Source organism: Novosphingobium sp. 32-60-15 (assembly GCF_002280675.1).
In the GTDB taxonomy this organism is placed as follows: domain Bacteria; phylum Pseudomonadota; class Alphaproteobacteria; order Sphingomonadales; family Sphingomonadaceae; genus Novosphingobium.
In genome coordinates, this window is the sequence record NZ_NCEN01000002.1 from 56652 (window position 1) to 168834 (window position 112183).

Here is a 112183-nt window from a genome sequence, read left to right on the forward strand (position 1 = left end):
CCTTGCCGATTTCAAACAGGCCGACCCATGCCGTCAGGCCAACCGGGCCAAGCGCGCCCATATAGTGCTGCAACGGCACGCCGGACACAGGCTCGACCTTTTCGATGCCAAGGGCATCTGCACCAACCACATAGTATTCCGACCATACCGCAAAGGTGCGCAGAAGCGTGCCAACCGGCCAATCAGGGTTGTTCGATTCGACCACTTCGCCCAGCGACATGCCATTGATCGGTGCGCCCAGTGCAACCGGCGGCAAATAGCTTGGCCTGTCGTCCAGAAACCCGCGAATGGCCGGATCGCACGAACAAACCCGCATCTTTACAAGGATTTCGCCGGGGCCTGGCACCGGGCGGGGGGCTGTGGTCAGCGCAAAGTCTGCGGGAACGGGCACGCCGGTGGGGCGGCGGGCGAGGGTGATCTGGCGGGTTGTTTCCATGGGGCCGCACCTTAGCGCCTGCGCGCGCTGCGCCGCGCTAGCTATATCGCTAGGTTTCGCGCAAGCCACACATGGTGGATCGTTGCCAAAATTTGGGAAGAGGGTTTTACCATGAGCATGACCGCAGCAGAAATGATCAAATTCGTCGACGATCTTTACGCGGCGACCGGCGCGGGCGATTTCGACACCGCCGAAACGATGCTGACCGATGATTTTTTCATCACCGAAGCTGACGGCCTGCCCATGGCGGGCGTTTATCGTGGCAAGACAGCTTTGCGCGAATTGTACAGCAAAGTGATGGGCATCGTTGATGTCGTCGGGCTTGACCGCGTCGAAACAACTGCAGGCAAAGACCACGCCGTGACGATTCTGTCGTTCCGTTTTGCCGATCCGTCGCTGCCGCCTGCTGAACTGTGCGAACTGTTCCGCTTCCGCGATGGCAAGTGCTGCGAAATCAAGCCGTTCTACTTTGACCCCGCCGTTTTCCAAGCAGCGGCGAAGCTGAAAGCATCCGCCTGATTTAAGGTGGAAATTGTCGTGACGCATGTTCCCCCCTCTCGCTGGCGGGAGGGGGCGAGCTTTAGCGTTTCTTGATGCGCGGTTTTGGTTTTTGGGCTGGTTTGGGCTGCAATTCCGGCCATGCGGATGCTACTGCCGCGCGGACGAGTATGCGCGCTTGTTGATCGCGCATTTCAGGGTGGTCGATCAGGTATTTGGCCACGACATCGCGTACCTGGCCCGCGGTTGCGCCTTTGGGGGTGACCGGGGGTTGGGGCAAGTAGCGCAAGCCGTCAAGGACGCCGATGACGTAGGACAGGCACATCGCACGATCAAGCGGGGCGGGGGTGGCGCAGGTATCGTGAAGCTGGTTGCCGTCCATCCATTCCGCATGGGCGGGCGTGGATAGCGCGGCTAGGGATGCGACGAGCGTCAGGCGCAGTCTGGTTTTGGGCATTGGCGTTAACCCTTTCCGGTTATTTGCTGAAACGCCCTGTTCGGGTCAGGCGTTCCCCATCGGCGTGTTGGACAGATCATGGCTGATGGCTGATGGCTGCGGCTTTGAAGTCTTCCATGCACATTTCCGGCGCTGGCGAAAGTTTCATGGCGGCTTCGAAGTTGTCGTTCTTGAAGCTGTACACAACGATGCACGACTGTTCGGCCGACGTTCCCTTCTGGGACCGCGATACGGTGCCCGGAAAACCTGTTGCAATCATGCGGTATCGCGTTGATTTCGATAGTATGCAGATATGGACAGACCAGGCATTTGGCCCCGGGCAGTGGCTGGCCTATGCGGTGCGCAACTTTGATCAGGTGCTGCGTGAAGGACGCGAGGGGAACCCGAAGATGATGAGCCTTGGATTGGATTTGCAGATCATTGGCTGCGCGGGACGGATTTGGGCGCTGGGGCAATGCTTTGCCCATGTGCGCAAACACGATGACAGGTGGGGTGCCACGCGTCACCAGATTGCACCAGGCTTGGCCGTGGTTGATCCGGCATGACGCTGCGTCTGGAAAAGAACGGGCCGGTTGCACATCTGCTGATTGACCGCGCGGACAAACGCAACGCATTCACCATCGCGATGTGGCAATTGCTGCCGGAATTGCTGGCGCAGGCGGCAGCTGATCCGGCGCTCCGCGTGCTGGTTGTGAAATCGGCTGCGGGCGGGGCGTTCTGTGCTGGCGCGGATATTGCTGAACTGTTGGCGAACAAGGACGATGCCATCTGGCGCGCGGAAAACCAGAAGGCGCTGAACCGCGCGCAATATGAACTCACGCGCTTTCCCTTGCCCACCGTGGCGATGGTTGAGGGTGATTGTGTGGGCGGCGGCTGCGGCATTGCGCTGGCCTGCGATATTCGCGTGGCGGGGCCAAAGGCGCGGTTGGGGATTACGCCTGCCAAGCTGGGGCTGGTTTACCCGTTGCATGATATCAAACTGCTGGTCGATCTGGTGGGGCCGGGGCAGGCGCGCCGGATGCTGTACACCGGCATGTTGTTGAGCGCGGATGAAGCGCGGGCGATCGGGTTGGTGGAAGAACTGGCCGATGATGAAGCGGCACTGGTTGCACAATTGACCAGCGTATCGCCGTTTTCGACACAGGCCATCAAGGGACTGGTCCGCCGCGTTCTGGATGGACAAGTGGCTGATGATGCGGAAAGCTTGCGCATTTTTGCTTCCGCGTTCGAAGGCGCTGACTTCCGCGAAGGCACGACCGCGTTTGTAGAAAAGCGCGCGCCTGTTTTTGGCCGGTAAGGCAAAGCGCTACTAGAGGCGGGCTAGAGCGCTTTCCGACCAATCTGGATCACCGTGATTGACGCAGGAAGCCCCTCGGCAAGGCACATTGTGCAGGGCGGGCTGGTTGCCCGTCCAAACAAGGTAACGCTGTCCGAGGGGCTTCCTGCGCCAACCCCTCCGGGGCGGGCCCCTTTTGGCCGATTGCTGCGTCTTTCGTCGGTCACTATGCGATGGCATGGCTCCCTCCTCAATCCGTGCACTCGGCCAAAATCGGCTCCGTCACGGTGAGCCAGATTGGTCGGAAAGCGCTCTAACCCCGCTTCTCAACGTGGATGTGGGGGTGGGCGCGCTGGAATGTCTCGGCCCAGCTATCGCATGGCCAGGGGACCAGTTCCTCGTCGAAAAAGGCGAGGCGTTCCCCGTCCTGGCCAATCAGGCTAAGGGTCATGCCATCATCGTATATGATCCGGATGCTGGCGATTTGTGATGGATGGATGCGGCCCATATCGCCCTGCGTGCGCGAAGTACGGCTCTGCCACCACACCAGATCGCCCGTCTGCGCGTCGATTTGGTATCCCCGGCGCGGATTGACCCACAATTGGCCCAGCGCCGCAGCCACGATGAACCAACCCGCCATTGCCGCCACCGGCACCAGCCAAGGCGCACATTCCTTGCCGGTTTCATCGCAGTTCTTCTGGGGATCGACGGTATAACCCGCATAGAGGAACGCCGCGCCAACCAGCAACATCGCCCAGAACATCACCCCTTTGCGGGCGGATCGTTCAAAGGCCAAAGGCGGGGTTGTGGTCATTGGCCTCTGTTCGGGTGTGGGTGCTTATGCGCAATCTATCGCGCTAATGTTAAGAATGTGTCTGCCGGGTCTGGCAGGCGGCCATGCAGTCCGGCCATTATTCCGGCCATTCATTCGTATTGGCCTGCTTGTGGCCAGTTGCGTGCGGTGTGGATGACCTGAAGGATCGTCACGGCGGTGTCGTTGTCGGTCAACGCGTAGACAATGATGTAGGGCAGGCGGGTAACAGACTTTTCGTACGTGCCGCTGACGCGCCCGGGATGGCCGGTGGCGAATGTGCCAAGCGCATTGCCGGTTTCCCGTAAACGCTTTGACACCTGACGGGCAGCAACAGGATTATCCAGCGCAATATAGACGACTTGATCTTCAATATCATCAATCGCCGAATCCGACCATTGAACACGTCTCATGCAGCATTTTTGGTTTGCGCGGCTTCAATTGCGGCATCGATCCTGTCCATCACCTCGTCATGCGGGGTGACGCGGCCGGCTTTCATATCGGCAAGCCCGCGTTCGATGCCTTCGATGATCGCCAGTTCGTGTTCGACATAAGCGGCCACCGCCTCGCCTGCGAGGTACGACCGGCTGCGCTTGGTGCTTTGGGACAGGCGTGCCAATTGTTCCTGTACGGCCAATGGCACGCGGATTGTCATGGTTGTGCTGGTCATTGGCAGGGCCTTTGTGTTTGGTTGTGTACATTATCACACAAAATGCGCGTTTGCCAACAGCTGCCCGCTCTAATCCCGCATAGTGCGCTTCTTGATGGCATAGGGTATGCAGGGTAATCCGAACTGTCAAAGGCCAGTGCCATGTCTGAAACCCTGATCATTTGCTGCCCGGCCTGCGCCAGCCGCAACCGCGTGCCTGCCACAAAGCTGGGCGGCGGCACTTGCGGCAAGTGCGGGGCCGCGCTGTTCATGGGCAGGCCGCTGGTGCTGAACGCTGCCAACTTTGATGCCCATGCCGCAAAAAGCGATATTCCGCTGGTGGTGGATTTCTGGGCGGCGTGGTGCGGGCCCTGCCGCCAGATGGCCCCCGCGTTCGAAGCCGCCGCCGTGCAGCTTGAACCGCGCGTGCGCTTGGGCAAGCTGGATACCGAGGCCGAGCAGGCCATTGCCACGCGCTATGCCATCCGGTCCATCCCGTCGCTGGTCGTGATCCATCGGGGGAACGAGATTGCGCGGCAAGCAGGCGCCATGCCCGTCAGCGCGATTGTGCAATGGGTACGCGGGGTAATTCAGGCGGCCTTGCCGTATTCTTTCAGCCAGGCGCGGTAATCTTCGAAGCGGACAGGGCGCGAGATCATGTAGCCTTGCAGCGTGTCGCAAGCGTTAAGCGCAAGCCACGCGCGTTGTGATTCAAGCTCTACGCCCTCGGCCACGGTTTCCATGCCCAGCATGCGGGCAATGCCGATAATGCCCAGCACGATGGTCTGTTCAGGCCCTGCCTCTGCCACCCGCGTCACAAAACTGCGGTCGATCTTGATCGTGTCGATCGTGCAGTTTTGCAGGTGCGACAGCGAGGAATAGCCGGTGCCGAAATCATCCAGCGCCACGGTGATACCGCGCGCATGAAGCGCCTGGACAATGGCCTCGGCCGCAGCAGGATCGGTCAGGACGGATGTTTCGGTGACTTCCACTTCAAGCAGGCTTTCATCCGCGCCGTATTCCTTAAAAATGCGGGCGATGCGGTCAGGCAAGTTGGCGTTGAATTCGCTGGCGCCAATGTTCACCGCAAGGCGCGCGGGCAGGCCATCGCGCACCAGCGCCACTTGCGCCAGCGCGGTTTGCTGCAACACCCAATCGGTGACGTGCGGCAACAGGCCAGCGCGTTCCACCACGGGAATGAACATTGCAGGAGACAGGTGGCCCAGCAGCGGGCTTTGCCAGCGCACCAGCACTTCGCCCGAACGCGGCAGGCCGGTTTCGGCATCCACCTTCGGCTGGAAGTGGACGTGCAATTCGCCCTGATCAATCGCGCCGACCAGCTCGGACCGGATGGCCCCGGCAAGCCGCATTTCGGACAATTCCGGCCCTTCCAGCTCCAGCATCCGCGCGCCGCCTTCGCGTTGCAGCAAGCGGGCAGATTCCATCATGCGGTCAATCAGGGCCGAGTGGGTTTCATCACAACCAGTCTGGGCAAAGACGACCGAATGGGTGATGCGGGCAAGTCCGTTGCCGGGTGAAACGCGATCACGCAGATCCATCCGGATCATCGGTTCAAGCGCGGTGTGAAGGCGGGCGGCATCTGCCATCGTTGCCACCCAGACATGAGGCTTCAGGCGGAAGGCATGCAGTTCGTTGGCCCTGGCAAGGCGCAGCATCAGGGCGTTGAAATGTTTCCTGTTCTTGCCATCAAACCGGCGGGAAAGTTCGGGCTGGGTGTCTATTTTGATAACGGCCAGCGCAGTGCCGACCGGCTGTGCGGCAAGGTGATCAAGCAGTTGATCGTACCCCGGGACCAGCGGTTCGGCATCGAGACTGGCGGCGGTGCGGGTGGCCGCTTCACGTTGGGCGGCGTTGCGCAAATGGCTTTCCACCGCCGCGATCAGCAGATCGAAATCCACCGGCTTCACCAGATAGTCATCCGCGCCCGCCTTGCGCCCGTGAATGGCGGTTTCGCGATCCCCGAAAGCGGTCAGGAAAACGAACGGCACATTGGCCATGGCATCACCGCGCGCGCGCAATTTTTGCAGCAATTGCAGCCCGTTCATCCCCGGCATTTGCATGTCGCAAATGATCAGATCGGGCGCGCCTGTATCAATACAGGGAAGCGCTGCTTCGGCGCTGGCGGCCTGATCGACCATAAAGCCGTGATCGGCCAGTTCGTCGGCAATATCGCGCAGGATTTCCGGCTCGTCCTCAATGCACAGGACTTTAAACTGCTGGGGCGAATAGACAGACATTATGCAGCTTCCCACAATTCGGTAACAGTGGCGCGGGCCAAAGGCAGGCTGGCGGTAACGGTTGTGCCAGCATCGGTGGATGAGGTGATGTCCAGCAGGCCGCCATTGGCATCAAGCAAGGTGGTGGCAAGGTACAGGCCGGTGCCCGCACCCGGAACGGCGGTGCTGTTCGATCCCCGGAAGAACCGCTCGCACACCAGCGGCAATTCGTCGGCCGGGATGCCCGACCCCTTGTCCGTAATCGTCACGCTGCAACGGTCACCCTCGACCATGGCTTTCACGGTGATCGCGGTGTGGTCCGGAGAATAGCGGCAGGCGTTTTCGATGATCGCGGCAAGCGCTGTGTGGACCAGGGTGCGGTCTGCATAAATGGCCGCGCGTTCAGCTTCTTCGGCAACTTCGACATCGACTGCGCGGTTGCCTTGTGCCGATGACACCGCTTGCCGCACCAACGGTCCAAACGCGACAGAGGTTGGCTTGCAGACGGTTTCGCCATTTTCCATGCGCACCAGTTGCATCGCGCTTTCCATCACTTCGCCAATGCGTGCAGCCGCACGGCGGATCATGTCGGACCGTTCGATGACCGTTTCTTCGGTCAGCCGTGCCGCGCGGCGCTTCAGGATCTGGCCGGAACTGTCGATCACCGTCAATGGCGTGCGGAATTCGTGGCTGAGGATATTGATGAAGCGGCGTTGCCCGACGGTCACGCGGCGTTCGCTGTCCAGCGCGCTGCGCATCTTGTCTTCCTGTTCCACGATCTTGCGGTGTGCAGAGCCCAGACTGTGGCCCATCTCTACCAACCGGTCGGCAAGGCTATCGATTTCGGTCACGCCAAAGCGCGGGGCCTCATGATCATAGTCGCCCTCGCCAATCCGGTTCATCACGTTTTCCACCGCAAGCAGCGGTTCGGCCACCCGCGCGCTCATCTCCCGCGCACGCGCCAGCAGGAAAACAAAGAACGCGGCATAGAACAGCAGCAGGATCACCAGCATGATGAAGCCCACCTTGATCAATTGATCGTACAGCGTGTTCGCATCGGCAAAGATGGCAGATGCAGGTGCCACCACAACCAGCGTCCAGCCCGGCCCTATGACTTTGGCGTTGGCGGCCAGCATTTCATGGCCCCCGAAGCTGACGCGGTTAACGCCCTGGCGGCCTTTGGCCACGGCGTCTGCCAGTTCCTTGAGGCGCGGTTGTTTGGCGATGTTGAATTGTTCGGGCTTGAACGTGTCCGAATGGATCGCCTTTTCATAATGGTGATCTTTCAGCTCGGTCAGACCCAGGTCTTTTTCCCCGGCGGGCGGCAGGGCCAGAATGGTGCCGTCACGCCCGATCAGCATGGCATAACCCTGCCACGGCAGATTGAGCGACAGGATGCGGTCGATCACGGTATCCACCGTCAGGTCCATGCCGACCACCGCCTCCAGCTTGTCTCCTGCATAGACCGGCGCAATGGCCGAAACCATCCAGCCTGATCCGGCGGGATCGACATAGGCATCGGTCCACACCACGTTGCGGCGCGGGTTATGCTGGGCGTCCGCTTCGTAATAGAAGTTGTACGATGGAATGTTCATGCGCGGCGCATATTGTTGGCGCACGTCGAAATAGGGATAGATGCGGTTATAGCTGTCCCATGTGTTGACATAGACCTGCTGCACCAGCGGCGATGCCGCCTTCAAATGGCGCATGGTGTGGTCCAGCCGCGCGGTGCGCCACACTTTGTCGATCTGCTCCGGCCCGACCGGCTGGAAGCCGCTGTAGAAACTGGCGCTGTCGTTCACGCCGCCACGGGTGGTATAGAACACGCCGTCCCTGGCCAGACGGTGGCGCGCTTGCTCGGCAGGGGACGGGGTGGCGGGTTGCTTCAACGCCTCGCCGGTTTCGGCGGCAAACACTTTGGCAAGGCCTTCGACGCTTGAAAGCGTGGCTTCTATATTGGCTGCTTCGCGTGCGGAAATGTCGGCTAAGTAGTTTTCGGAAAGGCGGCTAACCGTTTCCACATTGCGTTCATACGTGAAGTTACCCGTCGCCCAGTAACTGGCCAAAAAGCCCAGTTCGATTAGGCAAAGCGGGATAACAGCAGTGCGAAGATAGGACGCGCCCAGCCAGCGCGCCAATGGCACCTGTTTTTTCTGGCTGGACGTAAAGGGAATTGCGAGCACCTGCACACCGCTATCGATTGGCATCCGGATATCGCTGGAAATTGCTAAGTTAGGGTTGTGCAGGCGTAGCGGATAACACGATGATGGGCGCATCGAGACACGAACAAGTCCCCGCCGTGGCATTGCCAGCAGGCTATGGCGAAGGGCTGGCTTTGCTGGCAATGATTGACCGTGCGTTGTGGATTTATGATTTTGAACGCACGACAATTGTCTGGGCCAACCAGGCGGCTCTGGCGTTCTGGGGCGCGGGTAACATGGCCGAACTGGCAGGCCGTGATTTCGCGCCCGTCGGCGCAGGCACCGCCGAACACCTTGATAATGTGCGCTTATCTTTGAAAACGGCCACAACGCGCGTTGAAAACTGGACCTTTTTTCCAGGCGGAGAACCGCGCCAGCGGCAATGTCGTATATCCGGCGTCAGGCTGGAAGACGGACGCAACGCCATATTGGTTGATGCCGGTACGGACGTCGATGCGGCGGGCTGGGCCAATGCCGATTACACGTACGAACTGCGCGCCATCGCCGCAGTGCGCCATTCACCGTTAATGATTTCCATGGCCACCGAACAGGGCCAGTGGTTAATGCACAACCCGGCGGCAGAGGCGCTGGTCAACCGGCTGGAACTGGGCAATTTGCCCGGCTTCGATAACTTCAGCGCGATGTTCGCCGTTCCGGCACAAGCTGCCGCCTTGCGCCAAGGCGCTCGACAAGGGTTCGGCGCATGCCACTTTGCGCATGACGGGGCGGGCCTTGCGCATGCACCAGATCACATTGCGCCGCCTGACCGACCCTGTCACCGGTCGGCTTTCGCTGATGATCGCGCAGCAGGATGTAACGCGCGCGCACCGCATGGAGCGGCGCTTGCAAAAGGCGCTGGTCCGCGAAAAGGCGGTGGTGGAAACGCAGCGCTTGTTCCTGTCGGTCACCAGCCACGATTTCCGCACGCCCTTGACGATCATTGATGGCGCAGCGCGGCGGATCGGGCGCATGGCAGGCGCAGACAGCCCGATTGCCGAACGCGCCGCCGCCATCCGCGCCACAGCACGGCGCATGGCACAAGCGATAGACCGGACGCTGGGCTGGTCCTCCATTGCCGAAGGCAAAGTGGCGTTCCATCCAGAACTTGCAGACATTGGCCCGATGGTGGAAAAAGCGGTGGCAAACCAGCGCGCGCTCCATCCCGACCGTGCCTTTTCGGTCGAACTGGGCGAACTGCCTGCCTTGCTGCTGGATGCAGGACTTATCGAACGCTCGCTCGATAACCTGCTGTCCAACGCGGTGAAGTATTCGCCAGCAGGGGCAGGCGTGGACGTGCGCTGCGTCCGGCGGGGCAAGCGGGTGGAACTGTCGGTCAGCGATCACGGCATCGGCGTGCCCGAGGCCGACATGCGCCGCATGTTCACGCGGTTCTTCCGCGCAGGCAACACCCGGGGCACCAAAGGCACCGGCATCGGCCTGAACGCCGTGAAGTTCTACATGGGCCTGCACGGCGGCAAAGTGGCCCTGCGCAGCGTAGAAGGCGAAGGATCAACTTTTACGTTGAGCTTTCCGATTAAGTAAGGCCGGATTCAAGCCCTGCATATTTGGTCATCATCCCATCGGCTCCTTAAATTCTAAATCCCGTCATGCTGAACTTGTTTCAGCATCCATTTCTCCCCACGAACCGCCGTGTGCGTTGATAGATGGATCCTGAAACAAGTTCAGGATGACGTTAGTGCAAGAACCGAAGGCAAACTTAGTCGCAGCGGGGTGGGCATAGAGCCCCCCACCCCTCTAAAACTCGCGCCGAATGCTGGCGCCAAAGGTGCGCGGGGTGCCGACGTGGTTGTAATCAAAGCCGAAGCCCGAAAGATCGATGCGCGCGGTGAAGTACGTTTGGTCTGTCAGGTTGCGGCCCCATACCGATAGCGTCCAATCGCCGCGCACCCAGTCCATCCCGGCACCAAGCAGCGCATAGCCCGGCTGGCGCAAGCGCGGCACGTTGACGATCTCGAAGAACTGCGCCGAAGTATAGGCAGCATCCGCGCGCAAGGTGAGCCGGTTTGCGTCATCCTCCCACGCGGTATAGCCGATCCCGGCATTGGCGGTAAGCGATGGCGCGTTGGACAAGGTATTGCCCGCCACGTTCAAGCCGCTGATCGTGCCTTGGGTGGCGCGGGCATGCAGCAGGCCAAGGCCCAGTTGCAAGGACAGCCGGTCATCGGGCCGTGCCTCCACTTCGGCTTCGGCCCCGTAAATGCGTGACTTGTCCAGATTGACCAGCGTTTGCGTGGCGTCTGCGGGGTTCACCGAAAGGAACTGCTGGTTGCGGTAAAGGTAATGGAAGCCGGTGAGTGAAAGCGACAGGGCGCGCCCGCCAAGTTTGGCCCCTGCCTCAAAGGAATCAAGGACTTCGGGCTTGGCCACGCCGGCTTCTGACGCATCGAAAAAGGCCTGCGCGTTAAAGCCGCTTGCACGATAGCCCCGGCTGTAGCTGGCAAATAGCAATGCGCCGCCGTCAAGCCGATGGTCAATGCCCACTTTGCCCGACAGGTTGCTGGCGGCAAAGCGGCGGTCGGTCGGCGCGATCAGCGTGGTGACAAACTGGCCATCGACACCGCGAATCTCGGACGTAAGCCCCAGTTGCGCACCGGTATCACGGGTAAAGCGCAATCCGCCGCGCAATGTGGTGCTGTCGGAAAGCTTCCAGCGCACATCGCCAAACAGCGCATAGCTGCGCTTGTCCTGATCGAAGCGGTTGGAAATGACGCAGGCGAAAAGGCTGGTGTTCGCCGTGCAATCGTCCACATCGACCCGTCCGTTGCCATCAACGTCAAGGTCGGTCCAGAAGTTCAGGTCGGTGGCGTTGAACAGGTCTTCGCGGTGATAATGCGCGCCCAGAATTAATGAAAGCGCGCCGCCATTGTCATACGTCAGCCGCACTTCCTGCCCGAATTGGGTCCCGCGATCCGTGTATGGAATTTCCAGCGCACGGGTGGGGCTGCCGTCGGTGTCTTCGGGCACAAACAGGCTGCCCTTGTCCCAACCGGTAACGGTCGTCAGCGTCAGCGCATCGTCCAGCTTGAACGTGCCGGTCAGCGCCGCAGACCATGTGCGCGCATGGCGGCGCGGGGTGTAATTGGATTCAATCTCGCGGATGCCAAGGCCTTGGCGGAAATAGCTTTGCCCCGCACCATAGGCCTCATAAACGCCAGAGCCGACGCCATCGGCACCGGGTTTGGAATAGTTGCCGTAATTGGTGGGGTTTTGCAGGCTGGTGGACAGGCGCAGCACCAGTTCGGCGCGGTCGGATGGCTGCCACAACAGCGATCCGCGCACGCCATATTCACGCGTGCCCGAAAGGTCGGGGCTACCTGCCAAACGGTTGCGGAACCATCCATCGGCGCGCGCGGCTGTGAACGCCACACGCGCGGCAAGGGTCGGACTGATCACCACATTGGCAGCGCCAGTGGCTTCAACCCGGCCAAAATTGCCCACGCCCGCTTTCAGATAGCCTGCGTTTTCAAACACCGGCTTTGCGGCCAGATAATTGATCGCGCCGCCCGTGGTGTTCTTGCCATAGAGCGTGCCCTGCGGTCCGCGCAGCACCTCGATGCGTTGCAAATCATACAGCGCAAGACCCAGAAACGCGAAGTTGCCCTTGTAAACCTCGTCATAATAGACCGCCACCGGCCCTGCCTGATTCAGGCTGAAGTCCGACATCGAAACGCCCCGCAGCGCAAAGATCGGCGTGTTTTCGCCCACCGTTGCACTAAAGCGCAAGTTGGGGATGCGCATGGCCAGATCATCGGCCTGCGTCAGCCGCGCGGCATCTAGCGCTTCCCCGCCCAGCACCGATAGCGAAAGCGGCACATCAGCGGCGCGTTCGGCCCGCTTTTGCGCGGTGACGACGATCTCGCCCGATGGCTGTTCCTCCATGGCGGGCGCTTCTTCGGCAAGGGCCAAAGCGGGCAGAAAGGCGATGGCGCTGGCGCTAAGCAATGCGCAAGCGCGCAGGACCTTGAAACTGGCAGACATGACGGCTCCGCAAAAGTGTAGGCCTTGGCCTTAACTGTCCGGACTTGCCGTGCTGTAAATCGATTGAAGCGGTTTCCCCTTATGCACTTGGCAGTTATCCCCTTTGCAAATGGGGCTCATTTTTCGTCACCCTGAACTTGTTTCAGGGTCCATCCATCCACTCGCACGGCGGTTGGTGGGGAGAAATGGATGCTGAAACAAGTTCAGCATGACGGAGGTGGAAACTTACGTGGCTGAACAGGATAACTGCCTTTGCGCTTTACAATCGCAATTGGTCGCGGTCCGCCATTGCGGCGACCAGCTCGGCGCGCGCTGCCGCGCTGCGATAGATCGCGTCGATCTCGCGGATGGTGGCATCGGCCAGCGCCTCTTCGCGCAAGTTGACCACCAGAAAATCGCTGGCCCCCAAAGCATAGCGGCGGCGTTCTGCCTCGGCCATGCGGCGGGCAAGGGCCGCTTCATCGGTGGCCAGCGCGGCAAGGCGTTCGGCCCCGTCCATTTGCGTGCGCAAGTTGGCAATCTCCACGCCCACCTGCTCTTCCAGAAAACGTAAGCGGATGGACAGCGCATCCTGTTCAGCCGCCACTTCGGCAATGCGCCCCTTGGCCGCGCGCTGTTCCAATGGCAGTGAAAAGCGCAAGCCGAACATGGCTTCGGCTGGCGTGCGTACCGGCGATCCGGGGCCGATGTCCTTCGAAGCCTCGGCGCGCAGATCCAGCCTTGGCCGCAGTTCGTTTTCGGCCATGCGCACGCGGATCGAGTTCTGGTCAATCCGCGCCAGCAATGCCTTGATGTCGGGGCGGCCGGACATGGCTTCCTCACGGTCAACCAGCCGGGGCTTGACGCCTTCGGGCATGCGCCGTGGCAAACGCGAGGCATCGGCCACAATAGGCTGGCCCAGATCATCGCGCAAAAACAGGGACAGCGCATTGGCAAACAGCGTCAGGTCCTGTTCGGCGCGCACCAGCAAGGCTTGGCGGCGCACGATGTTCTGGCGGTTTTCCACGCTGAGGATGGCCGGCCGTGCGCCCAGTTCAATCTGCCGGTCAATCGAGGCTTGCCGTTCCTGCGCAAGACCGAACAATTCGCGCAAAGTGGCAACGCGCAATCCGGCGGCCACCCATCGCTGATAGGCCTCAATCGCGCGGCGCTGAACGCCGATGGCAATCAGATCACGGTCCAGCGCGGCCAGATCGATATCGCCCTCGGCCAGTTCGCGCCGTCCGCGCCGTTCATCAATCACGCGGTCGCGCAACAGCGAAAACACCCCGCCAACGCGCACTTCGCCCAGCTGGTTGGTGATCGATTTGCCGTCGTATGACGGGAAATTGCCACCGGACAGGCGGTAGCCGCCATAGATATTGCCGCCATTGTTCTGCAGCGGGCGGGATGCCTTTACGTCGGCAAAGGTACCGCCGTAATAGCCCAGCGCACGGCTTTGCGCATCGGCATCGAACACCAGATCGAACTGGCCTTGCGCGCTCAGCGCGCGCGCATCGGCCTGCCGCTGCCGCGCCATCGCCTCAAGGATTTGCGGCGCGTGCGTGCTGGATGAACGCAGCACTTCATCCAGCGTCAGTTCTGCGGCGTGGGCAGCAGGCGCCAGCAACAACGCCAGCGCCATCACCAGACGGCGGATCATTTCTCGTCCTCGCCGTAACCGTCTGCTTTCGGCTTGGCCTTGGTCGCCTCCTTGTCGGACAATGCCTTTGCCGCAGTCCCTTTGCGCGGGCCGGTATCGACCGGCTGCGGAAATTCGAGCGGAAAGTCGTTCAACTGGCGCCACAATTCGTAACCGATGGTGACGGTTTCCATCTGGATCCAGCCGCGTACCTTTGAACCCAGCAGCACGAAATTGTCCTTGGGCCATGCAGGCTTTCCGGGCATCGGTTCCACCAGCACGCGGAACAGGCCGGACGTCTGGGCCGAAGGGTCGATGGAGCGCACGCGGCCATCAAACATGCCCTGCGCCACTGACGGCCAACCGCTGAACTGGATGGCGGGCCAGCCTTCAAAGTGCAGACGCACCGGCTGTCCGCGCCGTACCAGCGCCACATCGCGGCCATCCACCATCAGCTCTACCACGCGCTCGGCCTGATCGGGGGCAAGCGTTGCCAGCCAATCGCCCGCGCTGATCAACGTGCCACCCGCAGCGGTGTTCAGCGCCTGGATGCGCCCGTCGCGCGGGGCGCGCACCAGTTGCACCGACTGGCGGCCCAGCGCGATATCCACCTTGCTCAGCTTGGCGCGCGCTTCGGCCAGTTTGGCCGCATGATCGGAAACCTTGATTTGCGCGTTTTCCAGATCGCGCCGTGCGGCAAGGCCTTCAGAAAGCAATTCGCCCGAACGCCCCACATCGATCCGCGCAACCGTCATGGCCTGTTCGGCCGCCGCAATCTGGGCCAGCACTTGCGCCCGTTCGGCGGCAAGGCTGGTCAGCAATGACGGGTCATTGTCGATGATACGTGCAATCGGATCGCCCTTTTTCACCGACTGGCCATCGGACACGTACCACCGTTCCACGCGCCCGGGCACCAGTGCGGTCACCTGCTGGACGCGGTCTTCGGGGTTCAGCGCGATAACCTCGCCTCGTCCGGGCGCGGTTTGCACCCAATGGACAAAGAACAGGAACACGATGATGACCGGGATCGTCGTTGCAATCATCCAGCCCAGCGCGCGCGTTGTGCGCGGAACGCGCAAGCTGGACAAAGTGGTGAACGCGCCAAAATTGCGTGAAGCATTGTTAGAGGCAGCAGCCATCGCTCAGCGCTCCTCTTGAGTGGTGGGTGTTGGCAGGAGCTTGGCGGGATCATCGGCACGGCGCTGTTCGCGCTTGCCGATCCACAGCCACCCGTCACGCTCCAACCCTTCGGGCCGCGCGGTAAATTGCAAAACCGTGGTGCCATGCGGGCGCAAGTGCGCGAGGACCGCATTCAGGCAGGCGGGCGGCAGCATGTCATAGAGCGGGGAAAGCATCAGCACGCGCGGGCGGGCAAGCAGCGCTCCGGCCAGCTTCAGCGCCATCGTTTCGCCCACGGACAGCGGCCAGCCCGATGATGAAAGCTTGGCGTCCAATCCGCCCGGCAAATCACCGATCCTGTTGCCCAGGCCAACCAGTTCCAGCGCCTCAAGCATCGCTTCGGGCCGCCCCGGCGCGCTAAGGCCCAGATATTCGCGCACCGTCATTTCGACAATCGCGGGGCGGTCCAGCACGATCACGTCAGAGCGCAACCGGTACATATCGAACGTGCCAAGATCAGCCCCGCCCACGCTGACAAAGCCGTTCTGCGGCACTTCCAGCCGTTTCAGCAGCGATGCAAGGCACCGTTCAACTCCCGGCGCGGCCATTACGCCAACTTGCGCGCCGCCTTCGAGGGCGAAATCGAACACAAAGCCGCCGTGGCGCACATCGCGCAGGCGGATGGAACCATCAGGCAAAGACGGCGCATCGCTATCGGGCGTGGCTTCTTGCGGCACTTCCCAGAACAAGTGCAGCTCTTCCAGACTGGCCGCCATGTCATAGAATATTTCAAGATATGTGCCCAATTGCGCAATGCCATAGAACACGCCCGACAGGATCAATTCGGCCGCCACCAATTGCCCGATCGACAATTCGCCCTGCAGGATCAGCCAGCCACCCAGCGCCAGCAAACCGGCACTGGCCAAGGCATAAAGCAGTAACAGCGCGATGGTCTGGCCAAAGGTGTGGCGAAAGTGGCGGCGGTGGCAATCGACATAGCTTGCGGTCATCTCTTCGGACCGGGCGATTGCAAAGGCCATGTGACGGCTTGATTTGTAAATGCCGTTCGATCCGCCCACACTGTCAAGCCAGTGCGCGGTGGCGTGTTTGGCGTGGCTTTTGGTCACCGACGTGCGCAAGCTGGCAGATGCCCACACCCGCCAGATGATGAGGACCAGCAGCACCAGCACCGCATTGAACGCAAGGAAAAACGGGTGGTAAAAGCTGGTGACAACAAGCCCGACAAGGCTTTGCAGAACGATGGTAAAGCCGCCGATCAACAGGCTGGTCAGCGATTTCTGCACTACCACCGTATCGAAAAATCGGTTGAACAGATCGCCTTTGCGTGAATCGACAAAGAACGGATTTTGCGCATGAACCGCGCGCAGCGTGATTTCGGCAACAAGCCGCGCGAAGAAGCGGCGCTCGAACATGGCCAGCAAATGCACGCGAAATGCGCTGAGCACGCCTGAAATTACCAGCAACGTGAACAGGATGGCGGCCAAAGTCAGCAACGGCGCGGGCAGCGCGGTATTGGCCACCGAATTGATCAGCAATTGCACCGAAATGGGCGTGGCCAAAGACAGCAATGAAATGGCCGCGCCATAAAGCAGCGCAAGCCGGATAAACCCCGCATCAGGGCCGAGCACTTTGCCAGTCCACGTGGCAAAGTCGCGGAAGGTTGGAACGTGGTGGTCGGCAGATGTGTCGGCCATCGGGATTGGGGTTTCCGTTGTTTCGCAAGTGCAGCACAAATGGGCGTGATTTGGTGTCTATGTCGCAATGTATCGTAAACAATTGTTGCTGCGCTGCACGTATTTTCGGAACCCGATTTGCCTGCGCGAATTACTTTGCAAGGCACTGGCACCCTTTGCGTTTTGTAACGGGGACAGGCTATGCAGGCGTCCGGCGGGGTGGTTTGGCCCTTAGCAGAATGGGAATCTCATTCCAGATGAACGACTTGAGCCAGATTCGTAAGCTGACCGTGGCTGACCTGATGACCACCAGCGGCGTGCCTTTCGGCACCAGCGGCGTGCGCGGACTGGCCTCGGCCATGACCGACCGGTTGTGTCACGCCTATGCCACGGCGTTTTTGCAGTACCTTGGCGACATTGGCGAATTTGCCGCCGGAGATCGCGTAGCCCTCGCCGGGGACCTGCGCATCAGCACACCGCGAATCCTTGCGGCTTGCGCTACGGCGGTGCGTGATTGTGGCGGTGAAGTGGTGTTCTGCGGCTTTACCCCCACACCGGCGCTGGCCTTTTACGCAATGGGCATCGGCATGCCGTCAATCATGGTCACCGGAAGCCACATTCCGGCAGACCGCAATGGTATCAAATTCTACCGCCCGCATGGTGAAGTGCTGAAAAGCGACGAGGCGGGGATAGTCGGACAAAGCATTGCCATCGATCCGGCGCGGTATGGTGCCGACGACGGGCTGATCAATCCCGCTGTCCTGCCCGCTGTGGTGGATGTCGAGGAGGCCTATATCGCCCGCTACGTCCGCCATTTCGGGGCAGATGCCTTGGCCGGTCTGACGGTGGGCGTGTATCAGCACTCTGCGGTGGGGCGCGATTTGCTGGTCCGTGCGGTTGAGGCTTTGGGCGGCACAGCGGTGCCATTTGGGCGGTCAGAGCAATTCGTGCCGGTTGATACCGAAGCGATCCGCGCCGAAGACATTGCTCTGGCAGCCAAATGGGCGGCGGAAAACCGCGTTGATGCCATCATTTCAACCGATGGCGATTCAGACCGGCCTTTGGTGGCAGACGCCAGCGGCACATGGCTGCGCGGCGATATCGTCGGATTGCTGTGCGCGCGCGCGGTGGGTGCAGACGTTATCGTGACGCCCGTCAGCAGCAATACCGTTGCGGAATTGAGCGGCGCTGTGCCGCGCGTTTTGCGCACGCGCATCGGATCGCCCTATGTGATTGCCGCCATGACGGATGCCGCCACGGCTGATCCGGCGGCTTGTGTGGTGGGCTATGAAGCCAATGGCGGGGTGCTTTTGGGCACAGCGGTGGGTGATCTGACAGCTTTGCCTACCCGCGATGCGCTGTTGCCGATTCTGGCGATAGTTTCAGCCGCGCGCGCAACGCCGATCGCGCAGACCGTGGCACAATTGCCGCCGCGCTATACGTATAGCGACCGCGTCGCCGATTTCCCGCAGGCCGATAGCGCGGCGCTGATCGCGTTCCTGTCTACGGGCGATGAGGGTGAGCAACTGGCCCGCATCGCGCGCGTCTTTGGCGATATAGCCGGACTGCCCACAGCAATTGACACCACCGACGGTTACCGCATGAGCTTTGCCAGCGGCGCGATCCTGCATTTCCGCCCGTCGGGCAACGCGCCCGAATTGCGCTGCTATTCCGAAGCCGAAACCGAGGCGCGGGCGCGGGACTTGAACGGCAAGGCGCTGGCCCATGTATTGAAGGCTGTGATTCCGCAGGTTCGCAGTTTGTAAGCACAGAGGCCGTAAACCCACCCCGCTGCGACCAATTCTGCCTTCGGCTGCATAAGCCGCGCTCCCCTCCCTTGAGGGAGGGGCTGGGGGAGGGTGTTCGGCCTCACCAACACAAAAATCCCCGGTTGAATTATTTGTATGCAACACATACAATATGCCCCGTAAACAAGCGGGGATGCACGGCACTATGGCACAGATAATCGATGGCAAGGCGCTTGCAGCGCAAGTGCTGGAGCGCACCGCAAAGGACGTTGCCGAGATTATCGCCAATGGCGGTGTGGCACCGGGCCTTGCCGTGATCCTCGTGGGTAATGACCCGGCAAGCGAGGTCTATGTCGGGCGGAAGATTGCGCAATGCCGCAAGGCGGGCATCCTGTCGCTTGAACACCGCCTGCCTGCCGGTACACCGCAGGCCGATGTGCTGGCGCTGATTGACCAATTCAACGCCGATCCCGCCGTTCACGGCATTCTGGTTCAGTTGCCGCTGCCCAAACACATCAATGCCGCGCTGGTGCTGGACCGGATCGATCCCGCAAAGGACGTGGACGGGTTCCATCCGGTCAACGTCGGACGCCTGTCCACCGGTACGGGCGGCCTCGTGCCCTGCACCCCCCTGGGCGTCATGCTTCTGCTGGACAGCGTGATCGATGATTATCGCGGGTTGAACGTGGTCGTCATCGGCAAATCGAACATCGTGGGAAAGCCGGTTTCGATGCTGCTGCTTGAACGCGAGGCGACCGTCACCGTCACCCACATCGAAACGCGAGACCTGCCCGATGTGGCGCGCAAGGCGGACATTATCGTGGCAGCGGCAGGCGCACCGCATCTGGTGCGCGGCTATTGGGTAAAGCCCGGCGCGGTGGTGATCGATGTGGGCATCAACCGCGTGACCGATCATGATGGCAAGACCCGGCTGATCGGCGATTGCGCCACGCACGAACTCGATCACGCCAAAGCGGTGACGCCTGTGCCTGGCGGTGTGGGGCCAATGACCATCGCCTGTTTGCTGAGCAACACGGTGCTGGCGGCCAAACGATCATCGCCAGATTTTCAGTGATTGCATTTCCTGCACTTATGTACGTACATTTCGCACTTGCAGCATAAATCGACTGCAGCCATATAGGAGTTGCCTTTCAGGCATCCTCTCCCAAAACTTTCCAGGGGGCCAGCGCAAGTTGGCCCCCCTTTTTTTGGTTTGCGATAAAGGCACCTGTCTACCTTGTCCCTTTTTCGTCATCCTGAACTTGTTTCAGGATCCATCCATCACCGCACGCGGCGGTTCGTGGGGAGAAATGGATGCTGAAACAAGTTCAGCATGACGCGGTCAGGGGTTTACTGTAAGCAGCGGGGGGGTTGGCGCAGCGTCAGTCACCGCCCGCTCCACCATATCGCGCAACGGCAGGCTGCCCTTCAGCCGCACCGCCAGCAGCGCCGTACCGCTGATTTTGCGCTGCACAAACAGCGCCTCGGCAGGCGGGATGTGCCATGCTGCGCGGTCGGCAAAGATTGTCTCGGCCTCGCCCCGGATGCGTTCGACAAAGGACCGGTCGGAAAATTCGAACAGACCGGGCTTGCCAAGGTGTTCGAACAGCACCGAAATCATCCGGTCAAACGCCGCGCCGTGGCGGGCGAGGACTGGCGGCGCGATAAAGCCCACTTCCAGCAAGGCATCGCGCAAACCGGCGTGATCTTCGGCAAGGCCCGCCAGCATCATCCGGCGATAGGCCGCCGTGGTTGCCGGTTCAATCGCGCGGGCGGCACCAAAATCCAGCAGCACCACACGTTCACCCCCGCTGCCTTCCGTTGCGGGCTGCCAGCGGAAATTGGCGAAATTGGGATCGGTCTGCATGAAGCCGAACTCAAAAACTTCGCGCAGCACCAGCCCCATCATCGTGCCTAGCACACGGTTGCGCACATCAGGCGGGGCGACGGACAGCGTTTCAATCGGGCGCGCGTCAATGAAATCCATGGCCAGCACGTTACGGCCGCATAAAGCGTCATGGGGCAGGGGCAGCAGAAACGCCGGATCATCAGCCAGCAGTTCGGCATAGCGGCGCATCATCTCTGCCTCGCGCACGTAATCGGCTTCTTCATGCAGCTGGCGCTTGGCTTCGGTCAGCAGCGGCGCGATATTCAGGGTTGAGGGCAGCAAATTCGACATGCGCAGCAGCGTGGCGACATTATCGACATCGGCATCAATACTGCCCGCAATGCCGGGATACTGCACCTTGATCGCCAACACGCGGCCATCGGGCAAGGTCGCGCGATGGACTTGCCCGATGGATGCCGCCGCAATCGGGCGCGCTTCAAAATGCTTGAACCGCGACCGCCAGCCTGCACCCCATTCAGCCGTCAGCACCCGCTCCAGCTGGGCAGGCGGCATGAAGTGCGCCGAATCGCGCAAGCGTGACAGGATTTCGGTCAATTCGCGCGGCAGCACGTCGCCTGCATCAAACGAGATCATCTGCCCCAGCTTCATCGCCGCCCCGCGCAATCGCGAAAGCTGGTCTGCCACCCGCGTCGCGTTGGCTGGCGTCAGCAACAAGTCAGACAAGCGCGGCGCTTCTCCGCGCACCAGCCGTCGCGCGCCTTCGGCCAGCATGCCGCCCGCCACGCCGCCCGCGATCTGGCCGAACGAGGCAAGCCGCGATAGCCGCCGCGAAGGCACTTTGCGGTAACGGTTGTCGCTCATCGATCCAGAACCTTGAAAAGCTTTTGAACGGCAGGCCGGATCACAAGGAACGCGCGGTAAAGCCCCTCCAGCGCCCAGCCGACCGGCGGCACTTGCGCGGCAAGCCCCAGCCAGCGCAATTGCGGGATCACCCGCCACATCGCCGCAAAGGCCGCCGCACCCGATAGCAACCGGCCATCTTCGCGCGCATGCAGCCGCGCCAGAGCCAGCTTGCGGTCTACCGGACACGCAGCGCCCGGATCATCGGCGTCGATGAAATGCAGGCGCTTGGCCTTGTCCAACCGCCGCATCAGCGCAATTTCGCGCACACACAACGGGCATGCGCCATCATACCAGACGGTTACCCGTGACGGGACGATAAGACTTGGACCGGCCATCGCGCTGCTATGGGCGCGATAGCCGGTCCCGAAGACCTGCCATTTCGGGCAAATGCCGATCAGGCGAAGCGTTCACGCAGCGCCAGCAGCGCCATGGCCGCCTTGGCCGCTTCACCGCCCTTGTCCTTTTGCGCAGGATCGGCGCGGACCAGCGCCTGCTCTTCGTTTTCAACCGTCAGGATGCCGTTGCCAATGGCGATGCCGTCCATCGTCAGGGCCATGATCCCGCGCGCGCTTTCGCCTGCAACGATTTCAAAGTGATAGGTCTCCCCGCGGATCACCACGCCAATTGCGACGAACCCGTCAAAGTCACCGGACTCATCGGCCAGCGCAATCGCGCCGGGGATTTCGAGCGCGCCGGGCACAGTGATGACTTCGGCTTCATGGCCCGCAGCCGTGATTGCGGCCTTGGCACCTGCAATCAGCATGTCGTTGAGGTGGTCGTAAAAACGCGCTTCGATGATCAGGAACTTGGCCATGAAATTTGGTCCTTGGTTATCGGCAATGTGCCGAATATGTCAATTTTAAGCTGCTATTTCACACTGCAATGTGCGATGCAAGGCTGCACGCACATTGCGGCAGGATCACTAAGGGGCATCTGCAGGCGCCAACCAATCGCTAAGGTCAGCGGTCTGGCCGATCAGCGCGAGGCCGTGAGCAATCGAGGTCAGCTCGTCCCCGCACGCAATGCGCCCTGCGCCAAACCGCTGTTCAAACAACGCCCGCACCGCAGGGATCAACGACGATCCACCGGTCAGGAACACATGGTCAATCTGTTCAGGCGCAAGCCCCGCCGCAACCAGTGCGCCGTCGACAGTTTCGGCAATGCGCGCCAGATCCGGCGCAATCCAGCTTTCAAACTCCGCCCGCGTCACGTCGGCTGCGATGGTCAAATCATCGCTTTCAAAGCGGAATTCGGCGTGATCCTGCGTTGATAGGGCACGCTTCAACTTGCCCACCGCTTCATACAGCCCGTGGCCCAGTTCGTGTTCGATCACCGCGATCATCCGGCCGATCGCTGCAGGGTCGGTCGCAGAGCGCTTCAGCTTGGCCAATTGTTCCAACGTACGGCGGTTGCGCATCATGGCAAGGCGTGACCAATCGCCAAAATCGGTGAAGTGACCGGCGGGAATCTCCAGCACCTTGTCGAACGATTTATACGTGCCGCCCTTGCCCAGCAGCGGCAGGATCAGGTGGTCCATGATGCGGAAATCGAACCGGTCGCCCGCAATGCCAATGCCCGCCGACCCCAGCGGAACGCAGCGCTTTGCCGCGCCGGGAACATCAATCCGCACGATCGAGAAATCGCTGGTGCCGCCGCCAAAGTCTGCAACCAGCAATGTCGCAGGATCAGTCAACCGCGTGGCAAAGCTGTAGGCCGCACCCAATGGCTCATAAACATAATGCACCGGACGGCCGAGCATGGAAAACATCGCATCATAACGCGTACGGGCCAGCGCCGCATCGGGCCGCGAACCGACATAGCGCACGGGCCGCCCCACAATAACGCGTTCGGGCAAATCGGCCAGAGCGGGGCCTGCATGGGTGATCAGGTGGCGCAGGAATGTCTGGCCCAGTTCTTCAAAACGCAGGCGCTTTTCAAACACATTGGCATGTTCGAACGTGCCGCTGGCCGCCACCGATTTGAACGATTGCAGGAAGCGCGACCCTTGCGGAAAATCGAGAAATTCGGCGATGGCCCAGGGCCCGGCCTCATGCGCCAACCCGCCCCGCATATCGCCATCCTGCCAGAAACACAGGGCTGACCGGAACACGTTTGTGACCGCATCGGGCGCGGCAAACGATACCAGATCGACAGAAGTGTCCACGCTACTGCGCGCGACCACCGAATTGGTGGTTCCAAAATCTATGCCAAGTGCGGCGGTCGGCATTATGGCACTTCCTTCACGAACGAACAGCATGACGGCCATGACAGTGCAACGCGCGGCCTGCAATGCGCTTTACAACGGTTTTGTTTCGGATGAGGTTCGGCATTGTAAACCCTTTACCCAGTCACCCTGAAGTTGTTTGGCGTCTATTCCCTTTGCATAGGTTATCCCAATTTCGTCACCCTGAACTTGTTTCAGGGTCCATCCATCCAGTCACACGGTGGTTTGTGGGGAGAAATGGATGCTGAAACAAGTTCAGCATGACGGGGTTGGCGCATGGCCTTGCCGAAGGGGAAAGGGTCCGGTTTGTTTCGGATGAGGTTCGGCATTGCGCTGCGGGCCGTCAATGATAGTCGACGTGGCCAATTTCATGCGTTAAGACGACATAATTAACCGCATAACTAAATTATCGCAGGAGAATGTAATGGAGTTGGAAGGCATTGCAGCTGTGGTCACAGGCGGCGCATCGGGGCTGGGTGAAGCAACCGCGCGGGCGCTGGCCGCTGCTGGCGTAAAAGTTGCCATTTTCGATATGAACGAAGCTGCTGGCGCTGCTGTGGCAGCCGATATCGGCGGCGTATTTTGTGCAGTAAACGTCACGGACGAAGCATCGGTTGACGCAGGATTTGCCAAAGCGCGCGCGGCCAATGGCCAGGAACGCATTCTGGTAAACTGCGCCGGCACCGGCAACGCGATCAAAACCGCCAGCCGTGACCGTGAAACGGGTGCACCCAAGCATTTCCCGCTGGCCGATTTTGAACGCATCATCCAGATCAACCTGATCGGTACGTTCCGCTGCATCGCCAAATCGGCGGCGGGCATGCTGACGCTTGAACCGCGCGGTGAATTTGGTGAACGCGGCGCGATTGTGAACACCGCCAGCGTTGCGGCAGAAGACGGGCAGATGGGGCAAGCAGCCTATTCGGCATCCAAGGGCGGCGTTGTCGGCATGACATTGCCCATCGCGCGTGACCTTTCGTCAGAAGGCATCCGCGTGAACACGATCCTGCCCGGCATTTTCAATACACCGTTGATGAATGGCGCCGGTGACAAGGTGAAGGACGCGCTTGCGGCGTCTGTTCCGTTCCCCAAACGTCTGGGCCTGCCAGAAGAATATGCCGCGCTTGCGCTGGAAATGTGCCGCAATTCCTATTTCAACGGCGAAGACGTCCGCCTGGACGGCGCCATCCGCATGGCACCGCGCTGATAATCGGGGGCGGGGCGTCGTTGCGTTTGGCGTCCCCCGCCTTTTTCCTCTTCCTGCAAAGGTTTGATCATGGCCCACGCTTATATCGTCGATGCCGTTCGAACCGCCGGGGGCCGCCGCAATGGCCGCTTGTCCGGCGTGCATCCCAATGATCTGGGCGCGGTGGTATTGAACGCTCTGGTCGCGCGGACCGGCATTGATCCTGCCGCGATTGAAGATGTGATCATGGGCTGTGTCGGCCAAGCAGGCGAACAATCAACGCAAACTGGCCGCAACGCCGTGCTGGCATCAAAGCTGCCCGATAGCGTCCCCGCCGTGACGATTGACCGGCAGTGCGGTTCATCGCAACAGGCTATGCATTTTGCAGCACAAGCGATCATGTCCGGCACGCAAGATGTGGTGATCGCCGCTGGCGTGGAAAGCATGAGCCGCGTGCCCATGGGCACAACGCTGATCCCCGGCAGCGGGGCCTCGCCCTATTCCGCTGCGGTGCTTGAACGCTATGGCGTGGCAGGTTTCAGCCAGTTCACCGGCGCAGAAATGATCGCCAGAAAACATGGCTTCACCCGCGAAATGCTCGACGCATTCGGCCTTGAAAGCCACCGCCGTGCGATTGCCGCCACCCAAGGCGGCTTTTTCGCCAACGAAATCGTGCCCGTCAACATCACCCTGCCCGACGGAACGCCCGATGTGCATACCAAGGACGAAGGCATCCGTTATGATGCCACCGCTGAAAGCATGGCAGGTGTGCGCTTGCTGATGGATGGCGGAGTGTTGACCGCGGCCACATCAAGCCAGGTCACCGACGGGGCCTCGGCCGTGCTGATCGTGTCCGAACAGGCGTTGAAGGACCATAACCTCACCCCCATTGCACGGATTGTGAACCTGACAGTCACCGGCGGCGATCCGGTCATCATGCTGGAAGAACCGCTGTTTGCCACAGACAAGGCATTGAAGCGCGCGGGCATGACCATGGGCGAGATCGATCTTTACGAAGTGAACGAAGCCTTCGCGCCCGTCCCGCTGGCGTGGCTGGGCCATACCGGCGCTGATCCCGCGCGGCTCAATGTCCACGGCGGCGCCATTGCCCTGGGCCATCCGCTGGGTGCTTCGGGCACCAAGCTGATGGCAACGCTGATCCACGCCCTGCGCGCGCGCGGCGGAAAATACGGCCTGCAGACAATGTGCGAAGGTGGCGGACTGGCCAACGTGACTATCGTCGAAGCGCTTTAGTCACCTGTACATGAAGCACGCCACCTTACTCCGTCACCCCGGGGCTCGACCCGGGGTCAGGCTTCCTTGTTTGTTTCGCGCAGAGAAGAATTGATCGCGCAAAGGCGCGAAGACGTTTCTCTGATTCATATCTCCGTTCGAGACGAGCGGGGCCTGTTTTGGATCGGGCTTAAGTCATCTGACCCTACTGCCATGGAACTGAAGTTCATCTCATAAATTCTTCGTCATGCTGAACTTGTTTCAGCATCCATTCCTCCCCACAAACCGCCGTGTGACTGGATGGATGGACCCTGAAACAAGTTCAGGGTGACGAAATAGGGGTAACGTATGCGGACGGGATACTCGCCAAACAAGTTCAGGGTGACTATCCAGTAAAGTTGCGAACTTCGATTCCACCATATTAGAGCCATGGAACTGAAGTTCATTCCATTGTCGTCTTCCCGGGCTTGACCCGCGATCCCGCTGTTTCTTTTGCAAAGTCGCAAAGAAGCGGGACCCCTGGGTCAAGCTGTACAGTCAAGCCCGGGGAGACGGAAAGATTTAGCGAATTTTAGCTTCACATGTCTAAAACGCGGAAATCCCGGTTATCGCGCGGCCAAGGATCAGCGCATGGACGTCGTGCGTGCCTTCGTAGGTGTTCACCGTTTCAAGGTTCACCATGTGGCGGATCACTTGGTATTCGCCCGAAATGCCGTTGCCGCCGTGCATATCGCGCGCCATCCGCGCAATATCCAATGCCTTGCCCACATTGTTGCGCTTTACGATGGATATCATTTCGGGCGCAAAGGCGTGCTCGTCCATTAACCGCCCGATGCGCAAACTGGCGTGCAGGCCCAAAGTAATGTCGGTCAACATATCGGCCAGCTTCTTTTGGTAAAGCTGCGTTGCGGCAAGCGGCCGCCCGAACTGGTGGCGGTCCAGCCCGTATTGGCGCGCGGCGGAAAAGCAGAATTCCGCTGCGCCCAATGCCCCCCATGATATGCCATAACGGGCGCGGTTCAGGCAGCCGAACGGGCCTTTCAACCCCTCGACATCGGGCAACAGCGCATCATCGGGAATGAACACGTCTTCCATCACCACCATGCCGGTGATCGATGCGCGCAACGATACCTTGTTCTCGATCTTGGGGGCAGACAGCCCCTTCATGCCCTTTTCCAGCACGAAACCGCGAATGGCATCGCCATGGGCTTCGCTCTTGGCCCAGATCACAAACACATCGGCAATCGGCGCGTTGGAAATCCACGTCTTGGCACCGTTGATGACATAGCCGCCGTCAACCTTGACCGCGCGGGTACGCATGCCGCCCGGATCGGACCCCGCATCAGGTTCGGTCAACCCGAAGCAGCCGATAAATTCACCCGTTGCCAGTTTGGGCAGATATTTGCGGCGCTGCTCTTCTGATCCATATTCGTAAATCGGGAACATGACGAGGCTCGACTGCACGCTCATCATTGAACGATAGCCGGAATCGACGCGCTCCACCTCGCGCGACACCAAACCGTAGGCGACATAGGATGCGCCAGCGCAGCCATAGTCCGTCGGCAGCGTCAGGCCAAGCAGACCTTGCGCGCCCATCTCGCGGAAGATTTCGGGGTCGGTTGTCTCGGTCGCAAATGCTTCAATCACGCGCGGTTGCAAACGGTCCTGGGCAAAGCTGCGCGCGGCATCGCGGATCATCCGCTCATCATCGGTCAGCAGGCCGTCAAGGCCCAGTGCATCTTCCCAATTGAACCGAACCATGCCAGCCATCTGTCTCTCCTGCGTCTGATGTTTGATTGCAGATGAAATCAATTTGGGCAACCACCCCGATGTCCACGTGCGAAGATAAGCGCAAGGCCTGCACAACCCCCTTGCACTGGCAAAGACAACGCGGCAGGCCCATGCAAACGCTTCAGGAGTTTGCATAGATGGCCCGCTATATCAGCTTCCTCCGCCCCGATGGCACCGCCAGCTTTGGCCGGATTGAAGGGGATGCCGTGGCCGATCTTGGCACTGCGGGGACAAGCGCGTACCTCAAGGATGCGCTTGACGGTGATCTGGCTGCGCTGCCCGCAACCACCACATATGCCTATGCCGATGTGAAGCTGCTGCCTGTCATACCCAATCCGTCCAAGATCCTTTGCGTCGGCCTGAATTATGCGACGCACGTGGCTGAAACGGGCCGTGACCAACTGGCTTATCCCGCCATTTTCACGCGCTGGGCCGATAGCCTTGTCGCGCACGGTGAACCGATGGTCCGCCCGCCTGAAACAACCCGGTTTGATTATGAAGGCGAACTTGCCGTGATTATCGGGAAAGGGGGCCGCCGCATTTCGCGTGAAACCGCATTGGAACACGTCGCGGGCTATGCGGTATTCCACGATGGTTCGGTGCGCGATTGGCAGCGCCACAATATCCAGTTCACGCCCGGAAAGACCTTTCCTGCCACCGCCGGATTTGGCCCCGCGCTGGTCACGCCCGATGAACTGCCCGACCTTGCCGAACAGCGCGTGCAAACCCGGCTGAACGGTCAATTGGTGCAGGATCAACCGGTCAGTGACCTCATCTTCGATATTGCTACGGTCATCGCCTATTGCTCCACCTTCGCGCCGCTTTCGCCGGGGGATGTCATCGCCACCGGTACACCGGGCGGGGTGGGCGACAAGCGCAATCCGCCGCTTTACATGAAGGGCGGCGACGTGTGCGAAATCAGCATTGGCAAAGTCGGCACGCTGGTAAACCCGATCATTGACGAAGTGATCTGATTATTCGGCGTCAGGCTGGTTTTCGGGCGCGGCGGCAATAAAGGCGGGCAGCTTCATACACGCGGCTTCAACCTCGACAATGCGCCCGAAATCAAACCGCGCACCAAACCGCCGTGCATTGCCCAATTGCGGCACCAGCAGCACATCGGCCAGCGTCACGTTCTCGCCAAAGCAATAAGGCCCGTCGTTCCCGGCAATCAGGCTGGCAAAGACTTCAAGCCCGCCCTCTATCACTTCTGCTGCCCAACCATCTGTCGCGGCTTGATCCAGCCCGAGTTTCTTCAACATTTTCAATACCTTAAGGTTCTGCAGCGGATGCGTATCGCAAGCGATCACTTGCGCCGCCGCCCGCACTTTTGCCCGCGCCACCGCATCTTTGGGCAACAGGGGCGGCTGCGCATGTGTTTCATCAAGAAACTCGCAAATCGCCAGGCTTTGCGTCAGCACATCGCCGCCAATTTCCAGCGCAGGAACAAACCCTTGCGGATTAAGCGCAAGATATTCCGGCGCGCGCTGTTCCCCCAGCCGCAGATGATGCGGCACATTGCTCCAGCCCAGACCCTTCCATTCCAGCGCGATGCGTACCCGCCATGATGCGGTAGATCGCCAGAAGCCGTGCAGAATGATCGTAGTGTTGTCAGTCATCGCCACGTTCCTGCCCCGCCTTTGCTATCTTCGCCAGCACCGCCTCGACCTGCACTTGCGCACCCGCCACGGCGTTCAATTCGGCCACGATGCCATCAAACGGCGCGGTCAGCGCGTGCTCCATCTTCATCGCCTCCAGCACCAGCAGCTTCTGGCCCTTGGTCACTGATTGCCCGGCCACCACATCCACGGAAATGACTTTGCCCGGCATCGGGGAAAGGATCGCGCCATCCGATGCCGCACTTGCGCCGCCGCCATCGGTGCGGGCAATGCGCACCATAAACCGCTCACCGCCTTCATCCACGGCGGTTTCGCGCGCTGGCGGCCATTGATCCATCGCTGGCTCATCGCCCAGATCCGCAACGAACTGCCGTCCGAATTGATCGGCCAGCATCACCGTGTGCAGCGACGCTGCATTGAGCCGCAGCCCCGATTGGCGCGTCCAGGGCGTTCGCCCCGGCGTTCCGGCAAGCCGCATCGCCGCTCGTGCAAGTTGTTCACCCGATGGTTCTGGCCGCGTGGTCAAGGCTTCCAGATTGCGTTCGATCAGGCCAGTATCGACTGTGCCCGCGCCAAACGCCGCTTGCCCCAACAAGCGCCACAAGAACCCGCTATTGGAAATCAGCGGCCCGACCACGCCCTCGGCCAGCGTTTCGCGCAAGGCAGCAATCGCTTCGTCGCGGGTATCGCGGTGGACGATCACTTTGGCGATCATCGGATCATAGAACGTTGATATTTCAGCGCCCGCTTCGACACCGGTATCAATCCGCGCGCGATATTGCGGAAAGTGGAAGTCGCGCACCCGCCCGATGCTCGGCAAAAAGCCCTTGGCCGGATCTTCGGCATAGAGCCGCGCTTCCATCGCCCAGCCATTGATGGCCAGTTCATCCTGCCGCTTGGGCAAAGGTTCACCGCTGGCCACGCGCAATTGCCATTCCACCAGATCAACGCCGGTAATTTCTTCGGTAACGGGATGCTCCACCTGCAACCGCGTGTTCATTTCCATGAACCAGATCCGGTCGGCGCGCAGACCTTCGCTGCCGTCGGCGATGAATTCGATCGTGCCTGCGCCCTGATAATCCACCGCCTTGGCTGCGCGCACTGCTGCGCCGCACACGGCCTCGCGCGTGGCGGCATCCATGCCGGGGGCGGGGGCCTCTTCGATCACCTTCTGGTGCCGCCGTTGCAATGAACAATCGCGTTCAAACAGATGCACCACATTGCCGTGGGAATCGCCGAACACTTGCACTTCGATGTGGCGGGGGCTGAGGATGTACTTTTCGATCAGAACCCGGTCATCGCCGAATGACGATGCAGCCTCGCGTCGGCACGATGCCAGAGCATCGGCAAAGTCCGCCGCCGCATCCACGCGCCGCATACCCTTGCCGCCGCCGCCCGCCACGGCCTTGATCAGCACCGGATAGCCAATCGTATCGGCCTCAGCCTGCAAGCGGTCAGGGCTCTGGTCTTCACCCAGATAGCCAGGCGTTACCGGAACGCCCGCCGCAATCATCCGCGCCTTGGCCGCATCCTTCAGGCCCATCGCGGTAATCGACGCAGGCTTTGGCCCCACCCAGACCAGACCTGCATCAATCACGTTTTGCGCAAATTCTGCGTTTTCGGACAGGAACCCATATCCGGGGTGGATCGCTTCTGCGCCGGTGGCTTTGGCCGCAGCGATGATCATGTCACCCAGCAAATAGCTTTCCCGCGCGGGGCTTGGGCCGATGTGCACCGCTGCATCGGCAGAGCGGACGTGCAGCGCGTTCCGGTCTGCATCGGAATAAACCGCCACGGTACGAATGCCCATGGCCTTTGCCGTGCGGATAACGCGGCAAGCAATTTCACCACGATTGGCGATGAGGAGGGATTTGATCATGACACGTCGCCTAGAAAATCCTCCCCGGAACGGGGAGGTGCCCCGCAGGGGCGGAGGGGTCGAAGGTTTCCCGTAAAAGCAACAATAGAAGCGGCAGCAGAACAGACGTCCTTTAACACTTCTGCCGCGGGGATGCGGATGACAGTCCATCCCAAAGCAATCAGCGCCGCATCGCGATCAACATCGTGCTGTGGCTGATCACCCATATTGTGGACAATACCGTCGATCTCGATCAGCAATCTACGGTCAAGGCAGGCGAAGTCAGCCACATAGCCCGCAATAGCAAACTGCCGACGGAACTTGATACCTTGCGGCTTGCCCCGCAATTCGCGCCACAACAACACTTCTGGCAAAGTCATCTCGCGCCGCAGCTTTCGGGCAACTGCGGTTTGGTTCGCAGATGCACCGACGGTACGGTGATGCGTGCGCAACGGTCCGACCCCTCCGTCAGCGCTACGCGCTGCCACCTCCCCGTTCCGGGGAGGATTTTGCGATTGGGCCATCACATCCGGAACACCCCGAAGCGGGGGGCCTCTGCAACCGGTGTTTGCAAACACACTTCCAGCGCCAGCCCCAGAACATCGCGGGTTTGCACAGGATCGATCACGCCATCGTCCCACAACCGTGCGGTGGCGTAGTAGGGGTTGCCTTCATCTTCGTACTTCTGACGGATGGGCGCTTTGAACGCCTCGGCTTCTTGCGGCGTCCACTTGTCGGCATCGCGATGCACCGTTGCCAGCACGGATGCCGCCTGTTCACCGCCCATCACGCTGATGCGCGCGTTGGGCCAGGTGAACAGGAAGCGGGGCTGGTAGGCGCGGCCGCACATGCCGTAATTGCCTGCGCCAAAACTGCCGCCGATCAGCACGGTGATCTTGGGCACCTGTGCGGTGGCGACAGCCGTCACAAGCTTTGCGCCGTGTTTGGCGATGCCCTCGGCCTCATATTTGCCGCCGACCATGAAGCCTGAAATGTTTTGCAGGAACAGGAGCGGGATGCGGCGCTGGCAGGCCAGTTCGATGAAATGTGCGCCCTTTTGCGCGCTTTGCGAAAACAGCACGCCATTGTTGGCCAGAATGGCCACCGGCATTCCGTGGATATGGGCAAAGCCGCAGACTAGCGTGGTGCCATAGACTGCTTTGAATTCGTGGAATTCGCTGCCGTCGACAATCCGCGCAATCACCTCGCGCACATCATAGGGTGCGCGCACATCGTCGGGAATGATGCTGTAGAGGTCTTCGGCGGGATAAGCCGGTTCCCGAACCTCGCCTCCATTCGTGACGGGCGAAGTTGAAACACCATTCACAGCACCCAGATGGCTGACAATATCCCTGACAATCGTCAGCGCATGTTCGTCATTTTCGGCCAGATGATCGACCACGCCCGATTTGTGCGCGTGCAGATCACCGCCGCCCAGCGCTTCGGCAGTAATCTCCTCGCCGGTTGCCGCTTTTACCAGCGGCGGGCCTGCCAGAAAGATTGTGCCCTGTTCGCGCACGATCACCGATTCATCAGACATGGCGGGCACATAGGCGCCGCCCGCGGTGCAACTGCCCATCACGCTGGCAATTTGCGGAATGCCCAGCGCGCTCATATTCGCCTGATTGTAGAAGAACCGCCCAAAGTGATCGCGGTCGGGGAAGACTTCGGCCTGATTGGGCAGGTTCGCGCCGCCACTGTCGACCAGATAGACGCAAGGCAGGCGGTTTTCCTGTGCAATTTCCTGCGCGCGCAAATGCTTTTTCACGGTCATCGGGAAGTAAGTTCCGCCTTTGACCGTGGCATCATTGGCAAAGATCATGCATTGGCGGCCCGAGACGCGGCCAATGCCGGTGATGATGCCCGCGCCCGGAACTTCATCACCATACATGCCATTGGCGGCCAATTGGCCCACTTCCAGAAACGGTGCGCCCGGATCAAGCAAACGCTCCACCCGGTCACGCGGCAGCAGTTTGCCGCGCGCGACATGGCGGTCCCGGCTGCGCGCATCGCCGCCCAAGGCAGCCTGCGCCACGCGGGAACGCAATTCTTCGGCAAGGGCGCGGTTGTGTGCGGCGCGGGCCATTGCCTCGGGGCTATTGTTGTCCAGGGCACTGGGCAGGACAGGGGCGCTCATCGCTGCTTCCTCTTTGTGGTAATAGCTGTCCTTCGTATCATTGGCAATTCCACGATCAAAATTGATTTATGCTGCGTCTGAGTATAGAATTTCCCTATGATAAAGCGCGCCCATCTCCGCCAGTTTCTGGCGCTGGTTGAAACAGGCAACTTCACCCGCGCGGCAGAGCGTCTTGGCGTGGCGCAACCGACGTTGTCTGCGGCCATCGCTGAACTGGAGCGGCTGGCCGGAACGCTGCTGTTCCAGCGTGAAAGACGGCAAGTGCGCTTGACCGACGCGGGTGCAAAGCTGGTTGCCCATGCCCGCGCGATCGAACGCGAATTCCGCGCGGCTGAAGCTGCGTTTGATGATGCCCCCGCGCCGCTAGCTCCCCTGAGACTCGGCGTGATCCCTTCCATCGCCACGGCCACACTTGCAAACATCGCCGGGGCGTGGGCGGGCACGCAGCCGATCACGCTAGCCGAAGGAACTGACTCTGAATTGCGCCGAAAATTGGGGGAAGGGCAAATTGATGCAATCATCACCTTGCTGCGGCCGGAAGATGCACACCGGCCATCCGTGGCGCTTTTGGAAGAAGGCTATCGTTTGCTTTTGGCAGAAGGTCATGTCTTGGCGGGAGCCTTGTCGGTTGATGCGCACGATGTGGCGTCGGAAACCATGATTGCGCGCCGCAGTTGCGAGATTTTGGCCGATACGAGCCGCTGGTTCACCCAGCGCGGTGTGCGCCCGCCCTTCTTCCTGCGTTCAGCCAATGATGACCGCTGCCTTGAAATGGTGCGCGCAGGAATGGGCGTGACAACCGCACCCCAATCGCTGGTCCGTGAAGGCATCGTCGCGGTGCCATTAGCCGATTATGACTTCCGGCGAACCTTGGGCTTGATTGCCGGGCGCGACCGCCCGGACTTGACCGCCGCCGAACACCCGTTGGTAAAAGCCTGCCGCGCAGGGTTTGCGTAACGCTGTAGTCGGGAACCAGCCTGTCGGCGATCAGCCCTAATACCAACCTGCAGTGATCCTGACCTATGAGGATTGCGGGACGTAATCAACCCATTACAAGTGCCACGAAAATTCGCGCAGCAACGGTTCGTCGCAATTGGCGCGCCTTTTGCCTGCATTAGCACCTGATGACATGCACCCGTTAATCTGACAGACAGTTTAGAGCCAACATCTGCAGCTTTTCAGGGGCGCAAGGAGCAATTTTATGAGTGTGAACACGAACCGGCAGAAGGGATTATTCCTGCTTGCCATGGTCACCGCCGCAGTTCCTGCAGGTGCTTTGGCACAAGTCCAGGACGCTACTGATCCCAATATCATCGTCAATGGTGAACGCTTGCCCGACGTTGCCGAAATGACCAAGGGGCCGGACATCAAAGGCGTGATTACGGCGCGCAGTGCTGACAAGATCAAGGTTACCGCTCCTGACGGCACGAGCACACTCATTTTCTTCAACGAAAGCACCAAGGTCTCGGCAAGCTCCGGCCTGTTTGGCGGAGGCAGCGGCAAGCTGGGTGTGGATTCCGTGCTCAACGGCCTGCCCGTTACCGTCAAAACCCTTCAGGCAGGCACAAGCCTGCTGGCCAGCCAGATCACGTTCAAAAAGGGTGATTTCAAGACCGCCACAATGATCCGCCACGGAACCGCCCAAGGTTTTGCCGAGCAGACTGCAGCGACAGAAGCACTGCGTGGCCGGATGGCCGACATTGACAAGTACAATGTCAAAAGCACGATGAACGTTTACTTTGACACCGGTAAGGCAAAGCTTTCGCCAGAAGCCAAAGCTGAGCTTTGCCAGGTGGCCAGCACGGCGGACGGCATGAACAATGCCCTGATGCTGGTGGTGGGCTATACCGATGCTGTGGGTAGCGAAGAATACAACCAGGTGTTGAGCGAGAAGCGCGCCGCCAGCGTCATCAACTATCTGCAACAGGCCTGCCGCTGGAAGCCGTATCGCATGCTCACGCCAACCGGCATGGCCGAAGCCGATCCGGTTGCGGACAATGAAACCTATGAAGGCAAAGCGCAAAACCGCCGGGTTGCGGTGAACGTGCTGGTCAGCAAGGGCCTTGACGGCATGTAGGATCAGGCCGGGGGTGGACGCGCCCCCGACCCGGATATCGCCAAGCCGCGTTTGGTACGCGACTTTCGGCGCGGCCGCGAGGCGGGCGTGGCTGGAAAAGAGCGATGACGCGCGATCTAGGGCCTGAACCCTTTGGCAATTGGCCCTGCCTCCGGCCCTGGCAGTTGCGCCTGCCAACAACTTCCATCTGCGGATGGTTGCTCACCCATCGACTCCTGCTTGCATTGAACTCCGGACTGGCGGCCAAAATGCCAGTCCGGTTTTGCAGACTAATCGACGGATAGGTTCCTACCCGCTTGCACAAGGAGCATCACAGCAACGCACGGAGCCGCATCCTGGCCGGGCGCGATCTGGCACATGGGAATTGCGGTCCCGCACAAGGAGCTTGAGAATAATGGCATCACATTCACAACCAGATGTTTTGGCTCTTGATGCTGACCGTCTGCTGGACGAACATCCATTGCCCGAATACCTGCGCGAGAATGTCCGGCCGGGGCTTGAAATGCTTCTGCTGTCCGCTGCCGAGATGACGGATTTGAATGCGAACGGGCGGGCGCGCCTGTTGTTCAGCATTCACGATGATCTTGGCAGGCTGAAGCAAATTGCCGATGATCGTGCCCGGTTTCCCGAGATTGCCGATGTTGAGATACGCGAACCGCTGTTTATCGTCGGCCTTCCCCGGTGCGGCACCAGTGTGTTGCATGCTTTGCTGAACGAAGATCCGAACGTACGTGCGCCGCTGCAATGGGAGATTGCTTATCCCTCACCGCCGCCGGAGCGCGCGACCGAAACCACCGACCCGCGTATTGCAAAGTACGATGCTTATCTGTGGGAATCTTTCGGGGGCGATCCCAAGGAATTGCTTAAAGGCCACCCATTGGGCGCAATGATTCCACAGGAATGCGGATCATTCATGACCAGTTCGTTTCAAAGCAGCAACGTCTGCATGTTGCAGCGCCTTCCCCGTTTTTACGAATGGTTCAAAGGCATCGACGCCACCTTCCGCTACGAAGTTCACAAGATGTGGCTGCAGCAGTTGAGTTGGAAGAACCCGCGCAAGCACTGGGTCCTCAAGATCCAGGAGCACATGTACAAGATGCGCGAACTGCGTACCGTTTATCCCGATGCGATCTTTATCCAACCGCACCGCGATCCGGCACAAGTGGTCGCGTCGATATCACAGCTTATGTACGTGATCCGCAGCCCTGCCTATGACGAACCGGGCAAGGACAAGATCGGTCAGGAATTCCTGAACCTGTGGTCGGACGGGATCGAGGCGATGATGGATTATCGTGCAGCGAACCCCGACCTGCCGATCCACGACATGCGCTTCAAGGATCTCATTACCGATCCGGTTGCCACGATCCGCAAGGCCTATGCACAGTTCGGGCGGGAATTGAGCGACGAGGGCGCGGCAAGCGTATTGCAATGGCTGGCGGAAAATCCTGCCGATAAGCACGGCAAGCGCAGCTATAGTCTTGAGGAATTCGGCCTTGACGAGCAGACCGTTCGCAGCCGCTTTGCACGGTATACCGAGACTTATCGTGACTTCGTCTAAGACCGTGTCCGAGGCAGCTATCCTGCCGCAGTGGGCCGATTACCTTGGGCTCCTGTCCAAGGCTGACAGCGTACTTGACCTGTTGGCAGACCCATCCGACCCGCTGGCACGGCAGGAGGCCTACCGCCTGATGTTCATGGCGCTGGCGGCTGGGTTCCAAAGCACATTCGTTGATCCGGACCACCCTGAATTCACCTGTGCGGTCAGCAATGTCATGAACAGTGTCGGGGTCAATCCCGACTTTATCTATGGCTCGGCATCTATCCGGGGTGACGGGACCTACCGGTTGAGCGGCAAGCGCGGCACCGGCGTGTTCGTGCTGTTCGATATCAACGCAGGGTCAATCGGGGTGCTTGACACATTCGGGCCGTCGGTCGGCTTTATCGATCTTGACGATTGCACTTTGGGTCCGGACGGCAGCTTTGACATCCTGATCTGCGCAGAACGGCCCGACGGCTACGCTGGGGATTGGGTGCAGCTTGATCCACGCGCCTGTAACATTGCGGTGCGCCGCGCCTATTATAACTGGGGCGTGGAAGAAGAGGCAAAGATCGCGATTGAGCGGGTGGACCGCCCGATAGGGCCGGTACGATTGGATGCAGCCGAAATCGCGCGGCGGCTGACAGCGCTTTCGGGCTTTGTCGAACGCTATGTCGGTTTCGCCATGGGCTATGGCGCAAGGCAGCGCGCACAAGGTGTGGTCAACCGGTTGGAGCATGACGACTGGGCAGGGCGCGGCGGACTTTCAGGCCAGCACTATTATCAGGGCATCTTCGCACTGGAACCGGGACAAGCGATGATCCTTGAAACGGCCGTTCCCGAAACGGTGCGATATTGGAATATCCAGTTGAATGATCCGCTGTGGAACAGCATCGAATGGTTCAACCGCCAAAGCAGCCTGAATGCGGCGCAAGCTACGCTGGACAGTGATGGCAAGTTCCGTGCGGTGATTGCGCTGGAAGATCCCGGCGTTCCCAACTGGCTTGATCCGGGCGGGCATTTGACAGGGTCACTGATGCTGCGCTGGACGCAGGCCAATTATGGTCCTGTGCCGTGCTTGCAGATTGTCGATGCGGCCAAAGTGCGCGACCATCTTCCCGCCGATACTCCCGTTGTAACACACGAGGAACGCCAGCAGGTATTGCGCAAGCGTCTGCGTGGTTCGCAATGGCGCCACCGTTGGTAAAAGGACAGGCCTGATGGATCTTGGCATCTCCGGTCGGCGGGCGCTGATCGCCGGATCCAGCAGCGGGATCGGCGCGGCTATTGCAGCTGCGCTGGCGCGCGAAGGTGTGGATGTGCTTGTTCACGGCCGCAACCGCGAAAGCGCGCAAGGTGTGTGCGACGGTATCGCTGCGGCCGGCGGCACAGCGGCTGTGTTGCTGGCGTCGCTTGATGATCCCGCCGATGTGGCCGGGCTGGCGCAGGCTGCGCTGGCCACCGGACCAGTCGATATCCTGATCAACTGCGCCGGTGCGGCATCGGATTCGCATCGGTGGTTCGACGGACCGGCAGATGCTTGGCAGCGGCAATTCCAGACATCGACGTTCTATGCCGTGCAGTTGATTCAGGCTTTGGTGCCTGCGATGCGCGAACGCGGGTGGGGTCGCGTGCTGAACGTCAGCAGCGGGGCAGCCTATCGCGCGATGACCAACCATCCCGAATATGCGGCAGCCAAGCTCGCGCTGCATTCGATGACAGCGTCATTGTCTGCCGAATTGGGCGATAGTGGTGTGCTGGTAAACACGCTCGTTTCCGGCCCGGTGCTGACCCCCAATACACAAGTGTCGATCGACAAGAGCGCTGCTGCGCACGGCTTTGTCGAAACCGGTGCTGCGCTGGAGGCACGCGTGATTGCCGAGGTTTGGCGGGCCAACATCCCCCTGGCGCGAATGGGCCGGGTGGAAGAACTGGCCGATGCGGCTTGCTTCCTTGTTTCGGAACGTGCGTCCTATATTACCGGCGCAGCTTTGCGCGTCGACGGGGGATCGGTCGGGGCGATCGCCTAAGTCCAGAGAGCCTCAGCGCCGGATCACGATCTTCGCGTGCGGACTGCCAGCCTGCGCGGCCCAAGCGTCATCAGCGCGGTCGAACGGATAGACGGCTGTGTCCACCACCAGCGAGCCATCTGTTGCCATTGTCATTAGCCGGTCAAATGCGGCGCGGCGTTCAGCGGCGGGGCGTTGTCCGGTGCCGACGCCAATGTGGCTGCGAAAGACAAGATCGCGCAAGGAAAGCGAAACCGTCTGGCCTGCTTGTACGCCAATGCTCATCATGCGTGCGCCGGGGCGCGTGGCGCGCATCGCGGCCTCTGCAGGGGCGCCATAGATCACATCGAGAACCACATCAAAGCCGCCATTAGCGACAGTTTTCAGCGCTGCTTCATCATCGCCCGTGCCCAGTTGAACTGTTGCGTCGGCCCAACCGCGCGCCTTAAGATCGGCCAGTTTATCAGCGCTGCGTGCTGCAGCAACGACATGGCCTGCGCCCATCATCCTTGCCAGCTGCAATGCTATCTGCCCGACCGGTCCGGTCGCGCCGAGGATTAACACGTTATCGCCTTGCTGGACGTGGGCTTCCTCCATGGGCAACAAAGCACCCAAGCCGGACACGGCCAGCGCGATTATCTGGTCATCGGCAAGCTGTGCAGGGCATGGCCAAACCTCGGCGTCTGTTACCAGCGTTTGTTCTGCTATTGCGCCGAATGGTGCGATGCTGTGGCCGAAGTAGACGCGCGTTCCATCCGCCAAAGTTCCGACGCCTTCGCCTCCGGGGATGTAAGGCCCCGCAACCGGTCCAAAGAAGCCCTTGGCGCGCATCAGATCGGTGGGACCAATGCCGGCGGCCGTGACCGCGATCACATGCGCGCCGTCTGCGGCTTGCGGCACGGCGTGCTCGGCCAGTGTAAAGATGCCACCGGGCGCGATGATTGCGGCCTTCATCGGATCGAAGTTCCTTGATCAAAAGAAAGGCCGCCCGCGCGCGGTGGCGCGGACGGCCTGGATCGGTTCACACGATCAATAAGCGCCGGGGGGCGATATGCCGTCGGCTCCGGTCATGTTGCGGCCATAGATTTCATAGCCGATGGTCGGGATGTTCTGGATGTGCCGCGTGGCCATCGAAACATCGCGCCAATAGCGGTTGATCGGTTTGTCGAGAGCGAAAGCCGACGAGCCTGCCTGAAACATCAGTGATTCGCTGGCACCGTGAACCAATTCGATCATTTGCGCACCTGCAGCGCGATGCTGGGCTTTTTCCGCAAGCGTGAATTCTTCGCCCATGCCAACGCGGTCAAGCTTTGCTGTCAAGTCGAACAGAATCAACTTTGCCGTGTTGACCATTGCTGCGGCTTCACCAAGATCGCGCATGTAAGCGCCCGATTGGGTGCGCGTGGGGATGAACGTGGTCAACACCGGCTTTTTCGGGGCCTCGGCGGCGACGATTTCAACCATCGCTTCAACCGCACCGATAAGCTGCGCAATGCCGGTGGTACGTACAACAGGGACGGCAGGGAGGTAATCTGACGGTGCGCCGAAATGGCGCTTCGTATCGTCGATCTGGCCTGCGCGCTCGCTCATCAACACCATCTGGCTGTCAGGGATGAACACGTTTTCGGCGATGGCGGTATCGGAACCTGTGCCTTGCATGCCAGAAACGAACCAGCTGTCCACGATGGTCATGGAGTCCATTGGCAGGTAGCACATATTGATGCCGGGAACGACCGGACCGTCATAGTCTTCGAGTACGACGCCTTGCTGCGCCCAAGTCGATTGCCGCGAGCCGGACATGTATGGCCACTTGCCATTAATGATCCAGCCGCCATCAACCTTGCGCGCCTTGCCGGGAGGGTTGTATGCGCCGCACACTGGCTGTGCGCCATTGCCGAATACCGCATCCTGAACGCCATCCGGCGCAAGGCTGGTGATCCAGCTGGTGCCATTGATGATCTGCATTACCCAGCTTACGGCCGGATCACCCTTGGCGATTTCAATCTGCACCCGGCAGAAGTCGGTTGTCGACAGGCCAAATCCGCCGACGCGCTTGGGTACCAGCAAGCGGAGCAGACCGTGCTTTTTCAGCGCTTCGTCGACCGCAGGGGTAGGTGCGCGCCGCCGTTCGCCTTCGGGCGCTTCTTTCTGAAGCAGCGGACGCAGGTTGCGGGCAAGTTCGACAAAGCCATCCGCGACGTCTTTCGACGCGAAGTTGGATTGGCCATCGACGTTGATTTTGGCAATGGTGGCCATTAGTTCGTCCTTTCTTTCGTACCGGCTTGATAGCCGACAGTCTGCAGTGCCCATTGCAGGATGTGCTCGGGCGATTCATTCCAGCTTTGCATCCAATCCACATTCGCCGGGACGACCAGCGTGCTGAGTTGGAGCCTGACGAGGGATTCGATCAGTATGTCCCGGTTGATCGGGCAGCCTGCCTTGTTTTCGATATAATCGAGCGTTGGTTCCAGCGCCTCGCGCACGGCGGCTTTGTGTCGCGAGAAGTGCGTGCGCAAAAATTCGAGATGAAACGCTGGTTCCACTTCGAAGATGCGGTCAGGAGAGCGCTCGATCGTGAAGTGTGCAAAGAATTGCATGACCGCGTGGAAGCGTTCCATCGGGTCCGAGATTGCTTCGGCAACTTCGAGTATGCCGTGTTCAAAACTGGAACAGACGTATTCGGAAACGGCTGCCAGAACATCTTCCTTCGAGGCAAAGTACCGATACAGGGTGCCGCGCGAAACGCCGCTGGCATCGCTGATATCGCGCATGGAAAGACGCCGCGCCCCGACCGTCTGAATAGCGCGCAAGGTTCCGTCCAGAATCTTCTGGACACTGGCGAATTGATCGCCAACGGTGGTGCCACCCCATTCACCTTGCGGAAGAAGTTTCACCCGGCAGCCTCCAGTTCTGCAAGATTGTGCGGAACACTGACGTAGCCGGGAAGATGCTGTCCACCGTCAACGTTGATCATTTCGCCGTTCACGAACCGCGACATCTCCGAAGCGAGGAAAACCACCACCGGCCCAATGTCGTTCTCGGGATCGCCTGCACGTTTCAGCGGATTGCTCGCGGTTGCCATGTCGAGGAACCCTGGCACCTTTTCAACCAGTTCGGCGAAGACCTGACCCATGCCGGTGGGCGCAATCGCGTTCGTGCGTATATTATAACGACCCCATTCGACGGCTGCGGACCGCGTCAGGCCAAGGATCGCGCCCTTGTTCATATTGTAGTCGCTGTGCAGCCAAGCGCCGGTCTGGGCGTCGATGGAATAGAACGTGACGATAGAGCCGCCGCCACGCGCCTTCATGTGCGGGAATGCTGCGCGCATCGCCCACCAGCTGCCAAACGTGCCGATCTTGAGGGTTTCCTCAAGCATTTCGTCCGTCTTGTGTTCGAGCAGAATGTTGGGTGAAAGCGCCGAGGCGTTAAGCACCAGCGTATCCAGCCCGCCAAATTCGGCCACGGCCCGATCAATCATGCCGGTGACTTGTTCTTTTACCGCCATGTCGGCCGAGATGCCCACTGCGCCGACGCCAAATTCTTCGCGGATTTCAGCAGCAACACGTTCGGTCGCGCCGCCATCGCGGCCAGTGATCAGCAAATTCGAGCCTTCGCGGGCCATGCGGCGCGAAATGCCGTAACCGAGGCCCTTGGCGCCACCGGTTACGATAGCCACTTTGTTCTGCAGCAGCCCGGTCATGCAACGTTCTCGCGCAGCGGCTCAATCAGCATCCTGTCCAACTCAGTTCTCTCCTGGCAGCGATCACGCGTCAGCACATAACCCCGCGTCACGCCTTCATTATCGACAAACAGATATTTCAGTCCCGATTCTCCTTCTTCTGCCAATGTCCATAGTCCATCAACAAGGGCAGGCTTGGGAAGAAGTACTATCGGGTATGTCGTGGTCTTCACTTGCACCGACAGCGTCGGAAAGCGGATGTCAGTAGGATTGCCCAACACGCTGGGTGCAATGGCGCGGGCGGCCGCCATGATCGGCGTGACATAAGCTGCAAGACCTTGCGGATATTCGGCGCAATCACCAATCGCATAGATTGAAGGATCGCTGGTGCGACCGGTCTGGTCTACCTTGATGCCGCGCCCGACTTCCAGCCCGGCAGTGCGGGCAAGATCGGTGTTCGGCCGCAAACCCACGGCCGAAAGAACAACGTCAGCAGCAATCTGCGTGCCATCGTCCAGCGTTCCACAAAAACCGCCTTCAGGCTGTTTGTTCAACGCCACAACCTTGCGGCCAAGGTGCCATTCGACGCCGTGTCCTGCCAGTGTTTCGCGGACCATATCGCCCACTTGCACCGGAATTAATTGGGCCAATGGATGGCCAAGCATGTCGACCACAACCGGCTTATAACCGTTGGTAATCAGATCATTGGCAAATTCGGTGCCAACCAGTCCTGCACCCATGATCAAGACGCGCGCGCCATCGGGCAGTTTTTCGCGGAACTCGCGGTAATGATCGAGTGAATTGACCGCGATTGCCAAATGGGCTGCGTCACCGTCGATTGGCGGGCGGATCGGGTCTGCGCCGAGCGCCAGGACCAACTTGTCGTAAAAGATCGGGCCGCCGGTAGTCAGCAGCACCTTGCCGTCAGTGTCGATGCCTTCGGCTTCGCGCCCGCACCGCAAATCAAGCTTAAGTTGCGCCGCCATCTTTTCGCCAGGCGTGGTCACCAGAGTGTCGGCAACCTTGCCCTTGGCAAGCGCAGTAGACAGTGCAGGCTTGGAATAGAAATGCCCGTCGTCATGGGTGACAAGCGTCAGACGGGCGTCCGGCGCAAGCTTTCTCAGCTCACGCAGGACGCCGTAGCCTGCAAGGCCACTGCCCACTACCACAACATGGGGTGCAGTTGCGGCCATCGGACTAGAGGAAGATTGCCAGGTTCGACATGCCCAGAGTGGACTGGTCGACGATGATCTCGCGGCGGGCAAGCTTATAAGCTCCGCCCACCAGACGCCAGATATCGCGGCGTTCGGCGCTGAGCGTTTCGTTGTGCGCTACATCGAAACGGCTGCGTTCGACATAGAGGTAGCTTGATACTTCGTATTCGCCCGCAGTCTCGCATTCGGCAACGCGGGTGTTGGTGACGAAGCGCCGCGTCCGCGACGGTGGATCTTCGGCCCAAGCGCTTTTGGAAAGACGCCCGGTGCGCATCAGGATCGACGAATAATTGTCGTCAAAATGCATCATCGTGCGCATCACGTCGCGGTCCTTGTTGGGGCCATTGCGCGTCAGGCGAACAGGGGCTGTGTAAAGCAGGTCCTGCTCCAGCATCGCCACCCAGTCATCGAACCGGCGCTCATCCAGGGCGGCGGCTTCATCATAGAGCGTTTCAAGCAGGCGGTTGTAGATTTCGGAACCCAGGGGCACCCGATTGGTGGAGACCAGTCCACGCATCACGCCTGCCTTTTCAACAGCCGCGGTCGCATAATTTACCATGATACGTCCTCTTCCAAGACTGCCAGAAATCAGGCTTTAGCCATCAGATTGTAATAGGCCATCCACCAGTTCCACTGCGTGTCGTCCTTGGTGAAACCGGGATAGAGCAAACCGTTGCCCTTCCAGCCTTCCGGACGTTCGTGGCCGTGCAAAGCCTGATACTTGAGCGTCATGTCCCGGCTGACCGGGCCGCGCGCATTGCGCATAATCTGCGGCCAGGTGTCGGCATCGTCCTGCTCGATGATGCCCGAGGTTCCGGTCTGCTGGATGCTGTTTTGCAGCATGTCACGCTTTACCTGTTCCGGCGCATCCTTTTCGGCGAAGATGAAGTTGATGAATTCAACCTTGTCCGGCCCGCGCGGCACATATGTGTGGAGCGCAAGCGCGCCTGAAGACCCGCCATCCGTGCGTGGCGCAAAAATGAACGCGACAAGGATGTTGGGGAACAGGCCGCCAACCTGCGGCGGGATCGTCGCAAGCTGTTCAACCTGATCGGCCGACAGATTCTTGAACAACTGCGGGATCAGTTCCTTGGTGATGCCCGGTGGCGGCAGCATCGCAAGGCGTTCTTCGACGGACTTGCCTTCAAAGCTGATGTCCGAAAACATTTTGAACGTCTGCGCTGCTTCGAGGCAGCGCAACGAGTGGCCCTGTTCGCAGCTGACATCGACGCCATACATGCCCGGCGCATTATCATAGATCGATTCAGCCGTGCCGCCCATCACGCCGCCTTCCATCAGCGAGCGATGGAGCGTGAGCGTGTGGAAACCGTCTGAACCCGATTGTTCGCCAGGGATTTTCCAGTTGCAAGGCAGAACGAAGCGCTGCGGGGGGCCGAGCATTTCGAGACCGGAATCGGTGCGGCAGAAAAGCTGGTCGAGATAGTACTTCATATCGCCGAGATAATCGTCGAATGAAGGGCCTTCGATGTCCCAGGTGGCGAAGATCAACCCGCCATAAACCTGAACCCGCGCCTTCTTCAGGCCAAGCTGGTCTTTGCCCAGCTGATTGCCGTGCATCTGCTCTTTTTCAACCGGCGCACCGATGAAGCTGCCATCGGGACGGAACGCCCAGCCATGATAGATGCAGCGATGGGCGTGGGCATTGCCGGCTTCAGCCGTGCACACTTTCATGCCGCGGTGTGGGCAGACGTTGAGAGATACGTGGATTTCATCATTGCGATCGCGTGTCACGATCACCTGATCTTCGCCCATGTCGCGGACCACGAAATCACCGGCCTTGGGAATTTCGGTGTCGTGCGCCAGAAGCAGCCAAGTCTTGGCGAAGATTCGCTCCATCTCAAGCTTGTAAAGCTCTTCGTCATTCATCACGCGCAGCATGACTTCATTGGTGTCCCGCTTCACGAGATCATCAAGTGTCGCGCCGTCAGCCAGCGTGAAGGTTGCTTTTTGAAGCATGATCCTCTCCATCGAATCTATCGAAAAATTCTGTTGGGCCGCTTATACAGGTTGAACGAAATGTGTTCAACCTGTAATTGGTCGGCGGAGAGGAGAAAACCATGTCCAAACGCTTGAAAGTTGTGATCGATAAGCCCGCATGTTGCGGCTACGGCGTCTGCGCCGAAATCTGCCCCGAAGTGTACAAACTTGACGAAAACGGCATCGTTTATGTCGATGATGAAATCGTGCCCGAAGGCCTTGAAGACCGCGCGCGCGAGGGCGCCGATGCCTGCCCGCAAGCAGCGCTCGCCATCGTCGAAGCATGATGCAGATTCAGCTCCGGCAGGCATGATGCCGCCGGAGCCCAATCCTTTTTCAGCGCACCATTTGTCCTGATAACACTTGCGCAACGCGTTGGGCTTCAGGAATCGAATCGATACCGATGCGGCGGTCCACTTCTTCCTCGAACCAGTAGAGCGCGCGCTCCTGATAACCGAAAGTCAGGTGCGGTATTGTGCCCTGCGTCAACGACCGCTGGATCGAGCGGAACAGGCACAAATCTTCTGACAGAATGTTGCGCACAATGCCGTTCATCGCCTGCCAGTGCTGCTTGTCGGCTTCGGTGTCGACGTCCCAGCCCATGAGCCGGACTTCCATGATCGACTTGTCCGGCCCCGCTGGCCAGAAGCTTTGCAGCGAAAATCCACCAGGATCGAGCGCGAAGAAGGTGTTGGGGAAAGTTGGCAGCGCAATCGTGCATTCGCTGAACACTTCGGCCACGTTGTCAGGCTTGTAAAGCTGCTGGTCGAAGATCGAATCGCCTTTTTTCTTGCGCGTGGCAAACCGCATGTGGCCATTGGCGAACAGCGCGATCACAAAGCTTTGCGAATTGAGATAAGGGGCGAGCGTCTTGGCGTGGACTGTGGCCACGTGATAGATTTCAAGGAAGTTGTGCAGCGCCAGCTTCCAGTTGCAATCCATTTCCACAAGCAGGCAGTCTTTGACCACCATATTCTCTATCGGATAGCCTTCCTTCTGCGCTGATTGCGGCGCGAGGAATTCATCCAGCGGCCCGGCATTTTCATCGAAGTTGATGAAGATCATGCCGCGGTTGATCTCGCACCGCACAGGCTTCAGGCTGTTGTCAGCCTTGTTCAGGCAGGTGAAGTCATGCTGGTCCGGAACCGATTTCAGTTCGCCTTCCAGTGAATAGCCCCACGCGTGATAAGGGCAGACAAAGCGCATTGCCTTGCCCTTCTGTTCGAGCAAGAGCGCCGAACCGCGATGCCTGCACGCGTTGTGAAAGGCCCGGATTGCGCCGTCCTTGGCGCGCGAGATGATGACCGACTGGTCCAGTTGGTGGAACAGGAAATAAGAACCGGCTTCCGGCAATTCAGAAATGTGGCCAGCCAGCAGCCAGTTCCGCATCCACAAACCGTCATGTTCCAGCCGGGCAAACGCCGGATCGGTATAGCGGCTTGACGGGACGGGCGGCAGGTAGGGAAAATCAGCCGGGTGTTCGGCGCGCACGAGTTGCGCTTCCATTGTCCGGTGCAGCAGATCCAGGGCGTCGGTTTGCATCGCACTTCTCCTCAAAAGGAATGGGGTTCAGGCGTCTGCCATCTTTGACGCTGCAGGATCACCCGGTTCCACCGCGCCAAAGCAGCTTTGGGCAAGGAAGCTGCAACTGTACTCGCGCACCTCGGTGAACTTCCCGTCGCGCAGCTTGAACACGAAATGATAGGCATTGTTGTAACGACGGCCGTTGAGCATCTCCATGTCGGTTTCAGCCTCGACGGCAACACGGTCACCTTCAGCCGTCATTTCCAGAACCGTCAGCTGGATCGGCGATTTCAGCACGGTCGACATTGTCGTTGGCACTTTGGAGAACTGCTCACGGTTCCAGTTATACAGCAGCCATTCGGGCTGGCGCGCCATCGTCATGAAGTTGAACTCTTCGGCAGTGGTCGCCAGGATCGCCGCTTCATCGCCGCGATTGACCGCGTCGAACCAACTGCGCACAACGGCTTTGTTTTCTTCGATACCCATTGCTCTCATCCCTTTTTTCCCGGCCGTTTGTGGTCGGCGGCTTGTTATGTCCGGCCGCTACGGCCTGCTTTTGCGCGAGGATGAACCCGGATTCGAATTTCTCGCCTATCCAAAGGGGGGCGTTGCCCAGGGCTATTTGCGGTTTGTTCCCCCGCGCGGCAGCGTGGTCGCAAGGGGAAGATCGGGCTGCCGCCGGATCGGCCGGTGCCGGGAGAGTAAAGGTTATGCCTATCATATCCGGGGCCAACGTTTCGGCGGTGTACGACGTGCCCCGCAATAGCGGAATGGACTGCCGCGTGGCCGGGCGTATCGTGCTGCCACGAGCCACCGTGGAAGTGCATCATTATCGCTTCATCGGGCCGCAGGGCGGGGTTTTCCGCTCAGGGCGCGGGTTCCTCGACCTTGCGCTGTCACGCCGTCCGGGCGCGCCACAAGGGCATTATACCGCCTCGCCCGGCAAAGGCCCGCTGCCGATGGGCGACATCATTTGCATTCCGGCAGGACAGGATCTGGAAACCCGCTGGGGCGAGGGTGAGCAGATGTCGATCTGCTGCGGGTTTGACGCGCTGGTCGGGGGTGAGGACGACATGTTCGCCAATTGCCATACCCTCGATGTATCGCTTGATGTGCGCAGCCCGCATGTACGCGACGCGCTTGTGCGGTTGGCGCGCGAGATTGCCCACCCCGACTTTGGCAGCACGCTGCTGGCCGAAGCACTGCTGGCCCAAGTGGGGGTCGAACTGTACCGCTATTTCAAACGCAGCGGGGGACAGAACGGCGGTGGCGAAAGCCTGTCACGCCTGAGCGCAGCCCACATGCGCAGGATCGACGAGGCCATCGAGCAGCCTGGCAAACTGCCCGGCGTGGCCGAGCTTGCGCAGGTGTGCGATGTTAGCACGCGGCATTTCTTCCGGCTGTTCCGCGCTTCGACCGGGCAGACGCTTGCCGCCTATGCAGCAGAGCGCCGCCTTGCCCGGGCCAAGGCTCTGCTTGTGCAAGCCCGTCCGCCGATCAAGGAAATTGCCTGGCGGTGCGGGTTTGAAACGCCTGCAGCGTTTTCGGCGGCATTTCGCAAGGCGACAGGAGTAACCCCCAAGGCGTACCGGCAAACGGCCTGGCAATGATCGGAACCAACGGCGCTACGGCGATAGCAATGGCTTGAATGCGGGGACGAATGCGCTTGGTTCTTCGGGCCGGAATGCGACAGACTGACCGCTTATAACAACACGAGGAGAGGCTGCTTGACCATGAATATGTTCGATCTTGCGGGCAAGGTGGCGCTGGTCACCGGCGCGAATTCCGGCCTTGGCTTTGCCTTTGCGCGCGGTCTTGCAAAAGCCGGTGCCGATATCGTGATATGGGGCCGCCGCGCCGACAAGAATGAAGAAGCCGCGCAAAAACTGCGCAGCTTTGGCGTGCGCGTGATGACCGATAGCGTCGATGTGCGCGATGACGCAGCGATTGTCGCAGGCGTCGCGCGCGCCGTGGCGGAACTTGGCCGGATCGACATTGCCGTCGCCAATGCGGGTATCGCCACGCAGGTACCGTTCGTCGACATGACGCGCGAGGCCTATCGCGAACTGATCGACGTCAACCTTGACGGCGCGGTGTTTACGCTGCGTGCTGTGGCAAAACACATGGTCGACCGGGCGCTGGCGGGTGATCCGGGCGGTTCGCTGATCATTTGCGGCAGCGGTTCCATTGCGCAAGGTGTGCCTACGCTTGCCCATTACGGCATCGCCAAGGGCGGGCTCAATTCGCTGGCCAAGGCGCTTGCGGCTGAACTTGGGCCGCACGGCATACGCTGCAACGTGATCGCGCCGGGCTTTATCGAGACCGAGATGACCTTTGCCGACCCCGAAGTGGGCGCGATGATGGCAGCGGGGGTTTCGGCCCGCGTACCGCTTGGCCGCATAGGTCAGCCAGAAGATCTGGAAGGTGCGGCGGTTTACCTCGCCAGCGATGCGGCGCGCTATCACACCGGCGATACGCTGGTCATTGATGGCGGCAAGCTGTTCGCCAACTGACAGCGAAAGGATCCCAAGACGATGTTTGCTCGGCCCAATACACAGCACAGCCAGGTGGCCTATGTTACCAATGATCTCGATGCCGCGATCGAGACTTTTCGCCGCGAATACGATTCGCCGGGATTCTATATTTTTACCAACGCCAATTCCGGCTCGGACGAGAATGGCGAACAGCTCAGGATCGCACTGGCGCGCGTTGGCGGCGTCGAGATCGAACTGATTGAACCGATCGGCGATACCGCGCCTTTGTTCAGCGACGTGCTGCCAGGCGGAACCGAACTGGCGATCCGGTTTCATCACGTGTGTTTCCGCGTCGAAGGCCCGTTGGAAAACTGGGACGCGCATGTCGCGTCGCTGGATTTTGACAGCCACCCGATCGTGTTTAAGGGCGCTTTGGGCGAAATGATGCGATTTATCTATACAGACGAGCGCCGGACACTCGGCCACTATGTCGAACACGTGTGGTTAGCGCCGGAAATATATGCTCAAATTCTGGCTGCAACACCAACCTATCCGCCCGCCAGCGTCTGAACTACCGGAGAATTTCCTTGCGCGATCCCATCGAATTAACTGTGGACGTGACCGATGCTGTCGGCATCGGCATGACTGCACACACTGCCATAAGCGTGTTCCTGCCCGATGATGGCGCGCTCGCCGATCCTGCGGTGGTGTGCTTTGCGTTCCCTGGCGGTGGCTATAACCGGCGCTATTACAGCTTCGATATGCCAGACGGGCAGGGCGGGGGCGAGGCTGCATACCACACCGCGCGCGGTTGGATATTCGTCGCCTGCGATCACTTGGGCTTTGGTGAATCGACAATCCCGCCTGATGATCTGCTCGATCTTGATGTGATTGCGGCAGGCAACGATGCGACTGTAAAACACGTGATGGAGCGGATTGCGACCGGCACATTGACCGATGGCCTGCCGCCAGTGGCCAATGCCACTTGCCTTGGCATCGGCCAGTCGATGGGCGGGTGCTTTGCCGTGGTGGCGCAAGGCAATCATGAGACGTTCGATGGCATTGGCGTGCTTGGCTACAGCGGTATCCACACGGTTGTGCCAACAAGGCCCGGCCAGCCGGCGGCGGTGTGGCCGTGGGTTTCGCGCCGCAGCAAACTTGCCGCACCCAAAATTTTCAACCTTGCGCAATTGGCGGCATCGCAAGGCCCGCAACTTGGCGATTCCGCCGCGTTGCAAGCAGCCGCACGCGCGGGGGAGCATCCGTTCCAATGGTCGTTCCATTACGACGACCAGCCAGCGGACATCGTGGCGTTGGATATGCAAGCCTCAGCCGGATTAATTGATCCCTTGCCCGAATGGCGCTCGGCGACGACGCCTGCTTGCGGGCTTTACATGGTTGCGCCGGGCGCTGTGGCGATCGAGGCTGCATCGATCCGCGTACCTGTGTTCATCGGCGTGGGTGAGCGCGACGTGGTGCCCGATCCCTGGGCCGAACCCAAGGCCTTCAAGAGCGCATCGGATATCCAGCTCTATGTCTGTCCGCGCATGGCCCATATGCACAATTTTGCCCACACCCGCACCCAGTTCTGGGCGCGGATTCACAACTGGGGCGAAGGCGTTGCGGCGCAAAGGGCGCTGGCGGGTTAGCGCGTTAGGGCTGCAAACAGCGCATACGACGGGTCATTCCGGTCGCGCCGTCCACCGAACGCACCGATCAGCGAAGGACCGGCGTCCACGACCTCGTCGATGTCCTGCACATATTCGCGGTGGTCAATCGCCCAACGGCCTTGGCGGCGGGACCAGCGGTCAAGATAACGACCCAAGGCGGTGCCTTGCCGCAGCACGCCGTCCTGTTCGAAACGCAGTGTCGCGTGGACGTAGGCTTCGCTGGCAGCGCTATCGCCGTCAACTTTGATCAGGATGTTGGAGACACGGTGCATGTGCGCAATCATCTGCGCGTGTGTGCCGCAGACCCAATTGATGAAGTCGCGACCGGTGCCGTCGAACATCGCGCCATAGCGCGCGGTGCCTTCAGGATGCCACACGGCATAGCCCAGTTCATGGTCGATCCGGTCCATCGCACGGGCATAATTGGCCAGTTGTTCTGCTATGGCGAGTTTGTCGGCGGTTTCGGTCGGTTGCATGCAGCATCGCTCCCTTGGTTGAAGCGAACATGATAGCGCGCGCGCCTGTCCACTCCTGACCGACGGCAGGTGCGATGCAGCGCCATCCAACGCCCTGTACGTACAATAACAATGCCAAGGGAGAGCGTCATGGATCTGGGAATTGCAGGAAAGACCGCACTGGTCACGGGCGGAACACATGGCATTGGCCGCGCGATTGCCGAAGAACTGGGGCGCAACGGTTGCCGGGTAGTGGTCGTCGCGCGCGGGCAGGCGGGCATTGACGAGACTGTGGCCGCGATCCGTGCTGCAGGCGGCGAGGCGGCCGGTGTCAGTGCCGATCTGACACATATGGATAGCTATCCGCGCATGGTGGCAGAGGCAGCAGCGTTGTTCGACGCGCCCGACATTGCCATCTTTTCCCCCGTCGGCCCGCCATCAGGCCGGTTTGAAGATATGGCTGACGAGGATTTCCAGACCACGTTCGACAATGTGGTCAAAGCATTCGCCCATTTCGCGCGGGCGGTGACGCCTGCCATGAAAGAACGCAAATGGGGCCGCATCGTCACGGTCGGTTCGGGCCATGGACGCTTGCCGGGGCGCCGCGCCACGCTGGGTTTCGATTACGTTTTGGCAAATACCCTGCGTCCATCTGCGCTCGGCCTTAGCCGCAGTCTCGCAGACGAGCTGGCCGAATTCGGCATCACAGTGAACACTGTTCCTCCAGGCTTCATCGATACCGGCGCACAGTACGAGGCGTTCTTTCGTGAATGCGCCAAGGCGGTGAACCAGACCTATGAGCAGTTCATGGCCGGTTTGATAGACCGCATTCCGATGAAGCGGTTTGGCAATCCCGATGAAGTGGCGGGCCTTTGCGCGTTCCTGTGCTCAGCCCGCGCCAGCTACATCACCGGCCAGTACATGCTGGTCGATGGCGGACGCATGGAAATATATTACTGACACCAACCGCGCTTTGGCTCAACCAATATCCTGCGTCGTTGCGACCCCGGCCTGCGCCGGGTTCGCGATGACCAATGGGTTGTTTATACGAGCCTGTGTCACTGCGCCTTGGCTGCGGCCACAAGTTGGAACAGCCCACCGTAATAATACATGAGCTTTTCCATAGAGAGGTCGCGGTACGGGGTCATCGGAGCGAGGGAATCTACCACGTCCCAGTATGGCTCAAGCTGTTCGAGCACTTCCTCAACCGGACCACAGGCGCAAAACGCGAGCACCATTTCGTCAGGCACGTTATGCGCCACCGACGATACATCGCCGTGATCGCCCAGCGCCAATTGACACGCGCGGGCCTGATCACCAAAGCCCTGCTTTTCAAAGAACGGTTCGTACTGCTTGTAGCCCGAATAAGCAGCGACCGTTGCGCGGGCGTCGTTAATGGCCTGCTGCTTGTCGGGGTTGATCGCGATCCACGGCCAGGCGTTGATTTCGATATCCTCGCGCTTGCGGCCATGTTTGACCAATGCAGCGTCAATTACCGGCTTCTGCACTTTAGAGGTATATTCGGCAGACCACAGCGCATGGACCATCAACCCGTCGCCAATTTCGATGGCGAGGTCAGTCATCTTTTCCTGAAGCGCGGCGATCCAGATCGGGATGCGTTCCCGCACCGGCGGCGCGGTAACCATCATTTCGGCAAAGTCGGCCTTGAAATACTGGCCGTCATAAGGATCGAGGCCCTTATGCCCGTTTGCGATGATATAGCGCACCACATCGACCGTTTCGCGCAAGTGGCCGAGCGGCTTGGCCTTGGGCATGCCGTACATGCCTTCAACCGCAGACGGAATGCTGCTGCCAAGGCCCAGTATAAAGCGGCCTCCGCTGATCCGGTCGACGTCCATTGCAGCATAGGCGGTTTCCACCGGGCTGCGCGTCCCTGCAATAGCGATGCCGGTGCCAAGCTTGAGTGTTTCGGTCACAGTGGCAGCTGCGGCCAGCGGCACGAACGGTGGGCCATAGATTTGCAGCACGAACACGCCCTCAAACCCAAGCGCTTCCATCTGGCGCGTCGTTTCGGTCAACTGCGCGGCCGGCAGGACCGGCATGGTGCCCCAGAAACGGCGTGGGCCGCCGACAGCGTTGGTCTTTGACATGGCGTTGGGCCTTATATGAAAGGGCGGTGTGGCCGCATCAGCTTTGCCTTAAGCAAGGCCGATATGCGCCCAGATCCGCGATGATTGGTTTCTTGTTTGATAGCGCGACAGGATTGCTCAGAACTGGAACAGTTCCTTGCGCAAGCCGATGATATCGCTGCAATCGGTGCTGACATTGTCGCGATAGGCGAAATCGCCTGCGTCCTGTCGCGCGGCAAGCTCCATCATCAGCAAGCGGTAGCGCTGCCCAGCTTGATCGAACTTGGAATGCAGGTCCTTGCGCGGGGACAGGTCCATGTAGCGCGGGCTTTGCGGGTTGGTCATCGAACTGTCCTGGCGCGAAACCTTGTACCCGGCCTTTGGCATCACGTGGCGGAACATGGGGCCGGCGTTCGAGGTGTTCATCACCATTTCCATACGTGTGCGATCACGCGATTCCGGTGTACACGGGTGGAACAGCGGCACATCGTCGCCGGGCGAGAACCGGCCATAAGCAATAGCGCAGTGCGAACGCAGATAGATGCGGATCACTTGGCGCACGTTCTGCGTGGGCTGGCGGATGCCGCTGAAAAACTTCATGATCGGGGCGACCGATTTGTTCACCAGCGTGCGCACCATCGTGATGGTTTCGCTGTCGTAGTAAACTTCCACCTCTTCACTGTCGGACTTTTCATCACCCACCACGTCGGCATGGAGAAAGTCGGCATGCGTAAGGTCGATCAGATTTTCGAGGCTGATCGGGGCCGAGCAATCGAAGCGGATCGTGGCGGTCATGTGTTTGGGCAACCCGCCCTTGGGCGGCAGGAATGGCAGGCTGGGGAGGTGTGCCGGATCAGCCGCCTCGGGACGACCGAACCAGCCCCAGATAAGGCCGTAATGCTCCATCACCGGATAACGCCCGCGGGCGTCGGTAAACGGGCTTTTGTCACGCGTGACAATTTCGAGCGGGTGAAATTCGGACGCGACAACTTTGCCATCTTCGCGCCAGATGTAGAACGGGTGCGAATAGACTGCACGGCGCACAGGCGTCTTGCCGACAGCATGGTCATGGGCCAGCGGAAACCAGGAATCACGCATCACCAGATCATGCGGAACCCAGTTATTGACAGCGTTGAGCGACAGGCCTGATGACCGTTTCGGCGCCGCAGGGGCGGACGAATCAAAGTGTTCGGTTTCAGGCGAAGCGGGGCGATCGGCAACTTCAAGCATGGGGATCTCCTGCGAAAATCAGGCAGCTGCCGAAACGGACGAAGCCGTATCGGGCGCTGAAGTACGAATGTCTTCACGAAGCTTACCGGCAAGGTGGGATGCCGATGCGATCAGCACGCGCAATGCAGCGGCATCGACTGTTTCGCGAACCGCAAACGCCCCTTTGTGGCGCAGGCCAACCGCATGGCTACCCTTCAGATCATCGCCAAGGCGCGCGCGCCAGCGGACTTGCGTCACGCCCCGTGCCGCCGGAACAGGGGCCAGTTGGGCGGTGAGCAGGGTGCGGAAACTGTCATCACGCAGCACTGCTTCAGTCTCGCCCGTTACGGGGTGCGTACGGGTGATCAAGGTGATCGGGAATTCAGCAGTGGCATAAGACGGCCAGTGCACTTTGCCCCACAAACAAAACCGCTCCATCACCAACAGGCCGTTCTCTTCGCGCAGGTCTGACATGAGATAAGGCGTAAATTCGACCGACCGGATATTCAGGACAAGGCCGGGATCATCAAACAGTGCATTGATCCATTGGTCATGGCCCAGTGCGACGTGCGCCGTATCGCACAAGTCAAAGCCCTGCGGAACAACCGGCGGAGCGATGGCGGTTTTCTGATCAAGATTGACCGACACGAAACCGCCGCTTTCCGAAACGGCAAAAGCTGCGGCCTTATAAACCGGAGGAAACTTTTGTTCGTCCTTCATGTTCGGAATGTCTTTGAGCCGGCCGGTTTCACCGTCATAGCTCCAGCCATGATAGCCGCATTGAAGCCAGCCGTTGTCCCGCACGCAGCCACGCGAAAGCGGAGCGCGGCGGTGGGGGCAGCGGTCTTCCAGCGCGCGGGCGATGCCTTGCGCATCACGCCACAGCACCACCGGTTGATCGCCCACATCGACCGCAAATGGCTTGGTCGAGGTGATCTCCTCGCTCAACGCAACTTTCCACCAGGGACTCGACATGTTTTCAGCACCACTCTCTTCCAGCGAACATCAAATTGACACGCGCCAATTTAATTGTCAACAAGGCTGACATGACCAAAGCCGATCCAGTGGACGCGCCCAGCGCCCGGCGGCGGGGCAGGCCTCCTGCCGATGCGGCCAGCGCCGTGCCCGAAGAACGCGTGCTCCACCTTGCCTTCGAAAGCTTTGCTGAATCCGGGTATGAAGGGACCACGGTGCGCGATCTGGCAAAGCGGCTTGGGGTAAGCCACAACCTCTTGAACGTACGGTTCGGGTCAAAAGCGGACTTGTGGCGCAAGGCGGTGGATTGGCGCGTGGCGAAATTCGGGCAGCCGGTGTTTGCGGTGTTTGACCGCAGCGATCTTGATCCTGAAAGCCGGTTGCGGTTGCTGGTCCACCGGTTTTGCGGCTGGGCGGCAGAAAATCCCAGCTTCATCAGCATCAGTCACGCCGAAGGACGGCGCAGCACCTGGCGCCTCGATTATCTTGTCGGCCTGTATATTCAGCCCTTCAAGCTCAGCCTTGATGCGCTGTTTGTGCAAGTGCGCGCCACACGCCCGATGCGTGCTATTTCCTCGTCCGCCTTCATGGCCATGTTGGTGCAAGGGGTGGGGTTCTATTTCGCCTCGGTTCCCATGCTCGAAGCATTGGGCGTGGGCAATGAAGCCAACCCCGAAGCCGTCCCGCAGCGTGTCGCCGAATTTGCCGATACGCTGCTGGCCGGGCTGTTGGGCCCGGCCACGCAGATTGGAGCCGCTCAGGCCGAGGCCTTTGCCGCTACTTGATTGTGCGCAAGATGCGCTTGGCAGCAATCTTGCCCGGCAGGCCCGAAATGCCGCCGCCCGGATGTGCGCCCGCGCCGCCGATGTAGAGGCCGGGCACTGCAGGCTTTGGCCCGCCGAACCCCGTTGCGGGACGGTTCTGGCCTGCCCGCAGCGATCCGAAGTCGATGTGAGTGACGCAGCCGTTGGTGGCGTTCAATCGCTTTTCCCGATCGCGCGCGGTTTCCACAAAGCGGCCCACTTCGGAATCGAAACCATCGTAGTAATCTGACATTTGCGCAATCAGATCGCGCATCGTCCGGTCCTTGATCTCTTGTGACCATCCCTCGCGCGCGTCGACCGCCATTGCGGGCACATAGATATACGCAAGGCCACCGCCTGGTGTTGCCTGCGAAGGATCAGAATTGGACAGCGGTGTGACCGACACCGCGTGTTCTTTGGGAATATCGCCGCGCCGTGCTGCTGCAAAGCTTTCGCGCACTTGTTCGGGTGTGCCGATATAGCCGACCGCCTTGTTCAAATCCGCCCCATCGTGGCGCAAATCCTGATGGCGTTTGAGCGTCAGTGGTTTGGACATGGCGATATTTGCAAGGAACGGCGCAGCATTTGAACGATTCGATGGCGCATGTTTGATGCGTTCGAGCAGGCGGCGGTCGACCTTGCCGGGCGTGGTCATGGCAAAAGCGGTCCGCGGATCGCAACTGGCGATGACTGCCTTGGCCTTGATCACGCGGCCGTCTTCAAGCCGCACGCCGCGCGCTGCGCCGTCGTCGATGATGATTTCAGCAACCGGCGCATTCAGCATGATCTTGGCGCCCGATGCTTCGATGCTGCTTGCCAGGGCATTGGCGAAGCTTTGCAGACTGCCGATAGGTTTGCCCGTGCCCAACCGGTGTAGTGCGGCAAGGATCATATAGGCAGCGCCGTTGCCGTCATCATCGACGGGGCCAGCACCAGCGGCAGTGTTGGTGAGCAGCGCGATGTTGGCAGGATGCTGGAACCATTCGCTTGCAATCTGGTCAGCGGTGCCGGCAGCAAGGATCTGCAATTCGTTCTTGAGCCTGGCGTTGCGGATAAGGCTAAGGCCCAATTGACCCGCATTCTTCAGATCCGGTCGGCCCGGTTCCGCCTTCATAATCGGGAAGCCGATATCCATCAAGGCGTTAAGGAGTTCCAGGAACTTCAAGTAGTTCTTGCCGTCCTGCGGGTTCAGACGACCCATGTCTTCGGCAGTGCGCTGGGGGTCGCGGAACAGGCACACGCTGGCACCCGACGGGTCAAGGTAGGCATATGTCGGATCAGGATCGACCCAGCGAAGGCCATGCTTCTCAAGCTCCAGTTCCTCGATCAGCCCGCTGCCACGCACGAACAGAAGCTCAACTGCACACGGCGTGACAAGATGGCTTGGCGCTTCGGGGATCATATAGCCCGAACTGGTCATGCCGCCGACCTTGGCCATCCGTTCAACCACGATCACACGTTTTCCCGCGCGGCTCAGATACCCGGCTGCGGCCATGCCGTTGTGCCCTGCGCCAACAATGACGACATCTGCTTCCTCGGTCACTTCAAACCCTCCATTTGGCGGAATACGAACATGCGCAGACCAGCCTCGGCCCCATCATGGCGACAGACGGTTTTTTGGCGCTCCTTCCGGAAGACAGGTCATGGCAAAGGCAATGCATCGTCTTGAGGCATCAAATTGTCAGGAGAAGTAGAGCGATGTCGGTCAAGCTGGACGCAAAGACGGTCCATGATCGGTTGACCGCGTGGCTTGCCCGCACCAAGCCGTCATGGAACGGGCTTACGGTCGCGCCGATGGATGTGGTGCTGGGATCGGGCTTTTCGGCAGAGATATTCTTTGTCGATGTCGAATATACCGAAGACGGCCACCACCAACACCGCACGCTGGTTGTGCGCCGCCAGCCGCAGACCTTTGAAGTGGTATTCGAAAGCGATCTCACGCTTCAGGCCAACATGATGGCGGCGCTTGATGCGCGGGGCGATCTGCCCGTGCCGGCATGGGTTGGCATGGAAGACGATGCGACCATCCTTGGCGCGCCTTTTCTGGTGATGGGCCGGGTCGAAGGACAAGCGGCGACACAGCGCCCGAATTACAACGTTGAAGGTTGGTTGACCGAGCGCAGCCCGGCAGAGCGCATGACGCATTTCACCAATGCGTTGACGGCACTGGCCAAGTTGCATGAAGTTGATTGGCGGGACGGATTCACTTTCCTCAACCGTCCCGATCGTGGAGCGGCGGGGCTGGAACAGTATCTTGGTTATCTGGTTGATTGGCACGCCGCGCGCGGTCAGGGGCGCAAGCTGCCGATTGTCGATACGGCGATGCAATGGGTGCTTGAAAACCGCCCGGACAATACGGATACTTGCGTGCTGTGGGGCGATCCAACGCCCTCCAACGTGATGTGGCGGCCAGATGGTAGCGTTGCTGCACTGATCGATTGGGAACTGGCAGCGCTCGGGCCGCGTGAACTGGATCTGGCGTGGTGGCTCTATTTCGACGATCTGTTCAGCCGCCGCTTCGGCGTGACCCGGCTGGAAGGCTTGCCCACGCGCGATGAAACCGTGGCGATCTATGAGAAGGCGGCAGGCCGCAAAGTCGGCAATCTCGATTACTACGATGTCGTGGTCGCATTGCGCATGGCGTTGGTGGCGGTGGGCGCTTTCGACCGGCAGGTGTCGCTGGGCAACATCGCGGCGACCAATACTTCTGCCGACAACAATCTCATGACGCTGTACATCGCGGAAAAGCTGGGGCTCCCGCTGCCCGAGCTTGGCAGCGATTTCCGCGATTTCATGCGCAACCTGACGCCGGTAAAAGAAGCGGCTGATTGATTGCCCGGCGCGGCAACCACCCTGCCTGCAGGCAGGAGGAGTTGGGGGTGGGCAGGCGATCTGCGCCGCCGCTTAAAGCTGGTTGCTGCCTGCTTCTGCAAACAGGCGCTGGAAATCGACCATACTGGCCTGATGGGCAGTAAAGCCGCCATCGACCGGAATGAGCGCACCATTGATGAAGCGGGACTCGTCCGATGCCAGAAAAGCAACGACATTGGCGATATCGCGAGGACTGCCGAGTTCCGGGTTAAGATGATGCGCAAGCAGCACATCTTTGACCACTTGCGGAGTTGATTCGATTGCGTTTTCGCTAAGGACAAAGCCGATGGCGATCACGTTCGAACGTACGCCCTGCTTGCCGTACTGCGTTGCAATAAAGCGTCCAAGGTTAATCAGCGCGGCCTTGCTGGCACCATAAGCCGTCAAGGTCATTTCACCCAGCAAGCCAAAGCCCGAAGCGGAATGGATGATCGACCCGCCGCCGCCTGCGATCATTGTCGGGAGGACATGCTTGCACAATAGCATCGGTCCGCGCGCATTGACCGCAAATGCCTTGTCCCATGCGTCGGCAGGCAGGTTGATCACGTCAAGGTCGCGCGCGCGCTGCTCGTTCGTCTGGAACGCGGCGTTGTTATGAACGATGTCGATCCGGCCATGACGGGCGGCAATTGCGCTGACCGCGCGGGAGATGTCGTCTTCGTCCGTCAGATCGAACACTGATGCCTCTGCGCAGATACCTTGTGCGCGCAGGGCGGCGGCCGTTTCTTCGACCCGGTCTGCCATGATATCGTTGAGGATCACCGTTGCGCCGCGCGTCCCCAGCACCGCTGCCACTTCTGCGCCGATGCCTTGCCCGGCACCCGTGATAATGGCGACGCGGTCGCTGAGGGGCTTGGTCATGTTTCTCTCCTGAACTCTCTGCTCGAAATCTTGCGCCCCACAGAGAATGTGTCAGGCAAGCCCGGCACCTATAAAGCGATAGGCCCGCTCACGCGTGAAGCGATGAAAGTCTGACGCGATAAAATCACGAAAAGAGAGATGGACATGGGCGTACTGGACGGAAAAGTGGCAATCGTTACCGGGGCCGGTTCCGGCATCGGTGCGGAGATCGCCCATGAACTGGCACGGCAGGGAGCAAGCGTTCTTGTTTGCGCCAGTCGCGCTGAAAGCGCCGCAGGCACCACCCAATCGATCCGCGACGCTGGTGGTAAAGTTGCCGCGGCGTTTGGTGATCTTGCCGATCCGGTAACCGCACAAGTTCTGGTCGATGCTGCGGTGGAGGCGTTCGGCGGGGTGGATATCCTGATCAACAACGCCGCGGTGACAGATGCGGCCACGCTGGCCAAGGACGCCAACATTGCAGATATGGACGCGGCCACATGGGAGCGGACGTTGCGCGTCAACACCATTGCGCCCGCGCTGCTGTGCAAAGCGGCAATCCCGCACATGATTGCGCGCGGCGGCGGATCAATCGTAATGGTCGCATCGGGGCGCGGTGTTCAGGGCGATCTCGGAATGCCTGCATATGGCGCATCGAAAGCGGCGCTGATCAACCTCGCGCTTAATGTTGCCACGCAGTACGGCAAACAGGGCATTCGTGCCAATTCCGTGGTCGTGGGTATGGTAATGACCCCGCCGCTGGCAGCCTCGATCAGCCCTGAAATGATCGAACTGTTTACCGCACACCACCTGACGCCCTATGTCGCCGATCCGCAGGACATTGCGGGGCCAGTGGCGTTTCTTGCCTCGGACACCGCGCGTTTCATCACCGGCGCAACGCTTGCGGTCGACGGCGGGATGACATCCCACGCCGCGCCCTATGCCGATGTGATGAAGCTGTCCTCGGCAGGGATGCTCAAGCAGGATTGACCGGAAAGCGGGGCTTTAGAGCCAGATGGCGTTAGATTGTACCGCCGTGACGGAGCCGATTTTGGCCCAGCAGGAGGAACGAGGAGGGAGCCATGCCGTCGCATAGTGACCGACGAGAGACGCTGTGATGGGCCAAAATCGGCCCGCCGCTTTGCGGTTGCGTCAGGAAGCCCCTCGGACAGCGTCGCGTTGCTTGTCCGGGCAAACCAGCCCGACCTGCGCAACGCTCCTTGCCGAGGAGCTTCCTGACGCAATCCTGGCGGTGCAATCTAACGTCATCTGGCTCTAATCAGAGTCCCGCTTCGAATTCGTTCAAATAGTGCGCAAGCCGGCTCAGCAGAAAGTCCGGTAAGGCAGCAGGCGCGCCCATGTCTTTGTCATTGCCGTAATTGCGGACTGAAAGGATCAGGATTTTCAGCGCAGCAACCGCCAAATAATAGCTGAAATGCGGCATTGGCCGTCCGTAGATCCGTTCAAATCCCGCCACAGCTTCCGCGCCGCGCGGCAATCCATCAATGCGGGGAACGCCGAAGTTTTCGCTGAATACTTCGTCCAGATAGACCCAGTGCGCCAGATCGACTTCAGGGGGGCCAAGCGTCGCGACCTCGAAATCGAACAGAGAAGCCACTTCGACACCCTCTGTCTGGTACATCGTATTGCCGAGCCGCGCATCGTTCCACACCAGCCCGGATTGCACCGCAATCGGAGCGCGGTTCTTAAGCGTGGCTAGCGCTTGGGTGATCACCGGAAAGGACTGGCCATTGCGCGCCCAGTCGAACCATTTCCCCACGAACTGGTCGAGATAGAATACGGCATCAGGAGCCCGCCGGGTGCCATCGGCCAAGAACGGAAAACAGCGCCAGTCAATCTGATGCAACCGTGCCATTTCCTCGATGCCGTTCCACCAACAGCGTGTGCGATCAGCGGCGGAAAGATCAGCCAGCCAGCCTTCTTGATGATAACTCGGAAAATCGGGCGGAACCCGCCCGTCGAGCCGGTCCATCAGGAAAAACGGTGCGCCCAAAACTGCCGGATCGCTTTCGGCAAAGTCGATGTTCGGCACCTTGACCGATGAATGGGCGGCAATCGCGCGCATCACTCTGTACTGGTGGAATACATCGGCCAGCATCGGCACAGCAACATCGCGTTGGATACGGGCGACAAGGCGGCGGTTGGCGGGTCTGCCGCTCTCTTCCCAGTTTGCGGTAAACAGAATGGTTCTGCTGGAAAAGCCTTGCGCCGGTTCAACCGCGTCGGTGATGGTGACAACAGGCGATCCGGGCAAGCGCGCCGAAAGCCACGGGCCAAGGCGCTTTGCTGTGTCTTCGGTGCGGATGTCGGGGGCGTGGTCTGTCATTGATCAGCCCAGCACGATCCGGCCGGTTTCGTCCATCATGCCGTTCAACTTAGCAGCGCTGGTCCTCTCGGCCACAACGCCAAGAATCGCATCATAGTGTGGCTCGCCCGGATTCAGGATCTGGGGCCGTCCGCTGCTGCCCAGATAAACCGGCACGATCTGTACCCCGGTAATCGCGCCATCGGCAATGGTCACCGACGCACCAAGACCCCGGCTGGTTTCATCAAGCAGTGGCGCAGAAATACCCGAGGGCGTCTCGTCGCGCGACCACGGCGAAATCATGGCGAACTTGCCCATGCTGTAAAGGATCGCTTTGCCGCGATAGACTTCGAAACCCTTGATCGGCAGCGGACCCTGGCTGACGATCAAATCCACGCCTGCATCAATAAACGCGCGCGCAGCCTCGCGCTGATAGTCTGCGATGGCGGATTCATGCTCCAGTATGCCCCAGTGGCAACTCAGCACTATGATATCGGCCTGTGCTTTCAGTGCGGTAATGCTTTCAACCAAAGCGGCAAGGTCATCACGATTGACCAGTGTGCGGGTGTCCGGTTCCACGCCCCAATCCTGCCAACTGTTGTTCTCGGCATAAGTGTGGCGGCGCAACGGGACGATCCCCGGCGTCCGCCGTCCGGCATGGGCGCCGGGCAGGAAACCCGCTGTGCAGGCCAGAAAACCGATTTTGTGGCCGTTGCGTTCGATGATCGCGGGTTGTCTGGCGCTTGCAATCGTATCCCCGCCGCCGACATGGGCGATGCCCGATTCCTCCAGCAACGCTATGGTGCGCAGGAACGCGCGGTAGCCGCCATGCATGGTATGGTTGTTGGCCACCGACATAACGTCGAATCCTGCCGCACCCATCATCGCAATGCTTTCGGGCGCCCCCGGCGCAAACAGATCGCCAAGGTCAAAATCGTCATTGATGTGCGCTTCAACCGGATGTGTGTCCCCTGCCTCTTCAGCATAAGGCCATTCGCAATTGCCGAACGTTACGTCCGCGCGTGAAAGCACCGGCGCGACGGCCGTGAACAGATCGGCCGGAGGTTCTCGCGTCATCAGTTGCAGGTCACCCACTGCAAACAGGCTCAAATTTCCGCTGGCCATCGCGCTTTTCCTCTCGATCTTTCCGCGATGCTGCCGCGCGCGATTGACGACGGCCCCTATCGACGGGCCGGTTGCCTGCATGGGCGAGGCATTATTACCGGTACAGACAAAAACACGAGGGACAGGATATGGCCGGACGCTTTGCAGGCAAGGTTGCGCTTGTCACCGCTGGGGCGGACGGAATCGGCGCGGCCACCGCGCGCGCCTTTGCCAGCGAGGGTGCCAGCGTTGTCTTGGCGGACATCAATGATGCGCTGGGCGAAGAACGGGCCGAAGCCTTGCGTGCCGATGGGTTTCAGGCCCGTTATATCCGTGCTGACGCAACCGACGAAGCGCAAGTGGCCGCGCTTGTGCGTTACACGGTCGAACAATTTGGCGGACTGCATCTTGCCGCCAATGTCGTGGGCGATGCGCATCCCGATTCCGCCGGGCCCGATTTTCACAATCAACCGGTTGAGGCCTTCGACCACACGATCACGATGTGCTTGCGCACCACTTTCCTGTGTATGAAGCATGAAATCGCGCACATGGTCGAAAACGGCGGCGGCGCAATCTGCAATGTTACGTCGCTTGCGGGCATGATCTACAACGGGTTCGGCGGGGCAGGCTACGGCGCAGGCAAGGCCGCCGTGATCCGGCTGACCAAGTTTGCGGCGGTCAGTTATGCCGATCGCGGTATCCGCGTGAATTGCATCGCACCCGGCGTCACGCCCACCCGTGCCTATTACAAGTTCGGTGACGAATACGCCAAAGTCCTGATTGATGAGCAAGTGGTGTTCCAGCCGATCAAGCGCGCCATTGGCTGTGATGAACAGGCCGCCGGAATTCTATGGTTGTGCTCGGACAATGCCGCGATGGTCACAGGCCACAACCTGCCGATTGACGGTGGATGGACAGCACAATGAGGGCGGGCGCGCTGCTTGAAAACGGCCTTCACCAGCGTACTTGCCCCCTGTGCGAGGGGATGTGCGGCGTTACCGTAGCGATGGAAGGGGGGCAGGTAACAACCGTCCGCCCAAACCGCGCTGATGTGTGGAGCCGGGGCCATATTTGCCCCAAAGGCACCACACTGGGCGCGCTCCATGACGATCCTGACCGGCTGCGCACCGCAATGGTGCGCGACGGCAGCGAATGGAAATCGGCGTCATGGGACGCGGCGCTGGAACGGCTGGAGGAACTGGCGGACGGCGTGCGCAATCGCCACGGGCCGCATGCCTTTGCAGCTTACGGCGGTAACATGGCGGGCAAGGACGCCACGCTTTCGCGCTATTCCGGGCTGATGCTGGCCACATCTGGCATCCAGCAAGTCTATTCGTCGGGCACTGTCGATCAGCATCCGAAAAACCTGTCGGCCATGCTGATGTTCGGCAATGAATGGAAAATTCCCATTCCCGATCTCGACAATACCGACCTTTTCGTGATTTTCGGCGGCAATCCGGCGGCGTCCAAGGGCAGCATCTTTTCACACCGGGACGTGATGGGGGCAATGCGCGATCTGCGCGCAAGGGGTGGCCGGGTGATCGTGGTCGATCCGGTCCGAACCAAAACCGCGCAAGCAGCAGACCAGTGGATCGGCCTTAAGCCCGGGACGGACGCGGCGTTCATGCTGGGCGTTGCCCATGTCCTGTTCGCCCGCGATGCAGTGCGGCTGCGCCAACTCGACGGCTTGATCGAAGGACTGGAACCTTTGCGCAATCTGGCCGCCGGTTTCAGCCCGCCCGAAGTTGCGCCGTTTTGCGGAATCGAGGCTGCGGTCATCGAAAGCCTTGCTGACGAATTGATCCGCACCGACCGGTCCGCGATCTATGGCCGCATTGGCACTTGCACGCAGAGTTTCGGCACGCTGGCATCATGGATGATCGATGTGCTGGCAATACTGACCGGCAATCTTGATCGGCGTGGTGGATCAATGTGGAGCCGCCCGGTCGCATCACTGGTAGATATGCTGGCAACGCTGCCCGCCGGAATGCCCGTAGTCATGGGCAAAAGCCGGGTGCGCGGTGTGCCCGCGGTGCTGGGACAGTTCCCGGCATCGTGCATGGCCGAGGAAATCGCCACGCCCGGACCGGGCCAGATCAAGGGACTGGTGACATTCGCTGCCAACCCGGCGCTGAGCGCGCCGGATTCCACAAAGCTTGCCCAAGCCTTGCCGCTGCTTGAATGCATGGTCAGCCTTGATAACTACATCAACGAAACCACCCGCCACGCCCACGTCATTCTGCCCAGCCCGTCTTTTCTCGAAAGCGCGCACTACGATATGTGGTCGTGGATTTTCTGCCTGACCAGCGGCGGTCATTATTCGCCCCCGGTGATACCGCTGGTTGACCGGCCCGATCACTGGCGCATCGTCGCGCGTGTCGGCGCGATCATCGGCGGGCAACCGCGCGCGGATATTGATGCGCTGGACGACGGATATTTCCGCGCGCTGGCCGCAGGCCGCGGAATTGATCCCGATACGGCGATGGCCGCATTACCCGTGCGCGGCCCCGAACGCATTCTGGACCTTGCAATTCGTGCAGGGCCGTTCGGGGACAGGTTTGGCGCTGTCGAAGGCGGGCTAACGCTTGCCAGCTTTGAAGACAAACCTGACGGCCTGATCATCGGCCCGGCAATCCCCCGCGCAAGCGAAGGCTTTGAAACCGCATCAGGAAATATAGAAATTGCGCCAGCGCTGATCCTTTCGGATATTCCCCGGCTCAAACAGGCGATGGCCGCGGCCGATTCCGCCCTTGTTTTGGTCAGCCGGCGCCATCTGCGCTCGATGAACAGCTGGATGCACAATGTCGATACGCTGGTGAAGGGCAAGGACCGCTGCACGCTTCGGATGCATAGTATTGATGCACAAGCGCGCGGGCTGACGGGTGGTGATCATGTCAACGTGACGTCCGCTTCGGGGACAATCACCGTGCCGGTAGAGATCGACGACGATATTCGTCCCGGCGTCGTTTCCATGCCACATGGCTGGGGCCATGCCGATCCCCGGACACAACTCGCTGTCGCGCGGGCACATCCCGGCGCGAATACCAATATCCTGAGCCCCGGCATGCTGGTCGACGCCATATCGGGCAATGCTGTCCTCAATGGCATTCCGGTCGTCGTGCACAAGGCAGTCACCCATGTTGCCCAACACGTCGGAGAGATTGCATGAGCAAGCTTCTGGTAGGATTGTCCGCCCTTATCGGCATGTCGCTGATCGCGTTTGGTTTTTACGCGGTCTATGCCACCACTACTGTCACCGCCATGACCGGGCTTGCGCCGCAGGGCGTCGCCGGGATGAACGAGGCAAGGTCGATCTATGCCGGGTCGTTCTGGGCGATGGGCGGGCTGATCCTGTATGGTTTGGCCAATGTCCGCATCAGGCAGCCCTTGCTCCTGGCCGTTGGCGTGATCTTTGCAGGCTTTGTCTTGGGCCGGATCGTGTCAATCGCGATGGATGGATATGACCCGCTGCTTACCGCAGCAATCGGCTCGGAAGTTGTCGCGGCAATCATTTTGCTTGCCGCCAGCCGCACGCCTGTGAACACTTGAAAAAGGCAAATACGATGGCATTGCTCGACGGAAAAATTGCAGTGGTAACCGGCGCTTCTTCCGGGATTGGCGAGGCTATTGCGCGAAGGCTGGCCGCTGCCGGGGCAACGGTCGTGCTGGCTGCGCGGCGCGAAGACCGGTTGGCGGCTTTGGCGCAGGAACTGGGCGGGAAGACCGGATATTTCGCGACCGACCTTGCGCTGCCCGATGCTCCGCAGGCGCTGCTCGATCATGTCACAGCGCATAATGGCACGCCCGATATCGTAATCCACAATGCTGCTGTGCTGCACGTGGGTTCTGTCGAGGAGTTCGATCTTGCCCACTTGCAGCCGATGATTGCGATCAATTACGAATCCGTGGTGCGCAGTTGCTATTTGTTTGCCCGCGCGATGAAAGCGGCAGGGCACGGCCACATCATCAATATTTCCAGCCTTGGCGCCAATATCACGGCGGTGGGCACAGGTATCTATGGCGGCCTTAAAAAAGCGCTTGAGATGTTCACCGATGCGCTGCGGATAGAGCTTGCGGGCACTGGCGTCAAAGTCGGGCTGGTATCGCCAGGCACCACCAGCACCGAGATATTCGAGCCAATGAAGGCAGACGGCAAGCCTGCGTGGGACACCTATATACCGGCGCTCGATCCAGACGACATTGCAGGCGCGGTGCTATTCCTTCTCGAACAATCGCCTCGTGCCAACGCTGCGCGCGTCCACGTCTATTCGGCGCACGAAGTGTTCTGATTGAAGCTGCGCCGGGCGGCTTGGGCCCGGCGTAGTACCTTAGGGTCAGGACCCTAGTTGAGGCCGAGCATTTCTGCGTCTGCCGTCTCTGGATAGAGCGTGAGCGGCAAGCCCGCGACGGTGGGCCCGAAGTAATAGGCATGGCCGCCAGATTTGAGCGCGCGGGCGTGGCGAACCCCATACCCTGCTGCTTCCAGTCGCTGGCGCGCGCCCTCGACATCATTGTGGATCATGTCGACCGATGCCAACGCGCCTTGTATGCCATCTAGCAGCGCTGACGGGCCTTCGATCAGGCGAACGCGGTGTGTCCCGCAAAGTGCGCGCATGCCAAGGCCTGCTGCATCGGTTGCCTGAAATTCCATGTCAAAGTGCCGGGTCAGGTCGGCGGCAAGCGAATCGATATTTTTCGAAACCACTGTCATGCAGCCAATCTTGGGCGGGGCAGCATCGTCGAGCGCGTCGAACGGCAGTTCGGACCGGACTTGCGCCTCGTTAACCCCTTCGGTGCAGGCGAGGAACTTGATGCCATGGAAATCGGGGCCGAACAGATATTCGTTGACTTCGGGCACCGGCAAATAGCTGGTCGCGATTGGCAAATGTCCTGCGGCGGTCATCCGCGCGAGCACAGATTCCGCATCGGCGACATCGACCGCGATTTCGATCAGCGGATCACCTTCGGCAAAAGGCAGTCCCTCCGGGCCAGGTTGGATCGGCTCAACGCCATGTTCGCCAAACATCACCTTGAATCCGGCATCGGGATAGAGTTCGGCAATGATCCCCGGTGTGAAGAATTTCAGGCCGAGCAGCGCGCCCATTGCCTCGGTGAAGCTGCCCATATTGTCGACGCGCCAGGCCATGCGACAAAATTTCGGTACCATCAGGTTTCTCCCAATCGGTCGGTCCGTGTTCAGCGTCGGGCCGATTATCCGTTCGGCAATGAATAAGGCACGGCGCTTCGGTCCGATGTCCCGCCCTTTGGTAGGAAGCGCACATGGCCGCGATAGGTATCCCTTTGTCATAACGATGGTTCCGGCGCGGCCGGATCACATGATGGAGAGCTTGATGGCTGAATCACAAGATCCAACAAATCGCGGCGCATCGGAAAGCGCAGACCAACTCGAACGCATCACTTTGTGGGCAGAAGCCAATCTTGGCGGCAAAGTGACCCGTATCGAACGCCAACGCCGCTGGCGCCCGGTATGGCGGGTGAGCATGGAAGATGCCGGACAGGAGCGGGAATATCTGTTCAAGGCGGACCGCGTCTGGGCGGCGCACCCCTATCCCCACATTCATGAAATGAACTTACTTAACGTGCTGGCTGCGCACGATATTCCCGTTCCGCCGCAGCGCGGATTTTGCAATGATCCGCCTGCCATCGTGATGGACTGGGTACGCGGTGGCCGCGACCCCGGCCTTGTCATGGAAGCGGTCGAGAGCGCATCGACGATGACGCCCGATCGCTGGTCGGCCTCGCTGCAATATATGGAGCAGCTGGCCGCCATGCACAAAATTCCGGTTCCGGCGCTGGAAGCCATCGGTTGCAGCAAGCCCGAAGGCCCCACTGAACTGGCGCTGCAGCACTACGAACGCTTTCAGGCGATGTACGATGAGCAGGGAATCGTCGATCCGCCGATGGAATTTGCCACGCGCTGGCTGCGGCGCAACGTTCCGCAGCACCGCAGTCGTATTTCGCTCGTCACCGGCGATTGCGGCCAGTTCCTGTCCGACGGGCCTGACCTGACATGCGTGATCGACGTGGAAATCGGCCATCTGGGCGATCACCTTCACGATCTTGCCTGCTTCCGCGGACGCCATCCGGTTGAAAATATGGGCGATCTGCCGTCACTGTTCCGCCACTATGAAAAGGCGCTAGGCGAACCGCTTGATCTGGGTGTGATTGCTTATCATACCGTGGCTTTCCTGGGGGTCGGCTACTTCGGCCCGCTGTTTGCCCTGGGGCGCACCGATGCCGGTGGCGATTGGGTGGAAGCTGCTGTGCAATGCGCGTTCATCGGCCGACGCATGCTTGAAGCGCTTGCCGAAGTTGAAGGCATTGCGCTGGACGAACTGAGCCTGCCCGATCCGCGCCCGTCACCGCTTGAAGAAATGGCACTGGGCAAGCTGGCTGCCGATCTCCACCGCCTGCCATTGAGCGAAACTTTCGCCAGCTGGCAGCGCGGCATCCTGGCCAGCGTGCCCGAATACCTGCTCAACCAAGCGCGCTATCGGCGCTGGGCCGAAGACGCCGATCTTGATGAACTCGCGGTTGTGCTGGGCCAGCGCCCTGCCGATCTGATCGAGGCGGACAAGCTACTGGTGGACCTTATCCGCACAGCAGGGCCAGAGCGTGATGCCGAACTGCTGCGCCTGATGCATCGCCGCCTGCTGCGCCAATGCCTGATCATTGCAGGACCCGATGCGCCCGAGGATCACCTCGCGCTGATGAAAGTCGAGCCGCTCCTTGATGGCCGGATGGACCGCGTCGGCGATCCGGCACTGGCCTTTGTCTGAAGCCTTTGGGAGGGTGCAGGATAAAACCTGTGCCCACTCACCCGTAATGCGCCTGATGCGCGCGGCAATAGAGTGAGCGAAAGCGATGGATCTTGGAATAAAAGGCAAAGTGGCGCTGGTCACCGGTGGCACCATGGGCATGGGCCGCGTCGTTGCCGAACGCCTTGGTGAAAATGGCGCCAAGGTGGTCGTCGTGGCACGTGGCCAAGCAGGGCTTGATGCCACCGTCGCTGCGATTGTGGCCAAGGGCGGCGAAGCTGTCGGCGTTAGCGCTGATCTTACCGATCTCGAAGCGTACGCCTATATTGCTGCCGAAGCGGCCAAGGCATTCGCTGCGCCCGATATCGCCATCTTTACGCCGGTCGCGCCTCCATCGGGCGGGTTCGACGCGTTTGACGACAGTGATTTTGACGAGGCTTATGCCAATATCGTCAAGGCGTTCCGCCATTTCGCCCGCGCCGTAGTGCCGGCGATGAAGGAGCGGCGTTGGGGGCGCATCGTGACGATCGGCTCGGGCGCGGCAAAATCTCCCGCACGTGCCTCTGTGCTCAATTTTGATTACGTACTCGCCAATGTTGTGCGGCCCGCAGGCCTCGGCCTTAGCCGCAGCCTTGCCGACGAACTTGGTCCGTTCGGCATCACGGTCAACACTGTGGCACCGGGGTTCATCGATACTGGCAAGGCCTATGGCGCGTTCTTTGAACAGTGCGCTGCCGATGCCGGGATGGAATTCGAGCCGTTTATGGAAGCATTTCTGCGCCGGATTCCCGCCAACCGGTTCGGCAAACCCGAAGAAGTCGGCTCGCTTGTCGCGTTTCTGTGCTCGCAGGATGCAGGCTATATCGCCGGTCAATATATCGTCGCCGATGGCGGCTTTATGCAGGCCTATCACTGAACGGGGCCTATTCCCGGCAGTTAAGGAGAACGCATTATGAAAGCTATCCGCTTCCTGTCCACGGCGGCAAGCCTGGCGCTTATCGCTGCAACAAGCGCTTGCGCGCAGACCGCGTCAAAAACCACCTTCAATGCGCCCGCAGACGTTGCCGCGATCATGGAAATCGAGGAAATCCTTGCGACCGAACTCGACGTCGACAAGATCCTGCCGCATTATGCCGACAACGCCACGGTGCTCGATCTGTTTGTCCCCGGAGTGTTCCGGGGCAAGGCTGAAATCCGCGCCGGCTTTGCGCCCCAACTGGGCGCAATCAAGTCTATGGTGAAGACGACACCTGAAATGATCGTGGCGACCAACGGCACGTTCGGCTGCGCAGCCAGCCAGGTTGCCTATCAGACCGAGATGAAGGACGGCACCAAATTTGCCATGAATGTGCGCGTTCTCGATGCGTTCAAGAAGATCGATGGCAAGTGGCAGGTGGTGCAGCAGCACCTTTCGTTACCTGTCGATCCTGTCACGATGAATGCCCTTGCCGATGCGCCAATCCAGCCGCGGACGCTGACGTGGTCGGCACAGCCGCTTGCCCCGGTTTCGACCACGCCTGAAAAGGCCAAGGCCGAGATCAGGGAGTTCATGGATGTGGGCGGTGCTTCAGTCGGGCTGGAAAAGCTGATGAACTATTACGGGCCGGGCGATGATACCCTGCTGTATGATGCGTTCAGTCCCAAGGCTGTCATCGGCAAAAAGGAAATCGCCGATTTTTATGCGCCGGTCATGGGGAGCTATACGGGTATCTCGCTGACAATGCCGATGTTCGAGGTTGATTCCGATGGCACGTTCGGCGTGCAGATCGACACGCAAGAGCTGACCTTGACAATGAAAGACGGATCAAAGCGCAATGTCGCCCTGCGCCAAAGCGATTGCATGCGCCGCGTTGACGGGAAGTGGTACAGCTTTCTGGAAATGGTTTCCTACGTGACAGACGCCAAGACAATGAAAGCACAAATTACGCACTGATCGCGTCCCGTCTTTTAGACCCAGAGGGGCCGCCGCAAGGTGGCCCCTTTTTTTGTTGCGCTTGAATGCGTTCAAATATCCCCTTGTTCACGCAAACACAAAAAACGGCGGCTGCTTTACGCAACCGCCGTCCTTTGACGTTAAGTATGTTCAGATTAGAAGCTGTACTTGACCGTTGCACCATAAGTGCGCGGAGCACCCTGGAACTGTACGGTGGCACCAAGGCCGGTATAGCTGTTGAACACGTTGGTGAAGTTCGCCTTGTTGCCGACGTTGCGGCCCCAGAGAGAAACTTCGATCGCGGGATCGTTGAACGTGTAGCTTGCCTGAAGGTTGACCAAGCCATAGGCACGGACGCGCGACGCTTCATTGGCGATGGCCACTGCAGCAGCCTGCGCCGGATTTCCAGACGTGAAGAAATCGAAGTAACGCGACGCGATGTACGAATAGTCGGCGTGCAGTACCAGTTTCCCGGTTTCCATTTCGAAGGTCTGTGTGACTGAAGCGTTGGCAGTCCACTTCGGTGCCTGAGTGATCGGTTCACCCGAGCGGTCGACCTGGACAATCTGGCCGTTCACCAGCTGAGCTTCAATACGGCTGCCCTTGACATAGGAAGCGTTGAGGTAAGCAACGCTGCCGCCAATTTCCAGACCATCCAGGGGGATGACTGTGCCTTCGAATTCAAAGCCATAAGTCTTTGCCTTGCCGGCATTGGTGTTGAACTGCGTCAGACGCGTCGCACCCGTGCCATCAACGAAGGTGGTGTTGATGATGCGCTGAACGTCAAACTGCCAGGCGTGGAACACGGCAAGGTTGGTACGGAGGCGATTGTTGAAGAACTGACCCTTGATGCCGCCTTCAATGTCGCGCACGTTTTCTGGCTTGAACGAGCTGGAGTTTGGCGGTGGAACCGGACGCGCGTTGAAGCCGCCCGAGTTGGAAGCACCGCTGGTCTTCAGATAAACAAACACATCAGGTGTAAGCTTCACGTCAATGCCAGCAGTCCAGGCAGGGTAGCTGAACTTGGCCGTGCCCACGTCGTTGCATCCGCTGTTAGGCGCGCTAAGACCGGTTGGCGCAGGCAGACCTTGGTTGACACCAGCTTGGCAGGTTATGGCCTGGCCGGGGCGAGGAACATTTGGCGTGGTGCCCTGGCGATTGATTTCGCGTGTATCCCATGTGTAGCGCAGACCGCCGGTAAGACGGATGTTGTCATTCACATTGTAATACAGCTGCGCGAACACGCCCTTAGAGGTCGAAACGAACGAACCAAAGGTGTTGTCGCCACCGCTTGCAGCGGGCGAGGCATAGAAGATCTGTGACCGTGACTGTTCAGTACCAGCTTCACGGAAATAGATCCCGCCGAAGATGTACTGCAGCTTGCCGACGTTGCCGGAGAATTGCAGTTCTTCGCTGAACTGGTGTTGCTTGTAAGTGCTGATGAAAGCGCCTGCACCGGTGTTGGTGCCCAGCAGATCAAGATTGCTGGTGGTGTTCGAGTTACGATAGCCGGTGATCGACTTGATCGTGATGTCGCCAACATCAAACGAAAGGTTGCCCGACAGCGAGTACGCCTCGTTGAACGTGCCGCTATCGTCGATCGTAGGATCGCCAGTGAACGGTGCGGAGTAGTTAACCCGCCAGTCGCGTGAAAGCAGCGTAGACTGTTGCGCAGCCGTCGCGAACTCGGTGTTCAGGTACTGCGTGACCGGGCCGAGCGGGCCCTTCGAGAAGTTGGTGAACAGCGATGCCGGGACCGACACCGTTGCCGACAACGGGATCGGCGTTGCACCTGGAATAAGCCCTGCGCGAACACCCTGCGAAATGCCGTAGAACGCGGCCATTGGACCAGCCGGATTGATTGCGGCTACAGCAACAGGGTTGCCGGTGTCGCGATAGTTCATGTAGTCGCCCGACAGGTTCAGCGTCAGCGGAACCGAGTTTGGTGCCCACTTGAGCGAGCCACGAGCGTAATATTCGCCCTTGATCCCGCCGTTGGAGCCGCCAGTCGAGAGATTGGGGAAGTAGCCGCCGCGATCATTGTAACGACCAGCAACACGCACGCCCAGTTCGTCGGTCAAAGGCACGTTCAGAACGCCTTCGGTGACCTTTTGCGAATAGTTGCCGAAACCGACCTTCAGATAACCTTCAGTCGCATCCAGTTGTGGCTGCATGGTGGTCAGGTTAAGCGCACCACCGGTCGTGTTGCGACCAAACAGCGTCCCTTGTGGACCGCGAAGCACTTCGGCGCCCGCAGCATCAAGGAAGCCGAGGTTGCCGACCATTGGACGGGCGACATAAACGCCGTCAATGTAAATGCCGACAGCAGCGTCCGAATACGAGTTCGGGCTGTTCTGGGCCTGACCACGAATGGCGAGGTAAACGATGGTGGCAGGACCCGTACCGCCGGTACCGATCGAAAGGCTTGGCGCTGTGCGCGCAAGGTCGGTAACTTGCAGGACTTGACGTTCCTGCAGCGTTTCTGCGCTCAACGCGGTAACAGCAACAGGCACCGTCTGAATGTTTTCACTGGTGCGGCGTGCGGTAACGACGATGTCGGCAAGGCCAGTGCTGCCCTGATCGCTTTCAGTCTGCGTCTGCGCACTGTCTTGTGCCAGCGCTGCGCCGGAAAACGCAAATGCTGCAACAGGTGCAGCCGTCGCCAAAAGAATTCGAGTATAAGTTGAGAACCTCTTCACGGTAATCCCTCCCATTTTAAGCTCGGGCATTGGCGTGCCCGGCGGTTGTTTCGCAGCAGGCGATGAATTCCTCTCCGACACCCGCCGGACAAGTCTTCCTCGCATCTCGCCTAGTTGCTCGTGGTCCCAAGCATAGGCTGACATAGCCAGATTATGCATGGTGAACTTTGTAGGCATTCTGCCATAGACAGTCGTAAAACAGCAATTTTGTTGCATGCTTTGCAGCATCGCAACGCACCTGGCAGAAATTGCGAAATTCCATGCATGATCGCATTTCGCAACGACTGCCCTGTGGTCGCTCCGGCTTGGTACGTTTGATTGAAATTGCGCAAACCCATCTTTCGACAGGGGGATCGGCAATGGCCTTCCCGGATGCATGTCATGTGCTTTCGGTGCAACACACTATTGTGCAGATGTTGCCACGTTCAAATGGGAGAAGATGCGTTGACCGACAAATGGGCCAAGGGTGTTGAGGTTTTCGACGCAGTTTACGGAAAGGGTTCAGCCAAGATGGTCGCATCCGTGCCGCGATCACCGTACCTTACCGAGACTGTCGAGCACCTGTTCGGCGACATCTGGGCAACAAGCGCCCTCTCGATACGCGACAAGCGATTGATGGTGATCGGTGCGACGACCATGCTGGGCCGGGCCGACTTGCTGGAGATCCAGATTGCCGGTGCCATTCTGAATGGCGAAATCACGGACGAGCAGTTCGAGGAAATGAAGCTTTTGATGTTGTTTTATGCCGGTGCCGGCAACACAACTGCCCTGTCGCAAGGTATCGATATGGCGCGCAAGCGCGCTGCCACATTGCGCGAAGAAGACTGAACCTGCCGCGAGGGAGGTGCCGGTTGCACCGCTTTAGCGGACGTACCACGGGCCAACAATGACATCGGGGAGCCAGGCAAATGGCTGTTGATCGTGAAGAAGCCCTGCGTCTCGGGCATTTCTGGGCGACTGTTTCGGAAGAGCACGACACGGACAAGTTCCAGACAGTGCTGCATGATGATTTTGTGATGTGGTATAATTTCGATCCGCAGGACCGTAGCCGTGCGGAATTTATCGAAACGCTGAAATCCGCGCATGCAATCTTCAGCAACCAGAAAAATGAAAATGCGCGCGTCACAGTGACCGAGGAGGGATTCGTGCTTCAGGCGACGATGACCGGAATCCTTGATGGTGTGCCGATTTCATCGCCCTATTGCTTCATCGCGCAGATCAAGGACGGCCTGATCATCCGCGGGGATGAATACTTTGATACTGCACAGTTAAGCAAACGGGCGGGCCGGCCAGGTGAAGGCATGGTGTGATCGGGCGGCCTGATTGGACGGCGCGTCATCGTCGATCGTTGGGCAATCGGCACCAGCCTCGCTACCAAACCAATTATAAAGGCAAAGCATCGCGCTGCGTGTTATAAAGGAGAGCATGTCCATGGGTATGGAGCAACCGGCGCTGCCATCGTTCGATCTCGGGTCCGGCCCGCTGATGCCCGATCCTTTCATCATGGAAACCGGCAAGGTCGACCTGGCCGTCTACACCTCGCAGCAACGCTTTGATGTCGAGCGCGAGATCTTTGGCAGGGTCTGGCTGAACATTGCCGAGACGGCAGAAATCCCGAATGCGGGCGACTGGATCGTGCGTGATGTAAAAGTGCGCTCGTCATCAATACTCATCGTGCGTGGCAAGGATATGCAGGTTCGCGCCTTCCACAACATATGTTCGCACCGCGGAATGAAGCTGGTGTGGGATGACAAAGGCCGGGGCGGCAGGTTTTCGTGTCCCTATCATGCCTGGATGTTCGATTCGGCCGGAGACCTGCTGCACATTCCGGATGAAGGCTGCTTTCCGCATGTGGACAAGAAGGCAAGCGGCCTTACGCCGGTGCGCTGTGACCATTGGGAAGGCATGATCTTCATCAATCTCGATGCGGAGGGCACCCAGCCTCTGGCCGATTATCTTGGCCCGTTGACGGACAAGCTCAAGAATGTGCCGTTTGCCAGCTATCCTTATACCGCCCGCGTGGGTTCGCTGATTGATGCCAACTGGAAACTGGCGATCGAAGCGCAGTGCGAGGCCTATCACGTGCGCGCACTGCATTCACGCACTGTTTCAAAGATGTTGTCGTCCAAAGAAAACCCCTTCGTCCACCCGCTGCATGTTGAATTTCTTGGCGCACACCGGATGAATTCGGTGCCGCGCAATCCGGATTATGAACTATCGCCGGAAAAACTGGTGCAGGCGTTTTCGTTCATGAACGCGCAGCAAATGGTGATTGCCGATACCGGCGCGCAGGACAGCCCTGATGAAACTTTCGCCGGGCACCCCGATATCAACCCGACCAATTCGAACTTGTGGGGCAACGACCAGTTCGTGCTCTATCCGCACTTCATTTTTCACCTTTCGCTTGGTGGCTGGTGGCTGCACCGCTTCTGGCCCATCGCAGCGGACAAGTGCTACTGGGAGGCGGTCTACCACTTCGAACGCCCGCAAAGCCTGCGCAACCAGTTTGCCGTACAATATTCGCTCGCGCTTAATCGCGATACGTTGATGGAAGACAATCTTGCGCTGGTGCAGCAGCAGGAAGTCATGGAAAGCGGCGCGAAAAAGATCGTCCAGTTTGGCGAACAAGAAGCGTTGTGCAAGCATCTCGCAGCCGTGTCCGAAGCCGCAGTCAACGATGCCGAAGCCTCCCGGATTGCAGCACAATAACTTCGCCAGTCCAAGGATAGGCGGAGAAGGGCTCGCAAGGGGCCAGGCATTTCACTGACATAAGTTTTGGGACGATGACATGGACCTGGGGATCGCAGGCAAGCGCGCGCTGGTGACTGGCAGCACCTCGGGTATCGGTGCAGCAACAGTCAAGATGCTCGCGGCTGAGGGCGTGCTCGTGATCATTAACGGCCGCAATGACGCGCGCGCAGAAGCCGTGCGCGATGCCATCCATGCAACTGGCGGTACCGCGGCAATCGCGTTGGGCAATCTTTCGACAGATGATGGCGCAGAGGCGGTGATGCGCGCCGCACATGCAGCCTTTGGCGGGATCGACATTCTCGTCAACAATCTGGGCCAGTACGAACCTTTCGCGCCTGTCTGGACGGACGCCACCCCTGCGCAATGGGCCGCGACCTATGACGCCAATGTCATCGCCGCAGTGCGCACGATCCGCGCAAGCGTGGATGGCATGAAGGCCGCTGGTTGGGGCCGGATCATCAATATCGCCAGTGGTGCCTATACTGAACCACCGCCCGAATTTCCCACGTATGGCCCGTCCAAGGCCGCGTTGGTCAATCTGTCGGTGGGTCTTGCCAAATCGCTCGCAGACACCGGAATCACGGTCAATACGGTCAGCCCCGGCAACGTCCTGACCGAGGCGCTCCGGGCCAACCTGCCGATCATCGGCAAGGCCAATGGCTGGGAGGAAACCGATGTCACCGCGCTCGAACGCCGCTTTGCCAAACAGTGGCGCAGTCTTGTCAGCCGCACGGGCCGGGTCGAGGAAATCGCAGCGGTGATCTGCTTTGTGGCGAGCATGCACGCCTCATACATCACCGGCACAAATTACCGCGTCGACGGCGGGTCACACGCCACTCTCAATTGATTGCCCCCAAAAGATGCCCCACGAAAAGGTCACCGGAATGAAGCTTGCAGGCAAAGTCGCGATCATCACCGGCGCGGGCAGCGGCATGGGTGCCGAAGAGGCCCGGATGTTTGCCGCCGAGGGTGCAAAGGTGGTCATTACCGATATCGTCGGCGATGCATGCCGCCAGCTTGCCGCCGAGATCGGCCCCGCTGCTATCGCGATAGAGCATGACGTGGCGGATGAAGCAGGCTGGGACCGCGTTATCGAAGCGACGCTGGCAGCCTTTGGCAAGATCGACATTCTCGTCAATAACGCGGGACTGACCAAGTCCGACACCTTCGACAACACCGATCTGGCGTTCATGCGCAGAATGCTTGACGTCAACATCATCGGTTCGTTTTTGGGCATGAAAGCGGTACGAGGGCCGATGAAGGACAATGGCGGCGGGGTAATCATCAATATTGCCTCGGGCCTGGCCTTTACCAGCTTGCCCGGATATTTCGCCTATGGCGTGTCGAAGTGGGGCGTGCGCGGCATGACCAAACTTGGCGCCAAGGAACTTAGTCCCGACAATATCCGCGTGGTCACGCTAACCCCGGGTGCCATCGAAACGCCCGCGCTGGTCCCTGCCGTGCGCGAAAACGCCGCCGCGTTGATCCCGTTGGGCCGCGTGGGCGGGGCTGACGAATTCTCGCGCGTCGTTGTGTTCATCGCGTCGGACGATGCCAGTTATGTATCTGGTGCGGAATTCTTGATCGACGGCGCAATGATCTGCTGAAGCGCTTTTCTCCCGGAGATTTAACAATGCAAGCCACCCCGCCGACCGGGATCATTCCCCGCCAAGGTATTCCTTTTGATCCAGAAGCTTACGACGCCGATTTGCTAAGCGCTATCATAGCGCCCTGGCGACCGGATGTGCAGATCGAGGCTGTGCGTGTAAAAGACGCAAAGCGCTATGGCGATGGCATGGTGTCAACAGCCGCACGGGCGTTTCTCGATGTCGAATATGCAGATGGATCGCCCAAAGATCTGCCCCGCAATCTGGTGCTGAAGCTGGGCCGCTCGCCCGATTTCATGATCGGGCCAATGTACCAGAACGAGGTGCGTTTCTATAACGTGCTGCGGCCCGAAGTGACCGATATCGAGGCCCCGTTCACGCTGGGCGGGTCCTATGATCCCGCAACGCAGGCCTTTGCGCTGCTGCTGGGTGACCTCAATGACCAAGGCGCACGTTTCCCCAATGTGCTGTCAAAAACGACGCTGGATGAAGTCCGCGCAATTCTGGAAGCGCTGGCCCGGTTGCACGCGCGCTATTGGCAATCGCCGCGTTTCGCCACTGATCTTGCGTTCCTTGAAACGCATACACAAGGCGAACTTGCCACATTCATGCACGATTTTGTTCCGGGGGCGATCCAGCAGGAAATCGACACCGAGAACTTCAAGCGTGAACTTGTCGCCCGGCTGCGCACAACCGGCGACGAGCTGCGCCGAGGAGTGGCGCGTCTGCATCAGCACCAGCAAACCTTGCCGCATACCGTGCTGCATGGCGATACGCACATCGGCAATACCTATCTCCTGCCGGGTGGACGGGCAGGCTTGCTTGACTGGCAACTGACGGTGCGCGGGCATCACATGCACGACGTGAATTATCTGATCACCACGGCCCTGCCAATCGATGTGCGTCGCGATAACGAACACGATTTGCTGGCGTTTTATCTCGACCGTCTGAAAGCCCATGGCGTGTCAGATATGCCTGGCTGGGATGAGACGTGGGACGAATACCGGCGCTGCCTGGTCTGGGGTGTCTATATCGGTTGGCTGACCACCAATATCGCCAACTATGGGTGGGAAATCAGCGTTCTCAACCACTTGCGCCTGACAACGGCGTTTGAGGATCACGATACCGCAGCGCTGATTCGCGCGCTCGGCTGAAGCGGAGGAGCAACGATGACACTCGAAGAGCTTGGTATTCGCGAAGCGATCAAGGACCTTAAGGCCCGCTATTGCTATCACATCGACCTCAAAGAATGGGACCTATACGCGAGCCTTTTTACCGAAGACGCAATCCTTGACGTGGATCAGTCGGTTTCGACGCGCGGGCGGGCACCCAACCCTATGCCGCGCGTAACCGGTCGGGCGGCGATCCGCGCATTTATGCCGCAATTGCTTGAACCTGCAGACACGGTTCATCAGGTCCATTCGCCGGTCATCACTATAACATCGCCCACCAGCGCCAAAGCAATCTGGGCGATGGAAGACGTCGTCAGGATGCCGGGTTTCCATATCGAGGGGCGCGGCCACTACCACGAAACATATGTGCTGACAGAGGGCCAGTGGCGCATAGCCTCGCTCTATCTGTCGCGCACATGGGTCGAGATTCTGGAGGGCACCGAAGCCGGGCCTGATCTGCGCTAAGGCCTGGATACCCGGTATGGCGCAGTGCCCCTATCGGTCGGGAGGGGCGGGCGCGTATGACGGGGGGATAGTCCTTTTGCGGGGCTGGCAGGTTCCTGCTGAAAACCGACGTGGAAGAGGACACTATGACCAAGACCGTGGCGCTGGTAACCGGAGCGAGCAAGGGCGTTGGCCGGGGGGCAGCGCGCGCGCTCGGCTCCAAAGGGATGATCGTATACCTCACCGCACGCAGCGAAGCGGCGCTTGACGCGGCCGCTGCCGAAGTGAATGCGGCAGGCGGTACGGGCATTGCCATTGTCTGCGATCACCGCGACGATGCGCAAGTCAAAGCCGTGATCGACCGGATTGAAGCCGAGCAGGGACGGCTCGATCTGCTCGTCAACAATGCAGCGGCGGTGTACGGAGAGGAACTGGCAACGCCGGGCGCCTTCTGGGACAAGGATCTCAAGCTGGCAGATATGCTTGTGGTCGGGCTACGGTCCGATTATGTGGCAGCCTATTACGCCGCGCCTCTGATGATCCGCACCGGCGGATCGCTGATTGCCAATATCTCGTTCTACGGCGCGTCGTCCTATTTCTGCGGCCCTGCCTATGGCGCGGCCAAGGCCGGCACTGACAAGATGGTCCATGATATGGCCATCGATTTTGCCCAAACCGATGTGTCGATCGTGTCCTATTGGCCCGGCTATGTCCGCACGGATGAATCGAAAATGATTCCCGATGAGTATTTTCCCGAGCCTCTGCGCGCGATCCTGCCAGAGTTTGAAACGCCTGAATTCACCGGCCTGGTGATCGCGGGCCTGCTCGCCGACCCTGATCGCAAAGCACTTTCGGGCAAGGCACTGATCGGTGCAGAACTGGGTGCGAAGTACGGGATCAAGGATATCGACGGCAAACAGCCGCGCAGTTGGACCGCCGTAATGGGCGAGCCGCTGAAATTCTTCGTGGGCGGCTGAACCGGGCGAGGGGAGAGAGATACCATGATCGAAGCGCTGCTCGTCGTTTTCACCAACCCCACACCGGGCCGCGACGACGATTTCAACGACTGGTACACCCATATTCACACCCGCGACGCATTGGGCTTTCGCGGTTCCATTGCACAGCAACGCTTCTGTCTGTCGGACGAGCAGGTGCAAGAATTTCCGGGTGGGCGCTTTTTTGCCAAATATCTGGCGCTCTATGAAGTGTTTGACGCTGAACGATTCGTTCAGGAGCATATCGACAATGCCCTGCCCCCCCGCATGGTGGTTGAAGATTCCATCGATATGTCGCGGATGGACGATTTCCACTATTACCCGCTGCAATACCGCGACAAGGCACCACGCACGTTTCAGAACGGCAGCGTGGTGGTTGAACAGATCAAAGCGAAACAGGGACAGGAATCCCAGTTCCGTGACTGGTACAACGACACCTATCTTCCGGCCCGCTTTCGCGAACAGGGGATCATCAGCGCATCATTGCTCGCCTATGATCCCCACGGCCAGCTTGTGGAATTCAGCCCTGAACACGATCACGTCGGCATATGGCGCCTGTCGGACGATGCGGCTCGCGCGCACTGGCGCACGGCCACGCTTGTCGAATGCCCGTTCATCGATCAGGCTTCGCTGGCAGTCACCTGCTGGGATATTCTTACCGAGCGAATGACCGAAGATGCCGTGCATCACCCCACGTCAGCTGGCCTTGCCGGCGAAGAGCGCGCTCGCGCACGCATCGCTGCGGCAGGGACCGCGCAGCGCGACCGGGGCGATTTGTTGAAGCATTGACAGTGGGTCAAGCCGCAGTGCCAGCCTGCATCGCCGTGATCATGTCTCGGAAATCTGCCAGCGATGGCGCGTGGCTGGCATACCCTCCATCCACATGCAGATTCTGCCCGTTGGTATAGCGCGATTCGTCCGAAGCAAGGAACACCGCCGCCTTGGCGCAATCCTCTGGCGTCCCGATAAACGGTGTGAGCATATGGCGCAGCATCACGTCGCGTACTGGTGGCGGCATATTGTCCTCAGTCGCGCCCGATATGATCAGGCCGACCATCAACACATTGGCGCGGATACCAAGTTTTCCGTATTGCGCGGCGATGTTGTAGGTCAGGTTATGCACGGCAACCTTTGATGCGCCATAGGCCGTCTGCGCGATATCGCCCTGCAACGCCTTGGTCGAACCGGTGGTGATAATTGATCCGCCACCTTGCGCGATCATGTGCGGGATCACGTGTTTGGCGCAAAGCATTGGACCTTTGACGTTGACCGCCATGGTGCGGTCCCACAAATCGCCGTCCATGTTAATGACATCGACATCGCGCGTGATGATTTCAGGACCGGTCATTGCAGCGTTGTTGTGCAGCACATCGATCCGGTCATAGCTCTCCAGCGTGAACCGGACCATTGCGCGCACTTGGTCCTCATCCGATATATCAGCAGAAAACGCTTTGGCCTCAAGCCCTTCGTCACTGATCCGTGCCGCAACTTGTACAGACGAGCGGCTCTGGCTTCCCACGACAACTTTCGCGCCCTGCCGCGCGTATTCAAGCGCGCAGGCAGCACCGATGCCCGACCCTGCACCGTTTATCAGAATCACTTTGCCTTCAAGTCGTCCCATGCCGCTTCTCCCCCAATGGCTTCAGTGAATTTCGCCAAGAACGCGCGGGTGGAATGGCGCGAACGGTTCGCCCGCCCTGACTTTTTCCACCCACGCCGGGTCTGCGATGAGCGAGCGACCAACGCCGACAAGGTCGAATTCGCCCGCTTCCATCCGCTGTTCGACATCGGGTACGTTGTTCACGGTGCCAACTTCGCCTGCAAAGCTGTTTTTCAGTTCGTTCAGCAACCCGATGCCGCCGACCGCCATAGTCGTCTTGCCGGTCAGCTTGCGCGTCCACCCGGCAAGCGTAAGTGGCGAACCTTCGAAGGCAGCGTGGTGATAATAGCGTGTGCTGGCATCGAAGATATCCACGCCCGCATCGGCCAGCGCGCCAAGCAGGCCCTCAAGCTCTGCCGGTGTCCGGGCAAGATGGCCCTCGTAATCCTGTTGCTTCCATTGCGAATAGCGGAACATGATGGGCATATCACCCGCCTCGGCACGGATTGCCTTGACCAGTTCTGCCCCGAAGCGTGCGCGCTCCCGAAGCGCAGTGCCGCCCCAGCGGTCATCGCGCAGATTGGTTTCATGCCAGAAGAAGGCATCAGGCAAATAGCCATGTGCGCCATGCACGGCGATGCCATCAAAACCTGCTGCGCGGGCATTGGCCGCACTTCGCGCAAAGCCTGCAATCACATCGACGATATCCTCGTCCGTCATTGGTGCTGTGGGCTTTAACATTTCTTCAAGATACGGCGCCGGCACTGTGCTGAAGCCCCCCCTTGGTCCCCACAGACCCGATGGCCGCGACGACATCAGTTCGGGATATGGGCCTGTGCGGTGCGCGCGAATGGGACCCTGATGCCACAGTTGCGGGAAAATCACCCCGCCTGCCTGATGCACCCCTGCAACAATCTCGCTCCAGCGCGCTATCGCCGCCTGGCCGTGCAATTCGGGCATGTTGGCCTCGGCCAATGAGCCAGAACCGAGCGCGGTGGGGTGATCCACCCCGATGCCTTCGGTCACGATCAGGCCAACGTCGTGTTCGGCCCTGCGGCGGTAATAGGCGGCCATCGGTTCGGACGGCACCCCGCCGGGCGAGGCCATGCGTGTCATTGGCGACATCACGATACGGTTGCGCAAAGTGACGCCCCGCACGGTCAGCGGACGGAAAATAGGTCTCTCAGCGGTTGTCATCGTAGGCCCTGTCCTGGTTTGGCAGCACCATCGCAAAGAGGTGATCAGCGGAACCTGTCACAAGGCAGGAGGCGGTTTTGGCCAAGACCTGTCCGGTCTCCCCTGATCCGCACGGGCGCGCTCAGGCAATGGCATATCATGCGATAGGCGCGGCACGGCAGGCGGTCTGTAGCCCTTTTGTATCAAACAGGAACGCCGCAGCCAAACAGCGCCAGCGGTAGATTCTGCGCTAACGTTGGCGGCAGGGAGTAGCGGCTTTGGACGTAAAGAATGACGCTGGACAAAGTGCCGAAATGCCGCGTGGGGTCGGGCTTTGGGCCTTGCTGGTATGCGCCTTGGTACCAATGGTGGGCCTGTTCGGCATGGGGCCGGCGCTGCCATTGGTGGCGGCTGCCTTTCCCGGCGATCCTGACGCGGAACTTCTGACGCAATTGATCGGCGGGGCCAGCGGTATTGCCTTTGCGCTCAGTTCGCCGATCATCGGCATGCTGATCGGGCGTTATGGATATAAGCGCGTCTATATTGTGTCGCTCATTGTGTTTTCGATCTTTGGAACGCTGCCGGCGCTGCTGGACAACCTGCCAGTAATCCTTGCCACCCGGGTTGTGCTGGGGGTTAGCGTTGCGGGGGCCATGACCGCAGGACTTGCAGGATTGGGCACGCTGCCCGCTTCCACAAGGCCGCGCATGTATGGCCGCAACGCGATGCTTTCGAGTGTCGGTGCGATTTTGGTATTCCCGGCAGTTGGCGCGTTGTCAGAAATTGGCTGGCGGTTGCCATTCTTCATCCACACATTGGCGCTGGCGATCGTGCCATTGGCGCTCACATTGCCATTCGTGCAAAAGGTACAACCCCCAAGCCCGGACAAAGCTGCCCAGCCGGCGGGTAGCGGCCTTGGTGTTGCGCCAATTCTGCTGGTTCTTGCCGGTTTCATCGGCTTGACGATGTACGTCGGACCAATGTTTGCGCCATTTTACCTTCACACCATCGGCGTAACCGACCCGCGCCTTGCGGCACTGCCATTAAGCGCCATGTCGGTGGGTTCACTGATCATGACCAGCAGTTATGGCTGGCTTCATACTCGTCTGGGTGCACAGTTGTTGTTCGCGCTGACCTTGTTGCTGACCGGCGGCGGGTTGCTGGTGGCAGGAATGGCACCATCGCTGCCGCTGTTCATTGCCGCGATGTTTGCCGTGTCATGCGGGCTGGCAATTTTCACGCCCAACCTCAGCTCCCATATCGCGGCAACATCAACCAACACGGCGCGGGGGCTGGGGTGGGCAATGTCTGCGATGTTCGCGGTTCAGGTGGCGTTTCCGTTTATCGCGCGATGGATTTCGCAGACTTTCGGGTCTGCCGGTGTATTTCTGATCTTCGGCGGCTGCGCGCTGCTGGCAGGTATCGGCGCCATTCTGTTTGCAAACAGCGGCCCGCGCTCGGCAATGGGCAGCCATTGACAAGGCATGTGCTGCTGTTGCTATGCATTTTGGCGATGGATCGTTTCGACAGCCCCAATTGCGCTTTGCGTTTCAAACGCCTTGCTGATGAAACAGCGAGGCGCATAACCTGCGGGCTGCGCTCATGAGCAGCCTTGCCGGAATGCCCGCGTTTTGCATTGATCCGCACGTGGGCAACGACGACGACCAGAGCATTACGCACCGGGCCTATATCCAGATTCGTGCCGGGCTGATTTCATGCCGGTTGAAGCCGGGGTCGCGGCTCAAAATTGCCCAACTTCAGCGGGAACTGGGCATAAGCCAGGCTGCCGCGCGCGAAGGTCTTTCACGGCTCGCAGCCGAGGGGCTTGTCACGATCGAGCGCAATAGCGGCTTTCGGGCCACGCCTTTATCCGTCGATGGCTTTCGCGAACTGGCCGACGCCTGCCTTACTATCGAGCTGCCGCTGTTGCGGTCTTCAATCGCCCTTGGCGATTTTGCGTGGGAAGGCGCGCTGCTGTCAGCGTACCACATCTCGTCACGCGTGCTTGCGCAAGTCGGCGAAGATGAAATCAGCATGGATGCCTATGTCCAGCACCGCGATGAATTTCACCGCATTCTGTTTTCACGGTGCGATAACCAGTGGCTGCTCCGCGCGTGGTCGCAACTTTATGCCCAGCAGATGCGCTATCGCCACACTTTTCGTGAACTGGCGCGCTACGAACGCAGTTTGTACGAAGACCACCGCAGGTTCCTTGATGCGGTAATTGACCATAAAGTGGATGAAGCGGCTGAATTGTGGCGTGCCAACCACGACAAGATCGTGGCTTTCATCGAATCCAGCCTTGGCCAGACTTTACCGGATGTGGCGCCCAAGCGCGTGGCGACCGGGCGCAAGCATAAAGCGTGACGCCCGGTCTTTTAAGGCAATTGCGCGCAAGTCTACATTCAGAACGTGTCCACCGGGGGCAGTTCTGGTGATTCAATTTCGCGCATATCGGCCATCTGCGGCTGATGCGCGAGGTGGCCGCCATCGACAGAATAGGCCTGCCCGGTGATATATTCGGATTCGTCTGCGGCAAGGAATGCGGCCATCGCGGCAATATCGGCAGGAATGCCGATGCGGCTGGTCAGCGATTGACGTTTGATCCGTGCGACCAGTTCGGGATATTCGGCCAAGCTGTCATTGATGATCGGCCCGGGCAGAATCGCGTTGCAGCGGATGCCCTGCCGACCATGCTGTGCCGCGACATATTTGGTCAGTCCGATAACAGCGGCTTTCGATGTGCCATAAGCGATGCGGACATTGTCGCCCATCAGCCCTGAATCAGACGCTGTATTGATGATCGATCCGGACCCTGCCTTGATCATGTGCGGGAGCGCGTATTTGCATCCCAGCATCACCCCGCGCACATTGACGTTCATCACGAGATCCCAGATCTCGAGAGGAATATCGACCGCTGTACGGTCCTGCATGTTGACCTCTTTCGAGGTAGCCGCAGCATTGTTGAACAAGATGTCGATTTTGCCAAAGCGGGCAATTGTTTCGGCGATACCAGCCTCGATCGACGCAGGTTCGGCGCAGTCGAAATGAAGGCCGATCGATCCGCCGCCAATCGCTTGTGCAATGTCCTTGGCGCGGGCTTCGAAAATATCAGCAACGACCACGGTTGCCCCTTCGCTAACGAAACGTTCGGCCGTGGCAGACCCCAGGCCTCCCGCGCCACCAGTGATGACTGCAATCTTACCTTCAAGCCTGCGCATGTCTGTGTCTCCCTTTATCGTTGCCGTACCGTGTCATGGGATTGGCCGGCAAATTCCTACCGGCCGGAGGGGAAGCGACCATGCCGGTCGCCAAGGTTCCCTGCCGAGAGGCAGGAACAGCGGTTCACCAACTTGCTAGGATTGCAGACGCGCCGCTTGTCGCCGCATATCCGTGAAAGGGAACGCCATGAAGCCGGGCACCGCTACCAAGCCGGATTCGATCATCGCGGTCGAGCAGTGGAACGCGTTCTGGGGCGCGCGCGACCTTGAAGGCATGAAGCGCGTGGCTGCCGACGATTTTGTCCAGTGGCACGCGACGGTGCGCAAAAACCTGACCAAGGACGAGGAATTCGCCATGCTGGTCGAAGCACTGAAGGTCATGGAGATCACGTTCAAAGACATTCGCTTGACGCCGATGGAAAATGACACCGTCCTCCAACAGTGTCTTGGCGATATCACCATCGCGGGTGCAGGGACGCGAACCGATGTGCCGTTCGCCATGGTTTTTCACACGCGTGGGCAGCAGGTTACGCGGTGCGATGAATATATGGACGGAATGTCATTACCGCCCATTGATTTCACGCCGAAGGATTAGGGTCAGGCCGCGCAAACATTTGTATTTGCGCGGCCGTCAAGTCATTGTGCCGCAATCAGATCGGCGCGTTCGGTCAACTTGTCGTTGCGTAAGGCGGCAAGGGTATCTGCACTGGGTGGCACAACGCAGACGCTACCGATGCCCAGCGCCTTAAGTGCGCGGCCTGTACCAACCCAGCAGGCCAGCATCAGCACGGTATCGCCAATCTCCGGCTCGGTCAGCAGTGCATGCATGCGCTCCCAAAGGGCGTCGTCACCATTGATCGAATCGATGTCGCTTTCAAACCGGTCAGCGAATTCGATCAGCAGCCGCTCACGCTCGGTAAAGCCTTCCCAAGCATAATTGCAGTCGGCGGCGTTTTGATAAAACTCCTCGGGAATTTCGCCCCCGGCAAAGCCCGGCCAATCGCGCCAGAGACGCATTCCGGCGCAAATCGGGCAATTGGTGCGCGCCGCGCCAAGGATGCGCATCCCTTCGCGTTCGCGCGCGGTCAGCGTCGTTTCAGGTGCGTCGTAAATCGTTCGGAACATTCGCTGGCGAGTATCCACCAGCTTTTCCGTGCCAAGGTGGTTCAGGATGTGAACCAACGGTTCACGGTCTGCGGGAATATCTACGCGATAGGGCATTGTGCCACTCCTGCATCGGGGCCTCAGGGACTCTCTCGGTCTAAATAGTGCATGATTTTTCACGCCTGATCACACCTGCCTTTGGACGGGGTTTAGCCATCCGTATTTGCGGCAATCCCGAAAGGTGGGATCGCAAGGCAACGCGACAAGGAGAAGCGAGGAAACGCCTTGCCCGAATGTCATTGTCACCGATCACCGGGAGAGTGAAACGATGAAACGACTGGAAGGCAAAGTGGCCGTTATTAGCGGCACGAGCGGCGGGATTGGTGCGGCAACCGCACGGCGGCTGGCGTCCGAAGGTGCCAAAGTGGTGCTGGCCGATATCGACATGGCAGGTGCCGAACGCACCGCGCAAACCATCCGCGAAACCGGCAGCGAGGTGATGGTGCATTATCTTGATTTGGCCGATGAGGCGAGCATCGCGGCGTTGATTGATGCTACTGTCGCCCGGTTCGGCCGGATTGACGTCTTGTTCAACAACGCCGCCGATACTCGCGCCGAAACAATGATCAAGGACGCCGCGGTCGAATTCATGGATGCCGACCTGTGGGATAGCGTCTTTCGCATCAACACACGGGGCACAATGCTGATGATCAAGCACACCTTGCCGCATATGGTGCGGCAAGGTGGCGGCTCGATCATCAACACAAGTTCGGGCGCGTCGCTGCGCGGAGATCTTTTCCGCGTCGCCTATGCCTCGTCCAAAGCAGCGATCAACGTGCTGACCGAATATGTCGCGGCGCAGTATGGCAAAAAGGGGATTCGCTGCAATGTCGTTTCGCCGGGTCTGGTCGTGACCGAAAATGCCGCTATGAATCAAGGCCATAACCTGGACATGTATCTTTCGCACCACCTGACCCCGCGCCTTGGGCGGCCTGACGATCTGGCCGCGATGGTTGCATTGTTGGCCTCGGACGACGGCAAATTTATCACGGCACAGATCATTCCGGTCGATGGGGGAATCTCGACCCATTTCCCGCACGTCGCCGAAACGCGCGGCGGCGTCGATGCCTACAAACCGGCAGCACCTGAGGAGCAAGCACATGGGTAGATTGACGGGACGGACCTGCATCGTCACCGGCGGCGCAGGCGGGCTGGGATCGGCCACGGTGCGCAGGCTTTGTGCCGAAGGAGGGCAGGTTGTGGTCGCCGATATCCTGCTTGAACCGGCTGAAGCGCTGGCGGCGGAAATTCGTGCCGACGGCGGCGATGCCATCGCGCTGCATCTCGATCTTGGCGATCCTGCCAGCATCGCACAACTGATTGCAGATACGCTGGCCCATTACGGCAAGCTGGAGGTTGTGTTCAACAACGGGGCCGCCACACAGTCCGAATTCCTGAACCGTGATGGTGCGGCAGGCGATATGGATATCGCAGTGTGGGATCATACGTTTGCAGTGAACACCCGCGGCACCATGCTGATGATCAAGCACGCGCTGCCGGCGCTGATCGCGTCGGGCAGCGGGGCGATTATCAACACCAGTTCAGGGGCCTCACTGCTGGGTGATCTTTCGCGCACGGCCTATGCCGCGTCGAAATCCGCCGTGAACGCGCTTACGCTTTATGTCGCGGCGCAATACGGGAAGCAGGGCGTGACATGCAACGCCATCTCGCCCGGCATGGTGCCAACAGCCGCTTCGCGCGAAAACCAGCCCGAACTTATCCGCATGGTAGAACGGCATCACATGACGCCGGAACTGGGATACCCCGATGACATCGCTGCGATGGTTGCACTGCTGGCATCAGACGATGGACGGTTCGTTTCGGGCCAGATTATCCGCGTCGATGGCGGCGTGACCAAAGCATTCGCGCACGTCGCCGATAACCGCGACCAGTTCGAAGCCCATGTCGCCAGCACATGGGGGCAGGACGCATGACCGCGCAGGCATTGGAGAGCGTAGGAGCGGTGGCGCGTAGTTGGGAGGCGGCCTGCCAGTCAGGCGACACCGACCGGATTGTTGCGCATCTTTGCGATGATGCCGTTGTCTGGTACAACTTCAATCCGCAAGCCCAGCACACCAAGGGCGCCTATCGCGCCATGCTAGAAACCAGCAGGACCGGTTTGCCAAACCGGCGCTACAAGGACCGGCGGGTGCACTTGCATCCCGGCGGTTTCGTCGAGCAGGCGACGCTGGAAGGCGAGACGCCCGGTGGCCCGGTCGAAACGCCGTTCCTGCTGATTGCAACGGTGGAAGGCGGCCGCATTACGCGGATAGCGCAATATTTCGACACCACAATCATGCATAAGGCAGGTCTGGTGCCTGTTTGAAGCTGGTGAAATTCGCCCGGTAAACTGTGACGGTTTACCGGGCTCTATGTCCTGACCCTAGCAGCTTCAGCCCCAGCGCAGCGGCAATTCGCTGACCTGGATGACGTTGCCGGTGAACCAAGGCACGCGGAAACCGTCCTGCACCTTGAACATCGGGATCACTTTGACGAATTCCTCAATCGCAGTCTGCAATTCACGGCGGGCAAGGTGCTGGCCAAGGCAGCGATGTATGCTGTGGCCAAGCGTGACATGCATCGGCTTGCGGTCCAGCTTCACGTCCTGAGGATTTTCATAAGCTTCGGGATCGCGCCCGGCGAGCGGTGTCGACATCGAGACGACGTCGCCCGGAAGCAGGGTGTGTCCGTCCAGTTGATGTTCTTTGGAAACGATGCGCTGGGTTGAAACCGCGGCATAGGCGCGCAACAGTTCTTCCACCGCCACAACGTTCTGCGATGGGGTATTCTCGCGCATGGTCTGCTGGTCTTGCGGGTTCTGCGCAAGATGGCGGAACTGCAGACTGAGATTGGCAGTCACAGTATCAAGGCCACCAAGATAGAGGTTGAAGGCGTGTCCGAAAACTTCCTGATCATTCCATTTGCGGCCATCTACCTCAAGCGTCATGCACTTGCTGATAAGATCATCGCCCGGGTTCTTGCGGCGCGCGGCGATGGTCTCCATCAACAGTTCCTTTACCGCCCGCACGCTGGCGATTTGAACGGTGACGTCTGTTCCGCGTAACAGCTGGTTTTCCCATTCGAGGAACTGTTCGAGCCGTTCGACCGGAAGGTCGATCATCTCAAGGAAGATGGTGATCGGGAAGAGGATCGCAAAATCCTGCACGAATTCGCATTCGCCCTTATCCTTGAATTTGGCGATCAATTCCTGGGCGCGCCCGCGAACCTTTCCGTCCAGCTTCATCATCTGGCTGGGGGAATAAAGCGGATTGAGCGCCGAACGATAGGCGGTGTGGACCGGCGGATCGAGTTCGGTCGGGATGATGTCCCAAGTCTCGCCGATCATCTGGGCAAAGCCGGTGTTGCCGCTCTTGTGGTAATTTTCAGTATCGGCATAGATTTTGCGCAAATCTTCTGCCCGGCGCACGACCCAACCCGGTTTGTTGAAGGAAACGTTATCGGCAAAGAAAACCGCCGGCCCTTCATGAATGGCCGGGACAATCGTCTCATGCGGGTTTTCATAAATGACCTTGCGATCATAAAGTGCGCAGTGGCGCATTTCTCGCGCGGGTGCCTGCGGGGTCGTTGCCAAATCTGTCATCTTTTCAGGCCTTCGCTTTTTTCATTGTGCGGCACCGGACTGTCATTTCGGCAGGCGGTGCCGCGCATTCGTGCGGTTCATGTCAAGTTGGGGCCTCTTTAACCGCTGGATCGCAGCGTCGCTTCCTATCGGAAGGTATGTTCGCTTCGGCACGTTTTGCTCAACCGTCTGCATCAATGCAATCTGCGCAAAGCTGCCTGCCCAATTTCTGGCATGGTTGGCTGAAGCGTTTGAGGAAGGGGATTTATGGCCGGGTCGATCGAGGCCGAGCGTGCCTCAGGTTATCGATGGCTGGTTTTGCTGGTCCTAACCCTTGCGCACAGTTGTCACATCATGGACCGCATGGTGGTGAGCATCGTGATGGAGCCGGTACGCCACGAATTTGATCTGACCGACACCCAGCTGGGGCTGATTTCAAGCCTTGGATACGGGCTATGTTATGGCGCTGCGGTTCTGCCCATGGGCATGGTGATCGACCGTTCGGTCCGCAAAAACGTGTTGGCCACGATCCTTGCTGTCTGGAGCGCCATGACTGCCGTTTGTGGTTTGGCAACCAGCTGGACCATGTTGCTCGCATCGCGTTGTATGGTCGGATTGGCAGAATCTGGCGGATCGCCTGCCGGACTTTCGCTTTTATCGGACTATTTCCCGGCAAAGGAGCGATCGACTGCGGTTGGCCTGTGGTATCTGTCGTCTGCCATCGGTTCGATCCTGACGTTCATCCTCGGCGGGATGATCGCTGCGGAATATGGCTGGCGCATGGCGTTCTTTCTGGCGGGCGTGCCAGGCATGATCATGGCCGTGATCGTGTTTCTTGTCATTCGCGAACCCAAACGCGGTGCAAGCGATGCGCCTTTAGCAGGCGTACCTGCATCGGACCAGGCTCCTGCTGATAAGCTATCGTTCAAGCAATCGCTTGCGGAAATAGGCGCGCGACCTGCGGCGGTGCATATCCTGCTGGGCGTGCTGCTGACGGCTGCGGCGATATCGTCTTATTCGACGTGGTCGATTTCATTCCTTGTCCGGCAACATGGCCTGAAACTGTCAGAAGCCGGGCTGACCGTGGGCCTGACAACCGGTCTGTTGGGCGCTTTGGGCGGAGCCTTTTTCGGATGGCTGGCAGACCGTAGCAGCCGCCGCGATGCACGGTCCAATCCGTGGCGATCAGGCGTCATCGCTGCGGCAACGTCGGTGGCCGCGATGTTCCTGGGCATTGGTTCGCTGCTAACCGAAGCCACCTTGCCCGCGCTGGTGCTGGTGGCTTGCTACGCCTTTTTCTTCAACAGCTACAATGGCCCGGCCAATGGCCTGTTGTTGATTGTGGTGCCATCGCAAGTACGCGGCTTCACCATCGCGCTTCTTCAGTTGGGCGCGACCCTTCTGGGTTTCGGCGTTGCGCCGTTCGTGGTGGGACAGCTCAGCGATATGATCGGCGGGTCCAATTCACTGGGTTGGGCGCTGTCGATCATGCTGCTGTGTCATCCGCTTGCAGCAATGCAGTTTGCGCTGGCAGCGCGGTGTGTAAAACGCAACGGAGCAGACCGCCACGATGCCCGGCCCGAACCGGCCAGACGTGTGGCACGGTCGTAAACGGCAGCGCCGCACTAGTTTTGGCAGGCACGCGCACACTTGCCGTGCTGACGGGTCGCGCTGCTTTCCTGTATAGCAACCGCATTTGGAAAAGGATCAACACGCATGTCAAAGGCAATCAGTTCCGTCGGATTTATCGGCCTTGGCAGCATGGGGGGTGCCCAGGCACGCGAATTGGCCAAGCTTGCATTGCCGCTGTCTGTATTTGACAAGTTTCCGGCCTCGATGGAGCCGTTCCGCGGCAAAGCGACGCTCGCAGGCAGCATCGCCGACCTCGGCGGCTGCGACGTTGTCGGCATTTGCGTGCAGGACGATAAACAGGTGATCGAATGCTGCGACGAACTTATTCCGGCCATGCAGCCCGATTCGGTGATCCTGGTCCACAGCACAGTGCGCCCCGATACGATCAAGGCATTGGCCGAACGCGCTGCTGCGGTGGGCGTCGAACTGATGGACGCAGCAGTCACGCGCACCGAAATGACCAATGACGGCCCGTTCGTGTTCTGCATGCTGGGCGGCAGCGAAGCGACCATGGCGCGGGTGCAGCCGGTGCTTGATGCCTATTCCACCAACACCATGCTGGTCGGGCCGCTCGGTTCGGCGATGGGCCTCAAGATCTGCAACAATCTGGTTTCGTGGAGCCAGATCATGCTGGGGCTTGAAGCGATGGATCTGGCTGAGGCCGCAGGTGTGCCGATCGATAAACTGATGGCGGTGATGCAGCGCAACGGCGTGATGACCCCGCCGATGAATGGCTTCATCGCGTTCCGCAACAATCCTGGCGAACAATCGCGCCGCGATCTGATGGCGGTGCAGGCAGGCATAGGCGAGAAAGACCTGACGCTTGCCCATGAACTGGGCGAGGCGGTGGGTAAGCCGTCGTCCATCGGCGCGCATATCAAGGCCTATATCAAGCAGGGTGTTCTCGATGTCTGCCGTCGATAAGGCGGGGTCAGCAATCTGGTGAGGCGGCGCTTTGATGATCTTGCCGTTGGCGAACGGCGCAAATCAGCGGCTTGGGTGCTTGACGAACAGGCGATCATCGCGTTCGCAAGGCAGTTCGATCCCCAGTGGTTTCACATCGATCCACTGGCGGCGAAGGGCTCTGCTTTTGGCGGGCTGATTGCCAGTGGAGCCCATCTGCTGGCTCTGTGGCGGCGGATGGACCACGACCTTAATGGCGATATCGATTACTATTGCGGGGTTGGCATGGAAAACGTGCGGTTTCGAAAGGCCGTGCGCGCAGGTGATAGCTTGACGCTTGAATCCGAGATTGCCGAATGTCGCGCTTCGGCTAGTGATGCCGGGCGAGGTCTGGTCAGAATGACCTATCGAATGACCAACGGCGCGGGCGAGGTTGTGCTCGATCTTGAAGCGATCAATCTCGTCTACCGGGGGACGGCGGCATGAACAGTCACACTACAAGCGGATCAGTCGAAGCGGTCGGCAGCGAGCGGTATTTCATCGTGTTGCTCGGGCTGATCTACATGATGAATTTCGTTGATCGCACGATCATCTCGATTGCGGGTGAGGCAATCCGGCGTGACCTCAACTTGTCCGATCTGCAATTGGGGCTGCTGGGAGGCCTTGCTTTTTCACTGTTCTACGCCGCGCTCGGCATTCCGCTGGCGCGTTTGGCCGAACGGCGCAGCCGTGTCGGCATTATCGCCAGCGTCACCGCGATCTGGTCGGTCATGACCGCACTTTCAGGCGCGGCAAGCAGTTTTGCGCAATTGCTGCTTTGCCGGATGGGCGTGGGAGTGGGTGAGGCAGGGTTCACTCCAGCGCTCATTTCGATGCTGTCGGACAGGTTCCCTGAAGATCGCCGGGCCAGTGCGTTTTCCACTATCGCCATCTGGGTTTCGGTGGGCGCGGCAGTATCTGCAACCATCGGTGGCTGGGTTGTGCAGAACTATGGCTGGCGGACAGCCTTCGTGGCGATGGGCGTGCCGGGTCTGGTGCTTGCGGTTGTGCTGAAACTGACGATTGCCGAACCGGTACGCCGTAACGCGGGCGATGCGGGTGCCACCCCATCGTTTGGGGCCGTCTTGCGCAAAGTCGGGCGTTCGCCCGCGTTTCTCTATCTCACCGCGGCAAGCGGCCTTGTCGGCATGGTCAGCTTTGGTCTTAACCTGTTTATGATCCCGCTGCTCGTCCGCCGCTATGGTTTGGACATTGCGCAGGCCGGGATGATTTTTGCAGGCTCGCTCAGCCTCGCGATGGCTATTGGAAACTACAGTGGCGGTCGTGCAGCCGATTGGCTGGGTCGGCGTGATGTGGGGTGGTTCGGGCGGGCGCCTGCCATGCTGCTCGTCATCTCGCTGCCGCTTTATGTGCTGGCCATCCTGCAATCAGATTGGCGCTGGTTCATGGTGCTGATGTTCTTTTCTGCGGCCTCGCTCAACGCTTTTCTGCCCGCAATCATGACAGTCACACAAAGATTGGTTGAACCGCGCATGCGTGCATCGGCCGCAGCACTACACGCATTCGGACAGACTGTGGCAGGGCTTGGTATCGGGTCAGTCGCGCTGGGATGGCTAAGTGACCGCTTGGCCACACAGGCCTATGCGGGAGATTACCGCACGGAATGTCTGCGCGGATCTGTCGGAGGGGCTTGCGGAGAAGCATCAGCGCAAGGGCTCCAGCATGCCATGATGGCAGCAGGATCGGTCTTGCTCGGCGCGATATTCTTCTATTTGCGCGCAGCCCATGCGTTGCGGCGCGAAATCCCGAACGAAGCTGGTTCCGCCTGACCTAAAGGGCACGACAACTCCTATCGCACGAAAGGCACAGTCTCGTCGGCGACGTATAGAGTTTGCGGTGTGTTTTAAAGGAGTTGCCGGTGGCAAGCGTCAATGTGACAAGCGAACAGATCAACCCGCAATCCTTGATCGAAGCCGCGCGAGGTATGTTGCCCTTGGTCAAAGCGGCGTGTGCCGAGGCCAATGCCAATGCCGATGTTCTTCCCGAAACCATCGCGGCAATCAAAAAGGCGGGTCTTTTCCGCGCCTTTCAGCCAAAGCGTTGGGGCGGCTTGGAACTGGACCCGCGCGATACATACGCCATCCAGAACGTGTTTGCGCAAGTCTGCGTATCTACGGCATGGATTTACGGCGTGCTTTGTGTGCAGTCATTCATGCTCGGGCGCATGGATTCGCTCGCGCAATCAGATGTCTGGGCAAACAATCCCGATGCACTGGTCTGCTCATCCTTCATGCCGACAGGGCGCGTTACGCCTGTCGAAGGCGGCTATCGTATCAGCGGGCGCTATGGTTTCTCCAGCGGAAGCAGCCACGCGCAATGGGCGATTGTTGGCGGAATGGTGCCGCCTGATGACGCGCGCCCAGAGCCGCAGATGCGGCTGTTCCTTGTGCCGATGAGCGACCTTGAAATCGACCGGGTGTGGGATACGTTCGGATTGCGCGCCACCGGCAGCAACGATCTGGTGATCAACAACGCATTTGTGCCAGCCTATCGCACTTACGTGCCTGACGCTGGCATCATGCCGTTGCCGGCCTCGTCCGGCCTGCCAGCGTTGTATCGCCTGCCGTGGCTATATGTTTTCGCTTCGTCGATTTCCAATCTTGGAGTCGGTGCGGCGCGCGGAGCACTCGCCACATTTGCCGCGGTCACGCGCGACCGGCAAGGGTCGATGGGAGCACCGCCAGCGCGCGAAAACCCCCGGTTCCTTTCGGCAATCGGAAGAACCCGCGTTGAAATTGATACGGTCGAACGCCAATTGAACGACAACTTTGCAAAGCTTGCTGACCATGTAGCGCGGGATACAGCGTTGCCACTGGATGAAGCGCTGCTTTATCGCGGTCAACTGACAAGCAATTTGCGCAAGCTTGTGGTGCTGGTGGATGAAATGATGCTGTTGCTTGGCGCACGCGGCATCCAGCGCAATGGACCATTAACCCAAGTGTGGCTGGATTTGTCTGCCGCCCGTGCCCATGCGGGCAACGATCCTACTGCAATCCACGCCCAGATTGCGGGCGAATTGCTCAAAGTCTGAACCTGTCACAAAGCACAAAAAGCGCCGCCGGACAGATTATCCGGCGACGCTTTTTTTGAGGCTTCAAAAAGGTTCAACACCGACCGGTTACCGAACCGGCGCTGAAAACAATCAGAGGCGGCTGATTTCCTTGTTGGTCAGTGTGCTGACCAAGCCGCGTTCGCCAGCGCTGAGCGTGGCGAGCGGGATCGAAATCATTTTCATGTCGCGGATGACAACAACAGCATTACCGCGCACGCGGTCAACCCGGCCGATTCGACGGCCTTCAGCCGAAAATACCATATCACCGCTTTTGATTTCAGGCGCGGACGTTGCAGCAGCGGCCGCAACAGGAGCAGCGGTCTGGGCCATTGCGGGGAGTGCGACAAGGCCAAGAGCCAGCGCGAACACGGATTGAATTTTCATGTTTGTCACCAATGTTTCAATGCAAAAGGTAACGGGGTGCCCCGCTATCTTTGCCAAATAAGCAAGGTTGAACGAATTGTCGATACTGATTCGGAAATAACTTGATGCAGCGTCAACAACGCGTCAGAAGTCGCGCTTGCGCGTACGACCTATCGGGTCCAGTCTCTTGAAAAAGGCGCGAAAGACGCGTGCGTACCCGGAGATGGAATGGAACCACTAGAAGCGTTGGTCAGCGGTCACGCTGAAACCCGTCCGGAAAAATCCGAAACCCCTAAACTGCCATGCGCAGCGAAGCGGTCTGTCGGCCGACCGCGTCGGCTGACGCTCGATGCGATTGTCGATGCTGCCTGCGCAGTGGGCATAGACCGGCTGGAAATGTGCTTTGTGGCAGAACGGCTGAATACCGGCGTAGCCACATTATACGGTTATGTGCGGGGCCGCGATCATCTGCTGGAACTGGTCGCCGAACGGATGGCAACCCGCGCCCTGGCCGATACGTACGGCGGCACTTGGCAGGAAGTCTTGCGCGGCCATGCCGCACTGTGCTTCGAAATGTTCAAGTCCAAGCCCGAGATGATCGGCAACCTGATCGGTGGCGAAAAGTCTGACCAGGAAGTGGCTTACGCCGTCAACATCATGACCATGCTGGAAAACCGGGGTCTTTCGCGCGAGGACGCAGCAGACCTTTACGTCGAGACCAATCAGGCGGTGATCGGCGCTGCGGTGATGCTGGTCCGGCGCAATATTCTGGCCAACGCCGGGGTGGATCAGGACGGGAATGCCATTTCGCTGCCGCCCGGGCTGGGCGATTACCGGCCCACGCTGGACCGGATCGTGCGCGATTACGAGGAGCGCGTAAAATAGGCATCTTCACGCATGTCTGCCTTGGCAGCAACGATATTGCCCGTGCAGAAGCGTTTTACGACGCTGCATTGGCACCTTTGGGAATCAACAACGTGGGCGGCTTTCTCGACCAGGGGATCGGTTATGGCCGCAAGGTGGCAGAACTGCTGATCCTGCGCCCTCTCGATGGCGCGCCAGCAGTTGCCGCAAATGGTGGCACGGTCAGCTTCAAGGCTCCAACGCGGGACGCGGTCCGCGCCTTCCACGCTGCTGGACTTGGCGCGGGCGGGACCGATGCTGGCGCTCCGGGGCCGCGTGGTGCTGTAAAACACGCCTTTGGCGCGTACTTGTTCGATCCAGACGGGAACAAGATTTGCGCGTACTGCTTCAGCGCGCCTGATTGACCCGGCGTTTCTAACGCTTCACATGCGGGGCCAGCACCGGGGTGACGCGCAGCGGATGCGGAATATTGTCCGGCCCGATCCTGCGATCGATTTCCTCGTTGTACCACTGGATGAACTGTTCCTGGAAGCTCAACACAACCTGTGTGATGTCTCCCTGTTGGTAGGAACGCTGGATGGTCGGGAAGAGGCCGATGTCTTCGGCAAGAACGGTCTGCTGGTTCTGCAGCATCCCTTCCCAGAACTTGGCGTCGTCCTCGTCATCGCGCTTCCAGCCGATGAACATGTTTGACATGACCATCTTGTCCGGACCTTTGGGCCAAAACGTCTGCCAATTGAAGCCAACCGGATCAAGCGCGGTAAAGCTGTTGGGAAAGCAAGGCAGGGCAAAGACGTGATCCTTGAACCGTGTTGTAAAATCATCGGGCGCCGCATCATCATGACCCGCCGAGAAGAAGGACTGGCCGCCGCGCTTGCGCGTGACGAAGCGCGCATGACCGCCTTCAAACAGCGATACCGTAAAGCTCTTTGATTCAAGATAGGGTGACAGCGTTTTCGCGTGGACCGTGTTGACGTGATAGATTTCAAGGAAATTATCGAACGCGGTCTTCCAGTTGCAATCAATCTCTACATCAAGGACGGCTTTGACCACCATGTCGTCAATCGGAAAGTCGGCAATCTCTGCATTCAGGGGCTTCAGGAAATCGGCAAGAGGTCCGGCGTTTTCATCAAGATTGATAAAGATGAAACCGCGCCACGTGTCGCAACGGACCTGATGCAGCGCCTTGTCAGCCTTGTTGAGGCACGCAAAATTGTGCGCTTCAGGAACAGATTGCAGGTCTCCTTGCGATGAATAGCCCCAGGCATGGTAGGGGCAGATGAACCGCTTGGCCACACCTTCGGGCTGGGTCACCAGCGCCGCGCCGCGATGGCGGCAGGTGTTCTTGAAAGCCCTTATGCGGTCATCGCTGCCACGGCTGAGAATGATCGATTGATCGAACTGTTCAAACAGGCGGTAGGATCCGGACTGCGGCAACTGGCTTGTATGGCCTACGCAAAGCCAGCTTTTGCGGAATACGTGCTCCATTTCGAGCCGGTAAAATTCAGGATCGAAATAGCGCGCCGCTGCAAGATCGGGCAAGGCAGGGAAATGTTCGGGATAGGCCGTGCGGCGAAATTCGCTTTCGACTTCGGCATACATGGTCCCGAGCGTATTTTGATCCATCCTGCCTCTTCCCCGTCTTGTCCTGCAGCCAAGGTGCAAGCCGTATCATCATCGGGATTGTTGTGCAGGTGGACTTGCTTGACGGTCAGTCCGGTAGATTGCTGCAAAGCAGGCAGGTGGCGCAACTTTGCCGCGCCACCCGGTCCCTGCCTTAGTCTTCCGGAGCGATGGTCACGCGCAGGCCGTCAAGCTCTGCGGTAAAATTGATCTGGCATGACAGGCGCGAATTGGCCTGGCGGTGGTCCGAACTGTCGAGCAAGTCGTTTTCGTCCGCCGAAACTTCGGGAAGTTGGCTGGCCAAAGGTCCATCAACATAGACATGGCAGGTTGCGCATGAACAGCACCCGCCGCACAGCGCCAACAATTCATCAGCGCCTGCATCACGGATGATTTCCATGACCGAAACATTGGTGCCGGCATCGATGCTCTGTTCAGAACCATCGCGCGTGGTGACGATAAGCGTCGGCATTGCTGAAAATACTCCGAGAGTGATGGAAACTTCGGGTCTTGGACCCAAGTCGTGCTTGGGCCGGTTGATACATATGCTCTCCTGCCTGACGATAGGGCGCCCATGATCCATGATGAAACCCACCGCGCAGCGTTCTGCTACCTTGTCATTTCCGCAATGCGCGCATGATGAAATCAAGCGCAAAGGCGCGCGTCTCGTCCGCGTTGCGCTGCCACTTCCGCCCTGAATAGCGTTCGAGCATTTGCGTGGATGACAGGCACCCTACCGTGATGATCACGGTCATGAATTCGATCCGGTTGCTGTCGATATCTGCGTGGAACACCCCTGCTGCCTGACCACGCCGCACCACTTCGGCAAGACGGTCAGCCAAGGTCTTTTGCAGTTGCCGGATTTCGTGGATCGACCGCAATTGCGCACCGCCGTGCATGCTTTGGTCAAGCGACACCATGCCGAGCACGGGGTCTTCGGCATAGATATCATAAACTTCTTCCACATACGCGCGGATGGCAGCATCGGGTGCCAGATCGCCCAGCGGTATCTGCAAAAGGCGTTCGTTTGTTTTTATCGAGATGTCTTTGAGAAGCTCCCAATACAGCTCGTCCTTGCCCTTGAAATAGAAGTAAACGATCTGTTTGCTAACTTTGGCGCGGCGCGCGATGTGTTCAACTTTTGTGCCATCGAAACCATTTGCACCAAATTCTTCGCGTGCAGCCGCCAGGATCTTGCGGATCGTGGCCTGTGGATCACGCGAGCTGCGCGGGCGCGGTTCAGATTGATCATCGCTCATTGCGTCAGCCAACCGGCCAGCCACCAGGCATGCCCGGCGCCACAAACAACTCGTGCTCGGTTACCATCATCGTCGTGATCGCCGCCTTGTCGGCAAAGAGCGCTTCGTCCTCGGCAATGGCGCGCATCACCGGCGCGTCCTGACCGATCAACGCAAGGTCGGCCGGATCGACCCAGAATTCAGGCATCCCGTCATAATCGGTTGCCGACCCTGGTGGCTGGTCGGTGGCAATCACGTGGTTCTGGTAATAAAGCTGCAGGAAATCGCCCGCGTTGTGTTCAACCATGCCGATTTCAACATGGCGTCCACGCCAGTGCGCCTGGACTTGTTGCCGAGACAAGTGCGCAAGGCCCTTCAACGTCACCATGATCTTGTGGGGCAGGGGGCGGCTGCCTCTGTCGTGGATCAGAAGCGCATCTACGCTTAACTGCACTGCATCGCCCTGCGCTCTGATCCTTGCGGCCAGCGCGTCAGCGCCGGATTTATCGGCAAACCAAGCTTCAACCACAGCAGCGAAAGTTGGCTGGTCTGGTGTGCCCGTGCGCACGTTTATCGGCAACACTTCGTTGAAGACAAGCCGCTGAAGTCCGCGAAGAGATGCCTTTGCCTGCGCTGCCACAAAATCTTTCCACGCTTCAACTGCACGATCTGGCCGCAGCAGTGAAATGAGTTTCACAGGTCCGTTCATGGCGCTCCTCGCATGAAGGCGGCTTTGCGCGCCTGTCATCTTTCAAAGAAAATATGCGCACAACGGCGCAGGTAACCTTCCGGCGGAGGGGGCCTGATGCTTATCTGGCCCCCTCCGCGCGACAGGTCACGTCAATGGCGCAAGGCGGCCAGTCGGTGACCGCCTGATTGATAATGGGGATACGATGGACAAAAAGCCGCTTGCAGAAACCGCGCTCGACCAGCTTTTCACGCAGGCGCGGACCTTTAACAGCTGGTCTGACCGCGCGGTTGACGATGTGACCGTGCGGCAGCTCTACGCGTTGGTATCCACAGGGCCCACCACCGCCAATTCCCATCCGGGCCGCTTTGTTTTTATCCGCAGCGCCGCCGCGCGCGAACGCTTGCGCCCGCATCTGAGCGCTGGAAACGTTGATAAAACGATGGCCGCACCATGTTGCGTAATCGTGGCCTATGACACGCGGTTTTATGAATTTATGCCGCAGCTTTTCCCGTCCCGCGACTTTTCTGAAACATTCGCAGGCAAGGAAGCCGTTATTGCCGATACCGCCACACGCAGTTCGACCCTCGCCGGGGCTTATCTCATGCTTGCGGCGCGGGCATTGGGTCTTGATGCAGGGCCAATGTCGGGCTTCAACAAGGATACGCTTGAGGCCGAATTTTTTCCGGATGGGCGCTGGAAGGCAAACTTCCTGTGCAACATCGGTTACGGCACTGATGACCTGCTGTTTCCACGAAACCCGCGCCTTGCCTTTGAACAGGCATGCCGCGATCTTTAGCCATTTGTCCTCAGGGTGCGCTAAACCGGCGATTTCGGCAGCACTCTTGCATAAACCCATCTAAAGAAAGGTGGCGGGGCTGGCTTGTCTGCATTTAGAAGCGGATAACACCTGTTTGCTTGAGGAGTCTTTGATGCGGTTCGTTCGATACGATGATGGCGGCACCCCCCGCCTTGGCCTGGTCCGCGGGGAGGCGATCGTTTCGCTTGCGCCAATCGCAGACAAATATCCCACGATGCATGCAATCATCGAAGGCGGTGACGCGGCGCTGGCCGCTGCACGCGCTCAGCTTGAAACCGGCACAGATGCCGTGGCGCTGAAAGATGCCAAACTGCTTGCCCCGATCGAACGTCCAAGCAAGTTCATGGCAATCGGCATGAACTATGCCAAACATCTTGAAGAAGCCGACCGTCTGGGCATCGCCCGAGTTGCAAACCAGATCTGGTTCAACAAGCAGACGACCTGCATTTCCGGGCCTTTCGACGCGATTGATCCGGGCGTAACCGAAAAGCTCGATTACGAAGTCGAACTTGGCGTTGTCATCGGAAAATCGGCCAAGAAGGTCAGTGTGGAAAATGCCAAAGACTATGTTTTCGGCTATTTCGTCGTAAACGATGTATCGGCGCGCGATTGGCAGTTCCAGTCACCGACGATGACAATGGGCAAGTCATTCGACACACATGGCCCGATGGGTCCATGGATCATCACCGCCGATGAAGTTCCCGATCCGCACGCCCTCGATCTGCGCTGCTATGTGAACGGCGAATTGCGTCAATCGAACAACACCGGCAACATGATCACGAATGTGTGGTCGCAGATTTCGCACCTGTCGACGGCGTTCACCCTGCTACCGGGTGACCTTATCGCCACTGGCACCCCTGAAGGCGTGGCAGCAGGCATGGAACCACCTGTGTTCCTGAAAGTCGGCGATGTGATCCGCTGCGAAGTCGATGGCATCGGCGCAATCGAAAACAAGGTCATTGAACCGGCCTGATCCGGCTTTTGATCAACACACAAAAAAGGCCCCGCACAAACATTTGTGCGGGGCCTTTTTTGTGCCGCAAAGACGCGGGCGGCTACTTCGCCTGACCTGTGCCACTTCCGGTAGCAGGCATCAGCATATTCGACATGCCGCCATCGACCAGCACATCGATACCATTGATATGCCCGGCCTGCGGTGAGCACAAGAACAGGATCGCGCGGGCAACGTCCTCAGCCGTTCCAAGCTTGCCCAGCGGAATCGAAGATTCGCGCTGCTTCCGGCGCGTCTCGTCATCATATCCCGCCTTGGTCATCGGGGTGTAGGTTGGCCCCGGCGATACGGTGTTGCAGCGGATGCGATCAGGCCCCCATTCAATCGAAAGCTGGCGCATCAGCATCAGCAGCGCAGCCTTGCTTGATGAATAAAACCCCAACGCAGGCGTAGGTTGCGTGGCAGACATTGATGCCGTGGCGATGAACGCGCCGTGGCTTTCGCGCAAGTACGGGTGCGCCGCCTTGCCGATCAGCCAGGTGGCGCGCGTGTTGATCGAATAGATCAAATCAAACTGTTCGGGTGCCAGATCGACCAGCGCGCCGCCCATGATAATCCCGGCGTTCGATATCACTGCGTCGATCCCGCCCATGTGCGCAATCGCGGCATCGACAATACGTGTCCCGCAATCCAGTTCGGACAAATCGACAACGACGGTCGCTGCGCGCGCACCGATGGCATCTGCGACAACCGCAAGGTTTGCAGCATCACGGTCGGCCAGCAGCAACTGGTGATCGCCGGGAATGGCGCTGCCATCGGCCAGCAGTTCGGCGCAGGCCCGGCCAATGCCGCTGGCTGCCCCGGTTATGATGAAGCGCATGGGCCTGTTCCTTATTCTTCGATACCAAGTTCGGCGATCAATTGCTGCCGCAGTTTAAACTTCTGGATCTTTGATGCCGACATCGGCCATTCGTCAATCAGGCGGATGTGCCGCGGCACTTTGAACGATGCAATGCGCGTACCGACAAATGCAATCAATTCGGCGGCAAAGTCTTCGGGCGAGGATGTGATCGGCCCGTCGGTTTCAACAAATGCCGCCGGGATTTCCGCAAGGCGCGCATCGGGCAGGCCCACCACTTGCGCCAACCGCACCAGCGGGTGCGCTGCCAGCACGGCTTCCACTTCTGCCGCAGCCACGTTCTCACCGCCGACCTTGAGCATATCCTTGAACCGGCCATGGAACATCAAGTGCCCTGCATCGTCGAGCGACCCGATATCGCCCGAATGATACCAGCCCTCTGCATCAATCGCCTCGGCCGTCTTGTCCGGGTCCTTGTAATAGCCGTCGAACAAGTTGTAGCCACGGATCAACACTTCGCCACGCTCACCAATCGGCACATCGTTACCAGCGTTATCGATTATGCGGACTTCCACCCCCAACAAAGGGGTGCCAAGCCGCGTGAAGCCCATTTCAGGGTCCATGTCATAGCCGCCGGTGGTCACGATGCCGCTCGCTTCGGTCATTCCGAACGTGCCAACCTGCCGCATGTCCGGTGCCTTGTCGCGGTAAGCCTGACCGACGCTGGCGGGCATGAATGCAAAGCACGAATTCTGCAGGCGGACCGATGACATATCGGTTTTTTGCCAATCGGGATGCGCGATCATCGCCTGATGGAAAGTGACGAATGGCAAGAACATCATTGTCACTTTCTCCGCCTCGATCTGGCGCAGACTTTCACCCGGATCAAAGTGCGGCTGGCCGATGAAGGTGCCTGCGACATTGACCGCGCCGAGCATCGCCAGCATTGCGGCGATATGGAATAGCGGCATTGGCGACCACGCGCGCTCGTCAGGCGTGAATGCCCAGCGGTTAGCAGTAAGGTTGATCGTTTCGCGCACAATGGCTTCGTGGCTAAGCAGACAGCCCTTGGGATTGGCCGATGTGCCGGACGTGTAAAGGATCATCGCGGTGTCGCGCAGCCGCACGCAAAGGCGGCGACGGTGGACATTGGCCACAGGCACCGTTGCAGCGGCGGCATCGAACGCGGCCTGACCCAGAAAGCCCTGTGCAAGTTTGCCCGAACCTGAGCCGTCACTGGCGCGCAGCACAACGATCCGGCGCAAAGCAGGCGCGGATGCCAGTCCCAGCGCAGCAGGATCGCCCTGTTCGGCCAGATCGCCGAAAGCTTCGCCAAGGCGGGTCGTAAAGTCGACATGCTGGGTCTGCGTATCGTCTGTGACGATAGCGACAAGATCGGCGTTGCCGGCCACATAGGCCATCTCGGGCGCTTTATAGCGCGCGTTCATCAACACCGAAACCGCGCCGACCATGGCATTGGCAAACAACGTCTCGACAAAGGCGATGCCAGAGGGCAGCAGCACCCCGACATGATCGCCAGGACCAATACCCAGAGCCATCAACGCGCGTGCCTTATGCAGCACCGAATCAACCACTGCGGCATAGGTTTTTCGGCCTTCGGGAAAGACCAGCATTTCCTTGTCCGGGGCGCGGTCGCACGCACCCAGCAATAAGTCGCCCAGCGTCGTCGCCGCGATCCGCACGCGCGACAAGTCTTCTGAAAGACCTTGCGCTGAAACCCTATCCGTCATCCCTGACCCCAATTTTTTAATTTGCATGCCAAGCCCCAAATCCTTCGCAAGGATGGATTACGGCTCGCATCATCCATTCCATCCTCCCCGCCGATAGGGGACTGCGTTCAGCCGCAGCCGACCACGCCCCCATCAACCGGGATCTGCGCGCCGGTGACATAACCACCACCCTTGCCGCACAGGAAAAGTATCACCGCCGCTATGTCGCCGGGCTTGCCCAGGCGGCGCAGTGGAATGTGCGCCAGCAGTGTGGGATCGACGGTGTCCTCGTTGCGCATGTGCGCGGTCATCTTGGTTGGGAAGAAGCCCGGAATAACCGCGTTGACGGTGATGTTGCGGTCAGCCAAGTCCCCGGCAAGGTCGCGTGTCATCATATGGACAGCAGCCTTTGATGCGGCATAGCTATAGGCCTTAAGCCGCTCGGTCTTCATACCCGCGACCGACCCGATGTTGATCACCCGCGCCGGATCGTCAGGCGTGCCTGCAGCGGACAGTTCGGGCAGCAGTTCGCGCACCATTGTAAAAGGTGTCTGCACATTCACAGCCATCACGCCCGGCCATGCCTTGTCGGGAAAAGTGTCGATCTCTCCGCCCCACGTCTTGCCGGCATTGTTGATCAGGATGTGGCACGGACCGACAGCAGCGCGGTAGCGCCCCACCAGTTCCACCGCCGCTTCAGGCGTCGATAGATCGGCGGGCAGTGCAATGCAGCGCCCCAGCGACGCCATTTCGGCAGCCGCCGCTTCACACACGTCGGCCTTGCGTGATGTGATCGCAACGGTCGCACCTGCAGACAGCAGACCTTCTGCGATCATCCGGCCAAGGCCCTGCGCGCCGCCGGTAACCAGCGCGGTTTTGCCGGTCAGATCAAACAAAGCGGCGGACATCACATAACCACCGAAATCTTGCCGAACGAATGCGCATCCCGCAAATGCAGCAGTGCTTCGCGGGCTTCGGCAAGCGGGAAGGTGCGTTCGATCACCGGCTTGATTTTGTGCTTGTCGGCAAAGGCCAGCATTTCGCGGAAGTCGGTGGGATCACCCACCTGGCTGCCGAGCAGCGTGGCGCTTTTCAGGAACAGGTCGGTGGCATTGAACTTGATCTCGTTGCCTGCGGTTGAACCGTAGATCACGATACGGCCGCCCGGATTGATCGCGCGGATATAATTGGGCAAGCTGGGGCTTGGCGCACCATCAAGCACAACATCGACGCCGCCGGTCATCTTGCCAACCTTTTTGCGCCATTCGGGATCGGTAAACAGCAACCCGTCCTTCGCACCCATCTTGCGGGCGTTTTCAAGGACTTCTTCGCTTTCGCCAGTGCACCACACGTCGCAACCAAGCGCGACTGCAAAGGCCAGGCCGAATGTCGCGACGCCGCCGCCGATACCGGAAATCAACACCTTTTCGCCGGGCTGAAGTTGTCCTTTGAACATCAGTGCGCGCCATGATGTCAGCGCGGTCAGCGGCATTGCGCCCGCTTCTTCCCACGTCATGAACGCAGGTTTTGGTGCAAGGTTTTCTGCCGGAACGCAGATATATTCGGCAATCGTGCCGGGGAACGGCATGCCGAGCAGGCCGAAATCTGCAGCAGGTGTATCGCGGCGCGGGCCCCACTGGCGGGCCGGATATAACACCACTTCGTCGCCCACGCTGGCACCGCTGACGCCCTCACCAAGCATGTCCACCACGCCCGCGCCGTCACAACCCATTACCGAAGGCAATGTCATGCCGGGATACTGGCCGTGCGCGATAAACAGTTCGCGGTGGTTTACAGAAGCTGCCTTGACCGCGACCCGGACTTCGCCCTGGCCAGGTGTGGGCACATCCACTTCCCTGACCGCAACAGCTTCGGGTCCATCAGTGGTTTCGAGCAGCAGCGCCTTCATCTTCGTCATCGTATCGTACCCCGGTTGTCTCTGGCCGGCTGCGCGGCCCTTTACCGTGGGTTGTGCGGTCCCTCCGCCCGCGAAACCTGTCAACCGATAGGCAGACAGCTTTCCGGGCGCTCAGGGTCAATACGATCGCGGCAGGCCAAGGCTCTCGGCAATGCCGTTGCGTACCATTTCATTGGTGATCGGCCCTATCCGCCACAACCGCGAATCGCGCCAATACCGCTGCATGTCGGTTTCTGCAGAATAGCCCATGCCGCCCAGAATCTGGATACCGAGGTCTGCTGCCTGATTGGCATTTTCCGAAGCCATCAGCTTGAGCATGTTCGCTTCGACACCGACCGGCTCGCCCCGGCTTTGCTTGTCGGCGCAATACATCATCATAAGTTCGGTTGTCTTCTGCATTGTGGCAATGTCGGCCACGTAGTGTTGCAGACTTTGGAACCGGCCGATGATGCCGCCAAACGCCTTGCGCTGCTTCATGTAATCAACCGCGTCTTCAAGCACGCCGTCAATTACGCCAAGGCAGAATGCGCCAACCATGATGCGCTCGTTGTTCAGCGTAGGCAGTAGCATGTACCAGGCTTTGTGCGGCTCGCCCAACACCAGTTCGTCAGGCACAAAGGCGTCTTCGAAGTGGATCGAACACGATCCCATTGAACGCATGCCAAGCTTTGCCAGCGGAGTAATCTTTACGCCCGCTGTCTTGGTAGGCACCCAGAACAGGGTCAGTCCCTGATGCTTTTTCTCCGCAGTCTTGTCGCTGCGCGCGATGACCAGCAGATAGTCTGCCACATGGGCTGATGAACTCCAGATCTTTTCGCCATTGATTTTCCAACCGCCGTCGACGCGCTCTGCCGTGGTGGTCATCGCGCCGAGCAGGTCCGTTCCGCCCGCAGGCTCGGTAAAGGCAATTGCGGCCTTCAACTGGCCGGTGGCGATCAGCGGCAGAAACTTCTTCTTTTGCTCGTCGCTCCCGTAAAGCCCGATGGATTTTGATCCTGCAAAAGACGTGATGCCCCAAATCCATGCAAGGCCGCCCAGCGAACGCGCCAGTTCCCGCGCCAGCAGCATCTGCATCAGGACATCGCCCCCCTGACCGCCGAATTCCTCGGAAATGCCAACGCCGTGGAAGCCTGCTTCGGTGAACTTGTCCCACAAGGCAAAAGGATAGGCATGTTCGTCGGCTTCAAGCTTGCGGGCCCATTCCTTGGGCACTTCTGCATCAACCCAACGGTGCACCATATCGCGGAACGAGCGGTATTCTTCGGGAAGTTCAAAATCCATGAGTCAGTCTCCGGTGATAGGGGTCGCCGCAACGCCATGATCGGCAAGCGCGATCATGCGGGCGGCAAGGGAATCGAAATGGGCAAGCGCCTGCTCTTGGTCGCCAATGGTAATGGCGGCCAAAATCGCCTGATGCAGACGCAGGCCTGCCGGGCTGATCGTACTGGTGCCGTGCAGCAGAATAAACCGTGCGACAAGCGCCAACCGGTCCAGCGTTACGCGCAACAGTTCGCTATTGGCCGCAGCTGCAATAATCGTCGTGTGAAACGCATGACTTGCGCGGATCGCCTCAAGTTTGCCTTCTGGTCGGCATTCCTCGCCCAGACTGATCACGCGGGCGTAGCGTTCAACTTCAGCGCGCAATTCGCGCAATTGCGCTGGCGTCATATGCGGCATGCCCCGCACATAACCCAGCCGCCAAAGGTGCGCTTGCACTTCGAGCAAATCGCGCGTCGCGGCAAGGTCGATGGGGGTTACGCGTTTGTGGCGGTGCGCTTCAATCTCGACCAGTCCCTCAGCCTGAAGGACAGCCATCGCTTCGCGTACGGGTGTGGCACTTACCCCAAGTTGCACGGCAAGCGCGGTTTCACGCAAGAACGTTCCGGGTTCCAGCGCGCCGGTGACGATGGCATCGCGCAGGGAATCAACCACCACATCGCGGCGGGTTACGGGGAT

General features: G+C 59.6%; 111 protein-coding genes (2 of these 111 only partly in view). 56 read left to right on the forward strand and 55 right to left on the reverse strand.

Annotated elements, in window-relative coordinates; genetic code table 11:
- On the reverse strand, window positions 1-436 hold the 5' portion of the coding sequence (locus B7Y89_RS01785; RefSeq protein ID WP_292935171.1) for an NADP-dependent oxidoreductase. Its footprint begins 572 nt before the window's first position; only the first 436 of its 1008 coding nucleotides appear in the window; it begins with the start codon at window positions 434-436; the stop codon falls past the left edge of the window.
- A gap of 117 nt (window positions 437-553) precedes the next feature.
- Here B7Y89_RS01785 and B7Y89_RS01790 point away from each other — a divergent pair, with 117 nt between their 5' ends.
- Entirely contained in the window at window positions 554-955 is a 402-nt protein-coding gene (locus tag B7Y89_RS01790; RefSeq protein WP_292935173.1) for a nuclear transport factor 2 family protein, read from the forward strand.
- 61 nt (window positions 956-1016) lie between these two features.
- On the opposite strand, the gene B7Y89_RS01795 is transcribed toward B7Y89_RS01790, so the two are convergent.
- Complete coding sequence (locus B7Y89_RS01795; RefSeq protein ID WP_292935175.1) at window positions 1017-1391, reverse strand: Rap1a/Tai family immunity protein; 375 nt, start codon at window positions 1389-1391, stop codon at window positions 1017-1019.
- Between the two features lie 92 nt (window positions 1392-1483).
- Between B7Y89_RS01795 and B7Y89_RS01800 the strand changes: the two genes are divergently transcribed.
- Window positions 1484-1936 (forward strand): hypothetical protein, encoded by a 453-nt coding sequence (locus tag B7Y89_RS01800; protein WP_292935177.1) that lies wholly within the window; start codon window positions 1484-1486, stop codon window positions 1934-1936.
- Window positions 1933-2688, forward strand: a complete 756-nt coding sequence (locus B7Y89_RS01805; RefSeq protein WP_292935179.1) for an enoyl-CoA hydratase-related protein — start codon at window positions 1933-1935, stop codon at window positions 2686-2688. Before B7Y89_RS01800 ends, B7Y89_RS01805 begins: the two co-directional genes overlap by 4 nt.
- Before the next feature lie 292 nt (window positions 2689-2980).
- Here the strand turns inward: B7Y89_RS01805 and B7Y89_RS01810 are convergent, their stop codons facing one another.
- The 3 genes from B7Y89_RS01810 to B7Y89_RS01820 all read right to left on the reverse strand — a co-directional run bounded on the left by B7Y89_RS01810 (window position 2981) and on the right by B7Y89_RS01820 (window position 4148).
- Window positions 2981-3481, reverse strand: coding sequence for a hypothetical protein (locus B7Y89_RS01810; protein ID WP_292935181.1), 501 nt, complete (start codon window positions 3479-3481; stop codon window positions 2981-2983).
- Window positions 3482-3591: 110 nt separating this feature from the next.
- A complete protein-coding gene (locus tag B7Y89_RS01815) occupies window positions 3592-3891 on the reverse strand; it encodes a type II toxin-antitoxin system RelE/ParE family toxin (RefSeq protein ID WP_292935183.1) in 300 nt (99 codons plus the stop codon).
- Window positions 3888-4148: a CopG family ribbon-helix-helix protein gene (locus B7Y89_RS01820; protein WP_292935185.1), complete on the reverse strand. Its 261-nt coding sequence runs from the start codon at window positions 4146-4148 to the stop codon at window positions 3888-3890. Before B7Y89_RS01820 ends, B7Y89_RS01815 begins: the two co-directional genes overlap by 4 nt.
- Window positions 4149-4289: 141 nt before the next feature.
- Between B7Y89_RS01820 and trxC the strand changes: the two genes are divergently transcribed.
- Entirely contained in the window at window positions 4290-4757 is a 468-nt protein-coding gene (trxC, locus tag B7Y89_RS01825) for a thioredoxin TrxC (protein WP_292935187.1), read from the forward strand.
- Here the strand turns inward: trxC and B7Y89_RS01830 are convergent.
- Both B7Y89_RS01830 and B7Y89_RS01835 read right to left on the reverse strand, forming a co-directional pair.
- Window positions 4718-6385, reverse strand: a complete 1668-nt coding sequence (locus tag B7Y89_RS01830; RefSeq protein WP_292935189.1) for an EAL domain-containing protein — start codon at window positions 6383-6385, stop codon at window positions 4718-4720. The two genes, trxC and B7Y89_RS01830, sit on opposite strands and share 40 nt — an antisense overlap.
- Window positions 6385-8571, reverse strand: coding sequence for a sensor histidine kinase (locus B7Y89_RS01835; RefSeq protein WP_292935191.1), 2187 nt, complete (start codon window positions 8569-8571; stop codon window positions 6385-6387). The genes B7Y89_RS01830 and B7Y89_RS01835 overlap by 1 nt, the downstream gene beginning before the upstream one ends.
- 56 nt (window positions 8572-8627) lie before the next feature.
- Between B7Y89_RS01835 and B7Y89_RS01840 the strand changes: the two genes are divergently transcribed.
- Window positions 8628-9509, forward strand: a complete 882-nt coding sequence (locus tag B7Y89_RS01840) for a PAS domain-containing protein (protein ID WP_292935193.1) — start codon at window positions 8628-8630, stop codon at window positions 9507-9509.
- Window positions 9442-10107: a HAMP domain-containing sensor histidine kinase gene (locus B7Y89_RS01845; RefSeq protein ID WP_292935195.1), complete on the forward strand. Its 666-nt coding sequence runs from the start codon at window positions 9442-9444 to the stop codon at window positions 10105-10107. Before B7Y89_RS01840 ends, B7Y89_RS01845 begins: the two co-directional genes overlap by 68 nt.
- A 213-nt stretch (window positions 10108-10320) precedes the next feature.
- On the opposite strand, the gene B7Y89_RS01850 is transcribed toward B7Y89_RS01845, so the two are convergent.
- The 4 genes from B7Y89_RS01850 to B7Y89_RS01865 form a co-directional block, all read right to left on the reverse strand.
- A complete protein-coding gene (locus B7Y89_RS01850) occupies window positions 10321-12564 on the reverse strand; it encodes a TonB-dependent receptor (protein WP_292935196.1) in 2244 nt (747 codons plus the stop codon).
- Window positions 12565-12823: 259 nt separating this feature from the next.
- Window positions 12824-14206, reverse strand: a complete 1383-nt coding sequence (locus tag B7Y89_RS01855) for a TolC family protein (RefSeq protein ID WP_292935198.1) — start codon at window positions 14204-14206, stop codon at window positions 12824-12826.
- Window positions 14203-15324 carry an HlyD family efflux transporter periplasmic adaptor subunit gene (locus B7Y89_RS01860; RefSeq protein ID WP_292935200.1) on the reverse strand — a complete coding sequence of 374 codons (1122 nt, stop codon included), beginning with the start codon at window positions 15322-15324 and terminating at the stop codon, window positions 14203-14205. Before B7Y89_RS01860 ends, B7Y89_RS01855 begins: the two co-directional genes overlap by 4 nt.
- 3 nt (window positions 15325-15327) lie before the next feature.
- Entirely contained in the window at window positions 15328-17019 is a 1692-nt protein-coding gene (locus B7Y89_RS01865) for an ABC transporter transmembrane domain-containing protein (protein WP_292935202.1), read from the reverse strand.
- A gap of 236 nt (window positions 17020-17255) precedes the next feature.
- Between B7Y89_RS01865 and B7Y89_RS01870 the strand changes: the two genes are divergently transcribed.
- Window positions 17256-18764, forward strand: coding sequence for a phosphomannomutase (locus B7Y89_RS01870; RefSeq protein ID WP_292935203.1), 1509 nt, complete (start codon window positions 17256-17258; stop codon window positions 18762-18764).
- A gap of 187 nt (window positions 18765-18951) precedes the next feature.
- On the forward strand, window positions 18952-19821 hold the full coding sequence (gene folD / locus B7Y89_RS01875; protein WP_292935205.1) for a bifunctional methylenetetrahydrofolate dehydrogenase/methenyltetrahydrofolate cyclohydrolase FolD: 870 nt from the start codon (window positions 18952-18954) through the stop codon (window positions 19819-19821).
- A 267-nt stretch (window positions 19822-20088) separates the two neighbouring features.
- Here folD and B7Y89_RS01880 read toward each other — a convergent pair whose 3' ends face one another.
- From B7Y89_RS01880 to B7Y89_RS01895, 4 genes are all read right to left on the reverse strand, one after another.
- Window positions 20089-21456, reverse strand: a complete 1368-nt coding sequence (locus B7Y89_RS01880; RefSeq protein WP_292935207.1) for an AarF/ABC1/UbiB kinase family protein — start codon at window positions 21454-21456, stop codon at window positions 20089-20091.
- Window positions 21453-21833, reverse strand: coding sequence for a thiol-disulfide oxidoreductase DCC family protein (locus B7Y89_RS01885; protein ID WP_292935209.1), 381 nt, complete (start codon window positions 21831-21833; stop codon window positions 21453-21455). Before B7Y89_RS01885 ends, B7Y89_RS01880 begins: the two co-directional genes overlap by 4 nt.
- A 59-nt stretch (window positions 21834-21892) precedes the next feature.
- Window positions 21893-22312 (reverse strand): 6,7-dimethyl-8-ribityllumazine synthase, encoded by a 420-nt coding sequence (gene ribH / locus B7Y89_RS01890; RefSeq protein WP_292935211.1) that lies wholly within the window; start codon window positions 22310-22312, stop codon window positions 21893-21895.
- Between the two features lie 108 nt (window positions 22313-22420).
- On the reverse strand, window positions 22421-23725 hold the full coding sequence (locus B7Y89_RS01895; protein WP_292935213.1) for an Hsp70 family protein: 1305 nt from the start codon (window positions 23723-23725) through the stop codon (window positions 22421-22423).
- Between the two features lie 421 nt (window positions 23726-24146).
- Here B7Y89_RS01895 and B7Y89_RS01900 point away from each other — a divergent pair, with 421 nt between their 5' ends.
- Together B7Y89_RS01900 and B7Y89_RS01905 are read left to right on the forward strand one after the other, a co-directional pair.
- Window positions 24147-24929 (forward strand): SDR family NAD(P)-dependent oxidoreductase, encoded by a 783-nt coding sequence (locus B7Y89_RS01900; protein WP_292935215.1) that lies wholly within the window; start codon window positions 24147-24149, stop codon window positions 24927-24929.
- A 69-nt stretch (window positions 24930-24998) separates the two neighbouring features.
- A complete protein-coding gene (locus tag B7Y89_RS01905) occupies window positions 24999-26162 on the forward strand; it encodes an acetyl-CoA C-acetyltransferase (protein ID WP_292935217.1) in 1164 nt (387 codons plus the stop codon).
- A gap of 564 nt (window positions 26163-26726) precedes the next feature.
- On the opposite strand, the gene B7Y89_RS01910 is transcribed toward B7Y89_RS01905, so the two are convergent.
- Window positions 26727-27911 carry an acyl-CoA dehydrogenase gene (locus B7Y89_RS01910; RefSeq protein ID WP_292935219.1) on the reverse strand — a complete coding sequence of 395 codons (1185 nt, stop codon included), beginning with the start codon at window positions 27909-27911 and terminating at the stop codon, window positions 26727-26729.
- Between the two features lie 158 nt (window positions 27912-28069).
- Here B7Y89_RS01910 and B7Y89_RS01915 point away from each other — a divergent pair, with 158 nt between their 5' ends.
- Entirely contained in the window at window positions 28070-28906 is an 837-nt protein-coding gene (locus tag B7Y89_RS01915; RefSeq protein ID WP_292935220.1) for a fumarylacetoacetate hydrolase family protein, read from the forward strand.
- Here the strand turns inward: B7Y89_RS01915 and maiA are convergent, their stop codons facing one another.
- The 4 genes from maiA to B7Y89_RS01935 are packed head-to-tail and all read right to left on the reverse strand — an operon-like array spanning window position 28907 to window position 33546.
- Entirely contained in the window at window positions 28907-29551 is a 645-nt protein-coding gene (gene maiA / locus B7Y89_RS01920) for a maleylacetoacetate isomerase (RefSeq protein ID WP_292935222.1), read from the reverse strand. It lies immediately after the preceding gene.
- The gene (locus B7Y89_RS01925) at window positions 29544-31430 is read right to left on the reverse strand and encodes an acetyl/propionyl/methylcrotonyl-CoA carboxylase subunit alpha (RefSeq protein ID WP_292935224.1); all 1887 of its coding nucleotides are present in this window, start codon (window positions 31428-31430) and stop codon (window positions 29544-29546) included. The genes maiA and B7Y89_RS01925 overlap by 8 nt, the downstream gene beginning before the upstream one ends.
- Entirely contained in the window at window positions 31427-31933 is a 507-nt protein-coding gene (locus B7Y89_RS01930; protein ID WP_366415477.1) for a DUF559 domain-containing protein, read from the reverse strand. Before B7Y89_RS01930 ends, B7Y89_RS01925 begins: the two co-directional genes overlap by 4 nt.
- Window positions 31933-33546 carry a carboxyl transferase domain-containing protein gene (locus B7Y89_RS01935; RefSeq protein ID WP_292935226.1) on the reverse strand — a complete coding sequence of 538 codons (1614 nt, stop codon included), beginning with the start codon at window positions 33544-33546 and terminating at the stop codon, window positions 31933-31935. The genes B7Y89_RS01930 and B7Y89_RS01935 overlap by 1 nt, the downstream gene beginning before the upstream one ends.
- A gap of 96 nt (window positions 33547-33642) precedes the next feature.
- On the opposite strand from B7Y89_RS01935, the gene B7Y89_RS01940 reads away from it, so the two are divergent.
- From B7Y89_RS01940 to B7Y89_RS01960, 5 genes are all read left to right on the forward strand, one after another.
- Window positions 33643-34503 (forward strand): LysR family transcriptional regulator, encoded by an 861-nt coding sequence (locus tag B7Y89_RS01940; protein WP_292935228.1) that lies wholly within the window; start codon window positions 33643-33645, stop codon window positions 34501-34503.
- 244 nt (window positions 34504-34747) lie between these two features.
- Window positions 34748-35623, forward strand: a complete 876-nt coding sequence (locus B7Y89_RS01945) for an OmpA family protein (RefSeq protein WP_292935230.1) — start codon at window positions 34748-34750, stop codon at window positions 35621-35623.
- Between the two features lie 394 nt (window positions 35624-36017).
- Entirely contained in the window at window positions 36018-37181 is a 1164-nt protein-coding gene (locus B7Y89_RS01950; RefSeq protein ID WP_292935232.1) for a sulfotransferase, read from the forward strand.
- Window positions 37168-38367, forward strand: coding sequence for a hypothetical protein (locus B7Y89_RS01955; protein WP_292935234.1), 1200 nt, complete (start codon window positions 37168-37170; stop codon window positions 38365-38367). Before B7Y89_RS01950 ends, B7Y89_RS01955 begins: the two co-directional genes overlap by 14 nt.
- A gap of 13 nt (window positions 38368-38380) precedes the next feature.
- Window positions 38381-39190: an SDR family oxidoreductase gene (locus B7Y89_RS01960; protein WP_292935236.1), complete on the forward strand. Its 810-nt coding sequence runs from the start codon at window positions 38381-38383 to the stop codon at window positions 39188-39190.
- A 12-nt stretch (window positions 39191-39202) separates the two neighbouring features.
- On the opposite strand, the gene B7Y89_RS01965 is transcribed toward B7Y89_RS01960, so the two are convergent.
- The 7 genes from B7Y89_RS01965 to B7Y89_RS01995 form a co-directional block, all read right to left on the reverse strand.
- Complete coding sequence (locus B7Y89_RS01965) at window positions 39203-40123, reverse strand: zinc-binding alcohol dehydrogenase family protein (protein ID WP_292935238.1); 921 nt, start codon at window positions 40121-40123, stop codon at window positions 39203-39205.
- 75 nt (window positions 40124-40198) lie between these two features.
- On the reverse strand, window positions 40199-41425 hold the full coding sequence (locus B7Y89_RS01970; RefSeq protein ID WP_292935240.1) for an acyl-CoA dehydrogenase family protein: 1227 nt from the start codon (window positions 41423-41425) through the stop codon (window positions 40199-40201).
- Window positions 41425-42063, reverse strand: coding sequence for a TetR/AcrR family transcriptional regulator (locus B7Y89_RS01975; protein ID WP_292935241.1), 639 nt, complete (start codon window positions 42061-42063; stop codon window positions 41425-41427). The genes B7Y89_RS01970 and B7Y89_RS01975 overlap by 1 nt, the downstream gene beginning before the upstream one ends.
- Complete coding sequence (locus B7Y89_RS01980) at window positions 42060-42872, reverse strand: SDR family oxidoreductase (protein WP_292935243.1); 813 nt, start codon at window positions 42870-42872, stop codon at window positions 42060-42062. The genes B7Y89_RS01975 and B7Y89_RS01980 overlap by 4 nt, the downstream gene beginning before the upstream one ends.
- Complete coding sequence (locus B7Y89_RS01985; protein ID WP_292935245.1) at window positions 42869-44044, reverse strand: FAD-dependent oxidoreductase; 1176 nt, start codon at window positions 44042-44044, stop codon at window positions 42869-42871. The genes B7Y89_RS01980 and B7Y89_RS01985 overlap by 4 nt, the downstream gene beginning before the upstream one ends.
- Window positions 44045-44048: 4 nt before the next feature.
- Window positions 44049-44624 (reverse strand): 3-phenylpropionate/cinnamic acid dioxygenase subunit beta, encoded by a 576-nt coding sequence (locus tag B7Y89_RS01990; protein WP_292935247.1) that lies wholly within the window; start codon window positions 44622-44624, stop codon window positions 44049-44051.
- A 29-nt stretch (window positions 44625-44653) separates the two neighbouring features.
- Window positions 44654-46042, reverse strand: coding sequence for an aromatic ring-hydroxylating dioxygenase subunit alpha (locus B7Y89_RS01995; RefSeq protein ID WP_292935249.1), 1389 nt, complete (start codon window positions 46040-46042; stop codon window positions 44654-44656).
- A 101-nt stretch (window positions 46043-46143) separates the two neighbouring features.
- Between B7Y89_RS01995 and B7Y89_RS02000 the strand changes: the two genes are divergently transcribed.
- Window positions 46144-46350 carry a ferredoxin gene (locus tag B7Y89_RS02000; protein WP_183955840.1) on the forward strand — a complete coding sequence of 69 codons (207 nt, stop codon included), beginning with the start codon at window positions 46144-46146 and terminating at the stop codon, window positions 46348-46350.
- A gap of 49 nt (window positions 46351-46399) precedes the next feature.
- Here the strand turns inward: B7Y89_RS02000 and B7Y89_RS02005 are convergent, their stop codons facing one another.
- Window positions 46400-47605, reverse strand: coding sequence for an aromatic ring-hydroxylating dioxygenase subunit alpha (locus B7Y89_RS02005; protein ID WP_292935253.1), 1206 nt, complete (start codon window positions 47603-47605; stop codon window positions 46400-46402).
- 27 nt (window positions 47606-47632) lie between these two features.
- The gene (locus B7Y89_RS02010) at window positions 47633-48073 is read right to left on the reverse strand and encodes a nuclear transport factor 2 family protein (protein ID WP_292935255.1); all 441 of its coding nucleotides are present in this window, start codon (window positions 48071-48073) and stop codon (window positions 47633-47635) included.
- Window positions 48074-48297: 224 nt separating this feature from the next.
- Between B7Y89_RS02010 and B7Y89_RS02015 the strand changes: the two genes are divergently transcribed.
- From B7Y89_RS02015 to B7Y89_RS02030, 4 genes are all read left to right on the forward strand, one after another.
- On the forward strand, window positions 48298-49197 hold the full coding sequence (locus tag B7Y89_RS02015) for an AraC family transcriptional regulator (RefSeq protein ID WP_292935256.1): 900 nt from the start codon (window positions 48298-48300) through the stop codon (window positions 49195-49197).
- Between the two features lie 123 nt (window positions 49198-49320).
- Complete coding sequence (locus tag B7Y89_RS02020) at window positions 49321-50100, forward strand: SDR family oxidoreductase (RefSeq protein WP_292935568.1); 780 nt, start codon at window positions 49321-49323, stop codon at window positions 50098-50100.
- A gap of 21 nt (window positions 50101-50121) precedes the next feature.
- A complete protein-coding gene (locus B7Y89_RS02025; RefSeq protein ID WP_292935258.1) occupies window positions 50122-50631 on the forward strand; it encodes a VOC family protein in 510 nt (169 codons plus the stop codon).
- Window positions 50632-50648: 17 nt separating this feature from the next.
- Complete coding sequence (locus B7Y89_RS02030; RefSeq protein ID WP_292935260.1) at window positions 50649-51710, forward strand: alpha/beta hydrolase; 1062 nt, start codon at window positions 50649-50651, stop codon at window positions 51708-51710.
- Here the strand turns inward: B7Y89_RS02030 and B7Y89_RS02035 are convergent.
- Window positions 51707-52207 carry a nuclear transport factor 2 family protein gene (locus B7Y89_RS02035; protein WP_292935262.1) on the reverse strand — a complete coding sequence of 167 codons (501 nt, stop codon included), beginning with the start codon at window positions 52205-52207 and terminating at the stop codon, window positions 51707-51709. The genes B7Y89_RS02030 and B7Y89_RS02035 overlap by 4 nt on opposite strands.
- A gap of 129 nt (window positions 52208-52336) precedes the next feature.
- Between B7Y89_RS02035 and B7Y89_RS02040 the strand changes: the two genes are divergently transcribed.
- Window positions 52337-53146: an SDR family oxidoreductase gene (locus B7Y89_RS02040; protein WP_292935264.1), complete on the forward strand. Its 810-nt coding sequence runs from the start codon at window positions 52337-52339 to the stop codon at window positions 53144-53146.
- Window positions 53147-53244: 98 nt separating this feature from the next.
- Here B7Y89_RS02040 and B7Y89_RS02045 read toward each other — a convergent pair whose 3' ends face one another.
- From B7Y89_RS02045 to B7Y89_RS02055, 3 genes are all read right to left on the reverse strand, one after another.
- Complete coding sequence (locus B7Y89_RS02045) at window positions 53245-54297, reverse strand: LLM class flavin-dependent oxidoreductase (RefSeq protein WP_292935265.1); 1053 nt, start codon at window positions 54295-54297, stop codon at window positions 53245-53247.
- Between the two features lie 117 nt (window positions 54298-54414).
- Complete coding sequence (locus B7Y89_RS02050) at window positions 54415-55506, reverse strand: oxygenase (RefSeq protein ID WP_292935267.1); 1092 nt, start codon at window positions 55504-55506, stop codon at window positions 54415-54417.
- Between the two features lie 18 nt (window positions 55507-55524).
- On the reverse strand, window positions 55525-56460 hold the full coding sequence (locus B7Y89_RS02055; protein WP_292935269.1) for a Rieske (2Fe-2S) protein: 936 nt from the start codon (window positions 56458-56460) through the stop codon (window positions 55525-55527).
- Between the two features lie 71 nt (window positions 56461-56531).
- On the opposite strand from B7Y89_RS02055, the gene B7Y89_RS02060 reads away from it, so the two are divergent.
- Complete coding sequence (locus tag B7Y89_RS02060; RefSeq protein ID WP_292935271.1) at window positions 56532-57245, forward strand: TetR/AcrR family transcriptional regulator; 714 nt, start codon at window positions 56532-56534, stop codon at window positions 57243-57245.
- On the opposite strand, the gene B7Y89_RS02065 is transcribed toward B7Y89_RS02060, so the two are convergent.
- Window positions 57238-58806, reverse strand: a complete 1569-nt coding sequence (locus B7Y89_RS02065) for an NAD(P)/FAD-dependent oxidoreductase (protein ID WP_292935273.1) — start codon at window positions 58804-58806, stop codon at window positions 57238-57240. The two genes, B7Y89_RS02060 and B7Y89_RS02065, sit on opposite strands and share 8 nt — an antisense overlap.
- Before the next feature lie 155 nt (window positions 58807-58961).
- Between B7Y89_RS02065 and B7Y89_RS02070 the strand changes: the two genes are divergently transcribed.
- Entirely contained in the window at window positions 58962-60095 is a 1134-nt protein-coding gene (locus B7Y89_RS02070; protein WP_292935275.1) for a phosphotransferase family protein, read from the forward strand.
- Between the two features lie 72 nt (window positions 60096-60167).
- On the opposite strand, the gene B7Y89_RS02075 is transcribed toward B7Y89_RS02070, so the two are convergent.
- Entirely contained in the window at window positions 60168-60995 is an 828-nt protein-coding gene (locus B7Y89_RS02075; RefSeq protein ID WP_292935277.1) for an SDR family oxidoreductase, read from the reverse strand.
- Between the two features lie 144 nt (window positions 60996-61139).
- Here B7Y89_RS02075 and B7Y89_RS02080 point away from each other — a divergent pair, with 144 nt between their 5' ends.
- Window positions 61140-61964 carry an SDR family oxidoreductase gene (locus B7Y89_RS02080; protein ID WP_292935279.1) on the forward strand — a complete coding sequence of 275 codons (825 nt, stop codon included), beginning with the start codon at window positions 61140-61142 and terminating at the stop codon, window positions 61962-61964.
- Between the two features lie 289 nt (window positions 61965-62253).
- Here the strand turns inward: B7Y89_RS02080 and B7Y89_RS02085 are convergent, their stop codons facing one another.
- Both B7Y89_RS02085 and B7Y89_RS02090 read right to left on the reverse strand, forming a co-directional pair.
- Entirely contained in the window at window positions 62254-63321 is a 1068-nt protein-coding gene (locus B7Y89_RS02085; protein WP_292935281.1) for a phosphotransferase family protein, read from the reverse strand.
- A 3-nt stretch (window positions 63322-63324) separates the two neighbouring features.
- The gene (locus B7Y89_RS02090; protein ID WP_292935283.1) at window positions 63325-64425 is read right to left on the reverse strand and encodes a CapA family protein; all 1101 of its coding nucleotides are present in this window, start codon (window positions 64423-64425) and stop codon (window positions 63325-63327) included.
- Window positions 64426-64553: 128 nt separating this feature from the next.
- Here B7Y89_RS02090 and B7Y89_RS02095 point away from each other — a divergent pair, with 128 nt between their 5' ends.
- Genes B7Y89_RS02095 through B7Y89_RS02110 form a run of 4 tightly spaced genes read left to right on the forward strand, consistent with a single transcriptional unit; the run spans window position 64554 to window position 68693 of the window.
- Window positions 64554-65330 carry an SDR family oxidoreductase gene (locus B7Y89_RS02095; protein ID WP_292935285.1) on the forward strand — a complete coding sequence of 259 codons (777 nt, stop codon included), beginning with the start codon at window positions 64554-64556 and terminating at the stop codon, window positions 65328-65330.
- Entirely contained in the window at window positions 65315-67573 is a 2259-nt protein-coding gene (locus tag B7Y89_RS02100; protein ID WP_292935287.1) for a molybdopterin-dependent oxidoreductase, read from the forward strand. Before B7Y89_RS02095 ends, B7Y89_RS02100 begins: the two co-directional genes overlap by 16 nt.
- Complete coding sequence (locus B7Y89_RS02105; protein WP_292935289.1) at window positions 67570-67953, forward strand: DUF4345 family protein; 384 nt, start codon at window positions 67570-67572, stop codon at window positions 67951-67953. The genes B7Y89_RS02100 and B7Y89_RS02105 overlap by 4 nt, the downstream gene beginning before the upstream one ends.
- A 14-nt stretch (window positions 67954-67967) precedes the next feature.
- Window positions 67968-68693 carry an SDR family oxidoreductase gene (locus B7Y89_RS02110; protein ID WP_292935291.1) on the forward strand — a complete coding sequence of 242 codons (726 nt, stop codon included), beginning with the start codon at window positions 67968-67970 and terminating at the stop codon, window positions 68691-68693.
- A 53-nt stretch (window positions 68694-68746) separates the two neighbouring features.
- Here B7Y89_RS02110 and B7Y89_RS02115 read toward each other — a convergent pair whose 3' ends face one another.
- A complete protein-coding gene (locus tag B7Y89_RS02115) occupies window positions 68747-69550 on the reverse strand; it encodes a hypothetical protein (protein WP_292935292.1) in 804 nt (267 codons plus the stop codon).
- 205 nt (window positions 69551-69755) lie between these two features.
- Here B7Y89_RS02115 and B7Y89_RS02120 point away from each other — a divergent pair, with 205 nt between their 5' ends.
- The 3 genes from B7Y89_RS02120 (at window position 69756) to B7Y89_RS02130 (ending at window position 73116) form a co-directional block, all read left to right on the forward strand.
- The gene (locus tag B7Y89_RS02120) at window positions 69756-71204 is read left to right on the forward strand and encodes a phosphotransferase (RefSeq protein WP_292935294.1); all 1449 of its coding nucleotides are present in this window, start codon (window positions 69756-69758) and stop codon (window positions 71202-71204) included.
- A gap of 85 nt (window positions 71205-71289) precedes the next feature.
- Complete coding sequence (locus tag B7Y89_RS02125; RefSeq protein WP_292935296.1) at window positions 71290-72099, forward strand: SDR family oxidoreductase; 810 nt, start codon at window positions 71290-71292, stop codon at window positions 72097-72099.
- Between the two features lie 36 nt (window positions 72100-72135).
- Window positions 72136-73116 carry a nuclear transport factor 2 family protein gene (locus B7Y89_RS02130; RefSeq protein WP_292935298.1) on the forward strand — a complete coding sequence of 327 codons (981 nt, stop codon included), beginning with the start codon at window positions 72136-72138 and terminating at the stop codon, window positions 73114-73116.
- A gap of 155 nt (window positions 73117-73271) precedes the next feature.
- Here the strand turns inward: B7Y89_RS02130 and B7Y89_RS02135 are convergent, their stop codons facing one another.
- Window positions 73272-75815 (reverse strand): TonB-dependent receptor, encoded by a 2544-nt coding sequence (locus B7Y89_RS02135; RefSeq protein ID WP_292935300.1) that lies wholly within the window; start codon window positions 75813-75815, stop codon window positions 73272-73274.
- 429 nt (window positions 75816-76244) lie between these two features.
- Between B7Y89_RS02135 and B7Y89_RS02140 the strand changes: the two genes are divergently transcribed.
- The 9 genes from B7Y89_RS02140 to B7Y89_RS02180 all read left to right on the forward strand — a co-directional run bounded on the left by B7Y89_RS02140 (window position 76245) and on the right by B7Y89_RS02180 (window position 83573).
- Window positions 76245-76643, forward strand: a complete 399-nt coding sequence (locus B7Y89_RS02140; RefSeq protein WP_292935302.1) for a carboxymuconolactone decarboxylase family protein — start codon at window positions 76245-76247, stop codon at window positions 76641-76643.
- Window positions 76644-76723: 80 nt separating this feature from the next.
- Window positions 76724-77125, forward strand: coding sequence for a nuclear transport factor 2 family protein (locus B7Y89_RS02145; protein ID WP_292935304.1), 402 nt, complete (start codon window positions 76724-76726; stop codon window positions 77123-77125).
- A 121-nt stretch (window positions 77126-77246) separates the two neighbouring features.
- Window positions 77247-78524: an aromatic ring-hydroxylating dioxygenase subunit alpha gene (locus tag B7Y89_RS02150; RefSeq protein WP_292935306.1), complete on the forward strand. Its 1278-nt coding sequence runs from the start codon at window positions 77247-77249 to the stop codon at window positions 78522-78524.
- A gap of 79 nt (window positions 78525-78603) precedes the next feature.
- Window positions 78604-79413 carry an SDR family NAD(P)-dependent oxidoreductase gene (locus B7Y89_RS02155; protein WP_292935308.1) on the forward strand — a complete coding sequence of 270 codons (810 nt, stop codon included), beginning with the start codon at window positions 78604-78606 and terminating at the stop codon, window positions 79411-79413.
- Window positions 79414-79426: 13 nt separating this feature from the next.
- Entirely contained in the window at window positions 79427-80173 is a 747-nt protein-coding gene (locus B7Y89_RS02160; protein WP_292935310.1) for a glucose 1-dehydrogenase, read from the forward strand.
- 26 nt (window positions 80174-80199) lie between these two features.
- On the forward strand, window positions 80200-81327 hold the full coding sequence (locus B7Y89_RS02165) for a phosphotransferase (protein ID WP_292935312.1): 1128 nt from the start codon (window positions 80200-80202) through the stop codon (window positions 81325-81327).
- Window positions 81328-81342: 15 nt separating this feature from the next.
- The gene (locus tag B7Y89_RS02170) at window positions 81343-81810 is read left to right on the forward strand and encodes a nuclear transport factor 2 family protein (RefSeq protein ID WP_292935314.1); all 468 of its coding nucleotides are present in this window, start codon (window positions 81343-81345) and stop codon (window positions 81808-81810) included.
- Window positions 81811-81920: 110 nt separating this feature from the next.
- Window positions 81921-82766 (forward strand): SDR family NAD(P)-dependent oxidoreductase, encoded by an 846-nt coding sequence (locus B7Y89_RS02175; RefSeq protein WP_366415493.1) that lies wholly within the window; start codon window positions 81921-81923, stop codon window positions 82764-82766.
- 24 nt (window positions 82767-82790) lie between these two features.
- A complete protein-coding gene (locus tag B7Y89_RS02180) occupies window positions 82791-83573 on the forward strand; it encodes a hypothetical protein (protein WP_292935316.1) in 783 nt (260 codons plus the stop codon).
- 7 nt (window positions 83574-83580) lie between these two features.
- On the opposite strand, the gene B7Y89_RS02185 is transcribed toward B7Y89_RS02180, so the two are convergent.
- Window positions 83581-84405 (reverse strand): SDR family oxidoreductase, encoded by an 825-nt coding sequence (locus B7Y89_RS02185; RefSeq protein WP_292935318.1) that lies wholly within the window; start codon window positions 84403-84405, stop codon window positions 83581-83583.
- Window positions 84406-84426: 21 nt separating this feature from the next.
- Window positions 84427-85581: a 12-oxophytodienoate reductase gene (locus B7Y89_RS02190; RefSeq protein WP_292935320.1), complete on the reverse strand. Its 1155-nt coding sequence runs from the start codon at window positions 85579-85581 to the stop codon at window positions 84427-84429.
- A 257-nt stretch (window positions 85582-85838) separates the two neighbouring features.
- Between B7Y89_RS02190 and B7Y89_RS02195 the strand changes: the two genes are divergently transcribed.
- Together B7Y89_RS02195 and B7Y89_RS02200 are read left to right on the forward strand one after the other, a co-directional pair.
- Window positions 85839-87038: an MFS transporter gene (locus B7Y89_RS02195; RefSeq protein ID WP_292935322.1), complete on the forward strand. Its 1200-nt coding sequence runs from the start codon at window positions 85839-85841 to the stop codon at window positions 87036-87038.
- Between the two features lie 169 nt (window positions 87039-87207).
- Entirely contained in the window at window positions 87208-87927 is a 720-nt protein-coding gene (locus tag B7Y89_RS02200; protein WP_292935324.1) for a GntR family transcriptional regulator, read from the forward strand.
- Between the two features lie 38 nt (window positions 87928-87965).
- On the opposite strand, the gene B7Y89_RS02205 is transcribed toward B7Y89_RS02200, so the two are convergent.
- Window positions 87966-88781, reverse strand: coding sequence for an SDR family oxidoreductase (locus tag B7Y89_RS02205; protein ID WP_292935326.1), 816 nt, complete (start codon window positions 88779-88781; stop codon window positions 87966-87968).
- A 187-nt stretch (window positions 88782-88968) separates the two neighbouring features.
- Here B7Y89_RS02205 and B7Y89_RS02210 point away from each other — a divergent pair, with 187 nt between their 5' ends.
- Window positions 88969-89376, forward strand: coding sequence for a nuclear transport factor 2 family protein (locus tag B7Y89_RS02210; RefSeq protein ID WP_292935327.1), 408 nt, complete (start codon window positions 88969-88971; stop codon window positions 89374-89376).
- 41 nt (window positions 89377-89417) lie between these two features.
- Here the strand turns inward: B7Y89_RS02210 and B7Y89_RS02215 are convergent, their stop codons facing one another.
- Complete coding sequence (locus tag B7Y89_RS02215; RefSeq protein ID WP_292935329.1) at window positions 89418-90002, reverse strand: hypothetical protein; 585 nt, start codon at window positions 90000-90002, stop codon at window positions 89418-89420.
- 211 nt (window positions 90003-90213) lie between these two features.
- Here B7Y89_RS02215 and B7Y89_RS02220 point away from each other — a divergent pair, with 211 nt between their 5' ends.
- From B7Y89_RS02220 to B7Y89_RS02230, 3 genes are read left to right on the forward strand one after another with little or no spacing between them, the layout of a single operon-like run.
- Complete coding sequence (locus tag B7Y89_RS02220; RefSeq protein ID WP_292935331.1) at window positions 90214-91053, forward strand: SDR family NAD(P)-dependent oxidoreductase; 840 nt, start codon at window positions 90214-90216, stop codon at window positions 91051-91053.
- Window positions 91046-91879 (forward strand): SDR family oxidoreductase, encoded by an 834-nt coding sequence (locus tag B7Y89_RS02225; RefSeq protein WP_292935333.1) that lies wholly within the window; start codon window positions 91046-91048, stop codon window positions 91877-91879. Before B7Y89_RS02220 ends, B7Y89_RS02225 begins: the two co-directional genes overlap by 8 nt.
- Window positions 91876-92271 carry a nuclear transport factor 2 family protein gene (locus B7Y89_RS02230; protein WP_292935334.1) on the forward strand — a complete coding sequence of 132 codons (396 nt, stop codon included), beginning with the start codon at window positions 91876-91878 and terminating at the stop codon, window positions 92269-92271. The genes B7Y89_RS02225 and B7Y89_RS02230 overlap by 4 nt, the downstream gene beginning before the upstream one ends.
- 66 nt (window positions 92272-92337) lie before the next feature.
- Here the strand turns inward: B7Y89_RS02230 and B7Y89_RS02235 are convergent, their stop codons facing one another.
- The gene (locus B7Y89_RS02235; protein WP_292935335.1) at window positions 92338-93546 is read right to left on the reverse strand and encodes a cytochrome P450; all 1209 of its coding nucleotides are present in this window, start codon (window positions 93544-93546) and stop codon (window positions 92338-92340) included.
- A 246-nt stretch (window positions 93547-93792) separates the two neighbouring features.
- Here B7Y89_RS02235 and B7Y89_RS02240 point away from each other — a divergent pair, with 246 nt between their 5' ends.
- From B7Y89_RS02240 to B7Y89_RS02260, 5 genes are all read left to right on the forward strand, one after another.
- Window positions 93793-95136, forward strand: a complete 1344-nt coding sequence (locus B7Y89_RS02240; RefSeq protein ID WP_292935337.1) for an MFS transporter — start codon at window positions 93793-93795, stop codon at window positions 95134-95136.
- A 105-nt stretch (window positions 95137-95241) separates the two neighbouring features.
- A complete protein-coding gene (locus B7Y89_RS02245) occupies window positions 95242-96081 on the forward strand; it encodes an NAD(P)-binding domain-containing protein (RefSeq protein WP_292935339.1) in 840 nt (279 codons plus the stop codon).
- 18 nt (window positions 96082-96099) lie between these two features.
- Window positions 96100-96546, forward strand: a complete 447-nt coding sequence (locus tag B7Y89_RS02250; RefSeq protein WP_292935341.1) for a MaoC/PaaZ C-terminal domain-containing protein — start codon at window positions 96100-96102, stop codon at window positions 96544-96546.
- Window positions 96543-97889, forward strand: coding sequence for an MFS transporter (locus B7Y89_RS02255; RefSeq protein WP_292935343.1), 1347 nt, complete (start codon window positions 96543-96545; stop codon window positions 97887-97889). Before B7Y89_RS02250 ends, B7Y89_RS02255 begins: the two co-directional genes overlap by 4 nt.
- Window positions 97890-97978: 89 nt before the next feature.
- Window positions 97979-99151 carry a flavin-dependent monooxygenase gene (locus tag B7Y89_RS02260; protein ID WP_292935345.1) on the forward strand — a complete coding sequence of 391 codons (1173 nt, stop codon included), beginning with the start codon at window positions 97979-97981 and terminating at the stop codon, window positions 99149-99151.
- Between the two features lie 111 nt (window positions 99152-99262).
- Here B7Y89_RS02260 and B7Y89_RS02265 read toward each other — a convergent pair whose 3' ends face one another.
- Window positions 99263-99556, reverse strand: a complete 294-nt coding sequence (locus tag B7Y89_RS02265) for a hypothetical protein (protein WP_292935347.1) — start codon at window positions 99554-99556, stop codon at window positions 99263-99265.
- A 207-nt stretch (window positions 99557-99763) separates the two neighbouring features.
- Here B7Y89_RS02265 and B7Y89_RS02270 point away from each other — a divergent pair, with 207 nt between their 5' ends.
- Both B7Y89_RS02270 and B7Y89_RS02275 read left to right on the forward strand, forming a co-directional pair.
- Entirely contained in the window at window positions 99764-100420 is a 657-nt protein-coding gene (locus B7Y89_RS02270; protein ID WP_292935349.1) for a hypothetical protein, read from the forward strand.
- Entirely contained in the window at window positions 100417-100803 is a 387-nt protein-coding gene (locus B7Y89_RS02275; protein ID WP_292935571.1) for a VOC family protein, read from the forward strand. The genes B7Y89_RS02270 and B7Y89_RS02275 overlap by 4 nt, the downstream gene beginning before the upstream one ends.
- Before the next feature lie 10 nt (window positions 100804-100813).
- Here the strand turns inward: B7Y89_RS02275 and B7Y89_RS02280 are convergent, their stop codons facing one another.
- The 4 genes from B7Y89_RS02280 to B7Y89_RS02295 form a co-directional block, all read right to left on the reverse strand.
- Window positions 100814-102025 (reverse strand): aromatic ring-hydroxylating dioxygenase subunit alpha, encoded by a 1212-nt coding sequence (locus B7Y89_RS02280; RefSeq protein ID WP_292935351.1) that lies wholly within the window; start codon window positions 102023-102025, stop codon window positions 100814-100816.
- A 151-nt stretch (window positions 102026-102176) separates the two neighbouring features.
- The gene (locus tag B7Y89_RS02285; RefSeq protein ID WP_292935353.1) at window positions 102177-102494 is read right to left on the reverse strand and encodes a 2Fe-2S iron-sulfur cluster-binding protein; all 318 of its coding nucleotides are present in this window, start codon (window positions 102492-102494) and stop codon (window positions 102177-102179) included.
- 145 nt (window positions 102495-102639) lie between these two features.
- On the reverse strand, window positions 102640-103281 hold the full coding sequence (locus tag B7Y89_RS02290; protein WP_292935355.1) for a TetR/AcrR family transcriptional regulator: 642 nt from the start codon (window positions 103279-103281) through the stop codon (window positions 102640-102642).
- Window positions 103282-103285: 4 nt separating this feature from the next.
- Window positions 103286-103969, reverse strand: a complete 684-nt coding sequence (locus B7Y89_RS02295) for an EthD family reductase (RefSeq protein ID WP_292935357.1) — start codon at window positions 103967-103969, stop codon at window positions 103286-103288.
- Window positions 103970-104153: 184 nt separating this feature from the next.
- Here B7Y89_RS02295 and B7Y89_RS02300 point away from each other — a divergent pair, with 184 nt between their 5' ends.
- Together B7Y89_RS02300 and B7Y89_RS02305 are read left to right on the forward strand one after the other, a co-directional pair.
- The gene (locus B7Y89_RS02300) at window positions 104154-104747 is read left to right on the forward strand and encodes a malonic semialdehyde reductase (RefSeq protein WP_292935359.1); all 594 of its coding nucleotides are present in this window, start codon (window positions 104154-104156) and stop codon (window positions 104745-104747) included.
- Between the two features lie 133 nt (window positions 104748-104880).
- On the forward strand, window positions 104881-105741 hold the full coding sequence (locus tag B7Y89_RS02305; protein ID WP_292935361.1) for a fumarylacetoacetate hydrolase family protein: 861 nt from the start codon (window positions 104881-104883) through the stop codon (window positions 105739-105741).
- 82 nt (window positions 105742-105823) lie between these two features.
- Here the strand turns inward: B7Y89_RS02305 and B7Y89_RS02310 are convergent, their stop codons facing one another.
- From B7Y89_RS02310 to B7Y89_RS02335, 6 genes are all read right to left on the reverse strand, one after another.
- The gene (locus B7Y89_RS02310; protein WP_292935363.1) at window positions 105824-106600 is read right to left on the reverse strand and encodes an SDR family oxidoreductase; all 777 of its coding nucleotides are present in this window, start codon (window positions 106598-106600) and stop codon (window positions 105824-105826) included.
- 11 nt (window positions 106601-106611) lie between these two features.
- Window positions 106612-108330, reverse strand: a complete 1719-nt coding sequence (locus B7Y89_RS02315; protein WP_292935365.1) for a class I adenylate-forming enzyme family protein — start codon at window positions 108328-108330, stop codon at window positions 106612-106614.
- 107 nt (window positions 108331-108437) lie between these two features.
- Entirely contained in the window at window positions 108438-109217 is a 780-nt protein-coding gene (locus tag B7Y89_RS02320) for an SDR family oxidoreductase (protein ID WP_292935367.1), read from the reverse strand.
- Window positions 109217-110227: a zinc-binding dehydrogenase gene (locus B7Y89_RS02325; RefSeq protein ID WP_292935369.1), complete on the reverse strand. Its 1011-nt coding sequence runs from the start codon at window positions 110225-110227 to the stop codon at window positions 109217-109219. Before B7Y89_RS02325 ends, B7Y89_RS02320 begins: the two co-directional genes overlap by 1 nt.
- Before the next feature lie 117 nt (window positions 110228-110344).
- The gene (locus tag B7Y89_RS02330; protein WP_292935371.1) at window positions 110345-111508 is read right to left on the reverse strand and encodes an acyl-CoA dehydrogenase family protein; all 1164 of its coding nucleotides are present in this window, start codon (window positions 111506-111508) and stop codon (window positions 110345-110347) included.
- A gap of 3 nt (window positions 111509-111511) precedes the next feature.
- Window positions 111512-112183: the 3' portion of a GntR family transcriptional regulator gene (locus B7Y89_RS02335; protein WP_292935373.1), read on the reverse strand. It continues 27 nt past the right edge of the window; the window shows 672 of its 699 coding nt (coding positions 28-699); its start codon lies beyond the right edge, outside the window — the gene reads right to left on this strand; the stop codon is at window positions 111512-111514.

Excerpts from the sequence above, each read along its gene's own strand:
- B7Y89_RS02230 (WP_292935334.1), top strand. The coding sequence starts at position 91,876 with ATGACCGCGCAGGCATTGGAGAGCGTAGGAGCGGTGGCGCGTAGTTGG.
- B7Y89_RS02315 (WP_292935365.1), bottom strand. The coding sequence starts at position 108,330 with ATGACGGATAGGGTTTCAGCGCAAGGTCTTTCAGAAGACTTGTCGCGC.
- B7Y89_RS02325 (WP_292935369.1), bottom strand. The coding sequence starts at position 110,227 with ATGACGAAGATGAAGGCGCTGCTGCTCGAAACCACTGATGGACCCGAA.
- trxC (WP_292935187.1), top strand. The coding sequence starts at position 4,290 with ATGTCTGAAACCCTGATCATTTGCTGCCCGGCCTGCGCCAGCCGCAAC.
- B7Y89_RS02255 (WP_292935343.1), top strand. The coding sequence starts at position 96,543 with ATGAACAGTCACACTACAAGCGGATCAGTCGAAGCGGTCGGCAGCGAG.
- B7Y89_RS02185 (WP_292935318.1), bottom strand. The coding sequence starts at position 84,405 with ATGGGACGACTTGAAGGCAAAGTGATTCTGATAAACGGTGCAGGGTCG.
- B7Y89_RS01990 (WP_292935247.1), bottom strand. The coding sequence starts at position 44,624 with ATGGTAAATTATGCGACCGCGGCTGTTGAAAAGGCAGGCGTGATGCGT.
- B7Y89_RS01905 (WP_292935217.1), top strand. The coding sequence starts at position 24,999 with ATGGCCCACGCTTATATCGTCGATGCCGTTCGAACCGCCGGGGGCCGC.
- B7Y89_RS01870 (WP_292935203.1), top strand. The coding sequence starts at position 17,256 with ATGAACGACTTGAGCCAGATTCGTAAGCTGACCGTGGCTGACCTGATG.
- maiA (WP_292935222.1), bottom strand. The coding sequence starts at position 29,551 with ATGACTGACAACACTACGATCATTCTGCACGGCTTCTGGCGATCTACC.
- B7Y89_RS02150 (WP_292935306.1), top strand. The coding sequence starts at position 77,247 with ATGGGTATGGAGCAACCGGCGCTGCCATCGTTCGATCTCGGGTCCGGC.
- B7Y89_RS02320 (WP_292935367.1), bottom strand. The coding sequence starts at position 109,217 with ATGTCCGCCGCTTTGTTTGATCTGACCGGCAAAACCGCGCTGGTTACC.
- B7Y89_RS02125 (WP_292935296.1), top strand. The coding sequence starts at position 71,290 with ATGGATCTTGGAATAAAAGGCAAAGTGGCGCTGGTCACCGGTGGCACC.
- B7Y89_RS02180 (WP_292935316.1), top strand. The coding sequence starts at position 82,791 with ATGATCGAAGCGCTGCTCGTCGTTTTCACCAACCCCACACCGGGCCGC.
- B7Y89_RS02120 (WP_292935294.1), top strand. The coding sequence starts at position 69,756 with ATGGCTGAATCACAAGATCCAACAAATCGCGGCGCATCGGAAAGCGCA.
- B7Y89_RS02090 (WP_292935283.1), bottom strand. The coding sequence starts at position 64,425 with ATGGCCAGCGGAAATTTGAGCCTGTTTGCAGTGGGTGACCTGCAACTG.
- B7Y89_RS02235 (WP_292935335.1), bottom strand. The coding sequence starts at position 93,546 with ATGACAGATTTGGCAACGACCCCGCAGGCACCCGCGCGAGAAATGCGC.
- B7Y89_RS01895 (WP_292935213.1), bottom strand. The coding sequence starts at position 23,725 with ATGCCGACCGCCGCACTTGGCATAGATTTTGGAACCACCAATTCGGTG.
- B7Y89_RS01995 (WP_292935249.1), bottom strand. The coding sequence starts at position 46,042 with ATGCTTCAAAAAGCAACCTTCACGCTGGCTGACGGCGCGACACTTGAT.
- B7Y89_RS02280 (WP_292935351.1), bottom strand. The coding sequence starts at position 102,025 with ATGGATCAAAATACGCTCGGGACCATGTATGCCGAAGTCGAAAGCGAA.
- B7Y89_RS01885 (WP_292935209.1), bottom strand. The coding sequence starts at position 21,833 with ATGGCCGGTCCAAGTCTTATCGTCCCGTCACGGGTAACCGTCTGGTAT.
- B7Y89_RS02160 (WP_292935310.1), top strand. The coding sequence starts at position 79,427 with ATGCCCCACGAAAAGGTCACCGGAATGAAGCTTGCAGGCAAAGTCGCG.
- B7Y89_RS02040 (WP_292935264.1), top strand. The coding sequence starts at position 52,337 with ATGGATCTGGGAATTGCAGGAAAGACCGCACTGGTCACGGGCGGAACA.
- B7Y89_RS02080 (WP_292935279.1), top strand. The coding sequence starts at position 61,140 with ATGGGCGTACTGGACGGAAAAGTGGCAATCGTTACCGGGGCCGGTTCC.
- B7Y89_RS01965 (WP_292935238.1), bottom strand. The coding sequence starts at position 40,123 with ATGAAGGCCGCAATCATCGCGCCCGGTGGCATCTTTACACTGGCCGAG.
- B7Y89_RS02110 (WP_292935291.1), top strand. The coding sequence starts at position 67,968 with ATGGCATTGCTCGACGGAAAAATTGCAGTGGTAACCGGCGCTTCTTCC.
- B7Y89_RS02015 (WP_292935256.1), top strand. The coding sequence starts at position 48,298 with ATGCCTATCATATCCGGGGCCAACGTTTCGGCGGTGTACGACGTGCCC.
- B7Y89_RS02020 (WP_292935568.1), top strand. The coding sequence starts at position 49,321 with ATGAATATGTTCGATCTTGCGGGCAAGGTGGCGCTGGTCACCGGCGCG.
- B7Y89_RS02025 (WP_292935258.1), top strand. The coding sequence starts at position 50,122 with ATGTTTGCTCGGCCCAATACACAGCACAGCCAGGTGGCCTATGTTACC.
- B7Y89_RS01915 (WP_292935220.1), top strand. The coding sequence starts at position 28,070 with ATGGCCCGCTATATCAGCTTCCTCCGCCCCGATGGCACCGCCAGCTTT.
- B7Y89_RS02310 (WP_292935363.1), bottom strand. The coding sequence starts at position 106,600 with ATGCGCTTCATCATAACCGGGGCAGCCAGCGGCATTGGCCGGGCCTGC.
- B7Y89_RS02050 (WP_292935267.1), bottom strand. The coding sequence starts at position 55,506 with ATGCTTGAAGTTGCCGATCGCCCCGCTTCGCCTGAAACCGAACACTTT.
- B7Y89_RS02085 (WP_292935281.1), bottom strand. The coding sequence starts at position 63,321 with ATGACAGACCACGCCCCCGACATCCGCACCGAAGACACAGCAAAGCGC.
- B7Y89_RS02270 (WP_292935349.1), top strand. The coding sequence starts at position 99,764 with ATGGAACCACTAGAAGCGTTGGTCAGCGGTCACGCTGAAACCCGTCCG.
- B7Y89_RS01940 (WP_292935228.1), top strand. The coding sequence starts at position 33,643 with ATGATAAAGCGCGCCCATCTCCGCCAGTTTCTGGCGCTGGTTGAAACA.
- B7Y89_RS01960 (WP_292935236.1), top strand. The coding sequence starts at position 38,381 with ATGGATCTTGGCATCTCCGGTCGGCGGGCGCTGATCGCCGGATCCAGC.
- B7Y89_RS02220 (WP_292935331.1), top strand. The coding sequence starts at position 90,214 with ATGAAACGACTGGAAGGCAAAGTGGCCGTTATTAGCGGCACGAGCGGC.
- B7Y89_RS01930 (WP_366415477.1), bottom strand. The coding sequence starts at position 31,933 with ATGGCCCAATCGCAAAATCCTCCCCGGAACGGGGAGGTGGCAGCGCGT.
- B7Y89_RS01800 (WP_292935177.1), top strand. The coding sequence starts at position 1,484 with ATGGCTGCGGCTTTGAAGTCTTCCATGCACATTTCCGGCGCTGGCGAA.
- B7Y89_RS01880 (WP_292935207.1), bottom strand. The coding sequence starts at position 21,456 with ATGAGCGACAACCGTTACCGCAAAGTGCCTTCGCGGCGGCTATCGCGG.
- B7Y89_RS01925 (WP_292935224.1), bottom strand. The coding sequence starts at position 31,430 with ATGATCAAATCCCTCCTCATCGCCAATCGTGGTGAAATTGCTTGCCGC.
- B7Y89_RS02210 (WP_292935327.1), top strand. The coding sequence starts at position 88,969 with ATGAAGCCGGGCACCGCTACCAAGCCGGATTCGATCATCGCGGTCGAG.
- B7Y89_RS01860 (WP_292935200.1), bottom strand. The coding sequence starts at position 15,324 with ATGGCTGCTGCCTCTAACAATGCTTCACGCAATTTTGGCGCGTTCACC.
- B7Y89_RS02145 (WP_292935304.1), top strand. The coding sequence starts at position 76,724 with ATGGCTGTTGATCGTGAAGAAGCCCTGCGTCTCGGGCATTTCTGGGCG.
- B7Y89_RS01830 (WP_292935189.1), bottom strand. The coding sequence starts at position 6,385 with ATGTCTGTCTATTCGCCCCAGCAGTTTAAAGTCCTGTGCATTGAGGAC.
- B7Y89_RS01950 (WP_292935232.1), top strand. The coding sequence starts at position 36,018 with ATGGCATCACATTCACAACCAGATGTTTTGGCTCTTGATGCTGACCGT.
- B7Y89_RS02305 (WP_292935361.1), top strand. The coding sequence starts at position 104,881 with ATGCGGTTCGTTCGATACGATGATGGCGGCACCCCCCGCCTTGGCCTG.
- B7Y89_RS02105 (WP_292935289.1), top strand. The coding sequence starts at position 67,570 with ATGAGCAAGCTTCTGGTAGGATTGTCCGCCCTTATCGGCATGTCGCTG.
- B7Y89_RS02265 (WP_292935347.1), bottom strand. The coding sequence starts at position 99,556 with ATGAAAATTCAATCCGTGTTCGCGCTGGCTCTTGGCCTTGTCGCACTC.
- B7Y89_RS02215 (WP_292935329.1), bottom strand. The coding sequence starts at position 90,002 with ATGCCCTATCGCGTAGATATTCCCGCAGACCGTGAACCGTTGGTTCAC.
- B7Y89_RS01850 (WP_292935196.1), bottom strand. The coding sequence starts at position 12,564 with ATGTCTGCCAGTTTCAAGGTCCTGCGCGCTTGCGCATTGCTTAGCGCC.
- B7Y89_RS02285 (WP_292935353.1), bottom strand. The coding sequence starts at position 102,494 with ATGCCGACGCTTATCGTCACCACGCGCGATGGTTCTGAACAGAGCATC.
- B7Y89_RS02060 (WP_292935271.1), top strand. The coding sequence starts at position 56,532 with ATGACCAAAGCCGATCCAGTGGACGCGCCCAGCGCCCGGCGGCGGGGC.
- B7Y89_RS01820 (WP_292935185.1), bottom strand. The coding sequence starts at position 4,148 with ATGACCAGCACAACCATGACAATCCGCGTGCCATTGGCCGTACAGGAA.
- B7Y89_RS02000 (WP_183955840.1), top strand. The coding sequence starts at position 46,144 with ATGTCCAAACGCTTGAAAGTTGTGATCGATAAGCCCGCATGTTGCGGC.
- B7Y89_RS02100 (WP_292935287.1), top strand. The coding sequence starts at position 65,315 with ATGGACAGCACAATGAGGGCGGGCGCGCTGCTTGAAAACGGCCTTCAC.
- B7Y89_RS02295 (WP_292935357.1), bottom strand. The coding sequence starts at position 103,969 with ATGAACGGACCTGTGAAACTCATTTCACTGCTGCGGCCAGATCGTGCA.
- B7Y89_RS01855 (WP_292935198.1), bottom strand. The coding sequence starts at position 14,206 with ATGATCCGCCGTCTGGTGATGGCGCTGGCGTTGTTGCTGGCGCCTGCT.
- B7Y89_RS02330 (WP_292935371.1), bottom strand. The coding sequence starts at position 111,508 with ATGGATTTTGAACTTCCCGAAGAATACCGCTCGTTCCGCGATATGGTG.
- B7Y89_RS01865 (WP_292935202.1), bottom strand. The coding sequence starts at position 17,019 with ATGGCCGACACATCTGCCGACCACCACGTTCCAACCTTCCGCGACTTT.
- B7Y89_RS02115 (WP_292935292.1), bottom strand. The coding sequence starts at position 69,550 with ATGGCCTGGCGCGTCGACAATATGGGCAGCTTCACCGAGGCAATGGGC.
- B7Y89_RS02075 (WP_292935277.1), bottom strand. The coding sequence starts at position 60,995 with ATGACCAAGCCCCTCAGCGACCGCGTCGCCATTATCACGGGTGCCGGG.
- B7Y89_RS01935 (WP_292935226.1), bottom strand. The coding sequence starts at position 33,546 with ATGAGCGCCCCTGTCCTGCCCAGTGCCCTGGACAACAATAGCCCCGAG.
- B7Y89_RS02225 (WP_292935333.1), top strand. The coding sequence starts at position 91,046 with ATGGGTAGATTGACGGGACGGACCTGCATCGTCACCGGCGGCGCAGGC.
- B7Y89_RS01985 (WP_292935245.1), bottom strand. The coding sequence starts at position 44,044 with ATGGCCGCAACTGCACCCCATGTTGTGGTAGTGGGCAGTGGCCTTGCA.
- B7Y89_RS02130 (WP_292935298.1), top strand. The coding sequence starts at position 72,136 with ATGAAAGCTATCCGCTTCCTGTCCACGGCGGCAAGCCTGGCGCTTATC.
- folD (WP_292935205.1), top strand. The coding sequence starts at position 18,952 with ATGGCACAGATAATCGATGGCAAGGCGCTTGCAGCGCAAGTGCTGGAG.
- B7Y89_RS01810 (WP_292935181.1), bottom strand. The coding sequence starts at position 3,481 with ATGACCACAACCCCGCCTTTGGCCTTTGAACGATCCGCCCGCAAAGGG.
- B7Y89_RS01910 (WP_292935219.1), bottom strand. The coding sequence starts at position 27,911 with ATGGCTGGCATGGTTCGGTTCAATTGGGAAGATGCACTGGGCCTTGAC.
- B7Y89_RS02055 (WP_292935269.1), bottom strand. The coding sequence starts at position 56,460 with ATGTCGAGTCCCTGGTGGAAAGTTGCGTTGAGCGAGGAGATCACCTCG.
- B7Y89_RS02070 (WP_292935275.1), top strand. The coding sequence starts at position 58,962 with ATGTCGGTCAAGCTGGACGCAAAGACGGTCCATGATCGGTTGACCGCG.
- ribH (WP_292935211.1), bottom strand. The coding sequence starts at position 22,312 with ATGGCCAAGTTCCTGATCATCGAAGCGCGTTTTTACGACCACCTCAAC.
- B7Y89_RS02010 (WP_292935255.1), bottom strand. The coding sequence starts at position 48,073 with ATGGGTATCGAAGAAAACAAAGCCGTTGTGCGCAGTTGGTTCGACGCG.
- B7Y89_RS01790 (WP_292935173.1), top strand. The coding sequence starts at position 554 with ATGACCGCAGCAGAAATGATCAAATTCGTCGACGATCTTTACGCGGCG.
- B7Y89_RS01840 (WP_292935193.1), top strand. The coding sequence starts at position 8,628 with ATGATGGGCGCATCGAGACACGAACAAGTCCCCGCCGTGGCATTGCCA.
- B7Y89_RS01805 (WP_292935179.1), top strand. The coding sequence starts at position 1,933 with ATGACGCTGCGTCTGGAAAAGAACGGGCCGGTTGCACATCTGCTGATT.
- B7Y89_RS02205 (WP_292935326.1), bottom strand. The coding sequence starts at position 88,781 with ATGCGCAGGCTTGAAGGTAAGATTGCAGTCATCACTGGTGGCGCGGGA.
- B7Y89_RS02300 (WP_292935359.1), top strand. The coding sequence starts at position 104,154 with ATGGACAAAAAGCCGCTTGCAGAAACCGCGCTCGACCAGCTTTTCACG.
- B7Y89_RS01815 (WP_292935183.1), bottom strand. The coding sequence starts at position 3,891 with ATGAGACGTGTTCAATGGTCGGATTCGGCGATTGATGATATTGAAGAT.
- B7Y89_RS02170 (WP_292935314.1), top strand. The coding sequence starts at position 81,343 with ATGACACTCGAAGAGCTTGGTATTCGCGAAGCGATCAAGGACCTTAAG.
- B7Y89_RS02035 (WP_292935262.1), bottom strand. The coding sequence starts at position 52,207 with ATGCAACCGACCGAAACCGCCGACAAACTCGCCATAGCAGAACAACTG.
- B7Y89_RS01795 (WP_292935175.1), bottom strand. The coding sequence starts at position 1,391 with ATGCCCAAAACCAGACTGCGCCTGACGCTCGTCGCATCCCTAGCCGCG.
- B7Y89_RS01900 (WP_292935215.1), top strand. The coding sequence starts at position 24,147 with ATGGAGTTGGAAGGCATTGCAGCTGTGGTCACAGGCGGCGCATCGGGG.
- B7Y89_RS02245 (WP_292935339.1), top strand. The coding sequence starts at position 95,242 with ATGTCAAAGGCAATCAGTTCCGTCGGATTTATCGGCCTTGGCAGCATG.
- B7Y89_RS02165 (WP_292935312.1), top strand. The coding sequence starts at position 80,200 with ATGCAAGCCACCCCGCCGACCGGGATCATTCCCCGCCAAGGTATTCCT.
- B7Y89_RS02155 (WP_292935308.1), top strand. The coding sequence starts at position 78,604 with ATGGACCTGGGGATCGCAGGCAAGCGCGCGCTGGTGACTGGCAGCACC.
- B7Y89_RS02290 (WP_292935355.1), bottom strand. The coding sequence starts at position 103,281 with ATGAGCGATGATCAATCTGAACCGCGCCCGCGCAGCTCGCGTGATCCA.
- B7Y89_RS02045 (WP_292935265.1), bottom strand. The coding sequence starts at position 54,297 with ATGTCAAAGACCAACGCTGTCGGCGGCCCACGCCGTTTCTGGGGCACC.
- B7Y89_RS01980 (WP_292935243.1), bottom strand. The coding sequence starts at position 42,872 with ATGACCGGGCTGCTGCAGAACAAAGTGGCTATCGTAACCGGTGGCGCC.
- B7Y89_RS02095 (WP_292935285.1), top strand. The coding sequence starts at position 64,554 with ATGGCCGGACGCTTTGCAGGCAAGGTTGCGCTTGTCACCGCTGGGGCG.
- B7Y89_RS01945 (WP_292935230.1), top strand. The coding sequence starts at position 34,748 with ATGAGTGTGAACACGAACCGGCAGAAGGGATTATTCCTGCTTGCCATG.
- B7Y89_RS01970 (WP_292935240.1), bottom strand. The coding sequence starts at position 41,425 with ATGGCCACCATTGCCAAAATCAACGTCGATGGCCAATCCAACTTCGCG.
- B7Y89_RS02240 (WP_292935337.1), top strand. The coding sequence starts at position 93,793 with ATGGCCGGGTCGATCGAGGCCGAGCGTGCCTCAGGTTATCGATGGCTG.
- B7Y89_RS02140 (WP_292935302.1), top strand. The coding sequence starts at position 76,245 with ATGGGAGAAGATGCGTTGACCGACAAATGGGCCAAGGGTGTTGAGGTT.
- B7Y89_RS02005 (WP_292935253.1), bottom strand. The coding sequence starts at position 47,605 with ATGCAAACCGACGCCCTGGATCTGCTGCACCGGACAATGGAAGCGCAA.
- B7Y89_RS02190 (WP_292935320.1), bottom strand. The coding sequence starts at position 85,581 with ATGACAACCGCTGAGAGACCTATTTTCCGTCCGCTGACCGTGCGGGGC.
- B7Y89_RS01835 (WP_292935191.1), bottom strand. The coding sequence starts at position 8,571 with ATGCCAATCGATAGCGGTGTGCAGGTGCTCGCAATTCCCTTTACGTCC.